We start from the raw sequence: 92,915 nt of genomic DNA on the forward strand, positions 1-92,915 counted from the left end.
GAAGGCGTGGTACAGTTTGATGATGCCCTCGCAGTGCAGGCTCTCGTCGCGCACCGACCAGGACACGATCTGGCCCATGCCCTTCATCTTGTTCTGGCGCGGGAAGTTCATCAGCATGGCGAAGCTGGCGAACAGCTGCACGCCCTCCGAGAACCCGCCGAACATGGCCAGCGTCCGGCAGATGTCGGCGTCGGTATCGACCCCGAACTGGCCCATGAAGTCATGCTTGTCGCGCATCGCCTCATATTCCATGAAGGCGCCGAACTCGCTCTCGGGCATGCCGATGGTTTCGAGCAGCAGGGCGTAGGCCGCGATATGGATGGTCTCCATATTGCCGAAGGCGGCCAGCATCATCTTCACCTCGGTCGGTTTGAAGACCCGGCCGTAGCGCTCCATGTAGTTGTCCTGAACCTCGATGTCCGCCTGGGTGAAGAAGCGGAAGATCTGGGTCAGCAGGTTGCGTTCCCCGTCATTCAGGGTCGAGGCCCAGTCCTTGACGTCCTCGCCCAGCGGCACCTCTTCGGGCATCCAGTGGACCTGCTGCTGCTTCTTCCACATGTCGAACGCCCACGGATAGCGGAACGGCTTGTAGGCGGCGGAAGGGGTCAGCAGGCCGGCGGCGCCGGGACGGATGATCGGGGTGATGGCGTTCATCGAACTGGACCTGAAGCGATTCCGAAGAGGCGTTCACCATGCGACTCTCGAACCCCGGCGCCAAGTCGAATTTGGTCTATGTTGCGTCACATTTTCTGACAGACGCTATATCTGGTAGATTTGCCTCAGGATTCTGGGGAGGGAGCTGGGGACGATTTCGTATCCTCCAGCCACGCTTGCGCCTCAGGCGGCCTGGGCGTCGACCTGGCGTTCGGCGACCGTGTCGAACACGGCTTCGATCGCGGCGTAGAGTTTGGCCTGGGTGACGGGCTTGGCCAGATGGCCGTCCATGCCGGCGGCGATGCAGCGGGCGGCGTCCTCGGGCATGGCTTCGGCGGTGACGGCCAGGACCGGCACGTCACGCAGAGGGGCGTCCAGGGCGCGAATGGCGCGAGTGGCGGCGATCCCGTCCATTACCGGCATCCGCACATCCATCAGGACCAGGTCGAAGGACTGGACCGCCAGCACCGCCAGCGCCTGTTCGCCGTCCGCCGCCTCTGCGGTCTCGCAATCGGCGGCCTGGAGCATGATCCGCAGCAGGTCGCGATTGGCCGGATGATCGTCGACGATCAGGATGCGTGTGCGGCGGCTGTGCAGCGGCACGCTTTCCTCGCCCTCGACCGCCTCGACCACCGGCGCGGGGATCGTCAGGGTGAAGGTCGAGCCGCCCCATTGCGTGCTTTCGACCACGACAGCGCCGCCCAGGCAGGCGATGTGGTTCTTGGCCAGGGCCAGGCCGACGCCGGCGCCTTCGTGGGCACGGCTGGTGGTGGCGTCGCCCTGTTCGAACAGACCGAAGACGCCGGCGCGGGTCTGCTCATCCATGCCGCAGCCAGTGTCGGAAACGACGATGGACAGGCCGTCTTCGACCCGATCAACGACGACGGACACGCCGCCGCGCCCGGTGAATTTGACAGCGTTGTTCACCAGGTGATGCACGGACTGACGCAGACGCCGGGCGTCGATCATCACCTGGCCCTCGGCCTCGGGCGCGATGGTCAGGGCGAACTCCAGCCCCTTGATGGCGGCCCATTCGCGAGAGGGCGCGATCGCCTCGTCGATCATCTGGCGCACATCGCTGGCCTTGGGCGTCACCTCGGCCCCACCGCGCGACACCTCCAGCAGATCCTCGACCAGACGCAGCATGGTCTCGCCGCAATGCCGCACCGCATCGACCTGGCGCAGGCCCTCTTCGTCCATGCACGCGCGCCGCGACAACAGATCCGCATAGCCGGTGATGCCGGTCAGGGGGGTGCGCATCTCGTGGCTCATCATGGCCAGGAAACGACCCTTGGCGGCGCGGGCGGTCTCGGCGCGGTGACGTGCGGACACGGCCGCCTCCGTGCGCGCCTTCAGCCGCTCGACCAGGCGACGGCGCTCGGTGGACAGGGTGGTGATGGGCAAGGCCGTGGCGACCACGCACAGCAGGAACAGATGAAAGACGTTCATCTGGCGCATCACGGCAGGCACGGCCTCCAGAACGGGATCCGGCGTCAGATGGGTCAGGACGATCGGCCCATGACCGCCCAGCGTCGCGACCCCGCCGATCGCAGCGACCATCACCACCGCGCCCGCCGTCGTCGGGGGACACAGGCGGAAGGCCAGCAGGATCAAGGGCGGGAAGATCGCAAACATGATCGGCGCCGAGGACTGGGAGAAGACCCACAGGCTGACGCCCCCGACCAAAACCAGCAGAGCGGCGGCTTCGGTCAACGTCGCCTGGGCGTCCTCGCGGAAACGGTGGTTGCGGGCCAGCAGCAACAGGGACGGCGTGACGATCATCATCGCCAGCATCTCCATGTCGAACAGGTGGTGCATGCGGAAGCCCAGCGTGCCCGGCACCTTCCAGCTGATCAGGATGGCGACACCGCCCGCCAGCAGGGTGCTGAGGAGGACCGCAGGCGCGGCGGCGCAGACGGCGAACCGGAACAGGCGCCAGGGCCGGCGCATATCCAGCGCGGCGCCGCAGAAGCGACGCGCCAAAAGGACGGCGACGACCACCTGGGTCATGTTCAGGGCGACATTGGTGAACATCATCACGACGGGGCCGCCCCGCACGACGTTGCCGATCAGATTGATCCCGGCGCAAGCCACCATGACGGCGATGGCTGGGCGACGATGAAGTTGCAGGACGGCGGCCAGAAGCACGGCATTGGCGGGCCACAGGACGGTGGCGCCGAAGGTGTTCATGCTCCACTGCCCCACCGCCAGGCACAGGACGAACAGCGCGACATAGGCGTAAGGGGGCGGTCCTGCCGCCCTGCCGGCTTCATGGCGGAAGAACCGCCAGCGCCCGCCTTCTGCGTTCACCCACTTCAATCCCATGACCGAACAGTGACATTCAGGAGTTAAGGATCCCGTAGCGGCCGGACTAGGTAGTAATGCGGAACCGCCGTTCAGCGTCGCCGTTTCCTTGCCCTCGCAGGAAAGGCCCGAACCGATGTCAGACGTGATCGCCGAACCGACGTTCGAACCGCCTGCGGACGCCCTGGCCTTTTATGAGGAAAGCCTGCGCCTGCTGAAGGAAAGCGGCATCCCCTTCCTGCTGTCGGGCACCTATGCGGTGACGGCCTATACGGGCATCCGCCGTCCGACCAAGGACCTGGATGTCTTCTGCAAGCCCGGCGACTATCCCCGCATCCTGGCCTTCTTCCAGAAGCACGGCTACCGGACCGACGTCGAGGACGAGCGCTGGATCGCCAAGGTATGGAAGGACGAGAAACACTTCTTCGACGTCATCTTCGCCATGTCCAACGGCACCATCGCCGTGTCCGACAGCTGGTTCAGCGAGGACCGGATCACCGTCTATGGCCATCAGGTCCAGATCACCCCGCCCACGGCCCTGATCCTGTCCAAGGTCTTCATCCAGGACCGCTATCGCTATGACGGCGCCGACGTGAACCACGTCATCCTGAAACAGTCCGACGCCATCGACTGGAAAAGCCTGCTGGATCAGATGGACCTCTATTGGGAGGTGCTGGCGGCGCATCTGCTGAACTTCCGCTTCGCCTATCCGACCGAGCGCGACCGCATCCCGCGCTGGCTGATGGAAGAGCTGGTCGAGCGGCTGACGGCCCAGATCGACCTGCCGGCGCCGCGCGTTAGGGTGTGTCGCGGCCGCCTGTTCAGTCCGCGCGACTATGTCGCCGATGTCGCCGAATGGGGCTTTGGCGACGTGGTGGGCAAGGGGCTGGAGGAACGCCACGACCCCGTCAACCTCGGCCACTGAGAGGACCGGCCGCCATGACCGATTCCACCCCCGACCCGCAGACCACCCAGCCCGGCCTGGAGCCTGGCCCCGCCAAGAAGATGCGCGTCGCCGCCGTCGGCGACCTGCATGTTGGCGAAGCCACCGAGCATGCCTATCGCGACCTGTTCGAACGGGTGTCGGACGATGCGGACGTGCTGTGCCTGTGCGGCGACCTGACCAACTACGGCAAGACGCCCGAGGTCGAGCGGCTGCTGGAAGACCTGAAGCTGTGCACGATTCCAATGGTCGGCGTGCTGGGCAATCACGAGCATGAATGCGGCCAGCCCGAGCATGTGACCAAGATGCTGACCGACGCCGGGGTCAGGATGCTGACCGGCGAGGCCTATGAGATCGACGGCGTCGGCTTCGCCGGCGGCAAGGGGTTCGTCGGCGGCTTTGGTCGCTACATGCTCAGTTCGTTCGGCGAGGCCTCGGTCAAGCGGTTCGTGCAGGAGGCGGTCGAGGACGCCAATCTGATCGAGAACTCGATCCGCATGCTGCGCACCGAACGCTCGGTGGTGCTCTTGCACTATGCGCCCGTCGTCGAGACGGTGATGGGCGAACCGCCCGAGATCCACGCCTTCCTGGGATCCTCGCGCTTGGCCGAGACCATCGATCGCTACGACAACGTCAGCCTGGTCGTCCACGGCCACGCCCATCGCGGCGGGCCGGAGGGCCGCACCAACAAGGGGGTGCCGGTCTTTAACGTCGCCCTACCGGTGCTGCGGACCTTGGGCGACACCCCCTATCGGGTCTTTGAAATCTGATCCGAGTGTAAGAGTGTGGCGTCCAAGGCGGGTACATAGCCTTTTCTCTGGTCGCGCAGCGGCCTGTTTCGGAGTTTCCCATGCGTCTTCTGTCTTCCGTCGCGGCCGTCGCCGCCCTGGCCCTGACCACCCCGGCCTTCGCCGCGGGCCAAACCCCAGCGCCCGAGGCGGCGCCCGCCCCTGCCGCAGCCCCCGCACCGGCTGAAGACGCGGACAGCCCGGAAGCGGCTGCGTTCGAAGCCAAGGGCGAGGCCTTCGGCGAGAAGATGGAGACCATGTCCAACGAAATGCAAGCCGCCGCCGCCCAACCCGACAAGGCCAAGGCCAAGACCGATCTCGACGCCCTCCAGGCGCGCTATCAGCCTGAAGTCGATGCCTTCGCCGCCGAGCTGCAGGCCTTCGCGACGGGGCAAGGTGCCCCGGCGGATCAGATGGCCATCGCCGCCACACAGATCAAATCGATTCCGGCCATGGTTCGCACCAAGGTCGAAGAAGCCGCCGCTGCGCCCGCTGCTGCAGCACCCGCCCAACCGCAGTAAGCCGAGCCTTACCGCGATTTCACTTGAGGCAGGGCGGCGCAGGGTCGAGTTTGCACGGGTCATTTAACGGGAGCCCTCCCATGATCCGCCTGCTCAGCCTGACCGCCGCCCTGGCGATCCTGCCCCTGTCCTCCGCCATGGCCCAGGACGGGACGCCCGCCCCTGAATCCGCCGAAGCCCGGCTGGAAATCGCCTCCAACGCCTTCGAGGCCCGGATGGAGGCGTTCGGCAAACGCGCCGAGGCCATTTCCGAAGACCGGAGCCTGAGCGAGGCCGTGCGCGGCCAGCGCATCGCCGCCCTGTGGGCCGAATATGCCCCCGACGTCGCCGCCTTCACCGCCGAGACGACGAAACACGCCACGGAAATGGCGGCCGAAGCCTTGAAGGACATCGATGTCGACGCCCTGATCGCCGACGCCATGAACGACCCCGACGTCAAACAGGCGATCGAGGACGGCATGCACAAGGGCGTCGTCACCGCGAACGGCATCGCCCAGAACAGCGCCTGGACCAATCCAACCCCCGAGCAGATGGAAACCTACAGCCTGGTCGCCCAATACGCTCTGGACCAGGCCGCCGCCGATGTCGTTGACGTCGGCGTCGAAGCGCCCGAAGCGCCCGAGCCGCCGCAAACGCCCGAAGCTCCGGAACGTCCGACGGCTTAACACCGCCGTCTCCTCCCCACTCGTGGGGAGGGGGACCGCGAAGCGGTGGAGGGGCTCTTGAAGTCCCACCGACGCTTGCGATGCGGTGAGAACCCCTCCGTCACGGCGCTGAAGACGCGCCCCGTCTCCTCGCATGACATGGGGAGGAGACGGAGGTCCTTGACCGCGCCGACCTAAGCAGCGACATCGCGCCGCATGCCCGCCCTGCCCGTCGATCCGCACCTCTATTCGACCTTCCTCGGCGTGATGGCGGTGATGGCGATCACGCCGGGCCCGGCCAATCTGTTCGCGGTCGCCACCGGCGTCGAAAAAGGGCGGGCCTCGGCCCTCGTCGGGGTCGTGGGCATGAATGCGGCGACTTTGGTTTGGTTCGGCGCGGCGGCCCTGGGTCTGGGCGCCCTGGTCAAGGCCTTCCCCGCCGCCTTCAGGGTCATCGCCGTCCTGGGCGCCCTCTATGTCGCCTGGCTGGGGATCAAGGCCCTGCGCGGCGCCTTCGCCACCGCCGCCCAGCCGGACCATGTCGTGGTCAAGAAGGGGCGCAGCGCCTTGGTCGACGGGTTCGCCGTCCAGATCGCCAACCCCAAGGCCATCCTGTTCTTCACCGCCGTCCTGCCGCCGTTCGTGGACGTGAACCGGCCGGTCGCGCCGCAGATGGCGATGTTCGCCGTCGCCGCCATCGGCATGGATATGCTGTCGATGAGCACCTACGCCCTGTCCGGCGCGGCCCTGTCGCGTCGCATGCAGCAGCCCCGGTTCAAGCGGGGATTCGGCGTCTTCGTCGGCCTCCTTCTGATGACGGCGGCGGGGCTTATCGTCCTCAGGCTCTAGACGCCGCGACGCTTCGTCCTAGATTGATCGGGAACGCCGCCGTTCATGCTCCGTTCAGCCGTCAGAGCGCCCGAATGGGCGATCAAGGAGTTTGATGTCATGAAAGCCCTCCCCTTAAAGACCCTGGCCATGACCATGGCCGCCGGTCTTGCGCTGGCCGCCTGCGCCACCGCCACCCCCTACCAGCCCGCAGGCCTCAACGGCCAGCGCGGCGGCTATGTCGAACAGCGTCTGGAAAACGACCGTTTCCGGGTCAGCTTCTCCGGCAACTCGCTGACCTCGCGCGAGCAGGTCGAGCAGTCGCTGCTGCTGCGTTCGGCCGAACTGACGGTCGAGAGCGGTTACGACTGGTTCGCCACCGTCAACCGCGCCACCGACCGCGACACCCGCTTCGTCGGCACGCCCGATCCGTTCTATTCAGGCTACAACCGCTTCTACAGCCCCTATTGGGGTCCGTCGTGGCGCTACTATCGCAGCGGTTTCTGGAGCCCGTGGGACCGTTACGGTCCGTGGGGCGCCAACGACTTCGACGTTCGTCAGGTCGATCGTTTCGAGGCCAACGCCGAGATCGTGATGGGCCGCGGACCCAAGCCCGCTGGCGATCCCAACGCCTTCGACGCCCGCGAGGTGGTCCAGAACCTTGGCCCGCAGGTCACGCGACCGGCGGCGTAAACGCGTCGTCTCCTCCCTGTTCGCGCAGCGAATGGGGAGGGGGACCGCCGGCGAAGCCGGTGGTGGAGGGGCTCTTGAAGCCTCCCAAACATTTGGAGACGGAGAGAGCCCCTCCGTCACGGCGTCAAGAGCGCCGCGCCACCTCCCCATCGCTCCGCGATAGGGAGGAGACATTCAAAACATTACCCGACCCGCGGCGACTTCAGCCGGCGCTTGTTCGAGTGGGTGGCCGGCGCCGCGCCCAAATCTTCCGGCACCTCGCCCTTGAAGTAGTAGCGCTGCCAAGCCTCCTTGGCCGCATCGGGATCGCCGCCGGCGAGACGTTGGTTGAAGTCGGTGCGGGCGCGGTTCCAGGCCTCGAACTGGCCCTTCATCACCGGGTTAGATTCCAGGGTGCGGATGATCGGCTGGAACTGCTCGACCTTCTTGTGCTCGATCAGATTGATGAAGCAGAAGGGCTCGCCCTTCTCGAACGTGATCCGGCCCGGCCGGGTGAAAATCCAGTTCATCGTGAAGGGGAAGGGCAGCCAGTCGGTCTCGATCAGGCCGACCAGGGGCTGGATTCCGTCCTTCACATGGTTGGGCGACCCCGAGCACATCATCCCCCAGCCCGGCGGCGTGCGGAACAGATACTGGGGATGCATGGTCAGGACGCCGCGCGAGAAGTGCGAGGTGACGAAATGGTCCAGATCGTGCTGGGGCCGGTCCGGCGTGATGACGATGTCTTCCTGACGCGGGCCGCCGTTCCACTCGGCCGAGAAGCCGAACGGGCACAAAATCTCCCACCCCGTGGTGTTGGCCATGTTCAGCGGCAAACAGCGATAGGGGTGGCGACTGATGAAGGCGTCCATCCAGTTGCGCGACTGGCGACCGGGCACCAGATCCGGCGGCCGGGCCGTCATCGGATAGCATTCCAGTTCCAGCGGGCGCGTCTGCACGGTATCGACCATGATCATTTCCTAACGCCCGAAACCCGACGGCTCAACCATGACTGACGAACCCGCTGCCACTCCGGCGTTCGACCGCGAGACATTGACCGTCTGGCTGACCGCGAACGGCGTGGATCACGTCACCCACGACCACCCGGCCGTCTTCCGCGTCGAGGAGGGGCTGGACCTCAAGGCCGACCTGCCCGGCGCCCACACTAAGAACCTGTTCCTGAAAGACCACAAAGGCCGCCTCTGGCTGATCTCCGCCCGCCAGGACACAGTCATCGACCTGAAGCGCGCGGCGGGGGCGATGGGATCAGGCCGGCTGTCGTTCGGCAACGAGACCCTGATGTGGGAGACGCTAGGCGTCCGCCCCGGCTCCGTCACGGCGCTGGGCCTGATCAACGACATCGACCGCCACGTGACCTTCGTCCTGGACCGCCGCCTGTGGGACGCCGACATCGTCAACTTCCACCCCCTGACCAATACGGCGACGACGGCGCTGGATCAGAGAGCGTTCCGGCGGGTGCTGTCGCTGTTGACACGCGAGCCAGTGTTGGTGGATTTCGAGGCTCTGACCTCAAGCGTCTAGCGCTGCATTTGCGCCGTCGTCACCGCTTGGCCACCATCGAAGATCGTGACCTCGTCGCCATTGAAGGCGAACTGAATATCCCGGTCCGTCGCGGCGAAACGCGCCTCGCTGACCGGAAAGAGGACCAGCGACAGACCGCCGGACTGCATTCGCAAGCCGCGCCCCTCGACCGACAGGGTCACGTCGCCGAAATCCGGCGACCGATACCGACCGGCGAATGATGGCAGGCGCGTCGCGTCGAACGCCGCATCGACGGGCGGCGGTGCATAGGGCGGCGGGCCGTGATCGTAGCTGACCACCCGAGCCATCCGCCATCGCCCGTCTTCCCGGCGCCAGACATCGGCGAACCGGGCGCGGGCGCTGATATGCTCGGCCTTGCCGTCCTGCCGGACGTAGAACTGATGATCCCCGACGAGGAAGATATTGCGGTCCGCCAGCGGATAGGCCTGGACCGTGCCCTGGACGACTTCGCGGCGCAGATGCTGGCCCGCCGTCCCGCACGGCCCGCTCATCAGCGAGGCGACGATCGCGTCGCGTCCGCGCGTCAGGCCGGTGATGTCGTGATAGAATTCTGCGTCCTCGGTGAAGGCTGCCGCCATCCGATCCCGGTCGCAGTCATTATAGGCGGCCCAGAAGGCCTCGTCGGCCTGCTCCACCTCGGCCGCTGGGGTCGGGGGAGCCTCAGCCCCGCCCGCCAGGGCTGCCGCAAGGACCGCTGCGATGATGATCATGTCTTCTCACTCGAAACGATCCTGAACTCAGGCTCAAAGGACAGGAGGCGTCGAGCGGCCCGAACGGATGCAACGCCGCCCACATTCTCTTGACGCCACCGACCGCTTGAACCCCGCGACCGATGCCCCATCTCGGAAACCACGGCCGATCAGCAGGGGAGCGAGCGGTGATTTCAGACGATTCAGACGAATTAGACTCTGTTTTCTGCGCCCCCCGTCTGAAATCCCGGCGCGACCCTATCGCCGCTTGATGCCGACGCATCCCGACGCCATCTGAACCGTTGATCCTGACTGACGCTGCACGGACTTCGCCCATGACTTTGCTCGATCCGACCCTGACCCCCGGCCACTCTGGCGACGACCTGATCAAGGAAGGCACCGACGCCTCCTTCATGACGGACGTGATTGAGGCGTCAAAGCATCAGCCTGTGATCGTGGACTTCTGGGCCACCTGGTGCGGGCCGTGCCGGACCCTGGGGCCGGCGCTTGAGAAGGGCGTGCGCGCCGCCAAGGGGGCGGTGAAGATGGTCAAGATTGATGTGGACGCCAATCCGGCCTATGCGGGTCAGCTGCGGGTGCAGTCGATCCCCACGGTCTACGCCTTCGTCGATGGCCAGCCCGTGGACGGCTTCCAGGGCGCGATCCCCGACAGCCAGATCAAGGCCTTCATCGACAAGCTGACCGGCGGCCAGGGCGGATCCACCGAGACGGCGCAACTGCTGGAGCTGGGTGAGGAATCTCTCGGCCTGAACGACTTCGGCGGCGCGGCCCAGGCCTTCGCCCATGTCCTGTCGATCGAACCCGAGAACGAAAAGGCCATCGCCGGCATGGCGCGGGTCTATCTGGGCGGCGGCGACCACGAACAGGCGCTGCAGACCATCGCCATGGCGCCGCAGGACTCCAAGGAGCCGACGGTCCAAAGCGTGCGCGCCCAACTGGCCCTGGCGGCGAAAGCCCCGTCAGGCGTTTCGACCGAGCTGGAGGCCAAGGTGGCGGCCGATCCGAACGATCACCAGGCCCGGTTCGACCTCGCCGAAGCCCAGAGCGCGGCCGGCGACTTCCAGGGCGCGGTCGACAATCTGCTGCACATCATCAAGGCCGACCGCGAGTGGAACGAACAGGCGGCGCGCAAGCAGCTGCTGGTCATCTTCGAAGCGGCGGGCGTCAGTTCCGACGTGGCCAAGGACGGACGGCGCCGGCTGTCGTCGATCCTGTTTTCATAAGCGCGAAACCACCGGCCTCAAGTAGCCCGAAGGGCGATAGGCCAAGGAGAAAAGATGCCGCAAGGTTACGTCCGCGCACTCGATCTGCCGCAGGTGATCCCGGTGTTCCCGCTGGGCGGGACCATCCTGCTGCCGCGTGGGCAACTGCCGCTGAACATCTTCGAGCCGCGCTATCTCAACATGGTGGACGACGCCATGGCCGGGGATCGGATCATCGGCCTGGTCCAGCCCAATGGCGGAACCCCGGCGCTGCCCAGCCTGTCGCCGATCGGGTGCGCCGGCCGGATCACCAGCTTCGCCGAGACGTCCGATGGCCGGTATCTGATCACGCTTACCGGGGTGTCGCGGTTCCGCATCGCCGCCGAAATGCCGTCCAAGGCGCCCTATCGCCAGATCCGCGCCGCCTTCGAGGCCTATGAATCCGACCTGGCGTCTCCGCCGGAAGAACCGGATTTCGACCGCGAGGCCTTCCTGGACGCCCTGCGCGCCTACATGGCCCACCGCCTTCTGGACATCGACTGGGAGACGGCCGAGAGCGCGCCGATGGAGGCCTTGGTCAACAGCCTGTCGATGGCCCTGCCGTTCGAGCCGGCCGAAAAACAAGCGCTGCTGGAGGCCATGGGCCTGATGCCCCGCGCCGAGGCCCTGACCGCCCTGCTGCGCATCGACGCCGCCGACGCCGGTGACGACGCCGCGCCGTCTATGCAATAAGCGGCCACGCTTTCAGGAAACCGCCATGAGTGATGCTTTTAACACCCCTGTTTCGGTCGATCCGCGCCTGCTTGAAGTGCTGGTCTGCCCCGTCACGCGCGGCAAGCTGACCTACGACCGCGACGCCAACGAACTGATCTCGGCCGGCGCCAAGCTGGCCTATCCGATCCGCGAGGGCGTGCCGATCATGCTGACCGAGGAAGCGCGTCAGCTGGACTAGGGCGCTCCAACCCCCACCCCCGAACCTTACCGGCCCGAAGCACCTGACGGGCCTCAAGTAGCGCGAAGCGCGATAGGCCCAAGCATGACCCTCAAAATCGCCATCCAGATGGACCCGATCGAGGCCGTCGACATCGCCGGGGACACCACCTTCCTGATGGCCGAGACGGCCCAGGCGCGCGGGCACAAACAGTGGGTCTATGACTTCCGCACCCTGGCGCTGGAGGAGGGCCGCCTCTACTGCCGCGCCCGGCCGATCACCGTGCGCCGCGAGGTGGGAAACCACGTCAGCTTCGGCGACTGGGAGACGCTGGATTTAGCCGAGGACGTGGACGTCATCCTGATGCGTCAGGATCCACCCTTCGACATGGCCTATGTCACCGCCACCTATCTGCTGGAGACGGTCCACCCCCGGACCCTGGTGGTCAACGACCCGGCCCAGGTGCGTTCGGCGCCCGAAAAGCTGATGGTCACGGCCTTCCCCGGCCTGCAGCCGCCGACGCTGATCTCCGCCGATCCCGTCGCCCTGACCGCCTTCCACAAGAAGCACGGCGAGGTGGTTCTGAAACCGCTGCACGGCAACGGCGGCTCGGGCGTGATCAAGCTGCGCGCCGACGATCCCAATCTGGACGCCCTGATCGAGATCCACGCCGCAGGCAGCCGCGACCCGCTGGTGATCCAGAAGTTCATTCCCGCCGTCTCCAAGGGCGACAAGCGGATCATCCTGATCGACGGCGAGCCGGTCGGCGCCATCAACCGCGTCCCGGCGGCCGGCGCCGTGCGTTCAAACCTGCACGTCGGCGGCACCGCCATGCCGGTCGAACTGACGCCGCGCGATTTGGAAATCTGCAAGGCCATCGGCCCGACGCTGAAGGAACGCGGCCTGATCTTCGTCGGCATCGACGTGATTGGGGACTATCTGACCGAGATCAACGTCACCTCCCCCACCGGCGCCCAGCAGTTGAAGACCTTCACCGGCATCGACGCCACCGCCTTGATGTGGGACGCCATCGAAGCCCGCCGCGCCGCACAGGTTGCATGACCGCCACTTGAATTAGATTTCGGTTCATGGTTCGTTCTTTCGTGGGAAGCGGGAGGACGTCATGGTCGCACGGGTTGTCACGGTCGCCTTCGATGGGGTGGAGGCCCGGCGCGTGGACGTCGAGGTCCAGCTGGTCGGTCAGAACCGCGAGACGGTCTTCACCATCGTCGGCCTGCCTGACAAGGCGGTGGCCGAAAGCCGCGAGCGGGTACGCGGCGCCTTTTCCGGCATCGGCCTGGCCCTGCCGGCGGCGCGGATCATCGCCAATCTGGCCCCCGCCGACCTGCCGAAGGAGGGCAGCCATTTCGACCTGCCCCTCGCCCTCGCTCTGATGGCGGCCATGGGGGTGATTGCGCCCGACGCACTAGACGGCTGGGCCGCCATCGGGGAGCTGGGACTGGACGGACAGATCGCACGCGTCGGCGGCGCCCTGCCGGCCGCTGTCGCCGCCGACGCCATGGGCCTGGGTTTGATCTGTCCCGAGGCGACAGGACCGGAGGCGGCCTGGGCCGGCGGCGCGCGCATCCTGGCCCCGCGCTCGCTGATCGGCTTGGTCAATCATTTCAAGGGAACCCAGGTGCTGCGCGCGCCAGAGCCCGGCCCACTGGCCAGCGGCAAGGCCGTGCCGGACCTCCGCGAAGTCAAGGGCCAGGAGAGCGCCAAGCGCGCGCTGGAGATCGCGGCGGCCGGCGGCCACAACCTGCTGTTCATCGGCCCGCCGGGATCGGGCAAGTCGATGATGGCGCAACGCCTGCCGGGCCTCTTGCCGCCCCTGACCTCGCAGGAGCTGCTGGAGACCTCGATGGTCTGGTCGGTCGCCGGCCTGATCGAGCGTGGCGCTTTGACCAGGGACCGGCCGTTTAGAAGCCCGCACCACTCGGCCTCGATGGCGGCCCTGACCGGCGGCGGTCATCGCGCCAAGCCGGGCGAGGCGTCGCTGGCGCACAATGGCGTGCTTTTCCTGGACGAACTGCCGGAATACAGCGCCCAGGCGCTGGATTCGCTGCGGGCGCCGCTGGAGACGGGCGAGATCGTGGTGGCCCGCGCTAACGCCCATGTCCGCTATCCGGCGCGGTTCCAGCTGGTGGCGGCGATGAACCCGTGCCGCTGCGGCATGGGCGGGGCCGGACGCGGGGCTTGCGGCAAGGCTCCACGCTGTCAGCGCGACTATCAGAACCGGGTGTCGGGTCCGATGTTCGACCGGATCGACCTAACGGTGGAGACCCCGCCCGTCACCGCCGCGGACATGGCCCTGCCGCCGCCCGCCGAGGGCACGGCCGAGGCCCGGGCGCGCGTCGCGACCGCCCGCGCCATGCAGGAGGATCGGGTGCGCGAGGCGGGACTGGAGCCAGCCCAGGGCCTGAACGCTCGCGCCTCTGGCGATACGCTGGACCGGTTCGCCACCCCGGACGAGGCGGGTCGGATGCTGTTGATGCGGGCGGGCGAGGCCGGAGGCCTGACGGCGCGCGGCTGGACCCGCACCCTGCGTCTGGCGCGCACCATCGCCGATCTGGACGGCTGCACCGGCGTGCTGCGTCGCCACATCGCCGAGGCCTTGATCTATCGCCGCAACACCGTCGGGGCCGAGGCGGATTTCGACCGACGCGTGGCGTCTCGCGATACGGCCTTCGGAATGCGCGAGGACGACGGAGAACAGGCGCCCTTCCTTCATTCGTGACCGCTGCGGGATGGAGGGATCCTTAACCCGCAGCCGTTAGGGTCCGCGCGAACGGGGAAGCGACCATGGCGCGACGCACGGCGACGAAGCGGATCGAGGACGAGGCTGTTCAGCCTGTCGATCCCGCCCAGCAGTTCCTGCGGCTGATGAGCCACGAGATGCGCACGCCGCTGAACGGCGTGATCGGCATGATCAACCTGCTGCAACGGACGCGGCTGGACGGCGCCCAGCGCGCCTATGCCGAGAACGCCCGCCAATCGGCCGAACACCTGTTGGGCCTGGTCAACGACCTGCTGGACTTCGCGCGGCTGGAGGCCGGGGCGCTGGAGTTCGACCTAGCGCCCGTCGATCTGGAAGGGCTGGTGCGCGGCGTCGCCGAACTGCTCAGCCCACGCGCCCATGACAAGGGTCTGGAGATCGTCTGGTCGGTCGCCGCCGACGCGCCCGATGTCCTGGCCGACGAAGGACGGTTGCGCCAGGTGCTGTTCAACCTCGCCGGCAATGCGGTGAAGTTCACCGAGACCGGCGGCGTGCGGATCACGGTCGAGCGCGCCGGCGGCAGTGCGGCCCGCCCGCGCCTGGCCTTCCTGGTCGACGACACGGGGCCCGGCGTCGCGCCCGAAGCCCGCGCGCGCATCTTCGAGGAGTTCGGTCACGCCGATTCCTCCGACGCCGTGCGCCATGACGGCGCCGGCCTGGGGCTGGCGGTCGTGCGCAAACTGGCCGCCGCCATGGAGGGTTCGGTGCGGGTCGAGGATCGGCCCGATGACGGCACATCCGGCAGGGGCGCCCGCTTCCGCTTCGAAGCCGCCTTCGCCGCCGTCGCCGTGGCGCGCGACAAGCCGTTGCGGAACCATACGGTCGCGGTGCGCTCGCCCGACCCATTCGTCCTGTCCGCCGCCAGCGCCCAGATCGAGGCTTCGGGCGGCGCGGTGACGGATCAGGCGCCGGTGACGCTGGTCGATCATGCGGGTGTCGCCGTCGGCGCCTTGGCCGCCTTGCCTGCAACCGGTCGCGGCATCGTCCTGCTGAAACCGTCCGAGCGCGATCTGATCGCGCGCTATCGGTCGGCCGGCTTCCACGGCTATCTGATCAAACCCCTGCGTCGCGCCTCTTTGGCAGAGCGCGTTTTGGCGGCCATCGGCGCCGAGACCAGCGACAGAAGCACCACCCCCGTCGCGGCCCATGTCGAGGACGACCGCGTCTCGCCCGTTCAGTTCGCCGGCATTCGCGTCCTTCTGGCCGAGGACAATCCCGTCGGCGCGCTTCTAGCCCGCACCCTGCTGCGCCGCGAGGGCTGCACCGTCGAGACCGCCGCCACCGGCGACGAGGCCGTCGCGGCCCTGAAACGCGCACGCTACGACGTGGTCTTCATGGACATGCGGATGCCCGGCATGGACGGCCCCGCCGCCGCCCGCGCCATCCGCGCCGGGGGCGATACGACGCCCATCCTGGCCCTGACCGCCAACGCCTTCGCCGAGGACCGTCGCGCCTGTCTGGAGGCCGGCATGGACGACCATATCGTCAAGCCGTTGGACGCCGACGCCCTGCGCGCCGCCCTGGCCCGCTGGACGAAGCGCGACATCCGCGCCAAGGTCGGCTGAGTTACAGGCGCCCGCGTTTCCGGCCGCCGCGCCGGAGCCGTGCATGACCGACCAAGCCACCCCCGCCGCCACCGGCAAACCCGCCGGACGTTTCGGCGGCCTCGCCGTCTATGGCGAGCGCCGCGTCTTCATCATGCTGCTGCTGGGGTTTTCGGCGGGCCTGCCGAACCTGCTGATCTTCGACACCCTGTCGGCCTGGCTGCGCGAGAGCGGCCAGACGCTTGAAGTGATCGGCTTCTTCGCCCTGGCCACGCTCAGCTATTCGTTGAAGTTCGTCTGGGCGCCGCTGGTGGACCGCACAGCCATTCCCTTTTTGACGCCACTGCTGGGCCATCGCCGGTCATGGATGCTGGTGACGCAGGCCGTGGTCGTCTTCGGTCTGTGGTCGATCTCGGGCCTGAACCCGTCGAATGCGCTGGTGGCCATCGCCCTTTTCGCCACCCTGGTCGGCTTCTTCGGCGCGACCCAGGATATCGTCATCGACGCCTGGAGGATCGAGGCGGCGGACGACAGCCGCCACGGCGCCATGGCCGCCGCCTATCAGATGGGATACCGCGTCGCCATGATCGTGGCCGGGGCCGTGCCGCTGGTGCTGGCCGATCTCTATAACTGGAACGTCTCCTATGCGGTGATGGCCGCCCTGATGGGGTTCGGCATCGCCGGCGTCCTGTTCGCCCCGCGTGAGAAGGCCCACTCCATCCGCGCCATTCCGGTGGGCGACACACCGTCGCGTCCCAAGCTGGAAGTGCTTGAGTGGATCGCCCGCCTGATCGTGATCGCCGCCGCCGCCATGGTGGTGGGTTCGGGCCTGACGGCGCAGGCGGGGCCGCTGAACGGATTGCTGGGCCTATTCGGCCTGGGCGCAGACGGCCAGACAGCCATCGCCGACGCCTGGGCCGCCAAGCCGGGCGGCGTCTATCTGCAGGTCGTCGCGGTATTCGCGGGCTTGGCGCTTCTGGTCCTGGCCTGTTGGCCCATTCCGGGGGTGAGGACCAGGCCGGGAGCTTATCTTGCGGGCTCGTTCGGCGAGCCGCTGGCGGATTTCTACAGGCGATTTTCGGGGGTGGCGACGCTGATCCTGGCGCTGATCTGCGTCTATCGCCTGGCCGATTTCGTGCTGAACATCATGAACCCTTTCTATCTGGACCTGGGGTTCTCGAAGACCGAGCTGGCCGAGGTCCGCAAGGTGTTCGGGGTCATCATGACCACTCTGGGCGTAATCATCGGCGGCTGGTCGGTGGCCAAGCTGGGGCTGATCCGAACCATGGTGATCGGCGCCTTCATGAGCCCAATGTCGAACCTGGTCTTCGCCTGGCTGGCCACCCAGGGGCCCAGCATTCCGGCCCTGACAATCGCCATCGGGGTGGACAATATCGCCACCGGCTACGCCGGCACGGCCCTAATCGCCTATATGTCCAGCCTGACGTCGATTGGTTTCACCGCGACCCAGTACGCCCTGTTCAGTTCGCTGTACGCCCTGCCCGGCAAGCTGATCGCGTCGCAATCCGGTCGGATCGTCGAGGCCTCGGCCCGCGCGGCCGAGGGGACAGGACCGTTCGCCGGCCTGCGATCCCTGTTTGACCGCCTGCCGGAAGGCTCGCTGGCGGCGGGCGCGGCGACCAGCGGCGTGACCCCCGCCGCGCTGGGAGCGGGCTACGTCGTCTTCTTCCTCTATTCGACGATCATCGGCGTGTTCGCCATCGTCCTGGCCTTTGTCGTGGCCAGCAAACAGACCGCGCTTCAGGCACGCCAGAAGGTCGAACAGGACGCCGCCGTCGCCGCGCCCGAGGGTCAGCCGTCCTGACGCCTCAGCGCTTCAGGAAACCGCCGATCATGTCGCCCAAACCGCCCGGCAGCTTGCCCAGCAGGTCGTCTGCGCCGTCGATCTGACCGCCGGGGGTCAGGCGGTCGATGGCCTCGGGCAGCAGGCCCGCCAGGGTCTCGCCGGCCTGCTGGGGCGAGACGCCCATCTTGGCGGCGATGTCGGCGATGGGGCCGGAGCCGATGACGGCGGCGATCTGTTCGGGCGAGATGTTGGCGTTCGGACCGGTGCCGACCCAGGAACCGACCAGGTCGCCCAAGCCCGCCTGGCCGAACTTCTCCGCCAGGCCGCCGATGCCGCCCTGGCCCTTGAGCAGGTCGCCCAGTCCGCCCGCAGCGTCGTCGCCCAGACCCTTCACCACATTGTCGAGAAAGCCCATCGTCCGTCTCCTGTCTGATGGCGCACCATAACACCGTCGTGCGACGGATACGAGAAAGGCCCGCCGGTGATCCGACGGGCCTTTCCAGCATCGACTTCGCCGAAGCCTTAGTTCTTGGCGTCGTTGGCGCCGGTGGTGACGGCAGAACCGGCAGCCGAGACATCGCGGCCGGCGCCGGCGATGGTGTTGCAGGCCGACACGGCCAGGGCGGCGGCGACGATGGTCAGAGTGATGATCTTGCGCATGGTGTGAACCCCTTGTTGATATGGTCAAGCTCCGTCCAAACGCCGATCTTGGCCTTGGGTTGCATGGTGATGGGCGAGATGCATCCTGAGGCGTTGGTCCAGTCCGTTCAGGAGATCAGAAAATGAGAAATCCGACGACAGGACTATTCTCCGTGATGGTCGCCGCCGTCCTGTCAGGCTGCGCGACGCCTTCGCGCGCGCAAGTCGAAGGGGCTAGCCACGCGACGAACGGCGACGACTGCGCCGTGATCGCGGCGGTGGCGCGGGAGCATTATCAGTTCGGTCCCGGCAACGTCGCGCCGCCGTTGAAGCTGGATGACGACACCGACTGGAAGCCGGACTGCGACTGGAGCCGGTATGGCGTCAGCTTCCCGGAAATCTATGGCGCCGCGACCGACCGGCCTGAGGACGAGGGTCGTCCGCGCATCCAATGGGTCGAGTTCAAGCGCCCTCGCTATGACAGTCAGGGCGCACTGATAGAGGCTGGCATCGTGCAGGGTCCGCGGGCCGGCATCGGCGTGGTGTGCCGGGTGCGCGCGGGCGTCGCCGGCTGGACCGTGTCGGAGTGCCGCAACACCTGGATCTCCTGAACCGCTTGCGTCGGTCGGCGGCTGCCCCGAAGGTGCCACCCTGTTTTACGAGGGGTTGTCCATGCGTCGTCTTCTGATCTCGTCCGCCGCCATGATGGCGGTCCTGTCCGCCGCGCCCGCCATGGCCCAAACGCCAGCGACTGTCGGGACGGGGGCGCCGGCGGCCGAAGCCCAAAGCGAGGACGCGCGGCTGAACGCTTTCTTCGAGGACGCCTTCCAGGCCCGCATCGCGCTGAGCCCGCAGCAGATGACCTCACTGGGGATGAAGACCGACTACGACAAGCTGGACGACGTGTCGGATGCGGCCGCCGACCGGTCCCTGGCGCTGCAGGAGACCCAGCTGGCGCAGATGAAGGCCCAATTCGACCCGCAGAAGCTGGGTCCGCAGGCGCGGCTGTCGTGGCGGATGTTCGAATACGGCGTCCAGCAGGCGCGGTTGTCGAACCAGTGGCGCGACTGGGGCTTTCAGTTCGCGGCCAACGGCAATCCGACCACCAGCCTGCCGGTCTTCCTGATCAACAACCACCGCGTCTCCAGCGTCGCCGATGCGGAGGCCTATGTCGGCCGCCTGCGCGCCGCAGAGGTGCAGATGGACCAGGTCGCCGATGAACTGCGTCAGCGCGCGGCGGCCGGCGTAGTGTCGCCCCGCTTCGTGTTCGAACCCTCGATCGCCAATACCCGCAATGTCATCTCAGGCGCGCCCTTCGACGGCGGCGCCGACAATCCGGTCTGGGCCGACTTCAACAAGAAGGTCGCGGCGCTGGAGACCGATCAGGCGACCAAGGACAGGCTGCTGTCGGAGGGCCGCGCCGCCCTGACCGGACCCTACAAGGCTGGGTTCGAGACTGTACTGACGGCCCTGGCCGAAGTGCAGCCCAAGGCCGACAGCGATGCAGGCGTGTGGCGCCTGCCGCAGGGCGAGGCTTACTACAACGCCCGGCTCCAGCTCTCGACCACCACCGACCTGACCGCCGACCAGATCCACCAGATCGGTTTGGACGAGGTCGCCCGCATCCAGGCCGAAATGGAAGTCATCAAGACCCAGGTCGGGTTCACCGGCACGCTGCAGGACTTCTTCACCTTCCTGAAGACCGATGCGCGCTTCCAGTATCCGAACACGGCCGAGGGCAAAGAACAGTATCTGACGGACGCGCGGGGCTTCATCGCCCAGGTGATGGCGGCGGCCCCGCAATGGTTTTCGACCCTGCCCAAGGCGGCGCTGGAGGTGCGGGCGGTCGAGCCGTTCCGCGAGGCGACGGCCTCCATCGCCTTTTATAACTCCCCGGCGCCGGACGGATCGCGGCCGGGCATCTACTACGTCAATCTGTCGGACATGACTCAGGTGCTGAAGCCCCAGATCGAGGGCATCAGCTATCACGAGGGCGCCCCGGGGCACCATTTCCAGATTGCCTATGCGCAGGAGATCGAGGGCCTGCCGCGCTTTCGCCGGTTCGGCGGTTACGGCGCCTACGCAGAAGGCTGGGGCCTGTACGCCGAGCAGTTGGGCAAGGAGATGGGCTTCTATCAGGACCCGTATTCCGACTTCGGCCGGCTCTCGACCGAGCTGTGGCGCGCGGTGCGGCTGGTGACCGACACCGGCCTGCACGCCAAGCGCTGGAGCCGGGAACAGGCGATGGACTATTTCCGCCAGAACTCCCTGCTGTCCGAGCGCGACATCGAAAAGGAAGTCGAGCGCTACATCACCAATCCCGGACAGGCGACCAGCTACAAGATCGGCGAACTGAAGATCGAGGAACTGCGCGACCGGGCCAAGGCCGCGCTGGGCGACAGGTTCGACATCAAGGACTTCCACGCGGTGGTCCTGGGCTCCGGCTCGGTGCCGCTCGACGTGCTGGAGGACCAAGTGGACGGCTGGATCGCGGCGGGCGGCGGGGCGCCGACGACCTGACTCGGCTCGCCTTTCCCGTCACGGGGCGGTAAAGGGCGCGCGCCATGCCCTTTACCGCGACCGTCCTGACCATGTTTCCCGAGGCCTTTCCCGGCCCGCTCGGCGTGTCTCTGATCGGCACGGCGTGGCGCGAGAAGGGCTTGTGGAGCCTGGAAACGGTTGACATTCGCGCCTTTTCCACAGATACGCGCGGCTTCCTGGACGACACCCCTGCGGGTGGCGGCCCGGGAGCTGTGCTTAAGGCGGACGTGGTGGCTCGGGCGGTGGATAGCCTGCCGGGACCCCAGCGGCCGCTTTTGTACATGAGCGCCAGGGGTCGGTCCCTGACCCAGGCGCGCGTCAAGGAATGGGCGAAAGCCGACGGAATCGTCGTGCTTTGCGGTCGTTTCGAGGGGGTGGATCAGCGGGTGCTCGACGCACGCGGGTTCGAGGAGGTCTCGGTCGGAGACGCGGTTCTCGCCGGTGGCGAGGCGGCGGCGATGGTCGCGATCGAGGCGTGCGTAAGACTGATCCCCGGTGTGCTCGGCGCGGCAGACAGCCTGTCGTCCGAAAGCTTCGAGGATGGGCTTCTGGAACACCCGCAGTACACGCGACCGCGGACGTTCGAGGGGCTGGAGATACCCGAGGTGCTGGTGTCGGGCGACCACAAGAAGGTCGCGCAATGGCGCGAGGCGCAGCGGGAGAAGACAACGCGGGAGCGGCGGCCGGATCTCTGGCAGGCGCATTCCGCCAAATCACAGCTAAAGGGCGCAAAGCCCGAGGAGAAATGACATGAACATCGTTCAACAGCTGAACGCCGAAGAAAAAGCCCGCGTCCTGGGCGAACGCAAGATCCCGGTCTTCCAACCCGGCGACACCCTGCGCGTCAACGTGAAGATCAAGGAAGGCGAGCGCGAGCGCGTCCAGGCCTTCGAAGGCGTCTGCATCGCCCGTGACGGCGGCGGCATCAGCGAAACCTTCACGGTCCGCAAAATCTCGTTCGGCGAAGGCGTCGAACGCAAATTCCCCATTCTGTCGCCGAACATCGAGTCGATCGAAGTGAAGCGCCGCGGCGTCGTGCGTCGCGCCAAGCTCTATTATCTGCGCGATCGTCGCGGCAAGTCGGCCCGTATCGCCGAGCGCCAGACGGTCCGTCCCGTCAAGGGCGCCGTGGTTCCGGAAACCGGTTCGGCCGCCAAGGGCGACGAAGCCTAGGTTCAGGCAGGACACTGAAATTACGAAGGCCCCGGCGGTGACGCCGGGGCCTTTTTCATGGATGCCTGTTGGTGCAGCAACGCTGGATTGACATCAGTTATAGACGGGGTGGCCATCATCTAATGACGCCAGAGGATCGAACCCTTTCGGAAAGGATCATGTCTCTCATCTTCGGGAGCCGATCACCTGACGATCAATTGGACGATTACCTGCGTGACCGGCCACCTTTTGGCGTCCGCTTAATGATGCACGGACTTTTCCTTTGTTGGCTTTTGGTCCTCATTACGTGGCTGGTCGGCAAAACTGGATGGCTTCCATCTGCGACAACCCTGACTAGACCTCTATCGCTTGGATTAATTTCCGTTTCGGGTCTGATGCTTACTTTAACGCGCCATGGTCTGAACCACTTCTATTCAAGGTAGGGCCGGAGTTAGGTGGGGAACAGCGGATTGTCCGCATCGCGCTGGCCTTCCAGGCTATGTTTCAGCGCTTCCATCTGCTCATGCTCGGTCTTCACCGCCGCATAGGCCCGCCGGATCGTCTCGCGCGTGGTGGCGGAAATGCCGGTATCCTCCAGCGCCTTTTCGTATTTGCCGGCGATGAAGCCTTCGCCGCTGTTGATCGAGCCGACGACGGAATCGTCGTTGCGCAGCAGGGCGTGTTTCACGTCGAGGAAGGCGCGATGCGCCTTGGCCAGGATCGAGCCGTCGGATTCGGGATCGCCGCCTAGACCGCGCACGGCGGAGGACAGGTCTTCGACGACCTGCTGGCGTTCGGCGCTGCGGCGCTCGAACAGGGTGCGGTAATGCGGGTCCTGCGTCTGTTCGGCGGCTTCGCGATAGCCATCGGCGCTGTCCAGCGTGGTTTCGATCAGGCCGTTCAGAACCTTGATGTCGTGGGCGTTGGGGTTGGTCATCTCGTCTATCCTTCCGCTGTTGCGGTCGAACGGCGAAATGGCCGGGCGCGGCGAAGGTTGCCGCCCTGCGACATCAAAGTTTGGTGCGAAGGGACCACAGCTCGGGGAAGCAGCGCTTGGTCAGGGTCGAGGCCAGATAGGCCGCGCCTTCTGTTCCGCCCGTGCCACGGCGTCGGCCGATGATGCGCTCGACCGTCACGACGTGCTTGTGTCGCCAGGTCAGCAGGGCGTCGTCCAGATCGACCAGCTTCTCAGCCAGCTGATACAGCACCCACCAGCGCTCTGTATCGCGATAGACCTCCAGCCAGGCCGCCTCGACGGCCTCCGAAGGCTCGTAAGGCTGGGTCACGTCGCGGTTCAGCACCTCGGCGGGCACGGGCAGACCCGCCTGGGCCAACTGGGCCAGGGCGTCGTCGTACAGGCTGGGCGCGGCGATGGCGGCCCGAAGCGCGGCCAGGGCCTCGGGGCGGTCCTCGTGGAACTTCAGGAAACTGGCGTCCTTCAGGCCCAGCATGGCCTCGAAACGGCGGAACTGATCGCTCTGGAAGCCCGAAGACGAGCCGAGGGAGCCCCGGAACCGAAGATAGTCGGCCGGGGTCATGGTCGACAGGATGTCCCAGCTGTGGGTCATCACCGCCTGGATGCGCGACACCCGCGCCAGGCTCTTGTAGGCGGGGACCAGGTCGCCGGCGCGCACCAGCCGCTGGGCCAGGGCCGTCTCATGCAGTATCTGCTTGAGCCACAGTTCCTTGGTCTGGTGGATGACGACGAACAACATCTCGTCGTGCTGGTCCGACAGCGGATGCTGGGTCGAAAGCAGGTCGTCCAACGCCAGATAGCCGGCGTAGGTGATGTCGCTGGATTGGGTCATGCCCGCCTATCGCCCGCGATGGCGAGCGGCGCAAGCTTAGTGCTGGCCTTGGGCCGAGACGTTCGAGGCGATCTGACGGCCGGCGTCGAAGGCGTCACGCGCGCCTTTGTAGATAAAGCCGTAGGTCGGATAGACCGTGGTGCCGAGATCGTTGATCGGATTGTACCAGACCTTGACCTGCGACCAATCGTTGGAGGGTGAGACGTCGACGACGGTGACGTTCTCCTCGACCTTGCCGCGGCTGCCGCCCCAGTTGGCGTGGGTCACGCGGACCACGCGGTCGGTCAGGATGTCGGAGACGACGGCGACGTGGCCCCGGCTCATGCGGCCCTCGGGACGGAAGACCAGAACCGAGCCGGTTTCCGGCGCCTTGCCGGTGCGGAAGCCGGCGGAGGCCTGACGCCACCAGGTCCAGGCGTCGCCGAAGATATTGATGCCCGAGAACATGCGCGCGAAGGTCACGCACTGCCAATACGGCTCGTCAGCCTTTGCGCTGGTGGGAACTGCGCCCAACGCAAAAAAACCGAGGGTCGCCGCAACCGCGGCGGCTTTGAGCCGTTTCGTCATGCTTAGGGGTATCCCGACCCGCCGTTGGGACGCCCTTTAGGCCATGGGTTCACGCTCGGTAGCAAGTTGTTTCGGCGTAGCGCTGGACTTCAAACTGTTTGCCGAAACCTTATTGCTGCGCTTTGCCATACCGCGCAAAGCCTTTCGGGCTGGGTGTTCCACCAGATGATACGAGACGGCGGCCACGACCGGCAGCAGGGCCAAAATCGCCAACCACACGAAAATTTGAAGCTGTTTGTCGGGCGCGTCGAACACTTTGGCGGCGAGACCGACGGCCAGAAGCTTCCACGGCACGCAGACCATATAGACCGAATAGCTGATCTCGCCGAGGTATACGGCAGGCTTGGACGCCAGCCATCCGGCGCGTTCGTTCGGCAGCGACGCCAGCGACAAGATCAGGGCGCCCGCCAGCAAAACCGTCACTCCGTCCCATAGGCCGAGCGCCGCGCTGAGGACCATCAGGCCGAACGAGACGGCGGCGCTCAGCCACGGCGCCTTCAAGGGCGCGCGGCGATAGACGAGGTAAAGAGCGCACCCCAAGGCGAAGCACGGCACGATCCGTAGCGCGCCCCAACGGATGGTCGCCTCGGTCAGGGCGAAGCCGGCCCACTGCTCGAAGACGAAATAGAGGATGGCCAGGAAGGCCGCTGCGCCGACGACGGCCGCGATGGGACGATGCCGTGCACGCCAGAACACGAAGGCGAACAGAGGGAAGCACAGGTAGGCGAACCACTCCGCCGAGATCGACCAGGACGGATGGTTCCAGCCCGCCACGGGCGCCAGGCCCCAGGCGTGGACCATGAACAGGTTGGCGGGCAGCGACGCCCAGCTCAGCACATTGCCGTCCACGCTCATGCCCGCGAACAGGGCGGCGGCGGCCAGCAGCCCGACCCCGATCAGGGTCGCGATGTGCAGAGGATAGACCCGCGCCACCCGCGCCCACAGGAAGCTTTTATACGAGAACGATTTCTCGCCCGCCGCCTGAAGATAGACGTGGCTGAGGATGAAGCCCGACAGGACGAAGAACAGCTCGACCCCCAGATACCCCTTGGCCACCAGACCGGACTGACCCGCCCCGGCCAGGTTTTCCCAGAAGGTATAGACGGCCACCCACATCGCCGCGCCGAAGCGCAGGGCGGTGATGGGGCGAAGATCGGCGGGAGTCTGGGCGTGCGTCTGATCGGGGGTCATGGTCTCACCTTGGCACGTCAGCCTTTTCGAACCGTGAAGGCCCGCAAAGGTTGTGCCCCGGCGGCCCCTATCCCGCCCAGACGCCGTGGAAGCCGGCAGGCAGGGCCGTGTCCGCCTGCCAGGTCGCCACGGGGCCGTCCTCGATCCGCGCCACGTCGAAGACATGCAGTTCGGTGCGCCCGTCCTTCAGATTGACCGACGGCCCGACCAGCCAGGCGTCGCGCTCGGCCGTCGCGCCGGGCTTGGGCACGAAGACCGCCTCCTCGACCACCTGATGCACGCCGAACTCGAAGGCGTTCGAGCGGCCGCTGTCCCAGTCGTGTACGGCCAGGCCCGTCGGCAGGGGGCGCCCGCGCGTCTCGCCAGAGGTATGGGCCGTCAGGCTGCGTTTCAGCCCCGCCCGGCGCGGATCGGCTTTCGGGAACTCGCCCACAACGTCGCTATAGGTCATGTCGGCGCGACCATCGGGCCGCAGGGTGATCAAGGCCAGCTTGGCCGGATCGCCCGGCACCACTCCATGCCCATCCACCAGAACCCGCGCGCCGTCGACCGCGAAGCGCGGATCGTCGCTGGCCGCGACGTCGAAGCGGATCGTGCCGTCCCGCTCGGCCCAGGCGTCTCCCAGATGGAAATGGAAGAAGCCGGGCAGGTCGTAGAGGCGACGCTTGGACAGGTCGTCCTTGTCCAGCACCAGGACCTGCGTCCCCATCTCGGGTCGCCAGGCAAGACCCGAGATCACCGGCATGGCGTGGGTCTCGAACACCCAGGGCTGGAGCACCAGGATCACGTGCCGGTCGGTGGCGGTGAAGTCGTGCATATAGCTGGCGCGCGGCAGGGGCACGATCTGGGCGTCGCTCAGGCTGCGGTCGGGGTTCAGATGCCAGATGACGGCCTGATTTCCGGCCATGCCCACATTCCAGATCGACCCGTCGGGCGCATAACGCGGATGGGCCTGGAACGGCATGCCCTTCAGGTCGTCCCGCAGGGTGACGAAGCCCGTGGTCGACAGGTCGGAGGCCGACATGGCCAGCGGCGATCCCGCCTCCCACAACGCCCAGACCTGATCGCCGGCGACCATGACGGCCGTGTTGGCGGCATTGGCGTCGTCGTTCGAACCGATGCGAGCCCGCGCATCGCCCCTGGTGCCGAAGCCTGGAGTCACGACGGCGCCCAGTTCGGTCTCGGTGCGGCGCTTGGGCGTGTCGGCGAACCGGGCCTCCAGCGTCGCCTGGCCGTCCTGGATGCGGAAGGCGCGCATCATGCCGTCGCCGTCGAACCAGTGGGTCGCCGAACCGCCCGGCCGCCGGAACTTGGCCGGCCCGTTGCGATAGAGCGCGCCCTGCAGCCCCGCCGGCGCGCGGCCGTGGATCAGGCGCATCGTCTGGCGCGCGATGTCGCCTTCGACGTCTTGGGTCGCCAGCGCCCAGTCGGCTTTCGTCGCGGCGACGGCGTCCAGAGCGGCGGCGGCGCGGACCATCTCGGGCGTGGCGACAGCGGCGGAAAGGGCGGCGGCGCCCATCAGGAAGGAACGGCGGGAGGGGGTCATTTCAGGCTCCGGCTCGGTCGCTTACTTCAGGTCGATCGACTGGACGGCGACGCCGGCCGCCGTGAACCGTGCGCGCTCCCACGACGCCGGGTCCATGTTGCCCACCGCATTGTTGGAGAAGGCGTAGGGTTCGGTCGGCATGCCGAACGGGTTGGTGTTCATCTTGCCGTCGCCGTTCAGGTCATGAAAGGCGCGCACCGCATAGTCGCCGTCGGGCAAACCCTCGAACGTCGCGCTCTTCTGACCGCCCGCCGCATCGACCATGGCGTAACGCACCGGCTGGCCCTCGCCCCCATAGTTCGCCTCGCTGCCGAACAGGGCGACCATGATCTGGCCCTGAGGCGCAGCAGCCGGAAACTCGACGGTCAGGTCGGCGGCGAAGGCCGGGGCCGAGACGACAGCGGCGGCGACAAGAGCGAGAACGGGGGTGATGGCGGCGAAGGTCTTCATGACGGTGCGTCCTGTTTCAGGGAGGAGACCGACGACCGGCCCTCGATGACCAGACACTGCCGCCGCCCCCTGCCCGCCGCCACGCCACTTGCGGCGACGCACGGCCGTCCTTCGCGAACGACCACCCCCGTTCATTGGCGAAGCGCGAACGAACGCCCTTACTTCATCGCCGCCAGCGCATGGTCCGCGATCAAGGTGTCGGCCAGCCCGTGCGGATTGCGAACGTCGAAGTTCTCGGTCGTCACCACCACGACCGCATCCAGGTCCGGGATGATCGCGACCTTGTTGCCGCCCGTGCCCGACATGGTCCAGGCCGGATGCGGCGCGCCGGCGACCTGATAGGTCGGCAGCCAGATCAGGTAGCCGTAGTCGCCCTTCTGCGGATCGACGCTGGCGTGCGGCGCGGTCATGGCGCGAGTCCAAGCCTCGGGCAGCACCTGGCGTCCGTCCCAGCGGCCGTGGTTCAGCAGCAACTGACCCAGGGTCAGCAGGTCCCGGCTGCGCAGCCCCAGTCCGCCACCGCCCTGGGCCAGCCCCATCGGCGACATCTGCCATCGCTCGCCCTCGATCCCCAACGGACCGAACAGGGCCTCGCGCGCGAAGTCCTTAAGCGGCTCGCCCGTCGCCTTCTGAACGACGGCCCCCAGCGTGGTCACCCCCGCCGTGCAATAGGAGAAGGCCCGGCCGTAAGGCTGGTTCTCGGGCTGGGGAATCCAGTCGGGGAAGCCGCGCACCGGCAAGTCCATGGCGAACTTCACCCAGTCCTCGATCAGATACATCCGCTCCTCGTTGCCGCGCGAGAACGAATTGTCGTCGTCGCATTCCAGCAGGGAACTCATGGTCAGCAAATCCTCGACCGTGATCGCCGCCTTGCGCGGATCGGGATTGTCGAACGGGCCGTGGTCCGAGACGAAGGGCAGGACCGGCGTGTCGACGCTGGCGATTTCGCCACGCGCGACGGCGGCGCCGACCAGCATGGCGGTGACGGTCTTGGTGACCGAGCGCGTGTTGCGGCGGCTCTCGCGGCCCGCCTCATCGAAATAGACCTCGTGCACCAGCCGGCCGTGGCGGGCGATCAGGATGCTGGTGATCTTGTGGAAGGTCCCGGCGCGAACGGCGGCGTCCATGGCCGCCAGACCCTCGGCCGAAACGTCCTGGGTTTCGGGTGCGGCGACCGGCCAGTTCGGCTCGGCCATCACCGGTGCGGAGACGAGCGCGAGCCCGAGGGTCGCGAGAAGCAGATGACGCATGGCGTTCCTGGATTGGAAGAAGTAACGGCCGGACATCCCACGCGGCGAGCCGCCCGTCTTGAACAGACGCAACCGATCAGGCGAACAGGGCGCGGTAGCGAGCCGGCGTCAGGCCATAGAGGGCGCCGAACTCGCGCGTCATGTGGCTCTGGTCGGCATAGCCCGCGCCAAGGGCCAACTCGGCCAGGTCCAGTCCGCGCGCGATCTGTCCCGCCACCCGGTCCGCGCGTGCACGACGGATGGCGACGGCGGGCGAACAGCCGAAGTGGCGGCGATAACGGCGGGCCAGGGAGACGGGATGGACCCCCACCAGGCGGGCGACCGTCGCCACCTCCAGTCCCGGCTGATCGGCCAGGTCGTGCAGGACGTCATGGGCGCGCAACAGCCAATCCGGCGCAGGATCCTCGTCCACCTCCCCCGGCGACAGGACCGACGCCGCCAGATCCAGGGTCAGCCCTTCCATCCTGACCGCGTCCCCCTCTGCGAACCGCCCGGCCACCCCGACCAGACGACGCGCCACCCCTTCGGCCAAAGCGCCGCGCAACCGCATCGGGTCGCCGCGTCCGGCGCGCTTAGGCGGATCGAAACTGATCGACAGAAAGCGGCCGCCGGCGACGTCGAAACAGTCCCGATGCTCGACCCCCGGCGGATTCCACACCAAGGCGCCGGGACCGAAGGCGGCGTTCTTGGGCGTCAGGGGATCATGGGCCAGGCTGCGATAGCCGCCGTCCAAGGCCAGGATGAAATGGGCGTCGTCATGGGCGTGAAGCTCGACACCCTCGGGCGGGCGGCTGGCGACCCACAGGCCGACGCGGAAACCGCCGGCCTCGACCGTCCGCGAGGCGGCGCCGAAGAAATCGCCCGACGGCAGGTGGGGCTTGCTCATGAATGACGATCCCCGCGCGGCGCCCCGCGCGCGACACTGAACATCATGCGCGGGATTCGGCAAAAGAAAAGGCCCGGAACTTGGGTTCCGGGCCTTTGTCTCTGAGGGGCTCGCAACGCGAACTAGTCCAGCGTGCGCTTGATCTCTTCGACCGTGAAGCACTCGATGTAGTCGCCTTCCTTGATGTCCTGGAAGCCCTGGAACTGCATGCCGCACTCCTGGCCCGCCGTGACTTCGTTGACCTCGTCCTTGAAGCGTTTGAGCGTGTTGAGCACGCCCAGCTCCAGCACCACCACGTCGTCGCGAACGATACGGACGCGAGCGCCCTTGCGGACCACGCCTTCCGACACGCGGCAACCGGCGATCTTGCCGATCTTGGAGATGTCGAACACCTGCAGAACTGCGGCGTTGCCCAGGAAGGTTTCCCGTTGCAGCGGCGCCAGCATGCCGGACAGCACGCCCTTAATGTCGTCCAGCAGGTCGTAGATGATCGAATAGTAGCGGATCTCGACGCCCTCGCGGTCGGCCAGATCACGCGCCTGTTTCGAGGCACGGACGTTGAAGCCGAGGATCGGCGCGCCGGCCGACTTGGCCAGGTTGACGTCGCTCTCGGTGATGCCGCCTGCGCCGGAATAGACCGTGCGGGCGCGCACCTCGTCGGTGCTCATCTTGTCCAGCGAACCCACAATGGCTTCGGCCGAACCCTGCACGTCCGCCTTGATGACGACCGGCAGTTCCGAGACCTTCTTGGACTGCAGGCGCGACATCATGTCGACCAGCGACACAGAACCGCCCGAGACCTGGGCCTTCTCGCGCTTCACCCGCTGGCGGTATTCGGTCAACTCACGAGCGCGGCCCTCCGAATCCACCACGGCGAAGACCTCGCCCGGAGACGGCGCCTCGTCCAGACCCAGAATCTCGACGGGGACGGAGGGTCCTGCGTCGGTCAGCTGCTCGTTGCGCTCGTTCAGCAGGGCGCGAACCTTGCCCCACGATCCGCCGGCGACGACGATGTCGCCACGCTTCAGCGTTCCGCGCTTGACCAAGACGGTGCCGACCGGGCCGCGACCCTTGTCCAGCTTGGCCTCGATGACCACGCCCTCGGCCGAACGATCGGCGTTGGCGCGAAGGTCCATCAGTTCGGCCTGGATCAGAATGGCCTCCAGCAGGCCGTCGAGGTTCATCCGCTCCTTGGCCGACACCTCGATGATCTGGGCGTCGCCGCCCAGGCTCTCGGCGATGACTTCGTACTGCAGCAGCTCGTTGACGACCTTCTGAGAAGTCGCGCCCGGCTTGTCCATCTTGTTGACGGCCACGATCAGGGGCGCATTGGCGGCCTTGGCGTGCTGGATGGCCTCGATCGTCTGCGGCATGACGCCGTCGTCGGCGGCGACGACCAGAACCACGATGTCCGTCACATTGGCGCCGCGCGCACGCATGGCCGAGAAGGCGGCGTGGCCCGGGGTGTCCAGGAAGGTGACCTTCTGGCCGTCTTCCAGACGCACCTGATAGGCGCCGATGTGCTGTGTGATGCCGCCGGCTTCGCCGCCGGCGACGTCCGTGGTGCGCAGGGCGTCCAGCAGCGAGGTCTTGCCGTGGTCGACGTGGCCCATGATGGCCACGACCGGCGCGCGGGTCTCCGCCGCTTCGGCGTCGTCCGCATCGCCCAGGAAGCCGAACTCGATGTCGGATTCCGAGACGCGCTTGACGGCCATGCCGAACTCTTCGGCCACCAGTTCGGCGGTGTCGGAATCGATCACGTCGTTGATCTTCATCATCAGGCCCTGCTTCATCAGGAACTTGATGATGTCGACGCCGCGCACGGCCATCCGGTTGGACAGCTCCTGAACGGTGATGACGTCGGGGATGACCACTTCGCGCGGACGGTTCGGCGCGTCGGTCGAGCCGCCTTTACGCTTTTCCTTCTCGCGTTCGCGAGCGCGGCGGACCGAGGCCAGCGAGCGCATCCGCTCGGCGGCGTCGCCGTCGCCGACCACGGACTGGATGGTCATGCGGCCTTCGCGACGCTTCGGCTCGCCGCGCGTGCGGCTGACCGCCTTGCCGGCGTCGGAGAAGCGCTTCTCGCGATCATCGTCGCGACCGACCGGACGGCCAAAGCCGGCGCCGGGCGCACGGGCCGGACGCAGAACATTGGCCTCGGCCGGGGGGGCGTTCGGGGTCGGACGGCCGCCAGGGCCAGTGCGCGCGCCGCCGGGACGGGCGGCGCCGGGGGCCGGACGCGGGTTCAGGGCCGAATAGCGAACGGGCTCAGCGGGCTTGGCGCCTTGCGGACGACCTGCGCCGCCGGGAGCCGGACGTGCGCCTTGCGGGCGGTCGGCCTGCGGACGATCCGAATAGGCGCGGTCTCCGCCGCCCATGGCCTGTTCGCGGGCCGAACGGCCGCCGAAGGCGGGACGCTCAGGCGCCGCGCGCTGGGGATTGCCGGGCTTGGGCACGCGCTGGCCGAAGTTGACGACCGGGCGAGCCGGAGCAGCCGGGCGTGCCGGGGCGGCAGGCGCTGCCGCGACGGGGGCGGCGGGAGCCGGCGTCGGCGCAACAGGTGCTGGAGCCGGCGCAGCGGCGGCTGGAGCCGCCGGCTTGGGCGCAGGCTTGGCCGGCTGAGGCGCGGCGGCGGTCAGCTTGGAGGCCTCGGCGCGGGCGGCTTCGGCAGCAGCCTTGGCGGCGGCGGCTTCGTCGCGCGCGGCCTGGGCGGCGCGTTCGGTGGCCGCGGCCTGTTCGCGAGCAGCGGCGTCGGCAGCGGCCTTGGCGGCGGCGGCGGCGTCAGCCTTGGCGGCGTTGGCCTGTGTCGCTAGGGCGATGGCGCGGCGACGCGCTTCCTGCTCCTCGGGCGACAGGGCGCCGCCGGCGGGTTGCGACGGACGCTGACCTTGCGGACGTGGCGCCTGAGAGGTCTGTTGCGGACGTGCGACATCGAAGCCCTGCGGACGTTGAGGTCCGCCGGCGCCGGCACGGCGCTTGGTCTCGACCACCACCGTCTTGGATCGGCCATGGCTGAAGCTCTGTTTCACGGTCCCGGTCGGGACCGATCCCACAACGCGCGGCTTCAGGCTCAGCGGAGCACGCGGCCCCGTCTGGGACGGCGTGCCGCCCGCGTTGCCCTGGCCTTCGTTGGTCTTGTCGTTTTCGTCGCTCATCCGGTCGCTTTACTCGGGGCGGAAAGGCCCGCCGTCCTCATCTAATACCCATGAACGACCGTGAGCCCGTCTCCGCCCTTGGAGACAGGCCCTCGGCCGCCAAAATCCTCAGCTCGCCCCACCTTTATCAAGGTCAGTCGGGGTTGCTCCCGCCGGTCCGTCCTCGACACTGGAAATGTCCCAGTGAGGGGGGCGAAGCGGCCGAAATCCAGCCAGTCGTTCGACCTCTATGGTCCACCGATCGGCGCGTCCGCCCGCAAGCAGGACGGCGTGTATCGCATTTTCCAGCCCAAGGGCCAAACTCAAATCGTCCGCCGTGAACGCGCCACAGATCTTGGAGGTCTGATGGCGGGCCAGGGCGAGGATTTTTCCGCGTCCGTCGGCGGCGCCGTCGGCGGCTTCCAAGACCCAGGCGGCCTTGCCTGAACGGATGTTCGCGGCGGATTTCTCGAACCCGGATATAAGAACGCCTTCGCGCCGGGCAAGACCCAGCTGGTCGAGACAGCGCCGGACCAGCAGCCGTTCGACGACATCGGCTAAGTCAGCCGGGGCAGTCAGTTTGGTCTTGGCCGAGCGGGTGAAGCCGTTCTTCTTGACCGCCGCCTCGACCGAGGCGCGGCTGGCTTCGACCCACAGGCCACGTCCGGGCAGTTTCCTGCCCAGGTCGGGAACCACCTGGCCATCGGGCCCGGCGACGAAACGGATCAGGCGAGATTCGTCCATGACCTCGTGAGAGACGAGGTCCCGGCGTTCCCTATCGATCGTTGCGTCGCGCAAGCTCATATGTGGCCAGGTCTTCCATCACGCGTTCGACGGTTCGGAGTCGTCCTCGGCGAGGACCTCCGTTTCGTCGGAACCGCCGGCGTCGGCTTCGGTTTCAGCGGGCGCATCGCCGAACACCTGGTCCGGGTCGTATTCGCCCTCGGCGAACTCGCCGTCTTCAAACTCTTCCGGTTCGGGCTGCGGCAGTTCCGAAGCGTCGATCCAGCCGGCGGCGACACGGGCCTGCAGGATCAGCAATTCGGCGTCTTCCTGGGCCAGGTTGAAGCTTTCCAGAACGCCCGGGACCTTGACCCGTTCGCCGTTCTTGACTTCGTAGCCGCCGCGGATTTCGTCGGTGGCCAGGTCGGCCAGGTCCTCGACCGTCTTAACGCCGCCTTCGCCCAAGGCGACGGCGATGGCCAGGGTCACGCCCGGCACTTGAAGCACGCCGTCCTCGACGCCCAGTTCGACGCGCTTGGCGTCCAGCTCGGCGGCCTTCTTGTCCAGGAACTCACGGGCGCGGGCCTGCAGTTCCTCGGCGGTCTCCTCGTCGAAGCCTTCGATCTCGGAGACTTCATAAGGATCGGCATAGGCCAGGTCTTCGACCGTGGCGAAGCCTTCGGTGACCAGCAGCTGGGCGATGACCTCGTCCACGTCCAGGGCTTCCTGGAACAGGCCGGTGCGCTCGCTGAACTCGCGCTGGCGACGCTCGCTGTCCTGCGCTTCGGTGATGATGTCGATCTGCCAGCCGGTCAGCTGCGAGGCCAGGCGCACATTCTGGCCGCGACGGCCGATGGCCAGCGACAGTTGTTCGTCCGGCACGACGACTTCCACGCGGCCGGCTTCTTCGTCGAGCACGACCTTGGAGACTTCGGCCGGCGCCAGGGCGTTGACGATGAAGGTCGGCTCGTCCGGGTTCCACTGGATGATGTCGATCTTCTCGCCCTGAAGTTCGGCGACGACCGCCTGAACGCGCGAGCCGCGCATGCCGACGCAGGCGCCGACGGGATCGATGGAGCTGTCGTTGGACAGGACGGCCATCTTGGCGCGCGAACCGCTGTCACGCGCAGCGGCGCGGATCTCGATCACGCCGTCATAGACTTCCGGCACTTCCTGGGCGAACAGCTTGGCCATGAAGCCGGGGTGGGCGCGCGACAGCATGACCTGCGGCCCCTTGGCCTCGGGGCGGACGTCGTAGATGTAGGTGCGGATCCGGTCGCCGATGTTGAACACTTCGCGCGGGATGGACTGGTCGCGGCGCATGACGCCCTCGCCCCGGCCCAGGTCGACGATGGTGTTGCCGTATTCGACGCGCTTGACCGTGCCGTTGACGATCTCGCCGACGCGATCCTTGAACTCTTCGTACTGGTTGGCGCGCTCGGCCTCACGGACCTTACCGGTGACAACCTGACGGGCCATCTGCGTTTGGACGCGGCCGAACTCGAACGGCGGCAGGGTCTCGACATATTCCTTGCCGACCTCGGCCTCCGGGTCACGCTTGGAGGCGTCCGTCAGGCGCACCATGGCGCTGTCATTGAACTCTTCCAGCTCGTCTTCCGGCATCCAGTCGTCCTCGACGATGGTGACGTGACGGGTCAGGGACAGTTCGCCGGTCTTGTGGTCGATCTTGGCGCGGATGTCGTGATGCGCGCCGTAACGCGACTTGGCGCCCTTCTGGATGGCTTCTTCGATCGCCTCGATGACGACCTCGCGCTCGATGTTCTTTTCTTGCGCGACCGCATTGGCGATCTGCAGCAGTTCGAGGCGGTTGGCGGAAATACCGGTGACGGCCATCAGGCGTTGTCCTCAGAAGGGGTCGTGGTGTCGGTTGTCAGTTCAGCGGCTTCCCCTTCGGGCAGGCCGTCGTCTTCGGGTTCGCCGCGCGCGGCGCGAATGGCGGCGCCCCGTTTCATCAGGGCGTCGGTCAAGACCAGCTTGGCGTCGCTCAGCCAGTCGAAGGGGATCAGGGCGGTCTCTTCCTCGCCGTCCAGGTCGATCAAGACGTTGCCGTCCTCATAGCCGGCCAGCACGCCCTTGAAGCGTTTGCGGCCCTCGATCATCCGATCGGTCTCCAGCCGCGCCTCCTCGCCCTCGAACAGGTCGAAGTCGATGGGACGGGTCAGGGGCCGGTCGATGCCGGGCGACGAGACTTCCAGCATATATTCGCCGGCGATGGGGTCGGCGGCGTCGAACACCTCAGATACGGCGCGGCTCAGCTTGGCGCACTGTTCGACCGAGATGTCGTGGTCGGACGGGCGCTCGGCCATGACCTGCAGGCGCTGGCGCTTGGAGCCGGTCATCAGGCGGACGCGCACGACCTCCAGACCGAGCGACTCCGCGATGGGGTCGATCAGCTCCAGCAGTTGGCGGTCCTGGGCGGTTCTTGCGCGCAAGCGACGAGTATCCAAAACAAAAGCGGCGGTCCGTCCGGGCCGCCGCTTGGAACGACGCCGTTGGACGCCGGTCTAACGATGTGAGGGGCCATATAGGCTGTTCACGATCGCTTGTCAGCCCTCTTCGTCAGCTTGGGGCGAAGTCGGGGGTCAAATCAGCGCCAGCTGACCCAGATAATCCATCTTGCCCAGCGGCACGCCTTCCTTGCGCAGGATGGCGTAGGCGGTCGTGAGGTGGAAGTGGAAGTTGGGCAGGACGAAGCTGGTCAGATAGCCCACGCCGGCGAAGTTCAGCTCGCGGTTCGGCGTCTTCACCACGATCGGCCGGGTCTCGGCGCCGGCGAAGGCGGCGGGCTCCACACTCTCGATGAAGGCGATCGTGCGAGCGATGCGATCCTTCAGCTCGGCGAAGGTCGTCTCGGTGTCGGCCATGGCCGGATTGTCCACGCCCGCCAGTCGCGCGACGGCGCCCTTGGCCGAGTCTGACGCCAGCTGGACCTGCGACGCCAGCGGCCGCATGTCGTCATAGAGACGCGCCTGGATCAGGGCGGCTTCGTTGAAGCCCTCCGCCGACGCCTTGTCCAGCCAGCCCGACAGATTGGTCAGGCCGCGCACGAAGATCGGCTAGGCGGCGTCGTAGATCGAGAAGGTCATTCCGTGGCTCCGGTTGGCGCCATAGCTGGGCGGTGCGCCGTCCAAACGCCAGCCCTCCCGATCCCTTAAGTCAAAACTCTTCCCAGCCATCCTCGGCCGCCATCGCGGCGACCCTGGGCGCGGCGCCGCCTCGGCCGACCGTCTTCAGCGCAGCGGCGAGATGGGGCGAGCGCGCCGGCGGGGCGGCGGTTGCAGAGGCCTTGCGTGGAGCGGGGGCCGGCGCCAATGCTACGGTCGAGCCGACGCGGAACTGGGCGACCGAGGCCTGCAGGCTTTCGGCCTCCTGAGCCAGAGAATGACTGGCGGCCGTCGATTGCTCGACCATGGCGGCGTTTTGCTGGGTGACCTGGTCCATCTGGTTCACGGCTGTGTTGACCTGGGCCAGACCCACGGCCTGTTCCTGAGCAGAGGCCGCAATTTCCGAGACCAGCCCGTCAATCTCGGCGACCCGATCCACGATCCGCTGAAGGGCCTCCCCCGTCTGGCCGACCAGTTTGACGCCCGATCCCACCTGGGTGGTCGAGGTGGAGATCAGAGTCTTGATCTCCTTGGCCGCTTCGGCCGAACGCTGGGCCAGGGCACGGACTTCCGAGGCGACGACGGCAAAGCCGCGGCCGGCCTCGCCCGCACGGGCGGCTTCGACCCCGGCGTTCAGCGCCAGAAGATTGGTCTGGAAGGCGATCTCGTCGATGACGCCGATGATCTGGCTGATCTGCGAAGACGATCCTTCGATGGCCTGCATGGCCTGGACTGCGTCACGGACGATGACGCCCGAGGTCTCGGCGTCGCCCTTGGCGGCCTGAACGACATCGGAGGCCTGGCGCGCGCCCGAAGCGGTCTTGTTCACCGTGGCGGTGATCTCGTCCAAGGCGGCGGCGGTCTCTTCCAGACCGGCGGCCTGCTGTTCGGTGCGGCGCGACAGGTCGTCGGCAGCCTGGCTGATCTCGCCGGCGCCCGAACGGATGCCCGAGATGTTGGCGACCACCACCGACACGGCCTGCTGCAGCTGGGCCACCGCGGCGTTGAAGTCGGTCTTCAGTTGCGCCGCCTTGGGCGCGAACTCGGCCTCGATCCGATAGGTCAGATCGCCGTCGGCCATGGCCGACAGGCCCTGGCCCAGGGCCTGGATGGTGACGCGGTCGGCCTCGGCCTCGCGCGCCTTTTCGGCCTCGCGTGCGGCGCGTTCCTGTTCGCTCATGGAGCGCTGCGACAGGGCCTCGACCTCCAGACGGTCTTTTTCGATGGCGGCGTCGCGGAAGATGGCAAGAGCAGCGGCCATCTGGCCGATCTCGTCGCCACGCATCACGCCGGGGATTTCCGTAGTCTTGTCGCCATCGGCTAGGCCGCGCATGCGCCGGCCCAAGGCCACCACGGGCGCGGACACCGACCGACCGATGAACCAGCCGGCCGCCCCGATCACCAGCGCGACCGCCAGCGCCATGGCGCCCAAGGTCAAGGCCGCTTTGCCGACCGCGGCGGCGATCTGATCGGTATAGACGCCCGAGCCGATCACCCAGCCCCAGGGCGCGAAACCCTTCACGAATGAAATCTTCGGCGAGGCCTGTTCCTGGTTCGGCTTGGCCCACTGATAATCGACGAAGCCTTCACCCTTCTGCTGAACGACGCTGACGAACTCCTTGAACATCAGCACGCCCTCGGCGTCCTTGTTCTCGCTCAGATCCGTGCCGTTCAGGGCAGGCTTCATCGGGTGCATCACCATGGTGGGATGCATGTCGTTGATCCAGAAATAGTCGTCGTTTGCGTAGCGCATGGCGCCGACGGCCGCCTTGGCGGCGTCCTGGGCCTGAATGCGGGTCAGGCGACCGGCCTGTTCCTCGGCCTGATAGTGGGCCACGACGCTATAAGCGATCTCGACGGAGGCCTTGGTCCGGTCGGCGATATCGGCGCGCATCGCAGCATCTAGCCGCATCAGCGACAGACCCGTGATGACCAAAAGCCCCGCCATGGTCACCAGAGCGAGCAGATTGATCCGCCCGCCAATCGTCAAAGCCTTCATGTTCCCCGTCCCAAATCTCACCTGTTGGGACAGTACTAACGAGGTTCGTTAAATATCCGCGAAAGGGTCGGATGCGTAAAACTACGCAGCGCCTGCGTCATCTCGTCCTTCGAAACTCCAGGAAGACCGGCGCGGTGTCGCCCAGCTTCTTTTCTTCATAGCGGGTCACGACATGGTCGGCGGGCGGGACGAACCAGTCTTGGTCGGGGGCGCCGATCCGTTCCAGACCCGGCGTGCGGTTCAGCCGTTCCAGCGCCCATTCGGCATAGTCCAGCCAGTCGGTGACAAAGCGCAGCGTGCCGCCCGGTTTCAGGATGCGGGCGACGGCCTGGGCCGTCTCGTCCTGCAGCAAGCGACGCTTGTTGTGGCGCGCCTTGTGCCAGGGGTCGGGGAACAGGATCAGCACCCGATCCACCGAGGCGTCCGGCAGGGCGTCGACCAGATCGCGCGCGTCGTCGGCATGAATGCGGACGTTCTTCAGACCGCGCTCCTCGACGTGTCGCAGGGCCGAGGCGACGCCGTTCAGGAAGGGTTCGCAGCCGATCACCAGGGCGTCCGGCCGTGTCGCCGCCTGAGCCGCCATGTGTTCACCGCCGCCGAAGCCGATCTCCAGCCAGACCTCGGTCGCCTCGGGCATCATCGCCTTGGGGTCCAGCGGCCCCGCCTTGGGATCGGGCACGGCGATCTGCGGCAGCAGCGTCTCCATCAGCGCCGCCTGGCGGGGCTTGATCGGACGGGCCTTGATGCGGCCGAACGACCGCAGCGGGCGGTCGAGATGCGGGTTTTCGTCCTCGGGACGGTCGTCGGAGCTCATGCGCCTGCCGTTAGCTGTCGCGGGCCAAGGCGTCTACCGGCGAACACCGAAACCTTTTGACGGTCGTGACCGAACGCCTTTCTATGACGGCTGCAAGCGGCGTCGGGGCTGACGCATTCGCGGGGAGAGGATTTCGATGATCGGACATCATCTGCGGGGCGTCAGCCTCGCGGCCATTACATGCGCCGTGCTGGGCCTGTCGGCCTGCGCCACCACCGGCCAGACCCCCGACGAAACCCCCGCGAAACCGTCCAAGGACCAGACCCTGGCCGCCGGCCTGGATCCCGCGACCACGCTGGATCCCTATCCCTCGACCTATCAGCCCCTACCGCGCGAGAACTTCGCCGTGGTCGGCGCCACGGTCCTGACCGGCACGGACCGCAAGATCGAGAACGGCGTGGTCGTGGTCACGGACGGCAAGATCGCCGCGGTCGGCGACGCCTCGACCCCCGTCCCGACCGGCTATCGCGTCATCGAGGCGCGCGGCCGTTACGTCACCCCCGGCGTCATCGACGTGCACAGCCACCTGGGCGTCTATCCGTCGCCCGGCGTCAGCGGCATGAGCGACGGCAACGAGGCGACCAGCCCGAACACCGCCCAGGTCTGGGCCGAACATTCTTTGTGGCCCCAGGATCCCGGCTTTAACACCGCCCGCGCCGGCGGCGTGACCACGCTTCACATCCTGCCCGGCTCGGCCAACCTGTTCGGCGGACGCGGCGTGACCATCCGCAACGTACCCTCCATCACCATGCAGGGCCTGAAGTTTCCGGCCGCCCCCTACACGGTCAAGATGGCCTGCGGCGAGAACCCGTCGCGCGTCTATGGCGGCCGCAACCAGAGCCCGGCGACCGGCATGGGCAATATGGCGGGCTATCGCGCCGCCTTCATCGCCGCACGCGACTACAAGGCCAAATGGGACAAGTGGCGCGCCGACGGCGAGGGCGCGGCCCCGACCCGCAATCTTCAGAACGAGACCCTGGTCGGGGTTCTGGACGGGTCGATCCTGATCCAGAACCACTGCTACCGCGCCGACGAAATGGCGTTGATGATGGATATGGCCAAGGAGTTCGGCTACCACATCACCACCTTCCACCACGCCACCGAGGCCTACAAGCTGGCGCCCCAGTTGGCGGCCAACGGCATCTGCGCGGCCATGTGGACCGGCTGGTGGGGCTTCAAGATGGAAGCCTTGGACGCCATCGAGGAAAACGCCGCCCTGGTGGACGCACAGCAGGGATCGTGCGCCGTCATCCACTCCGACGACGCGGAACTGACCCAGCGCCTGAACCAGGAGGCCGCCGCCGCACTGTCGGCCGGTCGTCGCGCCGGTCTGAACATCTCCGAGGAACATGCCATCGGCTGGATCACCTCCAACGCCGCAAAGGCCATCGGCATCGCCGACCAGACCGGCTCGCTGGAGCCCGGCAAGCGCGCCGACGTGGTGATCTGGAGCGCCGATCCCTTCTCGATCTACGCCCGCGCCGATCAGGTCTTCATCGACGGTGCCCTGACCTTCGACCGGACCGACCCCGCCTATCAGCCGACCAGCGACTTCGAGCTGGGTCAGCCGGGCTATGGCCTGACCGCCGCCAACGTCACGGAAGGAGCCCGCTGATGCGTCTCTCGCACCTGATCGCCGGCGCCGCCGTGGCGCTGTCTCTCGCCGCCCCTGCTGTTGCACAGGAGACGGTCGCCATCGTCGGCGGCCGCATCCTGACCGGAACCTCCGTCATCGAAAACGGCACGGTCGTCATTCGTGACGGCAAGATCGTCTCGGTCGGCGCCGGGGTCGCCCCCTCCGGCGCGCGCATCATCGACGCGGCGGGCAAGACGGTCGCGCCCGGCTTCGTCGCCGTCGATTCTGGCCTTGCCGGCACCGAGGTCAGTTCGGTCAGCGGAACCAACGCCCTGCGCAACAGCGCCAACACCCTCAGCGCGGCATTCGACATCTCCTACGGGCTGGACCCCTGGTCCTTCACCCTGCCGGTCGCGCGGCTGGGCGGCATCACCCGCGCCATCGTCGTGCCCCAGCATCCCGGCTCATCCGGCGGCCATGTCCATGAGGACGAGACGGCCGGCGCCGGCGACGGCGGCTATCAGACGCCCGGCCTGTTCGCGGGCCAGGCGGCCATCATCAACCTGGGTCAGGGGACCGACATCCTGGTCAAGCCGCGCGTCGCCATGGTCGCGCCGTTCGGCGAGGCCGGCGCGGGCATCGCCGGCGGCGCGCGCGGGGCGCAGTTCGTCCTGTTCAAGGAGACCCTGTCGGAGGTCCGCCTCTATGCCCGCAACAAGTCGGCCTATGAGCGGGCGGGTCTGCGCGACCTCAGCCTGTCGCGCGCGGACCTGGAGGCGCTGATCCCGGTCGCCAACGGGACCATGCCCCTGATCGTCAGCGTCCACCGCGCCTCGGACATCCAGCAGGTGCTGCGCCTGGCGCGAGAGGAAGGGATCAAGCTGATCCTGGACGGCGCCGAAGAGGGCTGGCTGGTCGCGGGCGACATCGCCGCCGCCGGCGTGCCGGTGCTGCTGAACCCCATCTCCAACCTGCCCAGCGATTTCGAGATGCGGGCGGCGCGGATGGAGAATGCGGCGGCCCTGAATGCGGCCGGCGTCGTCATCGCCATCAAGGGCAACGAGGGCTCGACCCACCGCGCCCGCGAGGCCCGCTACAACGCCGGCAACGCCGTCTCGCACGGCCTGCCCTACGGCGCCGCCATCGCCGCCCTGACGGTCAACCCGGCCAAGATCTTCGGCATGGCCGGACAATTCGGCCAGATCACGCCGGGCGCCGCCGGGGACGTGGTGGTCTGGTCCGGCGATCCGCTGGAGCCGCTGAGCCAACCGTCGGCGATCTTCGTCAATGGCGTCGAACAGCCGCTAACCAGCCGCCCGCTGATGCTGCGCGACCGCTATCGCCAGCAGACGCCGATGCCGCCGGCCTATCGGAACTGACGATCGCTTCGGTCTGAACGGAAAGGGCGGGGCCTCGCGGTCCCGCCCTTTTTCATTTGTCGCGTCCGCGCTAGGTCACGCCCATGCCAACGGTTCTTTACATCGACGCCGACGCCTGCCCGGTGAAGGAAGAGGTCTATCGCGTCGCCCGCCGCTATGGGCTGAAGACCTATGTGGTCTCCAACACCTGGATGCAGGTGCCGCGCGAGGCCCTGATCGAACAGGTGGTGGTGGACGCCGGGCCCGACATCGCCGACGACTGGATCGCCGAGCGCGCGACCGTGGGCGACGTCGTCATCACCGCCGACATCCCGCTGGCTGACCGCTGCCTGAAGTCGGGGGCCCAGGCGCTGAAGTCCAATGGCCAGCCCTTCACGCCGGATTCCATCGGCTCGGCCCTGGCCGGGCGGATGGTGGGCGAGCATCTGCGGTCCATGGGCGTGGCCACCTCCGGCCCGCCGCCCTTCTCGGCCGCCGACCGCTCACGGTTCTTGCAGGCCTTGGATCAGGCCGTGGTCAAGGCGCACAAGGCGGCGACATGACCACCGTCATTCCAGAGGACGAGCTGGAGTTCCACTTCTACCGCGCCGGCGGGCCGGGCGGTCAGAACGTCAACAAGGTCTCGACCGCCGTCCAGATGCGATTCGACGTCAAGAACTCGCCCTCCCTGACCGATCCGGTCAAGGCGCGGCTGATGAAGCTGGCCGGCAGTCGTCTGACGCTGGAAGGGGTGATCCTGATCACCGCCGTCCGCCATCGCACCCAGGAGCGCAACCGCGCCGACGCCATCGAACGGCTACAGACGATGGTGGACGAGGCCTCGATCCGACCCGTCTATCGCGTGCCCACGCGCCCGACCAAGGCGTCGAAAGAGCGACGGCTGAAGGCCAAGACTACGCGGTCCACGATCAAGTCCGGCAGGGGAAAACCCCGTCAGGACGACTGAGACGCAGGAACGTCTTTTGTTCGATATCGTTCAGCTTCCACAGCAACGGTTGAGTGAGGCGCGGATGCGGCGATTTCGGGCGATGACGATCGGGTTGATGCTGGCGACGGGTGGCCTCGCCGCCTGCGGCCAATACGAGGTCCGAAAGAAGGACAGCGCCGATCCCGGACCTCAGGCGCCGGCCCAGTCCGAACAGGACAAGGCCGTCATCGCCGCAACGCCTCAGGTTTCCATGTCCGCTCGGGATCGAGCCGAAATTCGCAGCGTGGCGCGCGGCTATCTTGACGAAGCCGCTAAGGAACTCGCCAAGGGCTTTTCGCCCGTCGCCGGCGTCGAAGATGTGGTCGTCGCGATGCAGCCGACGGAAGTTCACGTCTGGAAACTGAACCTTGAGAACGGCAAGAATTATCGCATCCTGGGCGAATGCGACAACGAATGCTCCGACCTCGATATGGAGCTGCTCGATCCGGCGGGCAAGATCGTCGAACGCGACACGCTTCCGGACTCAGCGCCGGTGATAAACATCCAGCCCTCGGCGAACGGCGCCTACACCGTGCGCCTGGTGATGAAGACCTGCACCGTGGCGCCCTGCTACGCGGCGGCGCGCCTGTACCATCAGACCGGCCCCATCCCGGACGACGACGCGCCGCCCGCGACGGAGACCTGAGCGATCAGCTTTCGGCTGGGCGGAACAGCAGGGCTGCGATCTTGTCCTCGGCGTCGAAGCCGATCATCCATTCGGTGACTTGGTTGTCGAAGGTGACCTTGAACATCTGGGCCTCGCCTTCCTGCCTGACGTACTGGACCGTCTTGATCGCGCCGAAGCCCTTGATCAGCGGGATGACCTGGGCCTCCTGCTGGCGGATCTGGGTTCCCAGACCCGTCGTGAAGTCCGCATAGTCGAACCCGGCCCCCTGGGCTGCGGCGATAACGGCGCGCAACGCCTCTTCCGAACGGGCGATGTCGGGCGCCTGGGCCGCGCCGGCTGGCGCGGGTGCAGCAGGAGCAGGTCGCGCTTGAGTGGTCGCCGACTGCGCAGGCCGATCAAAGGCGTTCGGCACGGCGCCGGCGGCGGCTTGGGCGAAGGCGGGAACGGGCGCCAGCAACAAGGCGGCTGCCAAAGCGGTCTTCATCAGGGTCGGCTTCATAGCGAAAGCTCCGGTCAGGACAGATAGGGCCAGAGCGAAAGGCCCAGGGCCGTCAGAGCCGCGAGAACCGCGACCGTGACTGAAGCCACCAGCCAAGCCGGAGTTCCCGACTTTTCGATGACCACCGCCGCCGGACGCGGCGGTTCCTGCACCAGGCGCGAGATGGCGCGCGCCGCTGCGATCATCTCGTTGAGGGCGTCCCTGGCCTGGGCCTGGGGTCCCAGCTCGCGGCGGATCCAGCGTTCCACCACCGGCTGGGCGGCCTTCCACAGGTCGTGGTCGGGTTGCAAGCGACGCGCCACGCCCTCGACCGAGACCATGGTCTTCTGCAGCAGGATCAGCTCGGGCCTCAGCCGCATGTCGAATAGGGCGGTGATCTCGAACAACTGGCCTAGCAGCCGGCCCATCGAGACCTGGCTGGCCGCGCGGCCGATCACCGGCTCGCCCACGGCGCGCAAGGCCTGGGCGAAGGTCTCGACCGAATGGTGAGCGGGCACGTAGCCGGCCTCGAAATGGACGCGGGCGATCCGGTCGTAGTCGCGGCTGATGAAGCCCCACAGGATCTCGGCCAGATAGCGTCGCTCGGCCGGCCCCAGCCGCCCGACGATGCCGAAGTCGATGGCCGTCAGATGGGCGGGCGCGCTGGCGAACAGATTTCCCTCGTGCAGGTCGGCGTGAAACACCCCGTGGTCCAGGGCCTGAACCAGGAAGGCGCGAACGACATTGTCGGCCAGCAGGTCAGTATCGAGGCCCGGCAGGTCCGCCAGGGCCGGATCGGTCATGGGCACGCCCTGCGCCCACTCCAGGGTCAGCACCCGCTTGCCCACGCCATCCCAGATCACGGCCGGGGCGGACATGTATCCGTCCTTGGCCAGGACATCGGCCATCTCGCTGGCGGCGGCGGCCTCCAGCCGCATGTCCAGTTCCAGATCGAGAGAATTGGCGATGGTCTCGACGAAGGCCGACGGCTCCAGCCGGCGCGCCATCGGTACGAGCCGCCACACCAGCCGCGCGCCCAGACGCATGGAATCCAGCCCGTTGTAGACCCGCCGCTCGACCCCCGGCCGCAGCACCTTGACCGCCACGGCCCGGCCGTCGGCCAAGGTCGCGCGATGCGCCTGGGCCAGGGAGGCGGCGGCGACGGGTTCGCTCAGATCGATGAACAGGCTCTCGACCGGCCGGCCCAGCGACTTCTCGATCTCGCGCCGCGCCTCTTCCTGCGAGAAGGGCGGCAGGGCGTCCTTCAGCCGGCCCAGGTCGCGCGCGAACTCCAGGCCGAAGATATCGGCCCGCGTGGCCAGCACCTGGCCCAGCTTGATCGCCACCGGCCCCAGATGTTCGAACGCCTTGCCCAGCCTCTGACCCGGCCGGCCCTGACGGCCCGCCTTGCCGGACAGCATCTGCACGAACCGGGCGAAGGGCCGGGTCCAGGCGGGCAGCAGCGGCGTGACCTCCCGCGGCACCAGGGCGTCGTGGCGCACCAGCACCCAAAGCCAGCCCAGCAGGCGTAGGAAAGACGCCACCGGGTTCTGCACCGCCACGGTCGCGGGCGGCGGCGGAGCCGTGCGATAGATCCGGCTGGTCAGATCGCCCACCCGTGGTGGATGGCGGCGATCCCGCCCGACAGGTTGGTCACGGACACGCGGCGGAAACCGGCGTCTTCGATCAACCCCTTGAAGGTCGCCTGGTCGGGGAAGCGGCGGATGCTCTCGACCAGATACTGATAGCTCTCGCGATCCTTGGCGACCCAGCCGCCGATGCGCGGAATGGCGTGGAAGGACCAGGCGTCATAGACCTTGCGGATCGGGCTGGTGGTCGGGCGCGAGAACTCCAGGCACAGGAACCGGCCGCCCGGCTTCAGCACGCGCCGCGCCTCGGACAGGGCCTTGTCGATATGGGCCACGTTGCGGATGCCGAAACTGATCGAATAGGCATCGACCGAGGCGTCAGGCAGGGGCAGGTTCATCGCATCGCCGACGCTCCACTGCATCTCCGGCTCGCCGCCCTTGTGCACGCCGGCCAGGATCATCTCGGCATTGTAGTCCAGCACGATCACGCTGGCGTCCTCGCCTCCGCGCCGTTCCTGGGCCGCACGCGCCATCTTCGAATAGCGTCGCGCCATGTCCCCGGTGCCGCCGGCCACATCCAGGATGGTCTCGCCTGGGCGCGGGTTCAGCTTGGCGGCCGCCATGTCCTTCCAGATGCGGTGGACGCCCACGCTCATCAGGTCGTTCATCACGTCGTAGCTGGAGGCGACGGAATCGAAGACCCCGCGCACCATCTTGACCTTCTCGCGCGCGTCCACGTCGCGGAATCCGAAGGAGGAACGATCACCCGAGGAATGCGGGCCGTGGGAGGAGGCGTCGGTCATGTCAAAGCGTCTAGCGCGTCGCCGCGCCGCCGTCACCCGAAGTCAGGCGGCTTGCGGCTGCGGCAGCTTCAGATCCTTCATCACGTCACGCATCAGGCCGTAGCAACCGCACGACGCCTTCTCCAGGCCGTCGCGGTCCAGCACCTTGACCCAGCCGCGCCCGCGCTGGATCAAGCTCTTGCCCTCCAGCACCGTCCCGACCTCGGACACGGTGGCGCGACGCACCCCCAGCATGCCGGCGATATCCGCCTGGGTCAGGTCGATGCGGTCATCCTCGGCCCGGTCGTGCAACATCAGCAGCCAGCGCGCCAGCCGTTCGTCCAGCCGGTGCTGGGCATTGCAGGCGGCGGCCTGCTGGACCTGGGCCATCAGTCCTTCAGTGAACCGCGACAGGGCCAGGCGCAGGCTCTCGCTCGCGTCCAGGGCCTCGCCGAACGCCTCGGCGGAACAATGGGCGGCGACCCCGTCACGCTGGGAAATGGCCCGGCTTGCGGCGCGGGCGTTGAATGGACCGCAGGTGACGCCGATCAGGCCTTCGCGGCCGATGGCGGCGGTCTCGACCATCTTGTCGTCGGGCAGAATGGTCATCAGCGACACCACTCCCTTGATCGGAAACCAGACCTGATCGACCGCCTCGCCGGCGTCGTACAGCATCTGGCCGCGCGCGATCTCGCCCTGTTTCAGGTGCGGTTCGATCCGCTTGCGGTCGGCCGCATCCAGGGCGGCGATCCAGAGATTGTCCATCTTAAGCCCCACTGACGATCGGACGACGCGAAACGCCGTCATGACAGTCAGAACGCGCAAGCTTGACCATGTGTTCCGCCACGCCGGGACACCCTCGTCACGTCCGCTTGCGGCGATCATCCGGGCGCCTTAGGCCTGAAGAAAAGAGGAAACAGCATGATCGACGCCCGTCTTGACGTAGCGGAAACGCTTAAGGATCTGCCCGCCTGGCGCGCTTTCGACGGCGACCGCCCGGCCATCGTGCGGACGCTGAAGTTCGCCGACTTCAACGCCGCCTTCGGTTTCATGACCCGCGTCGCCCTGATGGCCGACAAGATGGATCACCACCCCGAATGGTCCAACGTCTATGACCGGGTCGAGGTGCTTCTGACCACCCATGACGCCGGCGGCGTGACCGACAAGGACGTCGCCCTGGCCCGTTTCATCGACGACGCAGCCGCCGGCATGGGCGTCAAGTCGTGAGCGGCGCCGAACGCCCCGGCCGCGTCGCCGGCAAGACCGTCCTGATCACCGGCGCGGCCGGCGGTCTGGGCGAAGCGATGGCCTTCATGCTGGCCCGCGAAGGCGCCCGTGTCGCCGTCACCGACATCGACGGCCAGCGCGCCGGCGTTCTGGCGGACCGGATCAATGACGAGCTGCCCGGCGCCGCCTTTGCCTATGCCCAGGATGTCGCCAGCGAATCCGACTGGGAACGGGTGGTCGCCACGGCCGTCGCCGATCTCGGCGGCCTGTCGGTCCTCATCAACAACGCCGGCGTCGGCGGCCCCCTGGCCTTCGTCGAACAAGACACGGTCGACAACTGGCAGCGTCAATACGAGATCAATCTGCGCTCCATCATGCTGGGCGCCAAATACGCCATGCCGCATCTGCGGGCCGCAGCCCCGGCCTCGATCGTCAACATCTCCTCGATCGCCGGTCTCGTCGCCGCCCCCGGCATGGGCGCCTACAACGCCACCAAGGCCGCCGTCTGGATGTACACCAAGACCCTGGCGCTGGAGGCGGCCAAAGCCGACTGGAACGTACGCTGCAACTCGGTCCACCCCGTCTTCATCAAGACCCCGATCCTGGACCCCTTCATCGCCATGGCCGGCGGCGACGAGGACAAGGCCCACGAACGCCTGGCGCGCGGCATCCCGCTGAAGCGGATCGGCGAACCCGACGATGTCGCCTATTGCGTCCTCTACCTGGCCTCGGACGAGTCGAAGTTCGTCACGGGCTCTGAGTTCAAGATCGACGGCGGCATGACGGCGCAGTAGGGCGCGCGCGCCTACTGCTTTCTTTTGGGCCTACCGCGCTTCGCGCTGTTTGAGGCCGCTGACTTGATGGGACCTCAGATGCTTGCGCCAGTTCGCGCCATCCTGCGCATTCGGGATTGAGACCGCCCGCGCCATGCTGTAAGCGGCCCTTTCCGGCGTCACGCCGCATGCGCACCCGTAGCTCAGCTGGATAGAGTACTGCCCTCCGAAGGCAGGGGTCACAGGTTCGAATCCTGTCGGGTGCGCCATCTCCTTCTCACCACCGCCCACGCTGCTAACGATGGCAGAAGGTTTCGCCAAAATCGGCACGCCGGACGGGGGGTCTTTACCTTCGGTTCTCATGTCCCGGCTACGCTTGTGTCGTCACCCCTCAGAACGAGTTGGTTCGTGCAGACCCAAGCACATCTTAAGGTTGTCGCCGGAACGCCCGTCGTTTTCGGCTCCGAAAGCATCATCGCGCAGCTCGAAACGGCGCGCGCCCTGATCGAGAGCCGGTTCTCGGACGCAGGCCTGCGTCTGGCGGGATCGCTCGACATGGTGGGGCGTCTGATCGAGTCGCTGGATCGACTGGGCGTGACGTTGAACGCCGCGACGGTGTCGCAGACCACCGAAGAACTGCTGTCCACCGCAGACGGCTTGAACGCCTTGCCCGCTGCGCAGGAAGGCCGCGTCGGCTATCTGACCAAGCTGCGCTCCGCCAGCGGTACGCTGGAGGCGCATATCGACGAGATGCGCACCACCCTGCGCTATCTGCGGGCGTTCGCCCTCAACGTGAAGATCACCGCCGGCGGCACGATCCGCGCATCGGACGAGTTCGCGGGCTTCGCCGAACGCATGTGCGATCAGCTGGATCTGGGCGTGTCGCAACTCGACGACCTGGGCGAAGAAATCCGAAGCCTGACCGCACGGCTCGAGGGCGCGAAGGCGTTCGAGCTGGGTCTGGGCGGAAAATACAAGACGCTGATCCCGTCGGTGCCGAACCGTCTGGCGGTCGATGCCGAAGCCATTCAGTCGCACCACTCCCGCATCGTTAAGGTCGCCGGTTCGGTCGCGGCCATCGCGCGCGACATTCAGCTAAAGGTCGGCAAGGCCCTGATGGCGCTGCAGATCGGCGACATCACCCGCCAGCGGATCGAACACGTCCAGCTGGGCCTGGAAGTCACAGCCAAGATGCAACGTGAGGCCGACCTGTCCGAAGAGGGGCGGGATCGCGCCGAACGACGCCTGCTTCATCTGCTCGCCGACCAGATGGCGGACATCGCCACAGATTTCGAAACAGAAGCCGCCAAGGTCATGAAGGGCCTCGCCGGGATGGCGCAGGACACGGCCCAGATCCTGATTGTGCATGACCTAGTTGACGCCTCGGGTCAGGGCGGCGGGCTGCGCGGACTGGAGAACAGCCTGGGCGACGCCGGCATCCTGGTCGAAGACGTCACGGCGGCGATGGCCAACGCCCACAGGATCAGCAGCGGCACCGTCTCGGCGGTCGAGGCCCTGACGCACCGCGTCGACGCCATTCAGCGGGTCAAGCGCGACATCCAGCAGATGGCCATCAACAGCAGCCTGCGCTGCAATCGTCTGGGCGAGATCGGTAAGCCGCTGAGCGTCATCGCCATCGAACTCAGCAGCCATGCGGGGCATCTGGAGGAAGCTGCGGATCAGACTCTGGGCTCGCTCAAAACCCTGTCCGACCTCGCCAGCGACATGGATGTCTCCACCCACAAGGACGACAAGGTGGACGCCGTTCGCCTGAACGCCGTGCGCGGCCGTCTGCGTCAGGCGGCCGATGTGGTCGAGCACGACCTCGCCGGTCTGGGCAGCCACAGCGAAGCGACCGCCCAGTCGCTGTCCTCAGCCATTGATCAGTTGAGCCTGAAGGAAGACCTGGGTGATGCGTTGAACGCCGTTGCTCTGGCTCTGGCCGAAGCCGCCGGTCCAGCCGTTGACGACATGACCGACATCCTCGACGTGGTGCACGAGGCCATTGGCGAAATCGGGCGCTGCTACACGATGGCGCGCGAGCGGACGATCCATGCCGCCCATGCCGTCGCTGACGCGACCGAAGACGCCCCGAAACGGGTCATGGCGGCGACCGACGCCACCGAAGAATTCGACGACATTCTGTTCTGATAGAGCGGCGGCCGTTTGAGCCGCCGTTGTGCGTCAGCGTGCGCGATCCACGGTCATGATCTCGCGGGCGATATGTTCCAGCGCCGTGACCTTCTGGGCGGCGCCGCGCGCGATGGCTTCGCGCGGCATGCCGAAGACGACCGAGGTCGCCTCGTCCTGAGCCAGGGTCGTCGCCCCCGCCTCCTTCATTTCCAGCAGACCGCGCGCGCCGTCGTCGCCCATGCCCGTCATGATCACGCCCATGGCGTTGCGGCCGGCGGCGCGCGCCGCCGAGCGGAACAGGACGTCCACGGACGGCCTGTGGCGGGATACCGGCGGGCCGTCCTTGATAGCGACCTGATAGCGGGCGCCCTGACGTTCCAGCAGCATGTGCTTGTCGCCCGGCGCGATCAGGACGTGGCCGCGCAGGACGGGATCGCCATGCTGGGCCTCCTTGACCTCCACTTCGCACAGGCTGTTCAGCCGTTTGGCGAAGGCGGCGGTGAAGCCGGCGGGCATGTGCTGGACGATGACGATGCCGGGCGCATTGGCCGGCAGGGCCTGAAGCACCTCGCGCAGAGCCTCGGTCCCGCCGGTCGAGGCGCCGAGGCAGGCGACCATCTCGGTCGTGCGCGCCATGGCGGCGCCGGACGGCGGGGGCAGCATGGCGTCGGCCGTCAGCTTCGTCCCGGGGTCGAGCGAGCGCTTGGTCGGTCGGCGGGCGCCCACTCGGGCGCGCGCGGCGGCCTTGACGACGTCACATATGCGATCGGCGCTTTCGGCCAGGTGATCCGCCGCCCCGATACGGGGTTTCAGGATGATATCGACCGCGCCGGCCTCCAGCGCCTGCATCAGGGTTTCGGAGCCTGCTTCCGTCAGGGACGAGCACATGACCACCGGGATCGGCCGCTGGGACATCAGCTTTCGCAGGAAGGTGATGCCGTCCATGCGGGGCATCTCGACATCCAGGGTGATGACGTCGGGCACGTCCTCCGCAATGCGGCGCGCGGCGACGAAGGGGTCTGAGGCGACGCCCATGACCTCGATGCCGGGGTCGGCGGACAGCACATCGACCAGGGTCTGGCGGACGCTGGCCGAGTCGTCGATGACCAGGACGCGAACCTTTGGCATTTGGGTCAGGTCTTTCGGAAGACGGTGTTGGCCACGGTGACCAGCGGCAGTTCGATGCCGGTGATGCTCTCGGAGTGACCGATGAACAGATAGCCGCCGCGCTTCAAACGCTCGCACAGACGCTTCAGGACCTTGGCCTGGGTCGGCTTGTCGAAATAGATCATCACATTGCGGCACATGATCATGTCGAACGGTTCGCCGACGGCATAGCTGTCGCCCATCAGGTTCAGGCGCGCCAGCGACAGCTTGGCGCGCAGAGCGGGGTGGATGCGGCTTTCGCGGCGGGTCTTGTCCTTGGCCGACATGACCCAGTGGCGGTATTCCGCCGGAACCGGCGTCAGCATCTCGTTGGGATAGACGCCGCGCAGCGCCGTCTCCAGCACATCGGTGGACAGGTCCGCCCCCAGGATTTCGTAATCCGGGCCGCCCTGCTCGTCCGCATACCGCTGCATGACCATGGCCATGGTGTAGGGCTCGGCGCCGGTGGAACAGGCCGCGCTCCAGGCGCGGATGCGGCGCACGCCGGCCGACTTGAACTCCGGCAGGACATGGCTGGTCATGTAGTCGAAGTGACGCGGCTCGCGAAAGAAGTCGGTCTTGTTGGTCGTGACCGCGTCGATCAGGAAGACGGACTCGGCCTCGAGCCCATCGTCCTTGAACAGATAATCGCAGTAGCCGTCGAACGTCGCATGGCCGGTGGTACGCAGGCGACGACGCAGGCGACCCTCCAGCATGGTGCGTTTCGACGACGGCATCTTGATGCCGCTGTAGTCGTAGATATAGCGCGCCAGCCGCTCGAAGTTGCGGGCGCTGATCTGATCGACGGTCGATGCCGTTTCCTGGCGGGCCGCTTGAGACAAGGCGATTTTCTCTTTCCGAGAAAGGACCGGCGGCCGTCAGGCCGCCTGGTCAATATCCGACATCGACGACAGCGAGACCGCGTCCGTCGTGGACAGCAGGCGCGCCAAGTCGATCAGGACGACGAAGCCATCAGAGCGCCGCACCACGCCCGAAATATAGTCAGAGCGCCACTTCACCCCCAGATCGGGCGAGGGTTCGATCTGATCGGTCGTGAAAGCCGCGACCTCGAACACGCGGTCCGCGACCAGGCCCAGGCTGAGCACGCGATCCTCGAGCGGGATGTCCAGCACCAGGATGCGCGTGTTCAGCGTCGGCTCGACCGGCGTCATGCCCAGGCGGATCCGAAGATCCGCCGTCGGCACGCCCCGACCCCGCACATCCGTCAAACCCAGCAGATAGGCGGGGCCGTTGGGGATGCGCGACGGCGCCTGATAGGTCAGGATTTCGCGCACCAGCCCGACCGGTGCGGCGAAGACTTCGTCGCCCAGGCCGAAGGTGACGTACTGGCCCTCGGCTGCGCCGGACATCAAGCGCTCTCCCTGAAGTCCATGTCCTCGGCGTCCGCGCCGCCCATGGCCATGTCCAGGGCGAAACCCTTGGCGCGGGCCTGCTGGGCATGAACGTTGGGCTTCACGGGCGCGGACTTGGCGACAGGGCGGGCGGCGGGCTTGGCCGACGCCTTGAAGGTCGAGACGCGGGCCGGCGCGGAGCGAGCGGGAGCACGACCACCGACCGTATCGGTGCGGAAGAAGGCGATCGAGGTCTGCAGTTCCTCGGCCTGGGCCGCCAGTTCCTCGGAGGTGGCCGACATCTGCTCGGATGCGCCGGCGTTCTGTTGGGTCACCTTGTCCAGTTGCTGGATGGCCTCGTTGATCTGCGAGGCGCCGATGTCCTGTTCGCGGCAGGCTGCGCTGATTTCGGAGACCAATTCGGCCGTCTTGCGGATATCCGGCACCAGGCGTTGCAGCATGTCGCCGGCTTCCTGGGCCGCTTTGACGGTGTCGCCTGACACCGCGCCGATTTCGGCGGCGGCCGTCTGGCTGCGTTCGGCCAGCTTGCGGACTTCCGAGGCGACGACGGCGAAGCCCTTGCCGTGCTCTCCGGCGCGGGCGGCTTCCACCGCCGCGTTCAGAGCCAGCAGGTCGGTCTGACGCGCGATCTCCTGCACGATGCCGATCTTGTCGGCGATGGTGCGCATGGCGTCGACGGCGCGGTTGACCGCCTCGCCGCTGGCCTCGGCGTCCTTGGACGACTGGCGAGAGATCTTCTCGGTCTGGGCGGCGTTGTCGGCGTTCTGCTTGATGTTGGCGGCCATCTCTTCCATCGAGGCCGAGGCCTGTTCGGCGGCGGCGGCCTGTTCGGTCGCGCCCTGGCTCATCTGTTCCGACGTGGCTGACAGTTCCTGGCTTCCGGCCGAGACATTGTCAGCGGCCGACAGGGCGTCGCCGACGACGCCGCGAAGGCGCTCGACCATGCTTTGCAGCGACAGGCCCAGGGTGTCCTTGTCCGACAGCGGCTTGGGCTGGACCGTCAGGTCGCCATTGGCGATCTCGTCCGCCATGGAGGCCGTGACCTTCAGATTGTCGGTCATGGTGTTGAAGACGGTGACCAGATCCTTGATCTCGTCGTTCGACTTGATGGAGACGCGCTCGTCTAGGTCGCCGATGGCGACGGCGTTGGCGACCGTCATCAGGCGGCTCAGACCGGCGCTGATGCCTAGGGCGATCCACAGGGCAAAGGCGACGGCGATGGCCAGAGCGGCCAAGGTGATGCCGATCACCAGATTGCGCGTTTCGGCATATTGCTTGTTCGTGTCTTCGTCGGCCTTGACCATGGCGGCCTGGTTACGGGCGACGATCTTGGCGAACAACTCGGTCATCTCGCCGGCGACTTCGCGCGCTTCGTTGGAAGAAATACGCGCGGCCTCGGCAGCCTGTCCGCCACGAACCAGATCGGCCATGCGGGTTTCAAGCTGGGTCATTTCCGACAGCAGGACGCTGAGGCGCTTCCAGTCGGGTTTGCCGGTTTCAGACGCCTTCTCCTCGCCCTGCGTCAACAGATCCTGCATGGCCACGCGGGCCTCTTCACCCGTCGCGACATGTCGCGCGATCTCGGCCGGAGAGGTGGCGAGGATCAGGTTCTTTTCAGCGCGAATGGCTTCAAGCAGTCGGATGTTGGCCTGCTGAGACGTCTCCAGGCGCTTGGCCGGGCCCGCGATCACTTCGGTGATGGCCTGGTTGAGGTTGCCCAGGCTGTAGATGCCAAGACCCGAGATGCCGACGAGCAGCAGGATCATCATCCCGAAGCCTGCGGCCAATTTTGCTTTGATGGTAAAACGCATGGGCTGATCCCCCGATAAGCCGGTCAATGACGGGTGGTGGACGCGACCGGCTGGCGGGCGTCCTGTTGCTGGTTGAAAATGGCCTGAAGGTCGGGAACGACGATGAACTCGCCGCCCCGCTTGACCAGGCATTGGATGAACTCGGGCCGCCAGCGCATGCCGACGCTGGGCGGCGCCTCTGAATCGGCGCGGGCCAGGGTGGTGACCTCGTGAACCTTGTCGGTGCGCAAACCCACCAGGGTCGGCTCGCCGCCCAGCACGATCTCGATGACCACGATGCGGCTGTCGATCGTCGCAGCGTGGGCCTCCAGGCCGAAGGCGACGCGCAAGTCGGCCAACGGAATCACCTTGCCCCGGAAGTTGATCACGCTGCCAGCGAAGGCGCCGGCGCCGGGCACGGCGGTCTCGGCGACCAGGTCGGTGATTTCCTGGACCAGGACGGCGCCCAGGGCGAACAGTTCGCCGTTCAGTTCGAAGGTCAGCACCTCGGCCTCGTCACCACCGGTCCAGGTCGCGGCCGTGGCCGTTGATTTCTCGACGGCGGCGGTCATACGGCGGCTCGCATCTGCGCCTCCTGTTGCTGGCCCAGGGCGACCAGATGGCTGACGTCCAGGATGAGGGCGACGCTGCCGTCGCCCAGAATGGTGGCGCCCGAGAAGGTCGCCAGACCGGCGTGCAGCTTGGACATCGACTTGATGACGGTCTGGTGGTCGCCGATGATCTGATCGACGACCAGACCGATACGTTCCTGGCCGGTCGAGACGACGACGACCTTCTGGTGCAACTCGGGCTGGGTCCCGGTGTCGAACATCTCGCGCAGACGCAGGAAGGGCACCAGACTGTCGCGCAGGGAGATGAAGCTGCGGCCGCGCGACCGCATGTCCTCGTCCAGCGATAGCTCCAGGCATTCCTCGACGGCGCCCAGCGGGATGACATAGCGGCCTTGACCCACACGGACCAGCAGACCGTCGATGATGGCCAGGGTCAGCGGGATGCGCAACGACACCTCCGAACCTTCGCCCGGACGGCTGGCGATATCGATGGAGCCACGGAGGCTTTCGATGGTGCGCTTGACCACGTCCATGCCGACGCCGCGGCCCGACAGGTTGGTCACCGCCGCCGCCGTCGAGAAGCCGGGATGGAAGATCATCTGCAGCAGATCGTGATCGCTGAGCAAGGCGCCCGGCTCGATCAGACCTTGAGCTTCGGCCTTGGCGCGGACGCGGTCGCGATCGATGCCCCGGCCGTCGTCGCGAATGGTGATGACGACCTCGCCACCCGATTGATGCGCCGACAGACGGATGCGGCCAGTCGCAGGCTTGCCGGCGGCGGCGCGATCCTCGGCCGTCTCAAGACCGTGGTCGGCGGCGTTGCGGATCAGGTGGACGAGAGGATCGGCCAGACGCTCGATCACCGTCTTGTCGATCTCGGTCGTCTCGCCGTCGGTCGACAGTTCGATGGCCTTGCCGGTCTCGCGCGCCAGGTCGTGGACCAGGCGGCGGAAGCGGCCGAACAGGGTGGCCACCGGCACCATCCGCAGCACCATCATGGTGTCGCGCAGCTCGCCGGACAGGCGCTCGATCTCTTCGGACACGGCGCGCAAGGCGGTGTCCGTTCCCGAATGCGCGATTTGGCTCAGGCGCGACTGGGCGATGACCAGTTCGCCGACCCGATCCATAAGTTCGTCCAGCCGGTCGGCCGGCACCCGCACGCTTTCGGCGGTCTTCGCCATCTTCGCTTCTACAGGATCGTTGGCGACCACAGCCGGCGTGGGAATGGAAGGGGTCGGCGCGCTGATCTCCGGCGCGACGGCCTGGACTACAGCGACAGGCGCCTCCGCCTGGGTGATCAGCGCGCTGTCATCCACCGCTTCGATCTTCAGGTTCATGTCGTCCATGACGAAGATGAAGACATCCTCGATCGCTGCACGCCCCTGGTCGGTCGTCAGAGTGACGTTCCAGGCGAGATAGTGATCGGTCGGCTCGATCTGGCTCAGCGGCGGAACATTCGTCGGGTCCGCGACGACACGCGCCTCGCCCAGGTCACGAAGCTCGTTCAGCAGCGCCAACGGGTTCGTGCCGTTCTTGAAGGCGTTCGACGGCAGGTCGAAACGGATGCGCCACGTCACCTGTTGGGGCGCGACGGGTACCGGCGCTGCGCCGTCCGCCTCCCGCACGGCCCGTTCCAGATCGGCCAGCAACACATCGCCGGCCGCGCCGTGATCACCCGACGGATCCTCCATCAGGCGACGCATATGATCGCGCGCCGCCAGCACCGCCGAAACCAGGTCGGTCGTCGCAGCGACCTCTCCTTTGCGAACACGGTCGAACGCGGTCTCGCAATGGTGGGTAAAGCCGGCCAGGGCGTCGAAACCGAACATCGACCCCGACCCTTTCAGCGTATGCAGACCGCGAAAAACGGCATCGACCAGATCGCGGTCCTCGGGGCGATCCAGCAGGTCCAGCAGACCCTGTTCGATCAACTCCAGGTTTTCTCTCGCCTCGACCTGAAAAACCGCGATGGCTTCGTCGCTCATCGACCCAGAACCTTCTTGGCGATGCGCACCAGCTGGTCGGGGTCGAAGGGTTTGGTCAGCCATCCGGTGGCCCCGGCCGCCTTGGCGCGAGCCTTCATCGCCTCGTCGGATTCGGTGGTCAAAAAGACGATCGGCACCCCCATCTGATCGGGCATGCGGCGCATCTCCTCGATCATGGTCAGGCCGTCCATCACCGGCATGTTCAGATCCGTGATGATCAGATCGAAGGCGCTGGCCTTGGCCTTCTCGATACCCTCGGCGCCATTGCCGGCCTCGGCCACTGAATAGCCGGCGTTGGTCAGCGCGATCTTCAGCGCGACGCGGATGCTGGGCGAGTCATCGACCGTTAGAATCGAAGCCGTCATTGGGCGGTTCCTTGATGAAGCCAGAACTGGAGGTCGTCGGAAGAGGGCTCGGTCAGGAAGCCGGCGGCGTCGAGAACGGTGCGAAACTCCGTACACGGACGTTCGAGGGACAGCGTCTTGCCGACCGCTCGCGCATGTCGTCGTGCGGACTCGATCAACTGTAGCCCGCACAGATCCACGGCCTGACCCTCGACCAGATCGAGGGTGATCGTGTCCGCCTCTTCGAAGGCGTCGAGGATGGATTGGCGGATGACGGCGACGTTCTTCACCACAAGGGCGGCGTCTATCATCAAGCGCTTTGTCATGACCGGCTCCCCCTCCGTGGCGTACTGCCTCGGGACTGAGCCTTAGGGTTGACGATAGCCGTTAAACTGCCTTCAAAAGCCGCATAGGGGAATCTACCTAGCTTGACCATAAGCAACTGGTGGCTGTCGGATTCACTTCCACTTCACCTCCTCCGTCTAGGGATGAAGCCTCAGCAGAACGGCTGAGCGGGAGGCCCGGATTGATCGACGTCGGCGCACATGCGGCAACGCCCTATGAGGGCGATCTCTTCCATGCCCAGATTGCGGACGCCTCTCCCGCCTATATCTGGCTGCTCAATCCATCGGGGCGGATCGTCCATGTGAACCTGGCGGCGAGGCGCTTTCAGCCCGACCCGCCCGTTGCGCACACAATGGCATGGCGAGACGCCTGGCCGGCCGATTGCCGCTTCTCGATCGATCGCGGCGTCAACGAAGCCCAGGCCGGCCGGCCCTTCGCCTTCCGCACCCGTTTTCCGGCGACACAGGTTTCAGGCGTCTATCTCGACACCACCATCAGCGCCGTGCGCGACGACACGGGTCGCATCGTGCGCCTTCTGGTCAAGGCCGAGGACGTGACGGCCGAAACGGAATCCGCCGCCTTCCTGAACACGGTCATCGACGTCCTCCCCCTGGCGCTGACGGTCAAGGACGCCCGGACCGGACGCTATATCCTGGCCAATCGCTCGGCCGAAAAGCTGTTCGGAAAGTTCGAGGGCCTGACCGGGTTGAGGGCCGCCGACGTCCTGCCGGCCGCCTTCGCCGAATGGTCGGCCGATGCGGCGCTCGGCATGGGTTTGCAGTCCGCCGTCCATGAGGATCAGGCTCCCAGCGGCGTCCGCTATCTGTCCGCCACCAAGGTCGCGACCTATGACGACGAGGGCGTTCGGCACCTGATCGGCCTGACGCAGGACGTCACTCAGAAACAGAAAGATGCGGACGCGTTGAAGCTGGCGCTGGAACAGGCCGAGTTGGCCAGTCAGGCCCGCAGCGCCTTCATCAGCAACATCAGCCACGAGGTTCGCACGCCCTTGAACGGCGTGGTGGCCGGGGTGGATTTGCTCTCCGGGCGATCCGAAACCACCGACTTGGCCGAGGTAACAGCGATGATCCGCACGTCGGCGGCGGCGCTTCAGGACCGTTTCCAGCAGTTGTTGTCCATCTCCGACCTCGATGGCTCTGCCGCCGCGCCACACTTCGAGACCTTCGACCTCGCCCCGGTGGTGGACCGTATCGTTCAGCCGCATCGGGCCACGGCCGAAGCCAAGGGCCTGACGATGATCATCGAGATCTCGTCTAACCTCCCTGCAGCCTTCATCGGCGACGCGGAAAGACTGGTGCGCGCGCTGACGCCTCTAGTGCACAACGCCGTCAAATTCACCGACAAGGGCGAGGTCCGCCTGACGGTCAGTTCCGAGACGGGCGACATGGTTCGCTTCGCCTGTATCGACACAGGTGTAGGCTTCGATCCCCATGCAAAGGACGCCCTGTTCGGCGCCTTCCGTCAGCAGGACGACACCCTGACTCGCAAGTTCGGCGGCATGGGCCTGGGTCTTGCTCTGGCGCGAGAGAAGGCGCGCCTGCTCGGCGGAACCGTGGAGGCTGAGGCGCGCGCGGGCGGCGGCTCGATCTTCTGGCTGGACGTGCCGCTGTCGCCTGCGCCGGTGGAAGCGCCCACGGGTGTCGAGGCCCTGGTCAAGGTTCTGGTGGCCGACGATCACCCCACCAATCGGCGCATCGTCGAAATCATGCTGGAAGGAATGGCGGAGGTCACCCTGGCCGAAGACGGTGTCGAGGCGCTGGAGGCGGCCGGACGCGAGCGGTTCGACGTCATACTGATGGACATCCAGATGCCCCGCATGGATGGGATCACAGCGGTCGCGCACATTCGCGAAGCCGAGCGTGCTGCGGACCTCGCTCCCGTTCCGGTCATCATGCTGACGGCCAACACCCAACCCGAGCATGTCGCGGCCGCCAGGCAGGCCGGCGCCGACCGCCACGTCGGAAAGCCGTTCACCTCCGCCCTTCTGCTCAGCGAAATCCAGTCCGTTCTCGCAAGGATTTGAACCCGGGCGCATCGGGTCAACGGCCTTTCGGTCAAACTTCAGCCTGCGACCTCTTGACCTTTCGTGATGTTATCTCATAACACAACGGCTTCACTCCCCGAAGGTCACTGTCATGCGTCCCTCTTCCGTCTCGCGCTCGCTCCTTCTGGCGGCCGTCGGTTCCACCGTTCTGGCCGGCGCCGCAGCCGCCCAATCGACGACCACCACCCCCGCCACGCTCGACGACATCGTCGTCACGGGCGCGCCCTACGGCATCAGCCAGCGGGCCTCGGTGATCGCGACAGACGTGGTGGATGAGCAGACCCTGGCCACCGCGCCGGCCACGTCCCTGGGCGACTTGCTGAACGGCCGTCCCGGCGTCCGCTCCACCGACTTTGCGCCTGGCGCCAGCCGTCCGGTCATTCGCGGGCTCAGCGGGCCGCGCGTTCAGGTGCTGACCAACGGTATCGGCCTGATCGACGCCAGTTCGGTGTCGCCCGACCACGCCGTCGCGACCGACCCGGCCGAGGCCAACCGCATCGAGATCATTCGTGGCCCCGCAACTCTGGTCTATGGCGGTTCGGCCATCGGCGGCGTGGTCAATGTTCTGGACAACCGCATCCCGACCGAAATCCCCGAGGGCGGCATCTCTGGCGTCGTCTCGACCCAGGCCTCCAGCGTCGATGACGGCCGCAGCGCCTTTGGCCGCGTCACGGTCGGCAGCGGTCATTTCGCCTTCAACGTCGATGGCGTGAAGCGCAAGAGCGACGACTACGACATTCCGGCCCCGGCCATTTCCGCCAGACGCTCCGCCGCCGAAGGCATCGCGCGCGGCGACGGCGGCACTCAGCCCAACAGCTATAGCGACCTGGAAGCCTGGGGCGTCGGCGGATCCTACATCGGCGACAAGGGCTTCGCCGGCGTCTCCTACAAGAACACCGACAGCGAATACGGCACGGTCGCGGAAGAGTCCGTCTTCATCAAACTGAACCAGAAGCGCTGGGACGCGCGCGGCGAATACCGCTTCGACGCCGGTCCCTTCGCCGCCCTTCGCGGCTCCTACGGTCATGCCGACTACACCCACACCGAGTTCGAGGCGGTGGGCGAGCCTGGCACGATCTTCAACTCGGACGGCTGGGAAGGCCGGGCGGACCTCGTTCAACGCGAGCGCAACGGCTGGAACGGCGCTGTCGGGGTGCAGGCCCTGTCGCGCAACTTCGAAGCCATCGGCGAGGAAGCCTTCGTCCCGACCGTCGATATCGACGAACTGGGGATCTACACGGTCCAGCGACTGGACCGTGGCAACCACGGCTTCGAGGGCGGCCTGCGCTATGACCGGCGCGAACTGAGCGCCACGCCCATCGGCGGGACCAGCCAAGTGAACCGCGAATTCGACAACTGGTCCGCTTCGGCCGCCGCCTTCATCCGTCCGGCGACCGGCCTGTTTCTGGGCCTCAGCCTGGCCCACAACGAACGCGCGCCCAGCGAGGTCGAACTGTTCGCTGACGGCGTTCACATCGCGACCGCCGCCTATGAAACTGGCGACCTGAATCTGAACTCCGAAAAGGTCACGACGGTCGAGGGTACCGCCCACTACAATCGCGGCCGTTTCACCGGCGACCTGCACGTCTATCACTCGTGGTACGACGGCTTCATCGACGAGCGGCCGACAGGCGAAGAATTTCTCTTCGAGGAGGAGAACGAGACCTTCCCCGTCTATCGCTTCGTCCAGACAGACGCGAAATTCTACGGCTTCGAGCTCGAAGGCGCCTACGCCCTGTGGCAGGACGGCGACCGCAAACTGTCGCTGGAAGGCGCTGCGGACTATGTCCACGCCCAGACCGACTTCGGCCCGGCCGCGCGGATCCCGCCCTATTCCGTCACCGGCCGCCTGGCCTGGACCTCGACCCGCTTCGACATCAGCGGCGAGGTTCGTCACGTCGGCGAACAGGACCGTGTCGCCAACGCCTTCGAACTGCCGACCGACGACTACATTTTAGTGAACGCCTCCGTGGCGGTGCGGCCCTTCAACCAGCAGAACGTGACCCTGTTCGCCGAGGCGCGGAACCTGACCGACGAGGAAGCGCGCGAGCATGTGTCCTTCCTCAAGGACATCGCCCCGCTTCCAGGCCGTAACCTGCGTGTCGGCGTCGCCTACCGCTTCTGACGTCAGAGACACCCGATGGGCGGCGATCGTTCCGCCCATCGGATTGGGGCTGGACCGTCAGACGACCTCGACCGAACGTTTGCGATTCAATCTACGCCATACCCAGATGCCGACGAGCAGCACGACCGCGCAGACAACGACGGCCGTCAGATGAATATGGACAGGCAGCCTCCCGAAAAGCCGCTCGATCCCTGTGCCAAAAACGTAGCCCAAACCAACGAAGACCGTCGCCCAGATCAGCGCGCCGACGACATTCAGCAGGGCGAACCTGAGCGCCGCCACGGTCGACGTCCCCAGCACCAGCGGCGTCAAAGACCGCAAGCCGAACAGAAACCTGAAACTCAGCGCCAGCTTGATCGGATGTCGCGCGAGCCCCTGCGCCACGCGGCCATAGGCTGGCTTCGCGGTCACGCGTCGCACCCACGCCATCTCGCGCAGATAACGACCGGCGAAAAACAACACCTGTCCCTGAACCAGCGAGCCGCCGAACACCGCAAGACCGACCTGCCACAGCGGCAGCATCCCACGATGCGCCATCGCCCCACCCGCTACGGCCACGGCCTCGCCTTCGGTCCCTGAACCGACAAACAGAAAGAGCGGACCCACCTGACCGACAAGCGCTTCAAACGACATGGCGAAACCCCTTGTCAGGCGAGGCCGACTCTATGAGCACAGCCGTCAATTAGACCGCGACGATGCCTTACATCCCCATTTCCACCAACCTTCGAACAGCACACCTCTAATCCACAACGCATCCTGGATTGGAGGCTTCAAGGAAGTCTTCGCCAAGCCATTGCAAAGCAGCGGACGACCGTTGGTGGTTCAGAATTGGGTGCAGACTCGCGAACAGTTTGATGGCTAGCGCGTTGCTGCACGATGACGGAAAAAGAACCACGCCGAACCCCCATTGGCTACGAGGACGGTCCCGACAAGCCGACCAGAGGCGCCTTTCGCATCATCGTGCTCGCCATCGGTGTTGCCGCCGTGGTCTGCCTTGGGCTTATCGCAGCCGTGGTTTTGCGTGGCGGCGGAATCTGACAGCGAAGTTCAGAGCGCCTCATTTTGTCGCTCAGGAAATGACGCCAACTTCGCCGCGCGCATCGACCGCCCGGAATCTGATCAGATAAATAGTGGCGTCCAATCCATTGTCGACCGCATTTTCCAGCAGCCTGTTGGAAAATGCGGTCAAGCCCGCCTACCACCGTGCGAACCGTGTTGAAGGCTAAGAGCAGCGTGCGACGCTGCTGGGGTCTTGCTGAGCAAGGGTCGTCAATCCCCAATCTCGTCGTCCTTGCGGTGGCGGAGCGCCCGAGCCGCGAAGGTCGGGAGAACCAACAGGGTCAGGGCTGTCGCGGTCAAAAGCCCGCCGATGACCACGGTCGCCAAGGGCTTTTGCACCTCGGCACCCGCGCCGTGGGCCAAGGCCATTGGAACGAAGCCGACGATCGCGACCATGGCCGTGATCAGGACGGCGCGCAGTCGGCTGGACGCCCCTCCGATCGCTGCGTCGCGCGGCGTCTGACCCCGTTGCAGCCGCTCGCGAATGGCCTGCATCAGCACCAGACCGTTCAACGTCGCCACCCCGGACACAGCGATCAAGCCGACTGCAGCGGACACCGAGAACGGCATCCCCCGTAACAGCAATGCCAAGACGCCACCTACCAGGGCCAAGGGCACGCAGGCGAAGACCAGACCGGCCTCCGCGAACGATCCCAAGGCCATGAACAGCAGCATCCCGATCAGGACGAAGACGATAGGGATCACCAAACCAAGCCGCTGTTCGGCGCGCTTCAGGTTCTCGAACTGCCCACCCCACGTCAGGCGAACTCCTGGCGGAAGCTGAATCTGATCGACCTGCTTTTGCGCATCCGCGACGAAGCCGCCCAGATCGCGTCCCCGGACGTTGGCCTGGACCACCATCCGGCGACTGCCGTCGTTGCGGCTGATCTGGTTAGGCCCTTCGGCGCTCTGGATACGGGCGACCGAGGACAGGGGGATCGTCACCCCGGTCGCGGTTACGATCGGCAGGGCCGCAAGCGCTGCGGGATCATTGCGAGCGCTGTCGGGAAGGCGAACGACCACGTCGAAGCGACGATCGCCCTCGAATATCCGCCCCGCTTCGGCGCCGCCGATGGCCGCCGAGACGGCCTCGGAGACGTCAGCTGCGGACAGGCCGTAGTTGGCCGCAGCGAACCGATCGACGCTGATGGTCAAGGTCGGCAGGCCGGACGCCTGTTCGACGCGGACGTCAGCAGCCCCGGTCGTCTGGCGCAGCGCCCCGGCGACCTCGTCCGCCACCCGCTGCATGGTGCCGAAGTCGTCGCCATAGACCATGACAGCAAGATCGGTCCGCACGCCCGAAATCAGTTCGTTGAACCGCAACTCGATCGGTTGGCTGAACTCGAAGTTGTTGCCGATCTGCTTGGAGGCCTCGGCTTCGAAGCGGGCGATCAACTCTTCTTTCTTGAGCTTGGGATCGGGCCAGTCCTTGCGATCTTTCAGCACGACGACGCTGTCGGAGATGTTGGGCGGCATGGGGTCCACGGCGGCCTCGGCCGTGCCGGTTCGCGAGAACATGGTCTCCACTTCCGGCTGGGCGGTGATCGCCCGCTCAAGCATCATCTGCATCGCCAGAGATTGCTCCAGCGAGGCGGAAGGCACGCGAAGCGCCTGCATGGCGACGTCGCCCTCGTCCAAGGTGGGAATGAACTCGCGCCCCAAGGTCGTGAACACCAAGCCGCCGACGACCAGTGCGCCGAGTGCCGAGATCAGAACGATCCTGGGACGATCCACAGCCGCGCGAATCGCCGGCTGGATCCAGCGCCTGGCGAAACGAAGCACGAAAGTCTCATGCTCGTGGGCTTGGCCGTGCTCATCGACTTCGATCGTCTTCGGATCGCACACCAACAGAGCCGCCATCGCCGGCACGAAGGTGAACGAGAAGATGAAGGCGCCCACCAGGGCCAGCATCACCGTAGCCCCCATCGGCACGAAGGTCTTGCCTTCGACCCCTTCCAGCATCAGCAGGGGCGTGAATACCAGAAGGATGATCAGCTGACCGAACGCGGCTGGTTTGACCATCTGTCGCGCCGCCTGAACGGCGACGCCGAGCCGCTCGCGGCGGGTCAGCATCCGTCCGGCCTCGGCGCGCCGTTGGCTGAGCATGAGCAGGGTGTTCTCGACCACGACCACAGCGCCATCGACCATCAGGCCGAAATCCAGGGCGCCCAGGCTCATCAGGTTCCCGCTAATCCCGAACCTGTTCATGCCGATGACGGCGAACAGGAAACTGATGGGGATCATGAGCGCCGTGATGCTCGCCGCCCGGATATTGCCGAGCAGCAGGAACAGCACGACGATGACCAGCAGCGCGCCCTCAATCAGGTTGCGGGCAACGGTCTGGATCGTGGAGTTGACCAGGGCGCTGCGGTCCAAGACCCTGACCGCCTCGATCCCCGCAGGCAAGGTCTTGCGAACCTCTTCCAGCCGGTCGCCGGCAGCCTGGGCCACGGTTCGGCTGTTGCCGCCCGCGATCATCAGGGCCGTGCCGAGCACCACTTCATGGCCGTCACGGCTGGCCCCGCCGAGACGCGGCGCCTGACCGACCTCGACAGTGGCGACATCGGCGACACGCACGACCAGCCCGTTACGGTTGACGACGGGCGCTTGGGTCAGGTCCTCGATGGTCGAGGCCAGGGCGTCGGTACGCACGGTCAGGGCTTCTCCAGCGCGTCGAACATAGCCGGCGCCAGCCTGGACGTTCGCGCGGTCGAGCGCCTGGATCAGGTCGCTCATGCCAAGGCCATAGCTCGCGAGACGAGCGGTATCCGGCCTTACAGCATATTCCTTCACATAGCCGCCGACCGTATCCACCCCGGCCAGGCCTGGGGCCGTGCGCATCTGCGGAACGACGATCCAGTCCTGCACGGTGCGCAGATAGGTCGCCCGTTTTTGAGGCGTGTCCAGCAGGTCGCCCTCGGGCGTCAGATACCCCCCGCCAGCCTGCCAGCCCGTTTGGGCTGGCTTGGCCAGATTGGTAGTATTGAAGGGCTTGTAGTCGATGGTCCACATCAACACTTCGCCCAGGCCGGTGGTGATGGGCGCAAGTGTCGGCTCCACGCCCTCCGGCATGGCCTCGCGCGCTCCGGCGAGACGTTCGGCCACCTGCTGACGCGCGAAGTAGATGTCCGTCTGATCGGTGAAGATCACAGTGACCTGGCTGAAGCCGTTGCGGCTGAGCGAGCGCGTGGTTGTCAGGCCGGGGATGCCGGCCATAGCGGTTTCGATCGGATAGGTGACCTGCCGTTCGATCTGCTCCGGCGCGAACGCCGGGGCGACAGTGGTCACCTGGACCTGGCGATTGGTGATGTCCGGCACGGCGTCGATGGGCAGCCGTGTCAGTTCGAGCAGTCCGTAGGCCGCGACGAGCGCCGTAGCCAGGACCACGAACCATCGGAATTTGACCGACAGTTCGATGATGAATTTGAACATGCGTCGCGCCCCTAGTGACCGTGCTCGGCCTCGCCCTTGGCGAGTTCGGCTTTGAGGAGGAAGGCGTTGGCGCCGGCAATATTTTCAGTTCCGGTCAGGCCGCGAAGGATTTCCGTCCGCCCACCGGCCTGACGACCGGCAAGCACAGGGCGCGCCTGAAAGCCGTTCGGGACCCGGACGAAGACGACAGCGGTTCCGTCGACGGTCTGCACCGCCTCGGTCGGCACGGTGATGCCTCCTGTAGTGTCGCCCGTTACGATCACGCCGGTCACGGCCGATCCAGCCGGCGCAAGTCTTCCGCCCGTTGGGAGGGCGCGAATGACCGTGGCTCCGCTTCCCACGCCGGCGCCGGCGGCGATGCCGGTGACCACGGCGTCGAAGTCACCACTCGGGCTGCTGACCCGCAGGGCCGCTCCGGTACGGACGGCGGCGGCCAGGGCCGGCGGCGCGTTGAACACCATCTCGACGCGCGCGGGGTTGGTGATATCAGCCACAACACCGCCCTGAGCCACGAAGCCGCCCGGGCCGACCTGCACGTTGGTGACCACGCCCGCGATGGGGCTGGTGACGTTCAGCCGTCCCGAAGCGTTTGGCGAGCCTGCAGCGCTGGCTCGCGCGGTCGCCGCACGGGCGGCGGCTTGTGCGCTCAGCGCCTGGGCGTGTGACACCTCGGCCTCGCGTCGCGCCACCACGCCCTGATCCGCCAGTTCCTCGTCTCGGCCATGCGCCTGTTCGGCCGCGACATAGGCGGCCTGGGCCGCATCCGCCTCAGCACGCAGGCTGGCGGCGTCGCCACTGACCAGAACCGCCAACGTCTGTCCGACCCTGACCGCTTGTCCTGGAGCCACAAGCACGCGTTCCACACGCCCGCTCACCGCCGCAGCGACGGCGGCTCTCGCGTCGACCATGGGCTCGACGCGGCCTGAAAGGCGTGTCTCGACGCCCCCGCCCCGGCCCAGACCGACGATGATGATGTTCGCCGCCTGAGCCTCGGCGGCGCTGAGTGCGACGAAGCCCTCCGGCGCCTCGACTTCGCCTTCGGCGTGACCGGCTTCCTCTGCCTGCGCCGCTGCGGCTACGGCCGGTTTTGGGTTCGCCCGCCCGAAGGCGAGATAGATGCTCGCCCCGCCAAGAAGGACGAGGGCGGCGACACCGCCGACCAATATTGTCTTGTTGGATGTGCGTGTGCGCATCACTGGGCTCCTTGAAAGGGGGCGCGGCCGTCCTGGCGCGCAAGTTCGATTTCGGCTCGAACCCGCGAGAGGCGGGCGTCGACGGCGGAGGTTCTGGCGGAGATCAGCGCAGTTCGGTTGGCACGCAGCTCGATTTGCGAAATGCGTCCCGCCTCGAAGCCGATCCGCGAAAGTCGGTAGGCCTCCTCGGCGGAGGTTACGCCGGAGTCGGCCGCAGACACGCGACTGACCGAGGCCGATAGGCGCGCGCGGGCCGCGGCCCTCTCGGCCTGGGCGTCCTGACGCGCACTCATCAATCGCGCGTCTGCGGCCCTGAAGTCGGCCTGCGCCGCTTCGATATTGCCGCGGTTCTGATCGAACAGCGGCAAAGGCATGCTGATGCCGAAGGTGAGGGCTGTCGCGTCTTCCATCTCGTATCGCCGGACGCCGACACTGGCGTTGATGTCCGGTCGGGTGCGGATTCGCTCGACGGCGATCCGTTGCTCTGCAGCATTGCGTTGAGCGGAGGCGACCCGCACGGTCGGCGCCTCCAGCGGATCGACGACAGCGCCCGCCGGAAGCCGATTGAGCAGGCTCGCTTCAATCGTCGTGACCGGCTCAGCCAGCAGGGCGACTGCGGTCAAGCGTGCGAAAGCGGCATCTCGCTCGGCGACGGCTTCATCCCGACGAGCGCGCGCCGCAGCCGCCTCGCTCTCACCCTGAATGCCTCTTAGAAGGGGTTCACGGCCCTCTTCAACGAGGGAAAGCGCCGCGCGCGCATCGGCGACGGTAAGCGCGAGGTTCTCCTCGGCCAGTACGGCCTGACGTTGTGCGGCCTCCGCCTCGGCGTAGGTCAGCGCCAGACGTCCGGCCGCATCTATGACCGCAAGGTCGCGTTGGAGCGCGGCGGTCCCGGCCTCGGCGCGGGCGACATTGATCCGCGCCGTGCGGCGACCCCAAAGCTCGACATCCTGACTGATTGAAAGCGTCGTTTCGGCATTGGCGTACCTCGAGAAGGGGCCCGTTCCAAACGCGTTCTCGGCTTGCAGCCCCAGGGTTGGATTGGGCCGTACACGGGCTTGGCGAGCGCGCGCCTCGGCGGCGTCAAACAGGGCGTCGGCCTCGATTGTCGCAGGGGTTTGATCGAGGCGGGACAAAAGCTCGGCGAACGACGGCGCGGGTTCAGCCCATGACGGACTGGTGAGCGCGACCGCAAGGGCGGCCAGCGCACAGCCGACCGCGCGATGCGGCGGACGGCGATAGAGGGGATGCATGGTTCATTCTTCCCAGATGATCTGACACGAGACGCGCGCAGGCGCGGGATCGGGTCAGCCTCTGGGAGGGCGCTTCAGACCTTCGGGCGCATGGGCGGTGCGCATGTCGTCGAACGCCCGCGCATGTTCGACGGACCGCAAGGACGCCACGCGCGCCTCGGGCCGATCCGACGGCGCCTTGGCCCCGTGATGGCAGTGACCGTGCGCACAGGCGCCGTGAGCCACGTCCGACGGCGACGAATGGTCTGCCGGGTCGTCGAAAGTCGCCGAAGAGTGGGCCGGTTCGATCTCGCCGGCGCAGGTCAGGGCGTCGGCGACGGGCGACAATGCGAACACGCCAAGGAACAGCGCAAAAAGCGCCGCGAGCCACGGAGAATGTCGGCGACGCCGGTCCATGCCCTGCCTTATCATCCCGGCCGGCGAACGCAACGTTACGCCATAACCGGCGCCCCCGGCGTCGCCCTGGAAGGCGGCTGACTGAATGTGCGTTCTGGCCCTCGCGTGGCAAGCCCACCCCCGGTGGCGTCTCGTCCTCGCCGCCAACCGGGACGAAAGGCATGACCGCGCCTCCGCCCCTCTGGCGCGCTGGACCGACGCCCCGACAGTCCTGGGCGGACGCGATCTGGTATCGGGCGGAACCTGGCTGGGCGTGTCGGACGAGGGGCGGCTGGCCGTGGTCACCAACCTGCACACCGGCGCGCCGCCCGATCCCCAAGCACCCTCACGCGGTCAGTTGCTGAAGGATCTGCTGACGGGGACCGACCCGGCGCTCGCCCTGTCTTCTGATGCCCTGGCGACCTTCAATCCGTTCAGCCTGATCTTCATCACGGGCGGCGAAGCGACCTTCGCCAGCAATCGGCCCGAGGCGATCGCCCATCCGCTGACGCCCGGCGTCCATGGCCTATCGAACGCCGCGCTGAACGCACCCTGGCCCAAGACAGAGCGCCTGAAGGCGGCCGTCTCGGACTGGCTGACGCGCGACAGCGACGAACCCGAAACCCTGCTGCACGCCCTCGCCGACGACCGGACGGCCGGCGATGCGCGCGTGCCCGCCCTGTCCTCGATCTTCATCCGCAACCCGGTCTTCGGAACACGCTGCAGCACCGTGGTGACGATCAACGATGCCGGCCAGGGAGCCATCTTTGAGCGACGCTTCCGCGCGGATGGAACGTGCGACGGGCAGACGACGGCTCGGTTTACCTGGCCGGCGTCTGACGTGCTCTGACGAACGCCCTAGTCCCGCTCCTCATCCAGCGGCTGGTGGGTGAAGCCTTTGACGCCGCTCATGGGCTTGGCGTCGCGGCTGATTTCAACGTCGCTTTCGGCATAGACGATCAGCAGGCGCGTCAGGTCTTCCAGCGCGCTTTCGTGGATGCGTTCATAGCCGTGGCTGGCGTCGATGCCGAAGGTGACCAGGGCCGTGCGGATGTCGGCGCCCGCCTCAAGCGCCGAGGCCGAGTCCGAGCGGTAGTAGCGGAACACGTCCTTTTGGTGCGGGATGTCGTGGTCGCGGGCCAGTTGGACCAGCTTGCGCGACAAGTGCCAGTCGAACGGACCCGTCTGGTCCGCCATGGCGATGGTGACGCCGAACTCGGATGAGTTCTGGCCCGGCGCTGTGGTGCCGTTGTCCACCGTGACCATGGCGGCCACGTCCGGGATCAGCACGGAAGAGGCGCCCAGCCCGACCTCCTCGGCGATGGTGAACAGCCACCAGGTGTCGACCGTCGGCGTGCGTTTCTCGCGGATCATGCACTCCAGCGCGGCCAGCAGGGTGGCGACGCCGGCCTTGTCGTCCAGATGGCGCGAGACGATGAAGCCGGTGTCGATGAACTCGGGCTGGGGGTCGATGGCGACGATGTCGCCGACGTCCACGCCCAGGGCCAGGGTGTCGTCACGACCGTGGGTCACGGCGTCGATGCGCAGTTCGACCTGACGCCAGTTCACGGGCTGGGTGTCCACCTCCTCATTGAAGGTGTGGCCCGACGCTTTCAGCGGCAGGATGGTCCCGCGATAGGCGCCGCCTTCGGAAAAGATCGTCGCCCGCGCGCCCTCGGCGAAGCGCGAGGACCAGTGACCGATGGCGACCAGTTCCAGCCGGCCGTTGTCCTTCACCTGTTTGACCTGGGCGCCCAGCGTATCGACGTGGGCGACGATGGCGCGCGCCGGTTTTGGGGCACGGCCCGGAAGGCGCGCACGGATGGCGCCGCGTCGGGTCATTTCATAGTCGAGGCCCAGCCGATCCAGCTCGCGACACAGCAGCCAGACCGCCTCATCGGTATAGCCGGTCGGGCTGGGCGTGTTCAGCAGGTCGGCCAGGCGGGCCTTCAGGTAGTCGAGGTCTATCGCGGGGCGGGCCAAGGGGCCTCCTTCAGGCTTCGGATCTCGGGAATGTCCGCACGGCGGCCGGCGCGGACAGGGGAAACAGCAGATCGACGAAACGCTCGGCGGTCGGTTGGGGTTCGTGGTTGGCCAGGCCGGGGCGCTCGTTCGCCTCGATGAAGGCGTAGTCCGGCTCGCGCGGCGACTTCACCATCAGGTCGATGCCGGTGACGGGAATGTCTATGGCGCGGGCGGCGGCGATGGCGGCGCGGATCAGGGCGGGATGCACCTCGTCCGTCACATCGTGGATGGTGCCGCCCAGGTGAAGATTGGCCGCCTTGCGCACCAGAACCTCGGCCCCCTCCGGCGCCACATCGTCGAGACCATAGCCGGCTTCGGCCAGGGTGCGTTCGGTCTCGCCGTCGATGGGGATGGTGGATTCTCCGCCTGTCGCGGCGGCGCGGCGGCGGCTCTGGTGTTCGATCAGGGCGCGCAAGGTGGAGCGGCCGTCGCCGATGACGCGCGGCGGACGACGCAGCGCGCAGGCGACGACCTTGTAGTCGATCACCACCAGCCGCAGGTCCTCGCCCTGGACCTGTTCCTCGATCAGAACCTCGGAACAGATGCGACGCGCGCGGGTCAGGGCCGTCTGGACTTCGTTCATCGTCGTCAGGCCCACGGCGACCCCCTGTCCCTGTTCACCGCGCGCGGGCTTGACCACCAGGGCGCCGAACTTGGCTAACGCGGCTTCGATAGCCGAGGGGTTTTCGGGGTCGATCCGCTCGGGCACGCGCACTCCGGCCGCCTCGACGATGCGGCGCGTCATCCGCTTGTCGTCGCAGATGCTGAGCGCCACGGCCGAGGTCAGTTCTGACAGGCTTTCGCGACACCGCACCGACCGACCGCCCCAGTTGAGGCGGAACAGCCCGCCCTCGGCGTCGATGATCTCGGTATGGATGCCGCGCCGACGCGCCTCGTCAACGATGATCCGGGCATAGGGATTCAGGTCGTGGTCGTCGGTCGGGCCGACGAACAGGGCCTCGTTGATCGGGTTCTTGCGCTTGACGCCGAAGAAGGAGACGCGGCGAAAGCCCAGCTTCTCGTACAGGGCGATGGCCTGGTCGTTGTCGTGCATGACCGACAGGTCCATGTGCGCCAGACCTTGCGTCTTGAAGTGCTCGGCCAGACGCCGGACCAGCGCCTCGCCGACGCCGGGCTGGGTCGCCTGGGGATCGACCGCCAGACACCACAGGGACGAGCCGCACTCGGGATCCTGAAACGCGCGGGCGTGGTTGACGCCCGTCACGGTGCCGATGACCACGCCGGTCGCCGTATCCTCGGCGACGAAATAGGTGATGGTCCGGTCGTCGCGGTGGGACCAGAAGAAGTCTGGCGGAACCGGCACCATCTTGCGCTTGGCGTAGATGTCGTTGACCGCCTGGGCGTCCATCTCCGACGTCAGGCGACGCACGGTGAAGCCCCGCGGCTGGCGGCGGCTGGCGCGATAGGTGGCCAGTTCCAGCCGATAGGTGTGCGACGGATCCAGGAACAGCTCCTGAGGCGCAGAGGCCAGCAGGACGTGCGGATTGCGAACATAGAAGGCGATGTCGCGCCGATCCGGCCCCTCGGCGCGCAGGGCCTCGACCAGAGGCTCGGCCGTCTCGAAGGTCTGAGCGAACAGCAGCCGCCCCCAGCCGCAGTCCAGCACGGCGTCGGGCGCAGGTCCATCGCCGGACTGCACCGGCGGCTTCAGGCCCTCGTCGCGCAGGCGTTTGAGCCGGTGGGCTTTTGACCGCTCGGGACGGATGTCAGACGCCATGCTGCTGCATCCACATTTCGAGGACGGCGACCTGCCACAACTCCGACCCGCGCAGGGGCGTGATGTGCTCGGTTGGATTGGCGAACAGGGTGTCCAGATAGGCGGGCTCGAACAGGCCTCGGTCGCGCGCCGCCTGATTGGTCAGGGCCTCACGCACCATCTCCAGATACGGGCCCTGGATGTATTTCAGCGCAGGCACAGGGAAATAGCCCTTCTTGCGGTCGATCACCTCGGACGGGATCACCAGGCGGGCGGCCTCCTTCAGCACGCCCTTGCCGCCCTGAGACAGCTTGTGCTCGGGCGGAATCCGGCCCGCCAGTTCGACCAGCTCGTGATCGAGGAAGGGAACGCGCGCCTCCAGACCCCAGGCCATGGTCATGTTGTCCACGCGCTTCACCGGATCGTCGACCAGCATCACCTGACTGTCCAGGCGCAGGGCCTGATCGACCGGCGTGGCCGCGCGCCCTTGCGCGAAATGGGCCTCGACCAGGGCGCGGCTGACGTCGGTGTCGGCCATATAGGCGCCGTTCAACTGGGTCTTCAGCGTGGCATGGCTGCGGTCGAAGAAGGCCTTGGCGTAGGTCTCGACCGGGTCGGTCGCGCCCAGCATCGGCGGGTACCAGTGATAGCCCGCGAAGACCTCGTCCGCCCCCTGGCCCGACTGCACCACCTTGATGTGTTTCGAGACTTCCTGGCTCAGCAGATAGAATCCGACGTTGTCGTAGCTGACCATCGGCTCCGACATGGCGCCGATGGTGCCCGGCAGAGCCTCCATCAGCCGCTGGTGCGGCACGAAGATCTGGTGGTGCTTGGTGCCGTAATGTTTGGCGATCAGGTCGGAATAGACGAACTCGTCGCCCTTCTCGCCATTGGCTTCCTCGAAACCGACCGAGAAGGTCATCAGATCCTTCTGACCCAGTTCAGCCAGCAGGCCGACGATCAGGCTGGAATCCACCCCGCCCGACAGCAGGACGCCGACCGGCACGTCCGCGACCATGCGACGCTTCACCGCCTCGCGCAGACTGTCCAGCACCCGGTCTCGCCAATCCTCGGCCGTCAGGGACGCGTCCTCGGCGTGGCGGGTCATGTCGGGTTGCCAGTAGAGGCGGTCCTTGGCCGTTCCGTCCGCTTCGATCACGCGGATGGTCGCCGGCGGGAACTTCTTGACGCCCTTCAGTATGGTGTGCGGCGGCGGCACCACGGCGTGGAAGGTCATGTAGTGGTGCAGGCCGACCGGATCGATGGTCTTGTCCACATCGCCCGCCGCCAGCAGGGCCGGCAAGGTCGAGGCGAAGCGCAGGCGCTTGCCCTGTTCGGCCAGATACAGCGGCTTGATGCCGAACCGGTCGCGGGCGATCACGGTGCGGCCGGTGTCGCGTTCATGAAGCACGAAGGCGAACATGCCCTTGAACCGCTCGACGCAGGCCTCGCCCCAGGCCTTCCAGGCCTTGATGATGACTTCTGTGTCGCCATGCGAGAAGAAGCGGAAGCCCATCCCCTGCAGCTCTTCGCGCAGTTCGGGATAGTTGTAGATGCAGCCGTTGAAGGCCAGGGTCACGCCCAGCTCGGCGTCCACCATCGGCTGCTGCGCCTTTTCCGACAGGTCGATGATCTTCAGGCGTCGGTGACCCAGCCCCACCGGGCCGCGCATCACGATGCCGGACCCGTCCGGTCCACGGGGCGAGAGCGCATCGGTCATGCGTTGGACAGCGCCGGCGTCGGCCGGTCGTCCGTCGAAATTGATCTCGCCGCTAAGACCGCACATGGGCCCTCCTTGAATTGTGGAAGCAGCGCGTACAAATGGTTAGGACACGAAAGAGTTCAACCGAATGAGCGATATTTCCCTTCGGCCGTTTCCCGATGCAGCGGCTGATCCCACGGCGTCCCTGGTTCGATCGGTCCGGCGCATCGCCCAGGCCATCGACGTCCGGTCACGAGAGATCGCCCGCCTGACGGGTCTGACCCTGCCGCAACTGCTGGTGCTGCAATCCATCCGCGCCCTGGGCGAAGTCAGCACCAGCGCCATATCCCGCGACGCCTCCATGTCGCCCCCGACGGTGGTCGCCGTGCTGGACAAGCTGGAAACCAAGGGAATGGCCGTCCGCTATCGCTCCACCATCGACCGCCGCGTGGTCCATGTGCGGCTGACGGATGCTGGGCGACAGGCGCTGACCACCTCGCCCGGCTTGTTGGGCGACGGCTTCATCACCGGCTTCGCCCGCCTGTCCTCGGACGAGCAGGCCGCCATGGCGACGGCCGTGGATCGACTGGCGACGATGATGCAGTTGCGGCCATCGCCGACCCTGGAACAAGGCGGCGTGGACGACATGCCGCCAGGCCTGACCTGACGTTCAGCCGTCGCGCCATTCGCTGAGCATCTTGCTGTCCGCGTCCTCGAAGGCGACGCGATCAAGTTGGACCGCGCCGATGCAGACCGGCCGGTGGTCGGGGCTGGCGGCGCGGCAACGAATGGCGCGGCCGTCTGCAAAGGCGGCCATGCGGCCTTCCAGCACCAGGCGATACCCTCGGGTAGGGGCGACGGGCGGCTGATCGCCCTCGCCGCGCACAGTGAACTCATAGGCGCGACCGTTGCGGCGGCCGGTCCGCGAACCGCCTTCCTTGAAGACCGCCGCCAGCCCCATGGTCTGCAGCGACGCCTGACCCTGGGCCAGAGGATCGCCCTGCGCGGCCGGACATCCCTCGGCCCGCAGCCAGGGGCGCGCCAGCCAGAAGCCCTCGGCCGCCTCCCACGTCTCGGCGTCGCCGGCGATCAGGGCGGACTGCGACCAGTCGCCAGGCGCCAGGCTGAGCTTCAGGCTCTGACGGCCCTCGCCCCAGGTCAGGGCGGGAAGACCTTCGCTCGCGTTCGCTTGAGCCGGCGCCGGCCCGCCACAACCGAAGGTCTGGCGCACCACGAACCGCCGGCCGGCCAGGGACGCGCCCCCGACCTCGCGCCCTGCCGCAAAGGCCGAGGCGGCGAGGTCCATGGCCTCAAGCAGGCTGGCGCGATCCAGGGTCGGCGAAGGGGCGACGGTGACGACGGGCGTCGGCGCAGCGGGCGCGGGGATCGGCGCGGGCGCGGCCTCCTCGCGTTGGCAGGCGCCGAGGACGAGAAGGGACGCCGCAATCGCGACGACCGACGGGCGAGGCGACACGGTCGGTTCGAACATGGAACCACTCTAGCACGCCGCTCGCTGATGAGGAGGCGAACACCCGAAAAAGGTTGACGTAAGCGACGGGGGACGCTCTGCACGGCATCATGACTTTCGATCAGATCGCAGCCCTGGCGGTGCTCGTCGGCGTCGTCGGCGTGCTGATCCACGGCAAGGTTCGCGCCGATGTCGTCGCCCTGACCGGCGCGGCCGTCCTGCTGGTGCTGGGCGTCGTTCGGCCGGTCGAGGTGCAGGGCGCCTTCGCCAGCCCCGCCGTCATCGCGCTCGCGGGCCTGTTCGTCATCGCCTATGCGATCGAGTTGTCGGGCCTGCTCGGTTGGCTGATCCGCCAGGCGACGCAGTTGGCCGCCCGGATCGGCGCGCGGGGCATCTGGATCGTCATCGGCCTGTGCGGTTCCGTCGGCGGTTTCCTGAACAATACGCCGGTAGTGGTGTTGGCCGCGCCGGTGATCCGGGACGTGGCTCAATCGCTGCGCCTGTCGCCCAAACGCTTCCTGATGCCGCTCAGCCACGTCACGGTGATGGGCGGCCTGTTGACCCTGATCGGCACTTCGACCAACCTTTTGGTTAACGATATGGCGCGCAACGCCGGCCAGCCGGTCTTCGGCCTGTTCGAGATCACGCCCGTTGGCTTGGCCATCGCGCTCGTCGGCGGCCTGTGGCTTTATTTCGTCGGCGCCCGCCAACTGGGTCGATCCGTCGCCATGGACGAAGCGCAAGCCGCCCGCCTGGCCGAGATGGAGGAAGCGCGTCAACGCGCTGAAGCGGAGGCCATATCGCGCCGCAAACGTCTGCTGCCCTTCGGCCTGCCGCGCCTGGGCGGCTCTCGCAACCAGGCCGATGGCTCGGGCGATGCGCACCTGGGCGACGTCGATCTGTATGGCGCGGCGGACCGGCCGTTCCGATTGCGGCCGGCGATGATCTCGCTGGCGATCTTCGCCCTGGTGATCGCCTCTGCGGCCTTGGGGTGGGCGCCCATCGCCGCCTCGGCCTTCGCCGGCGCGGTGGCCTTGATCCTGCTGAGGGTCATCACGCCGGAAGAGGCCTATGCCGGTCTGAGGCCCGAAATCCTGTTGCTGATCGCCGGCATGGTGGTCGTCGGCACCGCCATCGAGGTGACGGGCCTGGCCTCCGCGGGAGCAGAGCGTCTGATCGGCGTGATCCGGCCGATGGGACCGCTGGGCGCGCTGATCGTGCTGTACGGCGTGACCCTTTTCGCCACCGAACTGCTGTCCAACGCCACGGTCGCCGTTCTGATTACCCCGATCGCGGTGGCCCTGGCCGAAAGCCTGGGCGTCGATCCCCGGCCCTTCCTAGTCTGCGTCATGATGGCCGCCTCAGCCGCCTTCGCTACGCCCTTCGGCTATCAGACCAATGTGCTGGTCTTCAACATGGGCGGCTACAGCTACATGGACTTCGTGCGCGTGGGCCTACCTCTGAACCTGGTCACCTGGGTGGCGGCCATGGTGGCGATCCCGATCTTCTTCCCGTTCTGAACGGTGCTGTCAGTCTAACGCAGGACCGTGGTTGCTGGCGAGCACGACATCCTTTTTGATCCGTCCCGCCTGCACCGCCGTCAGGCGCGCGCCGCGTGAGAAGTCCCCCCGACCGGGGCCCCGCGAGCCGAAGGTCGCGAAGCGAACGTCTTCGGGCTGGAGCATGGTGCGGGGATCGCCGTCGCGTCCCGTGTACCACATCTCGGTCCAGCCGGCCGGCGCGATGTGGTCGTCCATCCAGCAGTCGAGGAAAGTCGCCGCCCCGACGAAGCGGGGGTCGCCATATCGTCCATCCGGGAACGCGCTGGAGGGACGCCACGGCCGCCCCAGAAACACAGAATGTCGTGCGACGCCCGCATCCTTGGTCAACCGGCAATCGTGGAAGACGAAGCCGTAAGCCTGTTCGAGGGGCGTGCTGGGGGCCGCAATATAGCCTTCGACCGGATCGGCGGGTCGCAGGCGCGATCGAATTTCGCAGCGTTCGAACCAGGCGCGCCCGCCGCCGAAGATGAAATCATAGCTGCCCGTGATCAGGCAGCGATCAAACAGGGTCGCCCCCGCATCGGGGAACAGGGTGTCCTGATAGCTGAGGATGTCGCAGTTGCGGATGACGGCGCGGTCCGAGCCCTTGTCCATCATCAGGGCCACGGCCTGGGGCCCTGCCCCATTGTGCGAATGCAGGCCGTTCGGCTTGGTCATTTCCGCCAGACCGTCGAAGGCGTTGTTGATCGTCAAAGTCTCGGCGTGGAAATCGGGAGCCCGCACGAACAGGGTCGGCGTGCGGAACGTGCCCCACATCCGGCCATCTGGCGCGCCAAGCCCCGAGGCCGCCAGGTGATTGATCACTGACCCCGCTCGATCCTCGCCGATCAGATGGATGAAGGGTTTGTCCACGACGACCTGCTCGGTCCAGATTCCGCGCGTCACCAGAATGCGGAATGGTCGTCGGCCGTCCGCCGGCGCGGCGGCGATGGCGGCGGACAGGCTGGGATAGACGGGCGCCCCGAACTGACGGTCGCCGGGGCCGGCCCAGATAACGGCGTCGAACGCTGTCGCAGCCGCCCATGACGGCGTCGATGCCATAATGGGCAGGACGGCGCCGGCGGCCAACAGATTGCGACGTGAGACCAGCGGGATCATGGCGGCTCCGAATGAAAATCGGCGCCGACCGGCGAACCGGTCAGCGCCAGGTCTCCTTGGGGGAGTTGGGAGTGTCTTAGAAGGTGTAGCGGACGCCGAAATTGTACTGCCGCCCCGTGTGGGAATAGACATAGATGCTGTCGCGACGGCTGTCGGTGTACTGTTCGTTGAAGGCGTCGGTCAGGTTCAGCCCTTCGAACGTCACCTTGATGCGTTCGTTCAAGGCGTAGGACGCTGAAGCATCAACCGTTACGATGTCGCGCACCCCATCGATGTCATTGGTGCTGGTGCCGCTGGGCACCGCCGTCAGATAGCGATCACGATAGGCCGCCGAGACACGGGCGCTGAACCGGTCGTCCTCGTAATAGAGGGTGGCGTTGTAGGCCGTCTTCGACAGACCGAGCAGATCGTTCTCGACGAAGCCTGTCGAGGAACGCGACGAGATGTAGCTGATCTTCGAATCCACGAGGGTGACGTTGAAGATGGCGCCGACATTGTCGAACGGCCCCGGCAGGAAGGTGAACGGCTGCTGGTAGCTGATCTCGATCCCCTTCAGCGGACCGCCCTCGGTGTTCACCGGTTGGCTGAACAAGAAGACGTCGCTGGGAGACACACCCAGGCCATTGAGCAAGTCCGGCGACAGGCCCGACTGATTGAACGGCTGCGAGATCCGCGAGGTCTGGATGTAGCTGTCGATGTCCTTGTAGAAAAGACCGACGGACAGCAGGGCGTCCGGCGCGAAATACCATTCCGCCGACAGATCGTAGGTCGTGGCGCGAATGGGATCCAAGTAAGGATTGCCCGAACTGACGCTGAACACGCCAACCGTGCTCAGGCTTCCGCCCGGCGTTACGCTACCGAGGTTGGGGCGCGTCATGACCTTGGCCGCGCCGAAGCGCAGCAGGAAGTCCGGCGTGACCTCGGCCGTCAGGTTCAGTGCCGGCAGCACGTCGTCATAGTCGCGATCGACCGTGGTCTGCTGGGCCGCGCCAGCGACCAGCTGATAACCGGTCGAGCTCTGCTTCGTCTTCACATAGCGAACACCGATGTCGCCACGCACCGGAATACCGCCGAGCTCCGTATCGAAGTCCAGCTGCAGATAGGCGGCCGAATCCTTCTCGGTCACATTGCGGATATTGCCGCGCGCATTGGCGTTCGACGCGCCGCTTAGTTCGAACAGGCCTGTTCCGCTGTAGATGTTGAACAGATCCGCAAAGGCGTTGAGATTCGGCGCGATCCAGTTGGTGACCGTGCCGTCCGGCGCACCCAGATTGCGTCCGAAACCGCTGACCAGCTCGGTCAGGCTGGCCAAGGTCACGCCCGCGGGCAGTTGGGGCACGACGCCCTCGTTGACGCGCGCCAGAGCCCAGGAATCGAACTCGTATTCCTTGTAGTTCACCCCGGCCTTCAGCGTCAGCGACGGCGTCAGATCAAAACCTCCGTCGAACTGCGCCGTCTTGATGGTGTTGGTCACCCCCTGTGGACGCAGGCGGATTTCCGAACGCGCGGCGCCGAAATTATAGGCCAGCGGGTCGGTGACATCGTAGCCGAAGCCGATCAGCGGCGCGTCGCGGTTCTGCCGATAGTCGTAAAAGTAGTTGTCCGAATTCTCGCGATTCAGGATCACCGTTGTCTGGATCGGATTGTCGAAATCGGACTTGGAATAGCCGACCAGGCCCTTGACGCGGAATCGGTCGCTGAACGCATGTTCGATGCTCAGCGTGCCTTGGGTGTATTTGGTGTCCAGCTCGTCGTAGCGGGTCTCGGTCTCCACATCGACGTCGTCGAACAGGCCGTAGATCATGTCCCCGTTCGCATCGATGACACCGTCGCGCACGATGATTTCCGGCCGGCCGCCCTGGGACGCGTTACGGGCAAAGGACAGCGCCTCCAGCCAGTTCTCCTGACGCGTCGCCTTGAAGTCGGAATAGAGCAGATCGAGATTGATCAGCGTCTGTTCCTGCGGACGGAACTGCAGCGACCCCGTCAGGCCGAGTCGCTCCTGGTCGTGGGTCAGCCGACCGTAGCGCGGAAAGCGCGGCGTATAGACATCCGCCCTGCTGGCATCCGCAAAGGGCGACGCGGGATTGTACTTCCCCGCCTCGGTCCCATTCAGCCAGCCACCGGAGCCGTGACCTTCTTCCAGCAGACGACGCTTGGTGTAGGCCACCGAGACGAGCGCGCCGAGGCGTCCGTCCATCCAGGTGTTGCTGGCCAGCGCCGCAAACCTGGGGTCCCATTCCTGCGACAGGTCGTTGTAGCCATACTGGCCTGACAGCACGAGGTTCGCGCCGGAATAGTCGAACGGTCGGCCGGTCTGCAGATCGACCGTCGCGCCCAGCGAGCCTTCTTCAGTCTCGGCCGAGGCGGTCTTGCGCACGGTGATGCTGTTGAAAAGCTCGGACGCAAAGACGTTGAAGTCGAACGCGCGGTTACGGTTCGCGCCGCCCGAGCTGTCGGTGCCCGACGCCGTGCTCTGGCCTTCGACGCCGTTGATGCGGACACGCGTAAACTGTGGTCCCAGACCCCGCACCGTGATCTGGCGGCCTTCGCCGGCATCGCGTGCGATGGAGACTCCCGGCACGCGCTGGATGGATTCCGCCAGGTTGGCGTCGGGGAAGTCGGCCATGTCCTCGGCCTTGATGACATCGATGACCCCGTTAGAGCGACGCTTGGCCGTCAACGCGCTACCCAGAGAGGCGCGGAAACCGGTTACCACAATAGTTTCGACTTCATCGGCCTGGTCTTCGACTTCGCTCCCCTGAGCGATAGTCTGCGGCGAGACGGTCGCGCCGGCGAGCACCGCCGTTCGGCCGTTGTTGGACGCCACCACCAGATTGCTGCCTTGCAGCAGCCGGTTCAGCCCCTGATCGACCGAATAGACGCCCTGCACGGCGGCGGTCCGCTGTCCGGCGACCGCATCCGTCGAAGCCAGAACCTGCAGATCGGCCTGACGTGCAAATGCAGGCACGCCGGTCGAGGCGGGTTGCGCCGGAACATTGAACTGTCTGTCTTGCGCCTGGCCGGCGCCGGCGCCGGCCAAAGCCATCGTGCTGACGGCGATCATCAGCGACGCCCTCGCGCCTTGGTTTCGCGACATGGCCATGCGTCGGCCCTCCCTTTTCTGTTTCCTGGTTCCCGGACCCTTCTTGCGAGGGTTCCGAGAGTCTCGATGTCCGGCGATCGACTTTCCGTCGCCGGATCGAAAAATTATTCCACGCCGCCCAACATGATGACGTCGTCCGACACCTTCACGCCCGCTCCATGGGCGACGCCGACGGCCTCGGCGAAGCTCTCCGGCTCGTTGGTGCGGAACCAGCCGACGACCGTGCGGCCTTCCAGATCGGGATCCACGATCACGATCTTTCGACTGTTGTAGCGATTGAACTCAGCGGCGGCGGCGGCGATGGTGTCACCATCCAGGACGATCTGACCGTCTCGCCACGACAGGGCCCGATCCATTTCCAACGGACGTTTGACCGGATTGGAAGCGCCCGCATCCCCACTGACGAAGACCTGCTCACCCGCCAGGACGCGATGCCTTTGTCCGCCCGAACCCTTGCCGCTCCAGACCTCAACGACCCCTTCCGTCACCCGGACCTCAGCGCCCAAGGCCCGGCGGCGAACCGAAAAGGCGGTCCCGACGGCCTGCACGCGCACGTCGCCCGCCGTGACCACAAACGGCCGCTCGCGATCCTTGGCGACCTGAAACCAAACCTCTCCACGATCCAGCGTCACGGCGCGCTCGGCCTTCTGGAAGCGGACATCCAGCGTCGTATCGGTGTTGATCGCCGCCATCGACCCGTCTGCCAACGGGACCCGACGGATCTCCCCAACCAGCGTGCGATAGCGTTGGCGTGAAATGATGGGTGTCAGAACCAAGCCTGTTGCGACCGCCGCCGCCAGGCCAAGACCGCCCAGCAGAACGCGGCGGTCGGGTTTCTCAGAGGCGCGTTTGGTCGTCGCATCCGGTGTCTGATCGACCATCACGGCAAGCACAGCCCTGGCCCGCCACAGGGCGCCCTGTCGGCAGCTGTCGCCTGCAAGCCAGTCGTCCAATGTCGCCTGTTCAGATGCAGCCATCGCGCCGGCGTCCATACGAGTCGCCCATTGCGCTGCGATGGCGTCTATCTCGGTCGAACTCTCCCGGCTCATGCCCGTCGCTCCCCGATCGTTGCCGGCCGCCCTTGCGTATCGAGCTTCGACAACTCGGCCATCACAGCCTTCAGACCACGCGCAGCTTCGTTCTCGACCACGTTCTCGGTGACCCCCAGCCGTGTCGCGATTTCCTTCTGGGACAGGCCGAGTATCCGACGCATTTCGAAGATGCGCCGGCTGCGTTCGGGCAATGTGGCGACGATCTTCATGACGCGTTCGAGTTCCTTGCGTCCTCCGGCGATACGTTCGGGCGACGGCTCGTCCCACTCGATGCGCAGGGCGTCGATTTCCGTCACGGCGTCGATCCTCACGATCCGGGCGCGCCGCATCTGCTCCAGGACGACGGACCGTGCGGTCTGAAAGAAGTAGGCGCGCGGGCTTTCGATCTGCTCCACGACCTTGAGGTTGGACAGCCGGCAGTAGGCTTCTTGGATGACATCATCGACGTCATTTGCGGTCACAAGCGATCGCCGCAACCAGACCCGCACATCATGCTCGTGAGGCAGCACTTCAAGCGCCAGCCATCGCACTTTCGCCTGTTCAGACTCGCCGTCACGTCCCACCAACTGCCATTCCCCTCTCGAGAACACGATGCGTGACGTACATTTTTCCGTCAGAGTTTTGAGATTATGGCCGTCAAGTCGTGCGACATGAACAGACGCCGTCCTCGCGCAGTAGTAGGCGATGCCCTCGAACCGGTCCTTTTCGCTTTCGATGGCGGCGACGGCCGGCACCAGCTTGGCGCCCGGCGTCATATCCAGCTCGGGTTCGCGCGCCGGGTCCTCTGCGTCATCCTGGATTGGCTCGACCAACGTCCCAGGACCGTAAATGGCGACACCCCCGGCGCTTACGCGACGGGGGTGTCGTTATCGTTGGGTGCGGGAGTTCGATCTGATCGACATCTCACACCTATGCTTACGTTTCCAGTGTAGGCGCGGGCCTGCCGTTCGTATTTGGCCAAATCTACGATCTCAGCGGTGGGCGTCTCGGTCAAACCTCTGTTGTGTGCCGACATGGATCCGCTCCCTGACGCGCCCATCCATCCCAGTTCTAACCGCCACACCCATCGCTCCCCGCCTTTAGGCGGGGGGGGGGTATTGAGCGGCAGTCTGGCGATGTTGCCGCCGACGACGCTTCGACGTCGGTGAATGACGCTCGGGGAGCCTAGGCTATGACTCACGAAATTCAGTCCCAAGCCGCAAAGGAGGAGTGGCGTCAGTTCTGGATTTTGCCGGTTGTCGCGGCTCTCGGAAATTCCGCCTCCGTGCTTCACATCTATTCCTTGGGACCGTTCATGCAGCCGCTGAACGAAGCCTTTGGTTGGGGCCGGGCCGAGGTGTCCGCAGGCATTACGGTGGCGAACTGTGGAGCCATTGCGCTTTATGCCATTGTTGGCCTGCTGATTAATCGTTGGGGCCCCCGGCGAGTCGGTCTCATCGGCGTGGTCATCATGACCTCGGCGGTGGCGCTTCTCGGCTCGGCCACCGGCTCTCTGTTCAACTGGCTCGCTTTATGGGTCGTGGTGATGATTGGCACGGTGTCCGTTCAGCCGACCATCTGGACGGGAGCTGTGGCCAGCCGGTTCGATGCGTCGAGAGGACTCGCGGTCGCGCTGACCCTGGCGGGCAGCGGCGCCGCCTCGACCCTATTGCCGCTCGTCGCGACGTGGCTGATAGGGGAGTTCGGCTGGCGCGTGGCTTTCGTGGGGCTCGGCGTGATCTGGGCCATTCTTCTCTTGCCGCTGATCTTGCTGTTCTTCCGCGGAGCCAACGAGGGAACGAGTCCGAGAAACAGGACTCCGGGTGGGGATCTCACCGGGCTGACCTTCTACGAGGGCATCCGAAAACCCGCCTTTACAAGCGTCTCGTGGCTGGCGCCTTGCTGACATTCTGTCTGGTCGACGTCATCGTACACTTCGTTCCGATTCTGAAGGACAAGGGTCCGAGCCCTGTTGAAGCCGTCAGCTTGGCCGGTATCGTCGGCATCGCTTCGATTTTCGGACGTGTCGTAACGGGACTGCTACTGGACCGGTTTAGGGGCGATCGTGTCACCGCCGTGACCTTCCTACCGATCATTACCTGCGCCCTGCTGTTGTGGGCGCCCGGAAGCCTGATCATCTATGCAATCGTTGCTCTGGTGGTTGGGGTCCGAACTCGACGCCGTCGTCTACCTCTCGATCGCGGCGCTTTGGCTTGAAGCGTTTTGGCGTTCTGTTCGGGGCGATCCTAACCGTGTCAACCATGGGCACAGGCCTCGGACCTGTCGTCGCCGGGGCGATCTTCGACAAGGTCGAGTCCTACGACCCGTTTCTGCTGGCTATCATCCCGATCACGCTGGTTGGTGCAGTCGCCATGGCGTGCTCGGCCCCTACTCGGTGTTTCAGGCGCCGGAGAAGTAGACGGCCGTCGTGTAGGAAGGGGGACGAAGTCACCCTCCCGACGCCGCGATAACCGCGCCTGGAGTCAGGGCGAGGCTGATCAAAATCAGGCCCAAAGCCGGATAGGCGGCCGGGCCGAAACTGACCCATAGGCGCACGAGCCCGTGGCGAGGACGGGCTTCATCCTGAGCGCGCGCCATACGCAGGCTGTAGATCATGACTCCGGTCACAGAGAGGCCGGTCATCACCACGCCGAACACGAACCAGATCAGCCGGGTCGCAAGCCCGCCGAAGGTCCCGAAGTGCAGGGGATCGGCCGCTTCCGAAATGCGCTGGTGAAGGTTCAGATCTTCACCACGCGCCGTCAGAAGAACCTCACCATTTCGGGGATCGACCCAGACGGCGTTGGCGCGATCCCGCACCAGAATCGCCTTGGCTTGCCCCGCGACCAAGACGCCACGTCCCTTGTCGTCGGGGAAGCTGACGCCCGCGATGCGCAGACCCGGGTCGGCGGCCTGAGCGCGGGCGATCACCGCGTCGAGCTCGGACCCGACCGGCTGGGCCGCCCCGGTCACGACCTTGGGCCGCGGCCCAGGCGGCGCCTGCCCCCCGAACACCTCGACGACATACCAGACGCCTGTGACGATGATGAGGGCAAGGAACCAGATCGACCACAGGCCGGCGAAGCGGTGCAGGTCGCCGGTGAACCGGCGCGCCTCTCCTTGGCGCCCTTTGCGCCATTGCGGGAGGCGGGTGAACCCCCGCCAGAACTTTTTGTAGGTCACCAGCCCCGTGATCATGGAGACCAGAAGGACAAGGGCCATCGAACCGACGATAGGAACCCCGATGTCCACCGGCATCATCAGATGGCGATGCGTGTTGCGCAGGAACCGATTGACGTTGAACCAGCCGTGCACGCCCCGAACCTCGGACGTCCAGGGATCGACATAGGCGATCCGCAGTCCACCGTCTGGACGTTCGATCACCACGCGGGCCGCGAACCAAGGATCAAGGGGAGCCGCGAGGTACTGGAGCGTCGCCTCAGGCTCGGCCGCCTTCACCGCCGCCGCCCAGTCGCCCCAGGACGCGGTCGGCACCTCGCGGGGCATGACCCTCTGGGCGGGATCGACCAGCCAGTCGATCTCGTTGGAGAGCGTCGCAAGGGTCCCTGTCGCCAGGACGAAGGTCATGAAGATCGCGAGCTTGAGCCCCAGCCAGTGATGCACCCACCACCAGGCCGACCGGCCTTTCCGGTGCGTCTGTCTGCCAGCCTGAACGGGGGTGAGCGCCATCCGACCGCTCAGAAGGCCCGGCTGACTTCGACAAACACGGTGCGCGGCTCGCCAGGGAAGGATCCCTGAAGACCGAAGCCGGAGGCCGCATAGGTGTTGTCGAACAGATTGTCGACGCGCAGACGAACCTTGGCGACATCGAGCGTCGTGGTGATCGAGGCGTCAAACACGGTGTAGGGTTTGACCCGTTCGTTGTTGAAGCCGACCCGTTCGGCCACATATTCGCCGCCGAAGGCGAAGGCGGTGCGCAGTTTGGGAACCTGGTAGCGCGTCCAGAATCCGGCCTGGTGTCGTGGCGCATTGACGAAGCGGTCGCCGACCGCATTGGTTATGGACTGCCCCGGCGCCGTGCCGGTGATGCGCGTGTCGTTATAGCCGTAGTTGGCGGTCAGCACCCAGTTCGCCGTCAGGTCGGTCGAGACATCGACCTCGAAACCCTCGGAGGTCACCTCCCCGATCGGGCGCAACTGGTCCTGGCCGTTGACCGGGGGCAAGCTCTGATCGGCCTGGAGGATGTTCTCGCGTACGATCTGATAGACGGCGGCATTGACCTGGACACGGCCGCCATGGAGGGCGGTCTTGACGCCGGCCTCAACCTGGGAGCCGGTCACCGGCGCGAATGGGCCGCCGACATCGACGTTCTGACTGCCTGCGCCCTGCGGCTCGAAAGTGTCGGACCAGCTTATATAGGTCGAGACGTCCTGGCGCGGCTTGAAGATCAGGCCAAGGCGGTAGGTCACCTCGGAGTCCTCGAAATCGACATCGCTCAAGCGGTTGTCGTCTTCAAACCTGTCCCAACGAACGCCGGCCAAGGCGATAAACCGATCTCCGAAGCGGATCTGGTCCTGAAGATAGACCCCTCCCCGGATAGAACGGTCGTCGGAACGCGAGAGGGGCAAGGCATCCAGATTGTAGGCGGCGGCTCCGGTTAGGCCATAGACGGGGTTGAACAGCGACAGGTTCGGCACGGGGCCGCCAAGGTTGGCCTGGGCGGCAGTGCGGCTCTTGAACAGCAGGTCCTCCTGCGCCCAGTCACCGCCGAACAGAATGCGGTGATCCAGCCCCAGCGCCCGAACGTCGGCGACCAGATTGGCCGCCAGCGACAGACTGTCGGCGTCGCGGTACTGATCTCGGAACTGACGGCGCACGGCGTCGAGCCGGCCGTCGCCGTCGGTGTCGATGGCGCCGCGTGGCTCGTGATAGTTCTGACGTTCGGATGATTCCGAATAACGGGCCGTCGCGTCGAACCTCATATTGTCCGCCAGTTGGGAGGCCAGCCGCGCCTGATAGACCTGTGCCTCCAGCGTGGCGAAATCGGTCGGCTCGTTGTGGTTCCAGCTTATGTCGGTCAGGAAGTTCCCATCCATATCCACCGGCACGCCCCGCAGGCGATTGGCGGGCAGGGTCTGATCATAAACGCTGACCTGTAGCGTCAGATCGGTTCGGTCTGTCAGGACGATACCCACGCCCAGGTCGCCGATCAGGTTTCGGGCCCCGGCATTGACCCGGAAACTGTCGCGCTCCTCATAAAAGCCGCCCGCGCGGACGGTGATCCGTCCTGCCGCATTGACCGGGCCAGTGACTTCGCCCGAGACTCCGATCCGGTCATAGTCGCCGATCACTCCGGTGACTTCGCCCGCGAACACATCGCTCGGCGTCTTGGTCACATAGTTGATCGTCCCGCCTGGCGAGCCGGGACCATAGAGCATGCCTGCCGGTCCCTTCAGGACCTCGACGCGCTCAATGTTGAACAGCTGCGGTACAGCGAAGCCGATGAAGGGATTGCCCCGCACGCCGTCGAAATAGGCCTCTTCCTGGCGAAAGCCCCTGAACGTCACGCCGGCATAGGAAAAGAAGGTGACGCCCGAGATGTTTCTATAAAGGTCGGTGATGTCTCGCGCGCCCTGATCCTCAATCAGTTCGGCGTTGAGGATCTGCAGGGCCTGAGGGATGTCGAGCGGGTTCTCGGCCGTCTTGCCGATCGTAGTCTTATCGGTGCGATAAAGGCGTTGGGCGCGGCCGGTGACGACGACCTCGTCCAGTGTCGCCGGCTCCGTCTGTGACGTAGTGGTGGGCAGGGTCTGAGCGGCCGCTGTGCCCGGCATTACGAGTGCAACAACTGCGACCCCGCACATAGCGCTGGAAGAAACGAACAATTGGCGAAGGTGCATGATAAACCGGGACAAACTTGCGAACGCGTCGCAGTTACCCTTGCGCCGACGTGAATGCAAGCGAGTTGCAAGAATGCCGTGTCGGTCTCTCCAACGAGGCCGATACATCGCTTTCCTCACGTCTCAAACGCGCCAGAAGCTGACATTGACTCCGTGCCGGAAGGAGACATCAGCCGCGCTGGGGAGAATGAATCAGGACGCGGCCGTTTGTGATCTAAACCACAGGTGTTCCCTGCCGTGGGCCAGAGCGGCGAATTCAGAATGTGCATGTGCCGAGCGCTATCGGGACGTCGCAATCATCCTGATTTCGCCTCAGATCAAGGAGACTATGGTCGTGGTGAATATTGGGTCTGCACCCGAGAGCACGCCGAGCATTATGCCCAACATGGTGGCGAGGTCATTGAGACCGCTTGGCCACGAGGCTGAAGGATGGCAAGTACAATTGCAGCGGTCATTATGATCGCGGCTTCACCACCTGCACCAACGGCAAGATTATCGCCGCCGCCACTGTGGAGCGGCGCGTGCTGGCAGGCGTGAAGGCGCATCTGATCTCACCAGCGGCCATCGCTCTTGCGGTGAGCCGTTATCAGGAAGCGGCCGAGGAGCACCAACGCATGATCGACCGCGAGCGTGCGCCGATGGAGAAGGAGTTGATCGAGATCGGCCGGCGGCTGGAACGCGCGCAGGTTATGTTTATGGAAGAGATCATCGACTTGGACACCCTGAAGGCTCGCACGGCGCCGCTAGAGACGCGCCGGCGGGAATTGAGCGCCCTGCTTTCCGATGATGTCTCGGCGGCGCCGGCGCGTCTGGACCCCGGGATCGCCGAGGCTTACCGCCGGTTGGCGGAGAATCTGCACTTGGCGATCGAGGGTGACCGGCGAGGACCTGCGCCACGAGTTGCGCAAACTGATCGAGCGGGTGGACATCGTCCCGATGAACGGTCTGGGCAAGTTCGATCTACAAGTGCGCGGCAGCTTGGCCGTCAGTCGGGTCTTACCCGCTGCCCCTGGGTTTGCGCGCCGGGTGCTTCCAAGAGGCTTCCACGGGTGGATTTGGGGTGCTGAATTTGGTCAAAGAAAAACCCGCTATCCTATTGGAATAGCGGGCTAAATCTTGGGTGCGGGAGTATGCCCCTGGGTTTGCGCGCCGGGTGCTTCCAAGAGGCTTCCACGGGTGGATTTGGGGTGCTGAATTTGGTCAAAGAAAAACCCGCTATCCTATTGGAATAGCGGGCTAAATCTTGGGTGCGGGAGTAGGATTTGAACCTACGACCTTCAGGTTATGAGCCTGACGAGCTACCGGGCTGCTCCATCCCGCGGCAAACGGTAGTGTCGTGAAGGAAGAACGGTTCGAGAAGCGCGCTGAAGTAGGCCGAAAGCCGTCAGCGCGTAAATCATGTGTGCTTGGTAGACCCGGCGACGACCTACTCTCCCGCGCCTTGAGACGAAGTACCATTGGCTCTGGAGGGCTTAACGACCGAGTTCGGAATGGGATCGGGTGGGGAACCTCCGACATAGTCACCAGGTCAACCAAGCACACATGAACGTCTTGCTGGGCTTATCGCGCTTGCGCGCTACATGAGGCCGACCGCTCTCAAGTAGGCCTAGGGCCGATAGAGCGAGCAAGAAGACATCCAAGCTCAAGCAGCGCGAAGCGCGTTAGCTTGAACAAGGATGAGAAGAAGACATTGTCTGAGATTGCTTCGGTCAAGGAGCAATCATCGAATGAGTTTTGCTGAGAAACGATCAAACCGATCGGATTATTAGTACCAGTAAGCTTCATGGGTCGCCCCACTTCCACACCTGGCCTATCAACGTGGTAGTCTTCCACGATCCTCAGCGAAGCCTTGTTTTGAGGTTAGTTTCCCGCTTAGATGCTTTCAGCGGTTATCTATTCCATACTTAGCTACCCTGCTGCACAGCTGGCGCCATGACAGGTACACCAGAGGTATGTCCATCCCGGTCCTCTCGTACTAGGGACAGATCCTCTCAAGCTTCGAACACCCACGGCAGATAGGGACCAAACTGTCTCACGACGTTCTGAACCCAGCTCACGTACCACTTTAAATGGCGAACAGCCATACCCTTGGGACCTGCTCCAGCCCCAGGATGTGATGAGCCGACATCGAGGTGCCAAACTTTGCCGTCGATATGGACTCTTGGGCAAAATCAGCCTGTTATCCCTAGAGTACCTTTTATCCGTTGAGCGATGGCCCTTCCACTCGGGACCACCGGATCACTATGGCCGACTTTCGTCTCTGCTCGACTTGTCAGTCTCGCAGTCAGGCGGGCTTATGCCATTGCACTCGACGACCGATTTCCGACCGGTCTGAGCCCACCATCGCGCGCCTCCGTTACACTTTAGGAGGCGACCGCCCCAGTCAAACTACCCACCACGCCATGTCCCGGGACCGGATAACGGCCCTCGGTTAGACGTCAACGACAGTAAGGGTGGTATTTCAAGGACGACTCCACCAGAGCTGGCGCCCCGGTTTCATAGTCTCCCACCTATCCTACACATACGGTCGCTAACGCCAAGGCGAAGCTATAGTAAAGGTTCATAGGGTCTTTCCGTCTGACCGCGGGAACCCCGCATCTTCACGGGGAATTCAATTTCACTGAGCCTATGCTGGAGACAGTGGGGAAGTCGTTACGCCATTCGTGCAGGTCGGAACTTACCCGACAAGGAATTTCGCTACCTTAGGACCGTTATAGTTACGGCCGCCGTTTACCTGGGCTTCAGTTCGTCGCTTTCACAACTCCCTTTAACCTTCAGGCACCGGGCAGGCGTCAGACCCTATACGTCGCATTGCTGCTTCGCAGAGCCCTGTGTTTTTGCTAAACAGTCGCTACCCCCTGGCTTGTGCCACTCAGTCCTGCTTGCGCAGGGTGAGTCACGCTTATTCCGAAGTTACGCGTGCAATTTGCCGAGTTCCTTCAGCATAGTTCTCTCAAACGCCTTGGTATGCTCTACCTGACCACCTGTGTCGGTTTCGGGTACGGTCTCTGCTGGAGTTATTTCCTGGGACAACGCCCCCG

80 protein-coding genes, 2 tRNA genes, 2 rRNA genes and 1 pseudogene (2 of these 85 cut by a window edge) are annotated in these 92,915 nt (G+C 66.1%); 34 read left to right on the top strand and 51 right to left on the bottom strand.

Annotation, left to right across the window (positions count from 1 at the left end; translation table 11 throughout):
* Together CHRYSEO8AT_RS06010 and CHRYSEO8AT_RS06015 are read right to left on the bottom strand one after the other, a co-directional pair.
* Positions 1 to 654, bottom strand: the 5' portion of a protein-coding gene (locus CHRYSEO8AT_RS06010; protein WP_159847695.1) for a ribonucleotide-diphosphate reductase subunit beta. It extends 396 nt beyond the left edge of the window; the window shows 654 of its 1,050 coding nt (coding positions 1–654); the start codon lies at positions 652 to 654; its stop codon lies off the left edge, out of view.
* A gap of 183 nt (positions 655 to 837) precedes the next feature.
* Positions 838 to 2,964 carry a response regulator gene (locus CHRYSEO8AT_RS06015; RefSeq protein ID WP_236547444.1) on the bottom strand — a complete coding sequence of 709 codons (2,127 nt, stop codon included), beginning with the start codon at positions 2,962 to 2,964 and terminating at the stop codon, positions 838 to 840.
* A 130-nt stretch (positions 2,965 to 3,094) separates the two neighbouring features.
* On the opposite strand from CHRYSEO8AT_RS06015, the gene CHRYSEO8AT_RS06020 reads away from it, so the two are divergent.
* The 6 genes from CHRYSEO8AT_RS06020 to CHRYSEO8AT_RS06045 all read left to right on the top strand — a co-directional run bounded on the left by CHRYSEO8AT_RS06020 (position 3,095) and on the right by CHRYSEO8AT_RS06045 (position 7,375).
* A complete protein-coding gene (locus CHRYSEO8AT_RS06020; RefSeq protein ID WP_159847701.1) occupies positions 3,095 to 3,883 on the top strand; it encodes a nucleotidyltransferase family protein in 789 nt (262 codons plus the stop codon).
* Between the two features lie 14 nt (positions 3,884 to 3,897).
* The gene (locus CHRYSEO8AT_RS06025; protein WP_201304372.1) at positions 3,898 to 4,671 is read left to right on the top strand and encodes a metallophosphoesterase; all 774 of its coding nucleotides are present in this window, start codon (positions 3,898 to 3,900) and stop codon (positions 4,669 to 4,671) included.
* 80 nt (positions 4,672 to 4,751) lie between these two features.
* Positions 4,752 to 5,210 (top strand): translation initiation factor IF-2, encoded by a 459-nt coding sequence (locus tag CHRYSEO8AT_RS06030; RefSeq protein ID WP_159847704.1) that lies wholly within the window; start codon positions 4,752 to 4,754, stop codon positions 5,208 to 5,210.
* 80 nt (positions 5,211 to 5,290) lie between these two features.
* Positions 5,291 to 5,875 carry a hypothetical protein gene (locus tag CHRYSEO8AT_RS06035; RefSeq protein WP_159847707.1) on the top strand — a complete coding sequence of 195 codons (585 nt, stop codon included), beginning with the start codon at positions 5,291 to 5,293 and terminating at the stop codon, positions 5,873 to 5,875.
* Positions 5,876 to 6,070: 195 nt separating this feature from the next.
* On the top strand, positions 6,071 to 6,703 hold the full coding sequence (locus CHRYSEO8AT_RS06040) for a LysE family translocator (RefSeq protein ID WP_159847710.1): 633 nt from the start codon (positions 6,071 to 6,073) through the stop codon (positions 6,701 to 6,703).
* A 99-nt stretch (positions 6,704 to 6,802) separates the two neighbouring features.
* Positions 6,803 to 7,375: a hypothetical protein gene (locus CHRYSEO8AT_RS06045; protein ID WP_159847713.1), complete on the top strand. Its 573-nt coding sequence runs from the start codon at positions 6,803 to 6,805 to the stop codon at positions 7,373 to 7,375.
* A gap of 182 nt (positions 7,376 to 7,557) precedes the next feature.
* Here CHRYSEO8AT_RS06045 and CHRYSEO8AT_RS06050 read toward each other — a convergent pair whose 3' ends face one another.
* Positions 7,558 to 8,325, bottom strand: coding sequence for a DUF6065 family protein (locus CHRYSEO8AT_RS06050; protein WP_236547445.1), 768 nt, complete (start codon positions 8,323 to 8,325; stop codon positions 7,558 to 7,560).
* A gap of 37 nt (positions 8,326 to 8,362) precedes the next feature.
* On the opposite strand from CHRYSEO8AT_RS06050, the gene CHRYSEO8AT_RS06055 reads away from it, so the two are divergent.
* Positions 8,363 to 8,896: a prolyl-tRNA synthetase associated domain-containing protein gene (locus CHRYSEO8AT_RS06055; protein WP_159847719.1), complete on the top strand. Its 534-nt coding sequence runs from the start codon at positions 8,363 to 8,365 to the stop codon at positions 8,894 to 8,896.
* Here the strand turns inward: CHRYSEO8AT_RS06055 and CHRYSEO8AT_RS06060 are convergent.
* On the bottom strand, positions 8,893 to 9,627 hold the full coding sequence (locus CHRYSEO8AT_RS06060) for a nuclear transport factor 2 family protein (RefSeq protein ID WP_159847722.1): 735 nt from the start codon (positions 9,625 to 9,627) through the stop codon (positions 8,893 to 8,895). The two genes, CHRYSEO8AT_RS06055 and CHRYSEO8AT_RS06060, sit on opposite strands and share 4 nt — an antisense overlap.
* 314 nt (positions 9,628 to 9,941) lie before the next feature.
* Between CHRYSEO8AT_RS06060 and CHRYSEO8AT_RS06065 the strand changes: the two genes are divergently transcribed.
* From CHRYSEO8AT_RS06065 to CHRYSEO8AT_RS06095, 7 genes are all read left to right on the top strand, one after another.
* Positions 9,942 to 10,850 carry a co-chaperone YbbN gene (locus tag CHRYSEO8AT_RS06065; protein ID WP_159847725.1) on the top strand — a complete coding sequence of 303 codons (909 nt, stop codon included), beginning with the start codon at positions 9,942 to 9,944 and terminating at the stop codon, positions 10,848 to 10,850.
* A 54-nt stretch (positions 10,851 to 10,904) separates the two neighbouring features.
* A complete protein-coding gene (locus tag CHRYSEO8AT_RS06070; protein WP_159847730.1) occupies positions 10,905 to 11,561 on the top strand; it encodes an LON peptidase substrate-binding domain-containing protein in 657 nt (218 codons plus the stop codon).
* A gap of 25 nt (positions 11,562 to 11,586) precedes the next feature.
* Entirely contained in the window at positions 11,587 to 11,781 is a 195-nt protein-coding gene (locus tag CHRYSEO8AT_RS06075) for a Trm112 family protein (protein ID WP_159847733.1), read from the top strand.
* Between the two features lie 84 nt (positions 11,782 to 11,865).
* Complete coding sequence (gene gshB / locus CHRYSEO8AT_RS06080; RefSeq protein WP_159847736.1) at positions 11,866 to 12,822, top strand: glutathione synthase; 957 nt, start codon at positions 11,866 to 11,868, stop codon at positions 12,820 to 12,822.
* A gap of 61 nt (positions 12,823 to 12,883) precedes the next feature.
* Positions 12,884 to 14,500: a YifB family Mg chelatase-like AAA ATPase gene (locus CHRYSEO8AT_RS06085; RefSeq protein WP_159847739.1), complete on the top strand. Its 1,617-nt coding sequence runs from the start codon at positions 12,884 to 12,886 to the stop codon at positions 14,498 to 14,500.
* Between the two features lie 65 nt (positions 14,501 to 14,565).
* Positions 14,566 to 16,104 (top strand): response regulator, encoded by a 1,539-nt coding sequence (locus CHRYSEO8AT_RS06090; protein WP_159847742.1) that lies wholly within the window; start codon positions 14,566 to 14,568, stop codon positions 16,102 to 16,104.
* Positions 16,105 to 16,147: 43 nt separating this feature from the next.
* The gene (locus CHRYSEO8AT_RS06095) at positions 16,148 to 17,908 is read left to right on the top strand and encodes an MFS transporter (protein ID WP_159847745.1); all 1,761 of its coding nucleotides are present in this window, start codon (positions 16,148 to 16,150) and stop codon (positions 17,906 to 17,908) included.
* Between the two features lie 4 nt (positions 17,909 to 17,912).
* Here CHRYSEO8AT_RS06095 and CHRYSEO8AT_RS06100 read toward each other — a convergent pair whose 3' ends face one another.
* On the bottom strand, positions 17,913 to 18,305 hold the full coding sequence (locus CHRYSEO8AT_RS06100) for a YidB family protein (RefSeq protein ID WP_159847748.1): 393 nt from the start codon (positions 18,303 to 18,305) through the stop codon (positions 17,913 to 17,915).
* A gap of 107 nt (positions 18,306 to 18,412) precedes the next feature.
* Positions 18,413 to 18,550: an entericidin A/B family lipoprotein gene (locus tag CHRYSEO8AT_RS06105; protein ID WP_055754663.1), complete on the bottom strand. Its 138-nt coding sequence runs from the start codon at positions 18,548 to 18,550 to the stop codon at positions 18,413 to 18,415.
* A 122-nt stretch (positions 18,551 to 18,672) separates the two neighbouring features.
* Here CHRYSEO8AT_RS06105 and CHRYSEO8AT_RS06110 point away from each other — a divergent pair, with 122 nt between their 5' ends.
* The 4 genes from CHRYSEO8AT_RS06110 to rplS all read left to right on the top strand — a co-directional run bounded on the left by CHRYSEO8AT_RS06110 (position 18,673) and on the right by rplS (position 22,243).
* Positions 18,673 to 19,140: a hypothetical protein gene (locus CHRYSEO8AT_RS06110; protein ID WP_159847751.1), complete on the top strand. Its 468-nt coding sequence runs from the start codon at positions 18,673 to 18,675 to the stop codon at positions 19,138 to 19,140.
* A gap of 61 nt (positions 19,141 to 19,201) precedes the next feature.
* Entirely contained in the window at positions 19,202 to 21,049 is a 1,848-nt protein-coding gene (locus tag CHRYSEO8AT_RS06115) for a DUF885 family protein (RefSeq protein ID WP_159847754.1), read from the top strand.
* A gap of 44 nt (positions 21,050 to 21,093) precedes the next feature.
* Complete coding sequence (gene trmD, locus CHRYSEO8AT_RS06120) at positions 21,094 to 21,819, top strand: tRNA (guanosine(37)-N1)-methyltransferase TrmD (protein ID WP_159847757.1); 726 nt, start codon at positions 21,094 to 21,096, stop codon at positions 21,817 to 21,819.
* Between the two features lies 1 nt (position 21,820).
* A complete protein-coding gene (gene rplS / locus CHRYSEO8AT_RS06125) occupies positions 21,821 to 22,243 on the top strand; it encodes a 50S ribosomal protein L19 (protein WP_159847760.1) in 423 nt (140 codons plus the stop codon).
* Positions 22,244 to 22,673: 430 nt separating this feature from the next.
* Here rplS and CHRYSEO8AT_RS06130 read toward each other — a convergent pair whose 3' ends face one another.
* From CHRYSEO8AT_RS06130 to trmB, 15 genes are all read right to left on the bottom strand, one after another.
* Complete coding sequence (locus tag CHRYSEO8AT_RS06130) at positions 22,674 to 23,159, bottom strand: PA2169 family four-helix-bundle protein (RefSeq protein WP_159847763.1); 486 nt, start codon at positions 23,157 to 23,159, stop codon at positions 22,674 to 22,676.
* A gap of 73 nt (positions 23,160 to 23,232) precedes the next feature.
* Positions 23,233 to 24,030 (bottom strand): tryptophan 2,3-dioxygenase, encoded by a 798-nt coding sequence (locus CHRYSEO8AT_RS06135; protein WP_159847766.1) that lies wholly within the window; start codon positions 24,028 to 24,030, stop codon positions 23,233 to 23,235.
* 36 nt (positions 24,031 to 24,066) lie between these two features.
* Positions 24,067 to 24,597, bottom strand: a complete 531-nt coding sequence (locus CHRYSEO8AT_RS06140) for a CHAP domain-containing protein (protein ID WP_159847769.1) — start codon at positions 24,595 to 24,597, stop codon at positions 24,067 to 24,069.
* Between the two features lie 36 nt (positions 24,598 to 24,633).
* On the bottom strand, positions 24,634 to 25,788 hold the full coding sequence (locus tag CHRYSEO8AT_RS06145) for an acyltransferase (protein ID WP_159847772.1): 1,155 nt from the start codon (positions 25,786 to 25,788) through the stop codon (positions 24,634 to 24,636).
* 67 nt (positions 25,789 to 25,855) lie between these two features.
* Positions 25,856 to 27,334, bottom strand: a complete 1,479-nt coding sequence (locus tag CHRYSEO8AT_RS06150) for a carotenoid oxygenase family protein (RefSeq protein ID WP_159847775.1) — start codon at positions 27,332 to 27,334, stop codon at positions 25,856 to 25,858.
* A gap of 21 nt (positions 27,335 to 27,355) precedes the next feature.
* Positions 27,356 to 27,784: a DUF2141 domain-containing protein gene (locus tag CHRYSEO8AT_RS06155; RefSeq protein ID WP_159847778.1), complete on the bottom strand. Its 429-nt coding sequence runs from the start codon at positions 27,782 to 27,784 to the stop codon at positions 27,356 to 27,358.
* A gap of 158 nt (positions 27,785 to 27,942) precedes the next feature.
* Positions 27,943 to 29,034 carry a serine hydrolase gene (locus CHRYSEO8AT_RS06160; protein WP_159847781.1) on the bottom strand — a complete coding sequence of 364 codons (1,092 nt, stop codon included), beginning with the start codon at positions 29,032 to 29,034 and terminating at the stop codon, positions 27,943 to 27,945.
* 76 nt (positions 29,035 to 29,110) lie between these two features.
* Entirely contained in the window at positions 29,111 to 29,920 is an 810-nt protein-coding gene (locus CHRYSEO8AT_RS06165) for an AraC family transcriptional regulator (protein ID WP_159847784.1), read from the bottom strand.
* A 122-nt stretch (positions 29,921 to 30,042) separates the two neighbouring features.
* Positions 30,043 to 33,075, bottom strand: coding sequence for a translation initiation factor IF-2 (infB, locus tag CHRYSEO8AT_RS06170; protein ID WP_159847787.1), 3,033 nt, complete (start codon positions 33,073 to 33,075; stop codon positions 30,043 to 30,045).
* 108 nt (positions 33,076 to 33,183) lie between these two features.
* A complete protein-coding gene (locus CHRYSEO8AT_RS06175) occupies positions 33,184 to 33,858 on the bottom strand; it encodes an RNA-binding protein (protein WP_159847790.1) in 675 nt (224 codons plus the stop codon).
* 18 nt (positions 33,859 to 33,876) lie between these two features.
* On the bottom strand, positions 33,877 to 35,631 hold the full coding sequence (gene nusA / locus CHRYSEO8AT_RS06180; protein WP_159847793.1) for a transcription termination factor NusA: 1,755 nt from the start codon (positions 35,629 to 35,631) through the stop codon (positions 33,877 to 33,879).
* On the bottom strand, positions 35,631 to 36,230 hold the full coding sequence (gene rimP, locus CHRYSEO8AT_RS06185; protein WP_159847796.1) for a ribosome maturation factor RimP: 600 nt from the start codon (positions 36,228 to 36,230) through the stop codon (positions 35,631 to 35,633). The genes nusA and rimP overlap by 1 nt, the downstream gene beginning before the upstream one ends.
* Before the next feature lie 150 nt (positions 36,231 to 36,380).
* The gene (locus CHRYSEO8AT_RS06190) at positions 36,381 to 36,845 is read right to left on the bottom strand and encodes a DUF1993 family protein (protein WP_370514228.1); all 465 of its coding nucleotides are present in this window, start codon (positions 36,843 to 36,845) and stop codon (positions 36,381 to 36,383) included.
* Positions 36,846 to 36,954: 109 nt separating this feature from the next.
* Positions 36,955 to 38,901 carry a methyl-accepting chemotaxis protein gene (locus CHRYSEO8AT_RS06195; protein ID WP_159847799.1) on the bottom strand — a complete coding sequence of 649 codons (1,947 nt, stop codon included), beginning with the start codon at positions 38,899 to 38,901 and terminating at the stop codon, positions 36,955 to 36,957.
* 97 nt (positions 38,902 to 38,998) lie between these two features.
* On the bottom strand, positions 38,999 to 39,715 hold the full coding sequence (gene trmB, locus CHRYSEO8AT_RS06200; RefSeq protein ID WP_159847802.1) for a tRNA (guanosine(46)-N7)-methyltransferase TrmB: 717 nt from the start codon (positions 39,713 to 39,715) through the stop codon (positions 38,999 to 39,001).
* Between the two features lie 136 nt (positions 39,716 to 39,851).
* Here trmB and CHRYSEO8AT_RS06205 point away from each other — a divergent pair, with 136 nt between their 5' ends.
* The 5 genes from CHRYSEO8AT_RS06205 to CHRYSEO8AT_RS06225 all read left to right on the top strand — a co-directional run bounded on the left by CHRYSEO8AT_RS06205 (position 39,852) and on the right by CHRYSEO8AT_RS06225 (position 44,283).
* On the top strand, positions 39,852 to 41,330 hold the full coding sequence (locus CHRYSEO8AT_RS06205) for an amidohydrolase (RefSeq protein WP_159847805.1): 1,479 nt from the start codon (positions 39,852 to 39,854) through the stop codon (positions 41,328 to 41,330).
* The gene (locus tag CHRYSEO8AT_RS06210; RefSeq protein ID WP_159847808.1) at positions 41,330 to 42,670 is read left to right on the top strand and encodes an amidohydrolase family protein; all 1,341 of its coding nucleotides are present in this window, start codon (positions 41,330 to 41,332) and stop codon (positions 42,668 to 42,670) included. The genes CHRYSEO8AT_RS06205 and CHRYSEO8AT_RS06210 overlap by 1 nt, the downstream gene beginning before the upstream one ends.
* Before the next feature lie 83 nt (positions 42,671 to 42,753).
* Complete coding sequence (locus CHRYSEO8AT_RS06215) at positions 42,754 to 43,212, top strand: YaiI/YqxD family protein (protein WP_159847811.1); 459 nt, start codon at positions 42,754 to 42,756, stop codon at positions 43,210 to 43,212.
* The gene (gene arfB / locus CHRYSEO8AT_RS06220) at positions 43,209 to 43,616 is read left to right on the top strand and encodes an alternative ribosome rescue aminoacyl-tRNA hydrolase ArfB (protein WP_159847814.1); all 408 of its coding nucleotides are present in this window, start codon (positions 43,209 to 43,211) and stop codon (positions 43,614 to 43,616) included. The genes CHRYSEO8AT_RS06215 and arfB overlap by 4 nt, the downstream gene beginning before the upstream one ends.
* An 82-nt stretch (positions 43,617 to 43,698) precedes the next feature.
* A complete protein-coding gene (locus CHRYSEO8AT_RS06225; protein WP_159847817.1) occupies positions 43,699 to 44,283 on the top strand; it encodes a hypothetical protein in 585 nt (194 codons plus the stop codon).
* Between the two features lie 4 nt (positions 44,284 to 44,287).
* Here CHRYSEO8AT_RS06225 and CHRYSEO8AT_RS06230 read toward each other — a convergent pair whose 3' ends face one another.
* Genes CHRYSEO8AT_RS06230 through CHRYSEO8AT_RS06245 form a run of 4 tightly spaced genes read right to left on the bottom strand, consistent with a single transcriptional unit; the run spans position 44,288 to position 47,879 of the window.
* Entirely contained in the window at positions 44,288 to 44,764 is a 477-nt protein-coding gene (locus CHRYSEO8AT_RS06230) for a hypothetical protein (protein WP_159847820.1), read from the bottom strand.
* A gap of 14 nt (positions 44,765 to 44,778) precedes the next feature.
* Positions 44,779 to 46,359 carry a 2-polyprenylphenol 6-hydroxylase gene (gene ubiB / locus CHRYSEO8AT_RS06235; protein ID WP_159847823.1) on the bottom strand — a complete coding sequence of 527 codons (1,581 nt, stop codon included), beginning with the start codon at positions 46,357 to 46,359 and terminating at the stop codon, positions 44,779 to 44,781.
* A complete protein-coding gene (gene ubiE, locus CHRYSEO8AT_RS06240; RefSeq protein WP_159847828.1) occupies positions 46,347 to 47,135 on the bottom strand; it encodes a bifunctional demethylmenaquinone methyltransferase/2-methoxy-6-polyprenyl-1,4-benzoquinol methylase UbiE in 789 nt (262 codons plus the stop codon). Before ubiE ends, ubiB begins: the two co-directional genes overlap by 13 nt.
* A 42-nt stretch (positions 47,136 to 47,177) precedes the next feature.
* Positions 47,178 to 47,879 (bottom strand): Crp/Fnr family transcriptional regulator, encoded by a 702-nt coding sequence (locus CHRYSEO8AT_RS06245; protein ID WP_159847831.1) that lies wholly within the window; start codon positions 47,877 to 47,879, stop codon positions 47,178 to 47,180.
* A 156-nt stretch (positions 47,880 to 48,035) separates the two neighbouring features.
* Here CHRYSEO8AT_RS06245 and CHRYSEO8AT_RS06250 point away from each other — a divergent pair, with 156 nt between their 5' ends.
* From CHRYSEO8AT_RS06250 to CHRYSEO8AT_RS06265, 4 genes are all read left to right on the top strand, one after another.
* Positions 48,036 to 48,341: a 4a-hydroxytetrahydrobiopterin dehydratase gene (locus tag CHRYSEO8AT_RS06250; protein WP_159847834.1), complete on the top strand. Its 306-nt coding sequence runs from the start codon at positions 48,036 to 48,038 to the stop codon at positions 48,339 to 48,341.
* Positions 48,338 to 49,135, top strand: a complete 798-nt coding sequence (locus tag CHRYSEO8AT_RS06255) for an SDR family oxidoreductase (protein WP_159847837.1) — start codon at positions 48,338 to 48,340, stop codon at positions 49,133 to 49,135. Before CHRYSEO8AT_RS06250 ends, CHRYSEO8AT_RS06255 begins: the two co-directional genes overlap by 4 nt.
* A gap of 171 nt (positions 49,136 to 49,306) precedes the next feature.
* Positions 49,307 to 49,383: transfer RNA gene (locus CHRYSEO8AT_RS06260), tRNA-Arg, on the top strand.
* A gap of 139 nt (positions 49,384 to 49,522) precedes the next feature.
* A complete protein-coding gene (locus CHRYSEO8AT_RS06265; protein WP_159847840.1) occupies positions 49,523 to 51,265 on the top strand; it encodes a hypothetical protein in 1,743 nt (580 codons plus the stop codon).
* Between the two features lie 33 nt (positions 51,266 to 51,298).
* Here CHRYSEO8AT_RS06265 and CHRYSEO8AT_RS06270 read toward each other — a convergent pair whose 3' ends face one another.
* Genes CHRYSEO8AT_RS06270 through CHRYSEO8AT_RS06305 form a run of 8 tightly spaced genes read right to left on the bottom strand, consistent with a single transcriptional unit; the run spans position 51,299 to position 58,783 of the window.
* The gene (locus CHRYSEO8AT_RS06270; protein ID WP_159847843.1) at positions 51,299 to 52,375 is read right to left on the bottom strand and encodes a chemotaxis response regulator protein-glutamate methylesterase; all 1,077 of its coding nucleotides are present in this window, start codon (positions 52,373 to 52,375) and stop codon (positions 51,299 to 51,301) included.
* Positions 52,376 to 52,380: 5 nt separating this feature from the next.
* Complete coding sequence (locus CHRYSEO8AT_RS06275; protein WP_159847845.1) at positions 52,381 to 53,235, bottom strand: protein-glutamate O-methyltransferase CheR; 855 nt, start codon at positions 53,233 to 53,235, stop codon at positions 52,381 to 52,383.
* Between the two features lie 36 nt (positions 53,236 to 53,271).
* Positions 53,272 to 53,763: a chemotaxis protein CheW gene (locus CHRYSEO8AT_RS06280; protein WP_201304373.1), complete on the bottom strand. Its 492-nt coding sequence runs from the start codon at positions 53,761 to 53,763 to the stop codon at positions 53,272 to 53,274.
* Positions 53,763 to 55,577 (bottom strand): methyl-accepting chemotaxis protein, encoded by a 1,815-nt coding sequence (locus CHRYSEO8AT_RS06285; protein WP_159847851.1) that lies wholly within the window; start codon positions 55,575 to 55,577, stop codon positions 53,763 to 53,765. Before CHRYSEO8AT_RS06285 ends, CHRYSEO8AT_RS06280 begins: the two co-directional genes overlap by 1 nt.
* Before the next feature lie 23 nt (positions 55,578 to 55,600).
* A complete protein-coding gene (locus tag CHRYSEO8AT_RS06290) occupies positions 55,601 to 56,128 on the bottom strand; it encodes a chemotaxis protein CheW (RefSeq protein WP_159847854.1) in 528 nt (175 codons plus the stop codon).
* The gene (locus CHRYSEO8AT_RS06295; protein ID WP_159847857.1) at positions 56,125 to 58,113 is read right to left on the bottom strand and encodes a chemotaxis protein CheA; all 1,989 of its coding nucleotides are present in this window, start codon (positions 58,111 to 58,113) and stop codon (positions 56,125 to 56,127) included. Before CHRYSEO8AT_RS06295 ends, CHRYSEO8AT_RS06290 begins: the two co-directional genes overlap by 4 nt.
* Positions 58,110 to 58,478, bottom strand: a complete 369-nt coding sequence (locus CHRYSEO8AT_RS06300) for a response regulator (protein ID WP_159847861.1) — start codon at positions 58,476 to 58,478, stop codon at positions 58,110 to 58,112. The genes CHRYSEO8AT_RS06295 and CHRYSEO8AT_RS06300 overlap by 4 nt, the downstream gene beginning before the upstream one ends.
* Positions 58,475 to 58,783, bottom strand: coding sequence for an STAS domain-containing protein (locus CHRYSEO8AT_RS06305; RefSeq protein ID WP_159847864.1), 309 nt, complete (start codon positions 58,781 to 58,783; stop codon positions 58,475 to 58,477). Before CHRYSEO8AT_RS06305 ends, CHRYSEO8AT_RS06300 begins: the two co-directional genes overlap by 4 nt.
* Before the next feature lie 200 nt (positions 58,784 to 58,983).
* On the opposite strand from CHRYSEO8AT_RS06305, the gene CHRYSEO8AT_RS06310 reads away from it, so the two are divergent.
* Entirely contained in the window at positions 58,984 to 60,846 is a 1,863-nt protein-coding gene (locus CHRYSEO8AT_RS06310; RefSeq protein WP_159847867.1) for a PAS domain-containing hybrid sensor histidine kinase/response regulator, read from the top strand.
* A gap of 112 nt (positions 60,847 to 60,958) precedes the next feature.
* Positions 60,959 to 62,992, top strand: coding sequence for a TonB-dependent receptor (locus CHRYSEO8AT_RS06315; RefSeq protein ID WP_159847870.1), 2,034 nt, complete (start codon positions 60,959 to 60,961; stop codon positions 62,990 to 62,992).
* 57 nt (positions 62,993 to 63,049) lie between these two features.
* On the opposite strand, the gene CHRYSEO8AT_RS06320 is transcribed toward CHRYSEO8AT_RS06315, so the two are convergent.
* The 5 genes from CHRYSEO8AT_RS06320 to CHRYSEO8AT_RS06340 all read right to left on the bottom strand — a co-directional run bounded on the left by CHRYSEO8AT_RS06320 (position 63,050) and on the right by CHRYSEO8AT_RS06340 (position 70,325).
* Positions 63,050 to 63,625, bottom strand: coding sequence for a DedA family protein (locus CHRYSEO8AT_RS06320; protein ID WP_159847874.1), 576 nt, complete (start codon positions 63,623 to 63,625; stop codon positions 63,050 to 63,052).
* Positions 63,626 to 64,261: 636 nt separating this feature from the next.
* Complete coding sequence (locus CHRYSEO8AT_RS06325) at positions 64,262 to 67,483, bottom strand: efflux RND transporter permease subunit (RefSeq protein ID WP_159847877.1); 3,222 nt, start codon at positions 67,481 to 67,483, stop codon at positions 64,262 to 64,264.
* A gap of 11 nt (positions 67,484 to 67,494) precedes the next feature.
* Positions 67,495 to 68,676 carry an efflux RND transporter periplasmic adaptor subunit gene (locus tag CHRYSEO8AT_RS06330; RefSeq protein WP_159847880.1) on the bottom strand — a complete coding sequence of 394 codons (1,182 nt, stop codon included), beginning with the start codon at positions 68,674 to 68,676 and terminating at the stop codon, positions 67,495 to 67,497.
* Positions 68,676 to 69,929, bottom strand: coding sequence for a TolC family protein (locus tag CHRYSEO8AT_RS06335; protein WP_159847883.1), 1,254 nt, complete (start codon positions 69,927 to 69,929; stop codon positions 68,676 to 68,678). The genes CHRYSEO8AT_RS06330 and CHRYSEO8AT_RS06335 overlap by 1 nt, the downstream gene beginning before the upstream one ends.
* A gap of 54 nt (positions 69,930 to 69,983) precedes the next feature.
* The gene (locus CHRYSEO8AT_RS06340; RefSeq protein ID WP_159847886.1) at positions 69,984 to 70,325 is read right to left on the bottom strand and encodes a hypothetical protein; all 342 of its coding nucleotides are present in this window, start codon (positions 70,323 to 70,325) and stop codon (positions 69,984 to 69,986) included.
* 85 nt (positions 70,326 to 70,410) lie between these two features.
* Here CHRYSEO8AT_RS06340 and CHRYSEO8AT_RS06345 point away from each other — a divergent pair, with 85 nt between their 5' ends.
* Entirely contained in the window at positions 70,411 to 71,154 is a 744-nt protein-coding gene (locus CHRYSEO8AT_RS06345; RefSeq protein WP_159847889.1) for an NRDE family protein, read from the top strand.
* Between the two features lie 8 nt (positions 71,155 to 71,162).
* Here the strand turns inward: CHRYSEO8AT_RS06345 and CHRYSEO8AT_RS06350 are convergent, their stop codons facing one another.
* From CHRYSEO8AT_RS06350 to CHRYSEO8AT_RS06360, 3 genes are read right to left on the bottom strand one after another with little or no spacing between them, the layout of a single operon-like run.
* A complete protein-coding gene (locus tag CHRYSEO8AT_RS06350; RefSeq protein ID WP_159847892.1) occupies positions 71,163 to 72,287 on the bottom strand; it encodes an osmoprotectant NAGGN system M42 family peptidase in 1,125 nt (374 codons plus the stop codon).
* Between the two features lie 10 nt (positions 72,288 to 72,297).
* Positions 72,298 to 74,067 carry an N-acetylglutaminylglutamine synthetase gene (ngg, locus tag CHRYSEO8AT_RS06355; protein ID WP_159847895.1) on the bottom strand — a complete coding sequence of 590 codons (1,770 nt, stop codon included), beginning with the start codon at positions 74,065 to 74,067 and terminating at the stop codon, positions 72,298 to 72,300.
* Positions 74,057 to 75,832, bottom strand: coding sequence for an N-acetylglutaminylglutamine amidotransferase (locus CHRYSEO8AT_RS06360; protein ID WP_159847900.1), 1,776 nt, complete (start codon positions 75,830 to 75,832; stop codon positions 74,057 to 74,059). The genes ngg and CHRYSEO8AT_RS06360 overlap by 11 nt, the downstream gene beginning before the upstream one ends.
* A gap of 64 nt (positions 75,833 to 75,896) precedes the next feature.
* Between CHRYSEO8AT_RS06360 and CHRYSEO8AT_RS06365 the strand changes: the two genes are divergently transcribed.
* Entirely contained in the window at positions 75,897 to 76,415 is a 519-nt protein-coding gene (locus tag CHRYSEO8AT_RS06365) for a MarR family winged helix-turn-helix transcriptional regulator (RefSeq protein ID WP_159847903.1), read from the top strand.
* 3 nt (positions 76,416 to 76,418) lie between these two features.
* Here the strand turns inward: CHRYSEO8AT_RS06365 and CHRYSEO8AT_RS06370 are convergent, their stop codons facing one another.
* The gene (locus tag CHRYSEO8AT_RS06370) at positions 76,419 to 77,237 is read right to left on the bottom strand and encodes a hypothetical protein (protein WP_159847906.1); all 819 of its coding nucleotides are present in this window, start codon (positions 77,235 to 77,237) and stop codon (positions 76,419 to 76,421) included.
* An 89-nt stretch (positions 77,238 to 77,326) separates the two neighbouring features.
* Between CHRYSEO8AT_RS06370 and CHRYSEO8AT_RS06375 the strand changes: the two genes are divergently transcribed.
* On the top strand, positions 77,327 to 78,736 hold the full coding sequence (locus tag CHRYSEO8AT_RS06375) for an SLC13 family permease (RefSeq protein WP_159847909.1): 1,410 nt from the start codon (positions 77,327 to 77,329) through the stop codon (positions 78,734 to 78,736).
* Between the two features lie 9 nt (positions 78,737 to 78,745).
* Here CHRYSEO8AT_RS06375 and CHRYSEO8AT_RS06380 read toward each other — a convergent pair whose 3' ends face one another.
* The 4 genes from CHRYSEO8AT_RS06380 to CHRYSEO8AT_RS06395 all read right to left on the bottom strand — a co-directional run bounded on the left by CHRYSEO8AT_RS06380 (position 78,746) and on the right by CHRYSEO8AT_RS06395 (position 84,789).
* Positions 78,746 to 79,876, bottom strand: a complete 1,131-nt coding sequence (locus CHRYSEO8AT_RS06380) for a pectinesterase family protein (protein ID WP_159847912.1) — start codon at positions 79,874 to 79,876, stop codon at positions 78,746 to 78,748.
* A 76-nt stretch (positions 79,877 to 79,952) separates the two neighbouring features.
* On the bottom strand, positions 79,953 to 82,982 hold the full coding sequence (locus CHRYSEO8AT_RS06385) for a TonB-dependent receptor (protein WP_159847915.1): 3,030 nt from the start codon (positions 82,980 to 82,982) through the stop codon (positions 79,953 to 79,955).
* A gap of 104 nt (positions 82,983 to 83,086) precedes the next feature.
* A complete protein-coding gene (locus CHRYSEO8AT_RS06390) occupies positions 83,087 to 84,031 on the bottom strand; it encodes a FecR family protein (protein ID WP_159847918.1) in 945 nt (314 codons plus the stop codon).
* Positions 84,028 to 84,789: an RNA polymerase sigma factor gene (locus CHRYSEO8AT_RS06395; protein WP_159847921.1), complete on the bottom strand. Its 762-nt coding sequence runs from the start codon at positions 84,787 to 84,789 to the stop codon at positions 84,028 to 84,030. Before CHRYSEO8AT_RS06395 ends, CHRYSEO8AT_RS06390 begins: the two co-directional genes overlap by 4 nt.
* A gap of 539 nt (positions 84,790 to 85,328) precedes the next feature.
* Here CHRYSEO8AT_RS06395 and CHRYSEO8AT_RS16105 point away from each other — a divergent pair.
* Positions 85,329 to 86,230 (top strand): annotated as a pseudogene (locus CHRYSEO8AT_RS16105) (MFS transporter).
* 231 nt (positions 86,231 to 86,461) lie between these two features.
* Here the strand turns inward: CHRYSEO8AT_RS16105 and CHRYSEO8AT_RS06405 are convergent.
* Both CHRYSEO8AT_RS06405 and CHRYSEO8AT_RS06410 read right to left on the bottom strand, forming a co-directional pair.
* Positions 86,462 to 87,703, bottom strand: a complete 1,242-nt coding sequence (locus CHRYSEO8AT_RS06405; protein ID WP_159847930.1) for a PepSY domain-containing protein — start codon at positions 87,701 to 87,703, stop codon at positions 86,462 to 86,464.
* An 8-nt stretch (positions 87,704 to 87,711) separates the two neighbouring features.
* On the bottom strand, positions 87,712 to 89,808 hold the full coding sequence (locus CHRYSEO8AT_RS06410) for a TonB-dependent siderophore receptor (protein WP_236547447.1): 2,097 nt from the start codon (positions 89,806 to 89,808) through the stop codon (positions 87,712 to 87,714).
* A gap of 476 nt (positions 89,809 to 90,284) precedes the next feature.
* On the opposite strand from CHRYSEO8AT_RS06410, the gene CHRYSEO8AT_RS06415 reads away from it, so the two are divergent.
* Positions 90,285 to 90,941: a hypothetical protein gene (locus CHRYSEO8AT_RS06415; RefSeq protein WP_159847936.1), complete on the top strand. Its 657-nt coding sequence runs from the start codon at positions 90,285 to 90,287 to the stop codon at positions 90,939 to 90,941.
* Between the two features lie 177 nt (positions 90,942 to 91,118).
* Here CHRYSEO8AT_RS06415 and CHRYSEO8AT_RS06420 read toward each other — a convergent pair.
* The 3 genes from CHRYSEO8AT_RS06420 to CHRYSEO8AT_RS06430 all read right to left on the bottom strand — a co-directional run.
* Positions 91,119 to 91,195: transfer RNA gene (locus tag CHRYSEO8AT_RS06420), tRNA-Met, on the bottom strand.
* Between the two features lie 92 nt (positions 91,196 to 91,287).
* Positions 91,288 to 91,402 (bottom strand): 5S ribosomal RNA (rrf, locus tag CHRYSEO8AT_RS06425).
* A gap of 216 nt (positions 91,403 to 91,618) precedes the next feature.
* Positions 91,619 to 92,915: ribosomal RNA gene (locus tag CHRYSEO8AT_RS06430) — 23S ribosomal RNA — on the bottom strand (it continues 1,483 nt past the right edge of the window).

The sequence above is a fragment of the Brevundimonas sp. G8 genome (genome assembly GCF_902506205.1).
Classification (GTDB): Bacteria; Pseudomonadota; Alphaproteobacteria; order Caulobacterales; family Caulobacteraceae; genus Brevundimonas.

Excerpts from the sequence above, each read along its gene's own strand:
- CHRYSEO8AT_RS06020 (WP_159847701.1), top strand. The coding sequence starts at position 3,095 with ATGTCAGACGTGATCGCCGAACCGACGTTCGAACCGCCTGCGGACGCC.
- CHRYSEO8AT_RS06025 (WP_201304372.1), top strand. The coding sequence starts at position 3,898 with ATGACCGATTCCACCCCCGACCCGCAGACCACCCAGCCCGGCCTGGAG.
- CHRYSEO8AT_RS06030 (WP_159847704.1), top strand. The coding sequence starts at position 4,752 with ATGCGTCTTCTGTCTTCCGTCGCGGCCGTCGCCGCCCTGGCCCTGACC.
- CHRYSEO8AT_RS06035 (WP_159847707.1), top strand. The coding sequence starts at position 5,291 with ATGATCCGCCTGCTCAGCCTGACCGCCGCCCTGGCGATCCTGCCCCTG.
- CHRYSEO8AT_RS06040 (WP_159847710.1), top strand. The coding sequence starts at position 6,071 with ATGCCCGCCCTGCCCGTCGATCCGCACCTCTATTCGACCTTCCTCGGC.
- CHRYSEO8AT_RS06045 (WP_159847713.1), top strand. The coding sequence starts at position 6,803 with ATGAAAGCCCTCCCCTTAAAGACCCTGGCCATGACCATGGCCGCCGGT.
- CHRYSEO8AT_RS06050 (WP_236547445.1), bottom strand. The coding sequence starts at position 8,325 with ATGGTCGATACCGTGCAGACGCGCCCGCTGGAACTGGAATGCTATCCG.
- CHRYSEO8AT_RS06055 (WP_159847719.1), top strand. The coding sequence starts at position 8,363 with ATGACTGACGAACCCGCTGCCACTCCGGCGTTCGACCGCGAGACATTG.
- CHRYSEO8AT_RS06060 (WP_159847722.1), bottom strand. The coding sequence starts at position 9,627 with ATGATCATCATCGCAGCGGTCCTTGCGGCAGCCCTGGCGGGCGGGGCT.
- CHRYSEO8AT_RS06065 (WP_159847725.1), top strand. The coding sequence starts at position 9,942 with ATGACTTTGCTCGATCCGACCCTGACCCCCGGCCACTCTGGCGACGAC.
- CHRYSEO8AT_RS06070 (WP_159847730.1), top strand. The coding sequence starts at position 10,905 with ATGCCGCAAGGTTACGTCCGCGCACTCGATCTGCCGCAGGTGATCCCG.
- CHRYSEO8AT_RS06075 (WP_159847733.1), top strand. The coding sequence starts at position 11,587 with ATGAGTGATGCTTTTAACACCCCTGTTTCGGTCGATCCGCGCCTGCTT.
- gshB (WP_159847736.1), top strand. The coding sequence starts at position 11,866 with ATGACCCTCAAAATCGCCATCCAGATGGACCCGATCGAGGCCGTCGAC.
- CHRYSEO8AT_RS06085 (WP_159847739.1), top strand. The coding sequence starts at position 12,884 with ATGGTCGCACGGGTTGTCACGGTCGCCTTCGATGGGGTGGAGGCCCGG.
- CHRYSEO8AT_RS06090 (WP_159847742.1), top strand. The coding sequence starts at position 14,566 with ATGGCGCGACGCACGGCGACGAAGCGGATCGAGGACGAGGCTGTTCAG.
- CHRYSEO8AT_RS06095 (WP_159847745.1), top strand. The coding sequence starts at position 16,148 with ATGACCGACCAAGCCACCCCCGCCGCCACCGGCAAACCCGCCGGACGT.
- CHRYSEO8AT_RS06100 (WP_159847748.1), bottom strand. The coding sequence starts at position 18,305 with ATGGGCTTTCTCGACAATGTGGTGAAGGGTCTGGGCGACGACGCTGCG.
- CHRYSEO8AT_RS06105 (WP_055754663.1), bottom strand. The coding sequence starts at position 18,550 with ATGCGCAAGATCATCACTCTGACCATCGTCGCCGCCGCCCTGGCCGTG.
- CHRYSEO8AT_RS06110 (WP_159847751.1), top strand. The coding sequence starts at position 18,673 with ATGAGAAATCCGACGACAGGACTATTCTCCGTGATGGTCGCCGCCGTC.
- CHRYSEO8AT_RS06115 (WP_159847754.1), top strand. The coding sequence starts at position 19,202 with ATGCGTCGTCTTCTGATCTCGTCCGCCGCCATGATGGCGGTCCTGTCC.
- trmD (WP_159847757.1), top strand. The coding sequence starts at position 21,094 with ATGCCCTTTACCGCGACCGTCCTGACCATGTTTCCCGAGGCCTTTCCC.
- rplS (WP_159847760.1), top strand. The coding sequence starts at position 21,821 with ATGAACATCGTTCAACAGCTGAACGCCGAAGAAAAAGCCCGCGTCCTG.
- CHRYSEO8AT_RS06130 (WP_159847763.1), bottom strand. The coding sequence starts at position 23,159 with ATGACCAACCCCAACGCCCACGACATCAAGGTTCTGAACGGCCTGATC.
- CHRYSEO8AT_RS06135 (WP_159847766.1), bottom strand. The coding sequence starts at position 24,030 with ATGACCCAATCCAGCGACATCACCTACGCCGGCTATCTGGCGTTGGAC.
- CHRYSEO8AT_RS06140 (WP_159847769.1), bottom strand. The coding sequence starts at position 24,597 with ATGACGAAACGGCTCAAAGCCGCCGCGGTTGCGGCGACCCTCGGTTTT.
- CHRYSEO8AT_RS06145 (WP_159847772.1), bottom strand. The coding sequence starts at position 25,788 with ATGACCCCCGATCAGACGCACGCCCAGACTCCCGCCGATCTTCGCCCC.
- CHRYSEO8AT_RS06150 (WP_159847775.1), bottom strand. The coding sequence starts at position 27,334 with ATGACCCCCTCCCGCCGTTCCTTCCTGATGGGCGCCGCCGCCCTTTCC.
- CHRYSEO8AT_RS06155 (WP_159847778.1), bottom strand. The coding sequence starts at position 27,784 with ATGAAGACCTTCGCCGCCATCACCCCCGTTCTCGCTCTTGTCGCCGCC.
- CHRYSEO8AT_RS06160 (WP_159847781.1), bottom strand. The coding sequence starts at position 29,034 with ATGCGTCATCTGCTTCTCGCGACCCTCGGGCTCGCGCTCGTCTCCGCA.
- CHRYSEO8AT_RS06165 (WP_159847784.1), bottom strand. The coding sequence starts at position 29,920 with ATGAGCAAGCCCCACCTGCCGTCGGGCGATTTCTTCGGCGCCGCCTCG.
- infB (WP_159847787.1), bottom strand. The coding sequence starts at position 33,075 with ATGAGCGACGAAAACGACAAGACCAACGAAGGCCAGGGCAACGCGGGC.
- CHRYSEO8AT_RS06175 (WP_159847790.1), bottom strand. The coding sequence starts at position 33,858 with ATGAGCTTGCGCGACGCAACGATCGATAGGGAACGCCGGGACCTCGTC.
- nusA (WP_159847793.1), bottom strand. The coding sequence starts at position 35,631 with ATGGCCGTCACCGGTATTTCCGCCAACCGCCTCGAACTGCTGCAGATC.
- CHRYSEO8AT_RS06195 (WP_159847799.1), bottom strand. The coding sequence starts at position 38,901 with ATGAAGGCTTTGACGATTGGCGGGCGGATCAATCTGCTCGCTCTGGTG.
- trmB (WP_159847802.1), bottom strand. The coding sequence starts at position 39,715 with ATGAGCTCCGACGACCGTCCCGAGGACGAAAACCCGCATCTCGACCGC.
- CHRYSEO8AT_RS06205 (WP_159847805.1), top strand. The coding sequence starts at position 39,852 with ATGATCGGACATCATCTGCGGGGCGTCAGCCTCGCGGCCATTACATGC.
- CHRYSEO8AT_RS06210 (WP_159847808.1), top strand. The coding sequence starts at position 41,330 with ATGCGTCTCTCGCACCTGATCGCCGGCGCCGCCGTGGCGCTGTCTCTC.
- CHRYSEO8AT_RS06215 (WP_159847811.1), top strand. The coding sequence starts at position 42,754 with ATGCCAACGGTTCTTTACATCGACGCCGACGCCTGCCCGGTGAAGGAA.
- arfB (WP_159847814.1), top strand. The coding sequence starts at position 43,209 with ATGACCACCGTCATTCCAGAGGACGAGCTGGAGTTCCACTTCTACCGC.
- CHRYSEO8AT_RS06225 (WP_159847817.1), top strand. The coding sequence starts at position 43,699 with ATGACGATCGGGTTGATGCTGGCGACGGGTGGCCTCGCCGCCTGCGGC.
- CHRYSEO8AT_RS06230 (WP_159847820.1), bottom strand. The coding sequence starts at position 44,764 with ATGAAGCCGACCCTGATGAAGACCGCTTTGGCAGCCGCCTTGTTGCTG.
- ubiE (WP_159847828.1), bottom strand. The coding sequence starts at position 47,135 with ATGACCGACGCCTCCTCCCACGGCCCGCATTCCTCGGGTGATCGTTCC.
- CHRYSEO8AT_RS06245 (WP_159847831.1), bottom strand. The coding sequence starts at position 47,879 with ATGGACAATCTCTGGATCGCCGCCCTGGATGCGGCCGACCGCAAGCGG.
- CHRYSEO8AT_RS06250 (WP_159847834.1), top strand. The coding sequence starts at position 48,036 with ATGATCGACGCCCGTCTTGACGTAGCGGAAACGCTTAAGGATCTGCCC.
- CHRYSEO8AT_RS06270 (WP_159847843.1), bottom strand. The coding sequence starts at position 52,375 with ATGCCAAAGGTTCGCGTCCTGGTCATCGACGACTCGGCCAGCGTCCGC.
- CHRYSEO8AT_RS06280 (WP_201304373.1), bottom strand. The coding sequence starts at position 53,763 with ATGTCCGGCGCAGCCGAGGGCCAGTACGTCACCTTCGGCCTGGGCGAC.
- CHRYSEO8AT_RS06285 (WP_159847851.1), bottom strand. The coding sequence starts at position 55,577 with ATGCGTTTTACCATCAAAGCAAAATTGGCCGCAGGCTTCGGGATGATG.
- CHRYSEO8AT_RS06290 (WP_159847854.1), bottom strand. The coding sequence starts at position 56,128 with ATGACCGCCGCCGTCGAGAAATCAACGGCCACGGCCGCGACCTGGACC.
- CHRYSEO8AT_RS06295 (WP_159847857.1), bottom strand. The coding sequence starts at position 58,113 with ATGAGCGACGAAGCCATCGCGGTTTTTCAGGTCGAGGCGAGAGAAAAC.
- CHRYSEO8AT_RS06300 (WP_159847861.1), bottom strand. The coding sequence starts at position 58,478 with ATGACGGCTTCGATTCTAACGGTCGATGACTCGCCCAGCATCCGCGTC.
- CHRYSEO8AT_RS06305 (WP_159847864.1), bottom strand. The coding sequence starts at position 58,783 with ATGACAAAGCGCTTGATGATAGACGCCGCCCTTGTGGTGAAGAACGTC.
- CHRYSEO8AT_RS06315 (WP_159847870.1), top strand. The coding sequence starts at position 60,959 with ATGCGTCCCTCTTCCGTCTCGCGCTCGCTCCTTCTGGCGGCCGTCGGT.
- CHRYSEO8AT_RS06320 (WP_159847874.1), bottom strand. The coding sequence starts at position 63,625 with ATGTCGTTTGAAGCGCTTGTCGGTCAGGTGGGTCCGCTCTTTCTGTTT.
- CHRYSEO8AT_RS06325 (WP_159847877.1), bottom strand. The coding sequence starts at position 67,483 with ATGTTCAAATTCATCATCGAACTGTCGGTCAAATTCCGATGGTTCGTG.
- CHRYSEO8AT_RS06330 (WP_159847880.1), bottom strand. The coding sequence starts at position 68,676 with ATGCGCACACGCACATCCAACAAGACAATATTGGTCGGCGGTGTCGCC.
- CHRYSEO8AT_RS06335 (WP_159847883.1), bottom strand. The coding sequence starts at position 69,929 with ATGCATCCCCTCTATCGCCGTCCGCCGCATCGCGCGGTCGGCTGTGCG.
- CHRYSEO8AT_RS06340 (WP_159847886.1), bottom strand. The coding sequence starts at position 70,325 with ATGGACCGGCGTCGCCGACATTCTCCGTGGCTCGCGGCGCTTTTTGCG.
- CHRYSEO8AT_RS06345 (WP_159847889.1), top strand. The coding sequence starts at position 70,411 with ATGTGCGTTCTGGCCCTCGCGTGGCAAGCCCACCCCCGGTGGCGTCTC.
- ngg (WP_159847895.1), bottom strand. The coding sequence starts at position 74,067 with ATGGCGTCTGACATCCGTCCCGAGCGGTCAAAAGCCCACCGGCTCAAA.
- CHRYSEO8AT_RS06360 (WP_159847900.1), bottom strand. The coding sequence starts at position 75,832 with ATGTGCGGTCTTAGCGGCGAGATCAATTTCGACGGACGACCGGCCGAC.
- CHRYSEO8AT_RS06365 (WP_159847903.1), top strand. The coding sequence starts at position 75,897 with ATGAGCGATATTTCCCTTCGGCCGTTTCCCGATGCAGCGGCTGATCCC.
- CHRYSEO8AT_RS06370 (WP_159847906.1), bottom strand. The coding sequence starts at position 77,237 with ATGTTCGAACCGACCGTGTCGCCTCGCCCGTCGGTCGTCGCGATTGCG.
- CHRYSEO8AT_RS06375 (WP_159847909.1), top strand. The coding sequence starts at position 77,327 with ATGACTTTCGATCAGATCGCAGCCCTGGCGGTGCTCGTCGGCGTCGTC.
- CHRYSEO8AT_RS06380 (WP_159847912.1), bottom strand. The coding sequence starts at position 79,876 with ATGATCCCGCTGGTCTCACGTCGCAATCTGTTGGCCGCCGGCGCCGTC.
- CHRYSEO8AT_RS06385 (WP_159847915.1), bottom strand. The coding sequence starts at position 82,982 with ATGGCCATGTCGCGAAACCAAGGCGCGAGGGCGTCGCTGATGATCGCC.
- CHRYSEO8AT_RS06390 (WP_159847918.1), bottom strand. The coding sequence starts at position 84,031 with ATGAGCCGGGAGAGTTCGACCGAGATAGACGCCATCGCAGCGCAATGG.
- CHRYSEO8AT_RS06395 (WP_159847921.1), bottom strand. The coding sequence starts at position 84,789 with ATGACGCCGGGCGCCAAGCTGGTGCCGGCCGTCGCCGCCATCGAAAGC.
- CHRYSEO8AT_RS06405 (WP_159847930.1), bottom strand. The coding sequence starts at position 87,703 with ATGGCGCTCACCCCCGTTCAGGCTGGCAGACAGACGCACCGGAAAGGC.
- CHRYSEO8AT_RS06410 (WP_236547447.1), bottom strand. The coding sequence starts at position 89,808 with ATGCCGGGCACAGCGGCCGCTCAGACCCTGCCCACCACTACGTCACAG.